General features: G+C 70.1%; 107 protein-coding genes, 5 tRNA genes, 1 pseudogene and 1 riboswitch. Of the genes and pseudogenes, 79 read left to right on the forward strand and 34 right to left on the reverse strand.

The genetic code is table 11. The features are described from left to right. Positions 1 to 319: 319 nt before the first annotated feature. On the reverse strand, positions 320 to 874 hold the full coding sequence (locus tag ACFYRX_RS42815) for a YceI family protein (protein ID WP_389112339.1): 555 nt from the start codon (positions 872 to 874) through the stop codon (positions 320 to 322). 133 nt (positions 875 to 1,007) lie between these two features. On the opposite strand from ACFYRX_RS42815, the gene ACFYRX_RS42820 reads away from it, so the two are divergent. The 3 genes from ACFYRX_RS42820 to ACFYRX_RS42830 all read left to right on the forward strand — a co-directional run bounded on the left by ACFYRX_RS42820 (position 1,008) and on the right by ACFYRX_RS42830 (position 5,337). Then, entirely contained in the window at positions 1,008 to 3,341 is a 2,334-nt protein-coding gene (locus tag ACFYRX_RS42820) for a polysaccharide lyase 8 family protein (protein WP_389112341.1), read from the forward strand. A gap of 151 nt (positions 3,342 to 3,492) precedes the next feature. Further along, positions 3,493 to 5,088, forward strand: coding sequence for an acyl-CoA carboxylase subunit beta (locus ACFYRX_RS42825; RefSeq protein ID WP_389112343.1), 1,596 nt, complete (start codon positions 3,493 to 3,495; stop codon positions 5,086 to 5,088). Between the two features lie 57 nt (positions 5,089 to 5,145). Continuing rightward, positions 5,146 to 5,337, forward strand: a complete 192-nt coding sequence (locus ACFYRX_RS42830) for an acyl-CoA carboxylase subunit epsilon (RefSeq protein ID WP_389112345.1) — start codon at positions 5,146 to 5,148, stop codon at positions 5,335 to 5,337. Between the two features lie 142 nt (positions 5,338 to 5,479). On the opposite strand, the gene ACFYRX_RS42835 is transcribed toward ACFYRX_RS42830, so the two are convergent. The 8 genes from ACFYRX_RS42835 to ACFYRX_RS42870 all read right to left on the reverse strand — a co-directional run bounded on the left by ACFYRX_RS42835 (position 5,480) and on the right by ACFYRX_RS42870 (position 16,210). Next, the gene (locus ACFYRX_RS42835) at positions 5,480 to 6,061 is read right to left on the reverse strand and encodes an ATP/GTP-binding protein (protein ID WP_026248371.1); all 582 of its coding nucleotides are present in this window, start codon (positions 6,059 to 6,061) and stop codon (positions 5,480 to 5,482) included. Beyond that, entirely contained in the window at positions 6,042 to 6,623 is a 582-nt protein-coding gene (locus ACFYRX_RS42840; RefSeq protein ID WP_389112346.1) for a DUF742 domain-containing protein, read from the reverse strand. The genes ACFYRX_RS42835 and ACFYRX_RS42840 overlap by 20 nt, the downstream gene beginning before the upstream one ends. A 100-nt stretch (positions 6,624 to 6,723) precedes the next feature. After that, entirely contained in the window at positions 6,724 to 7,137 is a 414-nt protein-coding gene (locus ACFYRX_RS42845) for a roadblock/LC7 domain-containing protein (protein ID WP_328753410.1), read from the reverse strand. A gap of 10 nt (positions 7,138 to 7,147) precedes the next feature. Continuing rightward, complete coding sequence (locus ACFYRX_RS42850) at positions 7,148 to 10,462, reverse strand: nitrate- and nitrite sensing domain-containing protein (protein ID WP_389112348.1); 3,315 nt, start codon at positions 10,460 to 10,462, stop codon at positions 7,148 to 7,150. A 403-nt stretch (positions 10,463 to 10,865) separates the two neighbouring features. Then, the gene (locus ACFYRX_RS42855) at positions 10,866 to 11,441 is read right to left on the reverse strand and encodes an ATP/GTP-binding protein (RefSeq protein WP_328750782.1); all 576 of its coding nucleotides are present in this window, start codon (positions 11,439 to 11,441) and stop codon (positions 10,866 to 10,868) included. Further along, positions 11,422 to 11,820 (reverse strand): DUF742 domain-containing protein, encoded by a 399-nt coding sequence (locus ACFYRX_RS42860; protein ID WP_003973454.1) that lies wholly within the window; start codon positions 11,818 to 11,820, stop codon positions 11,422 to 11,424. The genes ACFYRX_RS42855 and ACFYRX_RS42860 overlap by 20 nt, the downstream gene beginning before the upstream one ends. Positions 11,821 to 11,929: 109 nt before the next feature. Further along, a complete protein-coding gene (locus ACFYRX_RS42865; RefSeq protein ID WP_030611534.1) occupies positions 11,930 to 12,343 on the reverse strand; it encodes a roadblock/LC7 domain-containing protein in 414 nt (137 codons plus the stop codon). A gap of 9 nt (positions 12,344 to 12,352) precedes the next feature. Beyond that, positions 12,353 to 16,210 (reverse strand): nitrate- and nitrite sensing domain-containing protein, encoded by a 3,858-nt coding sequence (locus tag ACFYRX_RS42870; RefSeq protein WP_389112350.1) that lies wholly within the window; start codon positions 16,208 to 16,210, stop codon positions 12,353 to 12,355. 567 nt (positions 16,211 to 16,777) lie between these two features. Between ACFYRX_RS42870 and ACFYRX_RS42875 the strand changes: the two genes are divergently transcribed. From ACFYRX_RS42875 to ACFYRX_RS42915, 9 genes are all read left to right on the forward strand, one after another. Then, positions 16,778 to 16,960 (forward strand): hypothetical protein, encoded by a 183-nt coding sequence (locus ACFYRX_RS42875; protein WP_389112351.1) that lies wholly within the window; start codon positions 16,778 to 16,780, stop codon positions 16,958 to 16,960. A 129-nt stretch (positions 16,961 to 17,089) separates the two neighbouring features. Further along, positions 17,090 to 17,875, forward strand: coding sequence for a fumarylacetoacetate hydrolase family protein (locus ACFYRX_RS42880; protein WP_389112352.1), 786 nt, complete (start codon positions 17,090 to 17,092; stop codon positions 17,873 to 17,875). Further along, on the forward strand, positions 17,868 to 19,352 hold the full coding sequence (gene gltX, locus ACFYRX_RS42885) for a glutamate--tRNA ligase (protein ID WP_389112354.1): 1,485 nt from the start codon (positions 17,868 to 17,870) through the stop codon (positions 19,350 to 19,352). The genes ACFYRX_RS42880 and gltX overlap by 8 nt, the downstream gene beginning before the upstream one ends. A 119-nt stretch (positions 19,353 to 19,471) precedes the next feature. Next, complete coding sequence (locus ACFYRX_RS42890; protein ID WP_389112356.1) at positions 19,472 to 20,206, forward strand: HAD family hydrolase; 735 nt, start codon at positions 19,472 to 19,474, stop codon at positions 20,204 to 20,206. Positions 20,207 to 20,297: 91 nt separating this feature from the next. Beyond that, positions 20,298 to 20,369, forward strand: a tRNA-Gln gene (locus ACFYRX_RS42895). A gap of 42 nt (positions 20,370 to 20,411) precedes the next feature. Then, a tRNA-Glu gene (locus tag ACFYRX_RS42900) sits at positions 20,412 to 20,484 on the forward strand. Between the two features lie 62 nt (positions 20,485 to 20,546). After that, a tRNA-Glu gene (locus ACFYRX_RS42905) sits at positions 20,547 to 20,619 on the forward strand. 20 nt (positions 20,620 to 20,639) lie between these two features. Next, positions 20,640 to 20,711 (forward strand) — tRNA-Gln (locus ACFYRX_RS42910). A 46-nt stretch (positions 20,712 to 20,757) separates the two neighbouring features. Further along, positions 20,758 to 20,830 (forward strand) — tRNA-Glu (locus tag ACFYRX_RS42915). 53 nt (positions 20,831 to 20,883) lie between these two features. Here ACFYRX_RS42915 and ACFYRX_RS42920 read toward each other — a convergent pair. Beyond that, positions 20,884 to 21,528 (reverse strand): MerR family transcriptional regulator, encoded by a 645-nt coding sequence (locus ACFYRX_RS42920; RefSeq protein WP_389112358.1) that lies wholly within the window; start codon positions 21,526 to 21,528, stop codon positions 20,884 to 20,886. A 79-nt stretch (positions 21,529 to 21,607) separates the two neighbouring features. Between ACFYRX_RS42920 and ACFYRX_RS42925 the strand changes: the two genes are divergently transcribed. Then, entirely contained in the window at positions 21,608 to 22,117 is a 510-nt protein-coding gene (locus ACFYRX_RS42925; RefSeq protein WP_389112359.1) for a DUF4188 domain-containing protein, read from the forward strand. Positions 22,118 to 22,348: 231 nt separating this feature from the next. Here the strand turns inward: ACFYRX_RS42925 and ndgR are convergent, their stop codons facing one another. Beyond that, positions 22,349 to 23,065 (reverse strand): IclR family transcriptional regulator NdgR, encoded by a 717-nt coding sequence (ndgR, locus tag ACFYRX_RS42930; protein WP_328750791.1) that lies wholly within the window; start codon positions 23,063 to 23,065, stop codon positions 22,349 to 22,351. Positions 23,066 to 23,257: 192 nt separating this feature from the next. Here ndgR and leuC point away from each other — a divergent pair, with 192 nt between their 5' ends. The 4 genes from leuC to ACFYRX_RS42950 all read left to right on the forward strand — a co-directional run bounded on the left by leuC (position 23,258) and on the right by ACFYRX_RS42950 (position 26,581). After that, a complete protein-coding gene (leuC, locus tag ACFYRX_RS42935; RefSeq protein WP_389112361.1) occupies positions 23,258 to 24,682 on the forward strand; it encodes a 3-isopropylmalate dehydratase large subunit in 1,425 nt (474 codons plus the stop codon). Positions 24,683 to 24,687: 5 nt separating this feature from the next. After that, positions 24,688 to 25,281, forward strand: coding sequence for a 3-isopropylmalate dehydratase small subunit (gene leuD / locus ACFYRX_RS42940; protein ID WP_389112363.1), 594 nt, complete (start codon positions 24,688 to 24,690; stop codon positions 25,279 to 25,281). A 275-nt stretch (positions 25,282 to 25,556) separates the two neighbouring features. Beyond that, a complete protein-coding gene (locus ACFYRX_RS42945) occupies positions 25,557 to 25,787 on the forward strand; it encodes a hypothetical protein (protein ID WP_028809826.1) in 231 nt (76 codons plus the stop codon). A 137-nt stretch (positions 25,788 to 25,924) separates the two neighbouring features. Then, on the forward strand, positions 25,925 to 26,581 hold the full coding sequence (locus tag ACFYRX_RS42950) for an HU family DNA-binding protein (protein ID WP_389112365.1): 657 nt from the start codon (positions 25,925 to 25,927) through the stop codon (positions 26,579 to 26,581). Positions 26,582 to 26,665: 84 nt separating this feature from the next. Here the strand turns inward: ACFYRX_RS42950 and ACFYRX_RS42955 are convergent, their stop codons facing one another. Then, positions 26,666 to 26,857, reverse strand: coding sequence for a hypothetical protein (locus tag ACFYRX_RS42955; RefSeq protein WP_328750796.1), 192 nt, complete (start codon positions 26,855 to 26,857; stop codon positions 26,666 to 26,668). Positions 26,858 to 26,901: 44 nt separating this feature from the next. Continuing rightward, positions 26,902 to 27,561, reverse strand: a complete 660-nt coding sequence (gene cofC / locus ACFYRX_RS42960) for a 2-phospho-L-lactate guanylyltransferase (RefSeq protein ID WP_389112367.1) — start codon at positions 27,559 to 27,561, stop codon at positions 26,902 to 26,904. Between the two features lie 154 nt (positions 27,562 to 27,715). Here cofC and ACFYRX_RS42965 point away from each other — a divergent pair, with 154 nt between their 5' ends. From ACFYRX_RS42965 to ACFYRX_RS42975, 3 genes are read left to right on the forward strand one after another with little or no spacing between them, the layout of a single operon-like run. Further along, positions 27,716 to 28,477: a lysophospholipid acyltransferase family protein gene (locus tag ACFYRX_RS42965; RefSeq protein ID WP_389112368.1), complete on the forward strand. Its 762-nt coding sequence runs from the start codon at positions 27,716 to 27,718 to the stop codon at positions 28,475 to 28,477. Then, the gene (locus ACFYRX_RS42970; protein WP_389112370.1) at positions 28,474 to 29,484 is read left to right on the forward strand and encodes an NAD(P)H-dependent glycerol-3-phosphate dehydrogenase; all 1,011 of its coding nucleotides are present in this window, start codon (positions 28,474 to 28,476) and stop codon (positions 29,482 to 29,484) included. The genes ACFYRX_RS42965 and ACFYRX_RS42970 overlap by 4 nt, the downstream gene beginning before the upstream one ends. 58 nt (positions 29,485 to 29,542) lie before the next feature. Further along, a complete protein-coding gene (locus ACFYRX_RS42975; protein WP_389112372.1) occupies positions 29,543 to 30,700 on the forward strand; it encodes a D-alanine--D-alanine ligase family protein in 1,158 nt (385 codons plus the stop codon). Positions 30,701 to 30,710: 10 nt separating this feature from the next. Here ACFYRX_RS42975 and ACFYRX_RS42980 read toward each other — a convergent pair whose 3' ends face one another. Continuing rightward, positions 30,711 to 31,202 carry a DUF3515 domain-containing protein gene (locus ACFYRX_RS42980; protein WP_389112373.1) on the reverse strand — a complete coding sequence of 164 codons (492 nt, stop codon included), beginning with the start codon at positions 31,200 to 31,202 and terminating at the stop codon, positions 30,711 to 30,713. A gap of 20 nt (positions 31,203 to 31,222) precedes the next feature. Further along, positions 31,223 to 31,456, reverse strand: coding sequence for an Lrp/AsnC family transcriptional regulator (locus ACFYRX_RS42985; RefSeq protein WP_003997603.1), 234 nt, complete (start codon positions 31,454 to 31,456; stop codon positions 31,223 to 31,225). A gap of 206 nt (positions 31,457 to 31,662) precedes the next feature. On the opposite strand from ACFYRX_RS42985, the gene ACFYRX_RS42990 reads away from it, so the two are divergent. Continuing rightward, complete coding sequence (locus tag ACFYRX_RS42990) at positions 31,663 to 32,628, forward strand: thiamine-phosphate kinase (protein WP_389112375.1); 966 nt, start codon at positions 31,663 to 31,665, stop codon at positions 32,626 to 32,628. Further along, the gene (thiD, locus tag ACFYRX_RS42995) at positions 32,625 to 33,428 is read left to right on the forward strand and encodes a bifunctional hydroxymethylpyrimidine kinase/phosphomethylpyrimidine kinase (RefSeq protein ID WP_389112377.1); all 804 of its coding nucleotides are present in this window, start codon (positions 32,625 to 32,627) and stop codon (positions 33,426 to 33,428) included. Before ACFYRX_RS42990 ends, thiD begins: the two co-directional genes overlap by 4 nt. Here thiD and ACFYRX_RS43000 read toward each other — a convergent pair. From ACFYRX_RS43000 to rpmB, 3 genes are all read right to left on the reverse strand, one after another. Further along, complete coding sequence (locus ACFYRX_RS43000; protein ID WP_389112379.1) at positions 33,400 to 34,608, reverse strand: FAD-dependent monooxygenase; 1,209 nt, start codon at positions 34,606 to 34,608, stop codon at positions 33,400 to 33,402. The two genes, thiD and ACFYRX_RS43000, sit on opposite strands and share 29 nt — an antisense overlap. A 35-nt stretch (positions 34,609 to 34,643) precedes the next feature. Beyond that, the gene (locus ACFYRX_RS43005; RefSeq protein ID WP_389112380.1) at positions 34,644 to 37,664 is read right to left on the reverse strand and encodes a BTAD domain-containing putative transcriptional regulator; all 3,021 of its coding nucleotides are present in this window, start codon (positions 37,662 to 37,664) and stop codon (positions 34,644 to 34,646) included. Positions 37,665 to 37,816: 152 nt separating this feature from the next. Further along, positions 37,817 to 38,002: a 50S ribosomal protein L28 gene (gene rpmB, locus ACFYRX_RS43010; protein ID WP_360525973.1), complete on the reverse strand. Its 186-nt coding sequence runs from the start codon at positions 38,000 to 38,002 to the stop codon at positions 37,817 to 37,819. A 256-nt stretch (positions 38,003 to 38,258) separates the two neighbouring features. Between rpmB and ACFYRX_RS43015 the strand changes: the two genes are divergently transcribed. After that, positions 38,259 to 39,935 carry a DAK2 domain-containing protein gene (locus ACFYRX_RS43015; protein ID WP_389112382.1) on the forward strand — a complete coding sequence of 559 codons (1,677 nt, stop codon included), beginning with the start codon at positions 38,259 to 38,261 and terminating at the stop codon, positions 39,933 to 39,935. Positions 39,936 to 39,997: 62 nt separating this feature from the next. On the opposite strand, the gene ACFYRX_RS43020 is transcribed toward ACFYRX_RS43015, so the two are convergent. Together ACFYRX_RS43020 and ACFYRX_RS43025 are read right to left on the reverse strand one after the other, a co-directional pair. After that, positions 39,998 to 42,955 (reverse strand): tetratricopeptide repeat protein, encoded by a 2,958-nt coding sequence (locus tag ACFYRX_RS43020; RefSeq protein WP_389112384.1) that lies wholly within the window; start codon positions 42,953 to 42,955, stop codon positions 39,998 to 40,000. Continuing rightward, positions 42,955 to 44,790: an HSP90 family protein gene (locus tag ACFYRX_RS43025; RefSeq protein WP_389112386.1), complete on the reverse strand. Its 1,836-nt coding sequence runs from the start codon at positions 44,788 to 44,790 to the stop codon at positions 42,955 to 42,957. The genes ACFYRX_RS43020 and ACFYRX_RS43025 overlap by 1 nt, the downstream gene beginning before the upstream one ends. Positions 44,791 to 44,957: 167 nt before the next feature. On the opposite strand from ACFYRX_RS43025, the gene recG reads away from it, so the two are divergent. From recG to mutM, 8 genes are all read left to right on the forward strand, one after another. Further along, complete coding sequence (gene recG, locus ACFYRX_RS43030; RefSeq protein ID WP_389112388.1) at positions 44,958 to 47,186, forward strand: ATP-dependent DNA helicase RecG; 2,229 nt, start codon at positions 44,958 to 44,960, stop codon at positions 47,184 to 47,186. Between the two features lie 105 nt (positions 47,187 to 47,291). Next, the gene (gene rsmD, locus ACFYRX_RS43035) at positions 47,292 to 47,879 is read left to right on the forward strand and encodes a 16S rRNA (guanine(966)-N(2))-methyltransferase RsmD (RefSeq protein ID WP_389112390.1); all 588 of its coding nucleotides are present in this window, start codon (positions 47,292 to 47,294) and stop codon (positions 47,877 to 47,879) included. Beyond that, the gene (gene coaD / locus ACFYRX_RS43040; protein ID WP_389112392.1) at positions 47,876 to 48,385 is read left to right on the forward strand and encodes a pantetheine-phosphate adenylyltransferase; all 510 of its coding nucleotides are present in this window, start codon (positions 47,876 to 47,878) and stop codon (positions 48,383 to 48,385) included. The genes rsmD and coaD overlap by 4 nt, the downstream gene beginning before the upstream one ends. Before the next feature lie 57 nt (positions 48,386 to 48,442). Further along, the gene (locus tag ACFYRX_RS43045; RefSeq protein WP_389112394.1) at positions 48,443 to 49,492 is read left to right on the forward strand and encodes a cell division initiation protein; all 1,050 of its coding nucleotides are present in this window, start codon (positions 48,443 to 48,445) and stop codon (positions 49,490 to 49,492) included. Between the two features lie 134 nt (positions 49,493 to 49,626). Beyond that, positions 49,627 to 50,280: a YceD family protein gene (locus tag ACFYRX_RS43050; protein ID WP_389112396.1), complete on the forward strand. Its 654-nt coding sequence runs from the start codon at positions 49,627 to 49,629 to the stop codon at positions 50,278 to 50,280. A gap of 2 nt (positions 50,281 to 50,282) precedes the next feature. Then, positions 50,283 to 50,456: a 50S ribosomal protein L32 gene (gene rpmF / locus ACFYRX_RS43055; RefSeq protein WP_006139588.1), complete on the forward strand. Its 174-nt coding sequence runs from the start codon at positions 50,283 to 50,285 to the stop codon at positions 50,454 to 50,456. 19 nt (positions 50,457 to 50,475) lie between these two features. Beyond that, complete coding sequence (gene rnc, locus ACFYRX_RS43060) at positions 50,476 to 51,285, forward strand: ribonuclease III (RefSeq protein WP_389112516.1); 810 nt, start codon at positions 50,476 to 50,478, stop codon at positions 51,283 to 51,285. A 105-nt stretch (positions 51,286 to 51,390) separates the two neighbouring features. Next, positions 51,391 to 52,251 (forward strand): bifunctional DNA-formamidopyrimidine glycosylase/DNA-(apurinic or apyrimidinic site) lyase, encoded by an 861-nt coding sequence (gene mutM / locus ACFYRX_RS43065; RefSeq protein WP_389112398.1) that lies wholly within the window; start codon positions 51,391 to 51,393, stop codon positions 52,249 to 52,251. Here mutM and ACFYRX_RS43070 read toward each other — a convergent pair. Together ACFYRX_RS43070 and ACFYRX_RS43075 are read right to left on the reverse strand one after the other, a co-directional pair. Then, the gene (locus ACFYRX_RS43070) at positions 52,224 to 52,625 is read right to left on the reverse strand and encodes a winged helix-turn-helix transcriptional regulator (RefSeq protein WP_389112399.1); all 402 of its coding nucleotides are present in this window, start codon (positions 52,623 to 52,625) and stop codon (positions 52,224 to 52,226) included. The genes mutM and ACFYRX_RS43070 overlap by 28 nt on opposite strands. A 78-nt stretch (positions 52,626 to 52,703) precedes the next feature. Next, on the reverse strand, positions 52,704 to 53,783 hold the full coding sequence (locus tag ACFYRX_RS43075) for a CAP domain-containing protein (protein WP_389112401.1): 1,080 nt from the start codon (positions 53,781 to 53,783) through the stop codon (positions 52,704 to 52,706). A gap of 172 nt (positions 53,784 to 53,955) precedes the next feature. On the opposite strand from ACFYRX_RS43075, the gene ACFYRX_RS43080 reads away from it, so the two are divergent. From ACFYRX_RS43080 to ACFYRX_RS43095, 4 genes are all read left to right on the forward strand, one after another. After that, positions 53,956 to 54,237, forward strand: coding sequence for an acylphosphatase (locus tag ACFYRX_RS43080; protein ID WP_389112403.1), 282 nt, complete (start codon positions 53,956 to 53,958; stop codon positions 54,235 to 54,237). A 382-nt stretch (positions 54,238 to 54,619) separates the two neighbouring features. Then, a complete protein-coding gene (locus ACFYRX_RS43085; RefSeq protein ID WP_389112404.1) occupies positions 54,620 to 54,823 on the forward strand; it encodes a hypothetical protein in 204 nt (67 codons plus the stop codon). Positions 54,824 to 55,045: 222 nt separating this feature from the next. After that, complete coding sequence (smc, locus tag ACFYRX_RS43090; protein ID WP_389112406.1) at positions 55,046 to 58,618, forward strand: chromosome segregation protein SMC; 3,573 nt, start codon at positions 55,046 to 55,048, stop codon at positions 58,616 to 58,618. 180 nt (positions 58,619 to 58,798) lie between these two features. Next, on the forward strand, positions 58,799 to 60,217 hold the full coding sequence (locus tag ACFYRX_RS43095; RefSeq protein ID WP_389112407.1) for a sugar porter family MFS transporter: 1,419 nt from the start codon (positions 58,799 to 58,801) through the stop codon (positions 60,215 to 60,217). Positions 60,218 to 60,372: 155 nt separating this feature from the next. Here the strand turns inward: ACFYRX_RS43095 and ACFYRX_RS43100 are convergent, their stop codons facing one another. Beyond that, complete coding sequence (locus ACFYRX_RS43100; RefSeq protein ID WP_389112409.1) at positions 60,373 to 61,344, reverse strand: LLM class flavin-dependent oxidoreductase; 972 nt, start codon at positions 61,342 to 61,344, stop codon at positions 60,373 to 60,375. A gap of 255 nt (positions 61,345 to 61,599) precedes the next feature. Here ACFYRX_RS43100 and ftsY point away from each other — a divergent pair, with 255 nt between their 5' ends. Further along, on the forward strand, positions 61,600 to 62,793 hold the full coding sequence (gene ftsY / locus ACFYRX_RS43105) for a signal recognition particle-docking protein FtsY (protein ID WP_389112410.1): 1,194 nt from the start codon (positions 61,600 to 61,602) through the stop codon (positions 62,791 to 62,793). 97 nt (positions 62,794 to 62,890) lie between these two features. Here the strand turns inward: ftsY and ACFYRX_RS43110 are convergent, their stop codons facing one another. After that, the gene (locus ACFYRX_RS43110; RefSeq protein WP_389112412.1) at positions 62,891 to 63,547 is read right to left on the reverse strand and encodes a bifunctional DNA primase/polymerase; all 657 of its coding nucleotides are present in this window, start codon (positions 63,545 to 63,547) and stop codon (positions 62,891 to 62,893) included. 434 nt (positions 63,548 to 63,981) lie between these two features. On the opposite strand from ACFYRX_RS43110, the gene ACFYRX_RS43115 reads away from it, so the two are divergent. The 6 genes from ACFYRX_RS43115 (at position 63,982) to ffh (ending at position 72,374) form a co-directional block, all read left to right on the forward strand. Continuing rightward, positions 63,982 to 65,484, forward strand: a complete 1,503-nt coding sequence (locus ACFYRX_RS43115) for a hypothetical protein (protein WP_389112414.1) — start codon at positions 63,982 to 63,984, stop codon at positions 65,482 to 65,484. Positions 65,485 to 65,674: 190 nt separating this feature from the next. Continuing rightward, a complete protein-coding gene (locus ACFYRX_RS43120; protein ID WP_389112415.1) occupies positions 65,675 to 66,316 on the forward strand; it encodes a hypothetical protein in 642 nt (213 codons plus the stop codon). A 272-nt stretch (positions 66,317 to 66,588) separates the two neighbouring features. Beyond that, positions 66,589 to 67,917 (forward strand): ammonium transporter, encoded by a 1,329-nt coding sequence (locus tag ACFYRX_RS43125; protein WP_389112417.1) that lies wholly within the window; start codon positions 66,589 to 66,591, stop codon positions 67,915 to 67,917. Further along, entirely contained in the window at positions 67,914 to 68,252 is a 339-nt protein-coding gene (locus ACFYRX_RS43130; protein WP_003997576.1) for a P-II family nitrogen regulator, read from the forward strand. The genes ACFYRX_RS43125 and ACFYRX_RS43130 overlap by 4 nt, the downstream gene beginning before the upstream one ends. A gap of 26 nt (positions 68,253 to 68,278) precedes the next feature. Then, positions 68,279 to 70,726, forward strand: a complete 2,448-nt coding sequence (locus ACFYRX_RS43135) for a [protein-PII] uridylyltransferase (protein WP_389112420.1) — start codon at positions 68,279 to 68,281, stop codon at positions 70,724 to 70,726. Between the two features lie 85 nt (positions 70,727 to 70,811). Next, positions 70,812 to 72,374: a signal recognition particle protein gene (gene ffh / locus ACFYRX_RS43140; protein ID WP_389112422.1), complete on the forward strand. Its 1,563-nt coding sequence runs from the start codon at positions 70,812 to 70,814 to the stop codon at positions 72,372 to 72,374. Between the two features lie 244 nt (positions 72,375 to 72,618). Here ffh and ACFYRX_RS43145 read toward each other — a convergent pair whose 3' ends face one another. Next, positions 72,619 to 73,473, reverse strand: coding sequence for an SAM-dependent methyltransferase (locus tag ACFYRX_RS43145; protein WP_389112424.1), 855 nt, complete (start codon positions 73,471 to 73,473; stop codon positions 72,619 to 72,621). Between the two features lie 196 nt (positions 73,474 to 73,669). Between ACFYRX_RS43145 and proS the strand changes: the two genes are divergently transcribed. From proS to ACFYRX_RS43235, 18 genes are all read left to right on the forward strand, one after another. Next, complete coding sequence (proS, locus tag ACFYRX_RS43150; RefSeq protein WP_389112426.1) at positions 73,670 to 75,085, forward strand: proline--tRNA ligase; 1,416 nt, start codon at positions 73,670 to 73,672, stop codon at positions 75,083 to 75,085. 260 nt (positions 75,086 to 75,345) lie between these two features. Next, positions 75,346 to 75,945, forward strand: a complete 600-nt coding sequence (locus ACFYRX_RS43155) for a hypothetical protein (protein ID WP_389112428.1) — start codon at positions 75,346 to 75,348, stop codon at positions 75,943 to 75,945. Between the two features lie 252 nt (positions 75,946 to 76,197). Further along, on the forward strand, positions 76,198 to 76,617 hold the full coding sequence (rpsP, locus tag ACFYRX_RS43160; protein WP_328750830.1) for a 30S ribosomal protein S16: 420 nt from the start codon (positions 76,198 to 76,200) through the stop codon (positions 76,615 to 76,617). 2 nt (positions 76,618 to 76,619) lie between these two features. After that, a complete protein-coding gene (locus ACFYRX_RS43165) occupies positions 76,620 to 76,859 on the forward strand; it encodes an RNA-binding protein (protein ID WP_005479813.1) in 240 nt (79 codons plus the stop codon). An 82-nt stretch (positions 76,860 to 76,941) separates the two neighbouring features. Beyond that, the gene (rimM, locus tag ACFYRX_RS43170) at positions 76,942 to 77,487 is read left to right on the forward strand and encodes a ribosome maturation factor RimM (RefSeq protein WP_389112429.1); all 546 of its coding nucleotides are present in this window, start codon (positions 76,942 to 76,944) and stop codon (positions 77,485 to 77,487) included. Then, positions 77,484 to 78,317 (forward strand): tRNA (guanosine(37)-N1)-methyltransferase TrmD, encoded by an 834-nt coding sequence (gene trmD / locus ACFYRX_RS43175; protein ID WP_389112431.1) that lies wholly within the window; start codon positions 77,484 to 77,486, stop codon positions 78,315 to 78,317. The genes rimM and trmD overlap by 4 nt, the downstream gene beginning before the upstream one ends. Positions 78,318 to 78,451: 134 nt before the next feature. Next, on the forward strand, positions 78,452 to 78,802 hold the full coding sequence (gene rplS, locus ACFYRX_RS43180; RefSeq protein WP_020128707.1) for a 50S ribosomal protein L19: 351 nt from the start codon (positions 78,452 to 78,454) through the stop codon (positions 78,800 to 78,802). Positions 78,803 to 78,847: 45 nt separating this feature from the next. After that, positions 78,848 to 79,555, forward strand: coding sequence for a signal peptidase I (gene lepB / locus ACFYRX_RS43185; RefSeq protein ID WP_389112433.1), 708 nt, complete (start codon positions 78,848 to 78,850; stop codon positions 79,553 to 79,555). Next, the gene (lepB, locus tag ACFYRX_RS43190) at positions 79,548 to 80,645 is read left to right on the forward strand and encodes a signal peptidase I (RefSeq protein WP_389112435.1); all 1,098 of its coding nucleotides are present in this window, start codon (positions 79,548 to 79,550) and stop codon (positions 80,643 to 80,645) included. The genes lepB (ACFYRX_RS43185) and lepB (ACFYRX_RS43190) overlap by 8 nt, the downstream gene beginning before the upstream one ends. Next, positions 80,533 to 81,516: a signal peptidase I gene (gene lepB / locus ACFYRX_RS43195; protein WP_389112437.1), complete on the forward strand. Its 984-nt coding sequence runs from the start codon at positions 80,533 to 80,535 to the stop codon at positions 81,514 to 81,516. Before lepB (ACFYRX_RS43190) ends, lepB (ACFYRX_RS43195) begins: the two co-directional genes overlap by 113 nt. Positions 81,517 to 81,633: 117 nt before the next feature. After that, positions 81,634 to 82,410 (forward strand): signal peptidase I, encoded by a 777-nt coding sequence (lepB, locus tag ACFYRX_RS43200; RefSeq protein WP_389112439.1) that lies wholly within the window; start codon positions 81,634 to 81,636, stop codon positions 82,408 to 82,410. Beyond that, a complete protein-coding gene (locus ACFYRX_RS43205) occupies positions 82,400 to 82,924 on the forward strand; it encodes an NUDIX hydrolase (protein WP_389112441.1) in 525 nt (174 codons plus the stop codon). The genes lepB (ACFYRX_RS43200) and ACFYRX_RS43205 overlap by 11 nt, the downstream gene beginning before the upstream one ends. A 56-nt stretch (positions 82,925 to 82,980) precedes the next feature. After that, positions 82,981 to 83,289 carry a DUF2469 domain-containing protein gene (locus ACFYRX_RS43210; protein ID WP_003965949.1) on the forward strand — a complete coding sequence of 103 codons (309 nt, stop codon included), beginning with the start codon at positions 82,981 to 82,983 and terminating at the stop codon, positions 83,287 to 83,289. Positions 83,290 to 83,452: 163 nt separating this feature from the next. Next, positions 83,453 to 83,815: a YraN family protein gene (locus tag ACFYRX_RS43215; RefSeq protein WP_389112442.1), complete on the forward strand. Its 363-nt coding sequence runs from the start codon at positions 83,453 to 83,455 to the stop codon at positions 83,813 to 83,815. A 1-nt stretch (position 83,816) separates the two neighbouring features. After that, positions 83,817 to 85,442: a YifB family Mg chelatase-like AAA ATPase gene (locus ACFYRX_RS43220; RefSeq protein WP_389112444.1), complete on the forward strand. Its 1,626-nt coding sequence runs from the start codon at positions 83,817 to 83,819 to the stop codon at positions 85,440 to 85,442. Next, a complete protein-coding gene (gene dprA, locus ACFYRX_RS43225; RefSeq protein WP_389112445.1) occupies positions 85,439 to 86,596 on the forward strand; it encodes a DNA-processing protein DprA in 1,158 nt (385 codons plus the stop codon). The genes ACFYRX_RS43220 and dprA overlap by 4 nt, the downstream gene beginning before the upstream one ends. A 243-nt stretch (positions 86,597 to 86,839) precedes the next feature. After that, positions 86,840 to 87,682, forward strand: coding sequence for an RNA polymerase sigma factor WhiG (gene whiG, locus ACFYRX_RS43230; RefSeq protein WP_389112447.1), 843 nt, complete (start codon positions 86,840 to 86,842; stop codon positions 87,680 to 87,682). A 105-nt stretch (positions 87,683 to 87,787) separates the two neighbouring features. Further along, complete coding sequence (locus ACFYRX_RS43235) at positions 87,788 to 88,345, forward strand: TetR/AcrR family transcriptional regulator (RefSeq protein ID WP_389112518.1); 558 nt, start codon at positions 87,788 to 87,790, stop codon at positions 88,343 to 88,345. A 348-nt stretch (positions 88,346 to 88,693) separates the two neighbouring features. Here ACFYRX_RS43235 and ACFYRX_RS43240 read toward each other — a convergent pair whose 3' ends face one another. Continuing rightward, a complete protein-coding gene (locus tag ACFYRX_RS43240) occupies positions 88,694 to 89,266 on the reverse strand; it encodes a murein hydrolase activator EnvC family protein (protein WP_389112449.1) in 573 nt (190 codons plus the stop codon). Positions 89,267 to 89,536: 270 nt separating this feature from the next. On the opposite strand from ACFYRX_RS43240, the gene rpsB reads away from it, so the two are divergent. The 14 genes and pseudogenes from rpsB to ACFYRX_RS43310 all read left to right on the forward strand — a co-directional run bounded on the left by rpsB (position 89,537) and on the right by ACFYRX_RS43310 (position 100,263). Next, on the forward strand, positions 89,537 to 90,484 hold the full coding sequence (gene rpsB, locus ACFYRX_RS43245; protein WP_389112450.1) for a 30S ribosomal protein S2: 948 nt from the start codon (positions 89,537 to 89,539) through the stop codon (positions 90,482 to 90,484). Between the two features lie 159 nt (positions 90,485 to 90,643). Then, positions 90,644 to 91,480, forward strand: a complete 837-nt coding sequence (gene tsf, locus ACFYRX_RS43250) for a translation elongation factor Ts (protein WP_389112452.1) — start codon at positions 90,644 to 90,646, stop codon at positions 91,478 to 91,480. Between the two features lie 188 nt (positions 91,481 to 91,668). After that, complete coding sequence (gene pyrH / locus ACFYRX_RS43255; protein WP_389112454.1) at positions 91,669 to 92,427, forward strand: UMP kinase; 759 nt, start codon at positions 91,669 to 91,671, stop codon at positions 92,425 to 92,427. Between the two features lie 148 nt (positions 92,428 to 92,575). Then, complete coding sequence (gene frr, locus ACFYRX_RS43260) at positions 92,576 to 93,133, forward strand: ribosome recycling factor (RefSeq protein ID WP_389112455.1); 558 nt, start codon at positions 92,576 to 92,578, stop codon at positions 93,131 to 93,133. Further along, positions 93,133 to 94,353, forward strand: a complete 1,221-nt coding sequence (locus ACFYRX_RS43265; RefSeq protein ID WP_389112457.1) for a phosphatidate cytidylyltransferase — start codon at positions 93,133 to 93,135, stop codon at positions 94,351 to 94,353. The genes frr and ACFYRX_RS43265 overlap by 1 nt, the downstream gene beginning before the upstream one ends. A 263-nt stretch (positions 94,354 to 94,616) precedes the next feature. Then, on the forward strand, positions 94,617 to 94,952 hold the full coding sequence (locus ACFYRX_RS43270; protein ID WP_389112459.1) for a WXG100 family type VII secretion target: 336 nt from the start codon (positions 94,617 to 94,619) through the stop codon (positions 94,950 to 94,952). Beyond that, positions 94,949 to 96,073, forward strand: a complete 1,125-nt coding sequence (locus ACFYRX_RS43275; protein ID WP_389112461.1) for a WXG100 family type VII secretion target — start codon at positions 94,949 to 94,951, stop codon at positions 96,071 to 96,073. The genes ACFYRX_RS43270 and ACFYRX_RS43275 overlap by 4 nt, the downstream gene beginning before the upstream one ends. After that, positions 96,070 to 96,318 carry a hypothetical protein gene (locus ACFYRX_RS43280; RefSeq protein WP_389112463.1) on the forward strand — a complete coding sequence of 83 codons (249 nt, stop codon included), beginning with the start codon at positions 96,070 to 96,072 and terminating at the stop codon, positions 96,316 to 96,318. Before ACFYRX_RS43275 ends, ACFYRX_RS43280 begins: the two co-directional genes overlap by 4 nt. Positions 96,319 to 96,386: 68 nt before the next feature. After that, a complete protein-coding gene (locus ACFYRX_RS43285) occupies positions 96,387 to 96,593 on the forward strand; it encodes a hypothetical protein (RefSeq protein WP_389112464.1) in 207 nt (68 codons plus the stop codon). A 512-nt stretch (positions 96,594 to 97,105) separates the two neighbouring features. Continuing rightward, positions 97,106 to 97,612, forward strand: coding sequence for a hypothetical protein (locus ACFYRX_RS43290; protein WP_389112465.1), 507 nt, complete (start codon positions 97,106 to 97,108; stop codon positions 97,610 to 97,612). Positions 97,613 to 98,112: 500 nt separating this feature from the next. Then, a complete protein-coding gene (locus tag ACFYRX_RS43295; RefSeq protein WP_389112467.1) occupies positions 98,113 to 99,354 on the forward strand; it encodes an IS110 family transposase in 1,242 nt (413 codons plus the stop codon). A 53-nt stretch (positions 99,355 to 99,407) separates the two neighbouring features. Then, positions 99,408 to 99,749: a hypothetical protein gene (locus tag ACFYRX_RS43300; protein ID WP_389112469.1), complete on the forward strand. Its 342-nt coding sequence runs from the start codon at positions 99,408 to 99,410 to the stop codon at positions 99,747 to 99,749. Continuing rightward, positions 99,746 to 99,856, forward strand: a pseudogene (locus ACFYRX_RS43305) (IS5/IS1182 family transposase); the annotation flags it as partial. The gene ACFYRX_RS43300 and the pseudogene ACFYRX_RS43305, both read left to right, overlap by 4 nt. Further along, on the forward strand, positions 99,841 to 100,263 hold the full coding sequence (locus ACFYRX_RS43310) for an NUDIX domain-containing protein (RefSeq protein ID WP_389112471.1): 423 nt from the start codon (positions 99,841 to 99,843) through the stop codon (positions 100,261 to 100,263). The pseudogene ACFYRX_RS43305 and the gene ACFYRX_RS43310, both read left to right, overlap by 16 nt. 496 nt (positions 100,264 to 100,759) lie before the next feature. Here the strand turns inward: ACFYRX_RS43310 and ACFYRX_RS43315 are convergent, their stop codons facing one another. From ACFYRX_RS43315 to ACFYRX_RS43325, 3 genes are all read right to left on the reverse strand, one after another. Further along, positions 100,760 to 100,978, reverse strand: coding sequence for a hypothetical protein (locus ACFYRX_RS43315; protein ID WP_389112473.1), 219 nt, complete (start codon positions 100,976 to 100,978; stop codon positions 100,760 to 100,762). A 335-nt stretch (positions 100,979 to 101,313) separates the two neighbouring features. After that, entirely contained in the window at positions 101,314 to 101,751 is a 438-nt protein-coding gene (locus tag ACFYRX_RS43320) for a hypothetical protein (protein WP_389112475.1), read from the reverse strand. Positions 101,752 to 102,569: 818 nt separating this feature from the next. Next, on the reverse strand, positions 102,570 to 102,791 hold the full coding sequence (locus ACFYRX_RS43325) for a hypothetical protein (RefSeq protein ID WP_389112477.1): 222 nt from the start codon (positions 102,789 to 102,791) through the stop codon (positions 102,570 to 102,572). A gap of 169 nt (positions 102,792 to 102,960) precedes the next feature. Between ACFYRX_RS43325 and rlmN the strand changes: the two genes are divergently transcribed. From rlmN to ACFYRX_RS43350, 5 genes are all read left to right on the forward strand, one after another. Continuing rightward, positions 102,961 to 104,067 (forward strand): 23S rRNA (adenine(2503)-C(2))-methyltransferase RlmN, encoded by a 1,107-nt coding sequence (gene rlmN, locus ACFYRX_RS43330; protein ID WP_389112479.1) that lies wholly within the window; start codon positions 102,961 to 102,963, stop codon positions 104,065 to 104,067. 19 nt (positions 104,068 to 104,086) lie between these two features. After that, positions 104,087 to 104,194: riboswitch (TPP riboswitch) on the forward strand. Then, positions 104,191 to 105,261, forward strand: a complete 1,071-nt coding sequence (locus ACFYRX_RS43335) for a thiamine ABC transporter substrate binding subunit (protein ID WP_389112481.1) — start codon at positions 104,191 to 104,193, stop codon at positions 105,259 to 105,261. It overlaps the preceding riboswitch by 4 nt. Positions 105,262 to 105,299: 38 nt before the next feature. Then, positions 105,300 to 106,901: an ABC transporter permease gene (locus ACFYRX_RS43340; protein ID WP_389112483.1), complete on the forward strand. Its 1,602-nt coding sequence runs from the start codon at positions 105,300 to 105,302 to the stop codon at positions 106,899 to 106,901. Continuing rightward, positions 106,902 to 107,924, forward strand: a complete 1,023-nt coding sequence (locus tag ACFYRX_RS43345) for an ABC transporter ATP-binding protein (RefSeq protein WP_389112484.1) — start codon at positions 106,902 to 106,904, stop codon at positions 107,922 to 107,924. A gap of 24 nt (positions 107,925 to 107,948) precedes the next feature. Then, positions 107,949 to 108,737, forward strand: coding sequence for a maleylpyruvate isomerase family mycothiol-dependent enzyme (locus tag ACFYRX_RS43350; RefSeq protein WP_389112486.1), 789 nt, complete (start codon positions 107,949 to 107,951; stop codon positions 108,735 to 108,737). A 59-nt stretch (positions 108,738 to 108,796) separates the two neighbouring features. Here the strand turns inward: ACFYRX_RS43350 and ACFYRX_RS43355 are convergent, their stop codons facing one another. From ACFYRX_RS43355 to ACFYRX_RS43375, 5 genes are all read right to left on the reverse strand, one after another. Continuing rightward, on the reverse strand, positions 108,797 to 109,498 hold the full coding sequence (locus tag ACFYRX_RS43355; RefSeq protein ID WP_389112488.1) for an LAETG motif-containing sortase-dependent surface protein: 702 nt from the start codon (positions 109,496 to 109,498) through the stop codon (positions 108,797 to 108,799). 147 nt (positions 109,499 to 109,645) lie between these two features. Further along, positions 109,646 to 110,767: an LOG family protein gene (locus tag ACFYRX_RS43360; protein ID WP_389112490.1), complete on the reverse strand. Its 1,122-nt coding sequence runs from the start codon at positions 110,765 to 110,767 to the stop codon at positions 109,646 to 109,648. A gap of 36 nt (positions 110,768 to 110,803) precedes the next feature. Then, positions 110,804 to 111,223 carry a VOC family protein gene (locus tag ACFYRX_RS43365; protein ID WP_389112492.1) on the reverse strand — a complete coding sequence of 140 codons (420 nt, stop codon included), beginning with the start codon at positions 111,221 to 111,223 and terminating at the stop codon, positions 110,804 to 110,806. 85 nt (positions 111,224 to 111,308) lie between these two features. After that, positions 111,309 to 112,658, reverse strand: a complete 1,350-nt coding sequence (locus ACFYRX_RS43370) for a hypothetical protein (protein ID WP_389112493.1) — start codon at positions 112,656 to 112,658, stop codon at positions 111,309 to 111,311. Continuing rightward, positions 112,640 to 113,380, reverse strand: a complete 741-nt coding sequence (locus ACFYRX_RS43375; protein WP_389112495.1) for an ABC transporter ATP-binding protein — start codon at positions 113,378 to 113,380, stop codon at positions 112,640 to 112,642. Before ACFYRX_RS43375 ends, ACFYRX_RS43370 begins: the two co-directional genes overlap by 19 nt. Positions 113,381 to 113,411 lie beyond the last annotated feature (31 nt).

A 113,411-nucleotide genomic window follows, 5' to 3' on the forward strand; every position in this document is an offset into this window, starting at 1 on the left:
TGCGGCCCGTAATCGGTTCACTTCATGCGTGTCCACACCCTCAACATGCTCTTGATCAGCACAAACGTATAGACCTAACGAAGCACTACTAGGGCTCGGGCCTGCCCTCCGTCACCGCCGCTGAGGCGGCCGCGGCGAAGGCGGACGGGCGTCGGGAGGGGGCGTACGAGTCGCAGAACAACGCGACGGCCCCCGAGGAGTAGGCCGCGGCCCTTGAACGGAACCCGCGGGCCAGGGCGGTCTTCGAGGGGCTCGGCGAGAGTTGCGAAAGCGCCGGTGAGTCTCCGGGGGAGGGGTCACCGGCGCCGTCGCCGCAGGGTCACGCGTTCTTGATCGCGGAGATGTCGAAGTTCAGCTTGATCTTGTCGGAGACCAGCACGCCACCCGTCTCCAGGGCCGCGTTCCAGGTGAGGCCCCACTCGGAGCGCAGGATCTCGGCCTTGCCCTCGAAGCCCACGCGCTCGTTGCCGAACGGGTCCTTCGCGGAGCCGTTGAACTCGAGGTCGATGCTGAGCGGCTTGGTGGTGCCGAGGATCGTCAGGTCGCCGGTGATGCGGTAGTCCTCGCCACCGAGGGACTCGGCCTTGGTGGAGCGGAAGGTCATCGTCGGGAACTCCTCGATCTTGAAGAAGTCCGCGCTCTTGAGGTGCCCGTCACGGTCCGCCGACCCGGTGTCGATGCTGTCCATCTTGATGTCGAGGGAGGCCGTCGACGCGGACGGGTCGCCGCCGTCCAGGTGCAGGGAGCCGCTGAAGTCGTTGAACTTGCCCTTGACGTTGGTGACCATCGCGTGCCGGACGGTGAAGCCGATCGTGGAGTGGGAAGCGTCGATCGAGTAGTCGCCGGTCAGTGCGGTGAGGTCGGTGTTCGCCATGACGTACTCCCAGAAGTGAGGATGTTGAACGTTGAACCACTCAACGGAAACGACCGTAGACCTATTCCGACCGCCTTTCAACGTCATCCGCGAAGTGTTGGCGTGATGGCATCACGGTGGTAGATGCACCGGTATGAAGCCGCAGCGCAGAGCCCCCACGCGACCCAGCCGCAGAGCCGTCTTACTCGCGGCGGCGCTCCTGGCCACCGCCACCGCTCCGCCCGCCCGAGCCGTCACCGCGGCCGACCCCTACGACATCCTCCGCCGCCGCTGGCTCGACATCGCCCTCGGCACGGGCTACGACCCCGCCGCCGAGCCGTACGCCTCCCGCCTCGCCGAGACCGGCGAACTGGCCGGACGCTTCCGCGCCACCATGACCCCCACCCCCACCTCCCTCTGGCCCGGCTTCCCCTACGACCCCCCTGCCGGCATCACCCAGAGCTTCAGCCGCCTGTGGGCCATGACCCAGGCGTACGTCCAACCCGGTACCGGCTCGACCGGCGACGAAAGCCTCCTCGCGGACGTCCTGCGCGGCCTCGACCACCTCTCCGCCACCGTCTACAACCCCTCCACCACGCGCTACGGCAACTGGTGGGAATGGCAGATCGGCAGCCCCCGGCTCCTCATGGACATCACGGCCGCCCTGTACGACCACCTCACGGACGACCAGAAGGCCGCGGCCTGCGCTGCCGTCGACCACTTCATCCCCGACACCATGCTCACCGACTACTCCGGCACCTCCACCGGCGCCAACCGCGTCGACCTGTGCCGCTCCGTCGCCCTGCGCGGCATCCTCGGCGCCGCCCCCGACCGGATCGCCCTCGCCCGCGACGCCCTCTCGCCGGTCTTCCCGTACGTCACGAAGGGCGACGGCCTCTACGCCGACGGCTCGTTCGTCCAGCACACCTGGGTCGCCTACTCGGGCACCTACGGACAGGTCATGCTCGACGGCCTCGGCCGCCTCTTCGCCCTCCTCGCCGGCTCCGCGTGGGAGGTGACCGACCCGAACCGGAGAATCGTCCTCCACAGTGTCGAGCGGGCCTACGCCCCGCTGATCCACGACGGGTTGGTGATGGACAGCGTCAACGGCCGTGCGATCAGCCGCGGTTACCTCAAGAGCGACGACCGGCACGTCCTGCGCAGCGACCACTTCCACGGTCAGGGAATCATCGCCGCCGTCGCCCTGCTGGCGGGCGGCGCGAGTACCGAGGAACAGGAGCGCTGGTACGGCCGTATCAAGGGGTGGATCCAACGGGACACCGTCACACCGGTCCTGACGGCCCCTCAGTTCGGGGTCGCCGACCTCGCCCGTCTGCACGCGGTCGCCGGATCGCCGGTCCCGGCCGCCCCCGAACCCGTCGGCCACCACCTCTTCGCCGCCATGGACCGGGCAGTCCACCGCCGCCCCGGATTCGTCGCGAACATCGCCATGGCGAGCGACCGTGTCGCCGCCTACGAGTGCGGCAACGGCGAGAACCCGCGCGGCTGGCACACCGGTGCCGGAATGGTCTCCTGGTGGGCCGCAGACCCGGGCCAGTACACCGACTGGTACTGGCCGACCGTCGACTGGTACCGCCTCCCCGGCACGACCGTCTCCACGAAACGCCTGCCCGACAGGGCCGGCGGCGAGTGGGGCGAGCCCAGACCGGACGTCCGCTGGGTCGGCGGCACGACCGACGACGAGTACGCGGCGATCGGCCAGCATCTGAAGGGGCTGGAGTCGACGCTGGAGGCACGCAAGTCGTGGTTCTGCGTCGCGGACGCGGTGATCTGCCTCGGCGCGGGCATCACCTGCGCGGACGGCGTCCCGGTCGAGACGGTCGTGGACAACCGCAACCTGGGGGAGGGCGGGACGCAGCCCTTCGTACGGGGGCACGGCTGGGCCCACCTCGAAGGCCACGGCGGCTGGGTCCTGCCCACCGGCAGGCTCCGCACCCTCCGCGAGGACCGCACCGGCGCCTGGTCCGACATCAACACGGGCAGCACGGCCGAGCGGCGCACCCGGCGCTGGCAGACCCTGTGGCTCGACCACGGCACCGATCCGGTGGACGCCGCGTACGCCTACGTCCTCATGCCCGGCGCCTCCCGGCACGCCGTCGCCGCCCGGGCCGCCGACCGCCACTGGCTGTCGGTCCTCGCCAACGACAGCGCGTGCCAGGCCGTCCATGTCCAAGGGCTGGGCCTGACCGCGGCGAACTTCTGGCGGGCCGGCACGGCGGGCCCGCTCACCGTGTCGGCGCCGGCGAGCGTGCTGGTCCGGCGCAGAGGCCGTATCGCTACCCTCTGCGTCAGCGAACCGACCCGGACGGGTGAACCGCTGGAGATCGTCTGGAACCGCCCGGTGTCCTCGGTCGTGCGGGCCGACGACACCGTGGAAGTACGCGGCACGGGCCGCTCGCTGCACCTGCGCGTCACTCCGGGGGCGGCATGCGCCACTCACGGGTGTGAGGTGGCTCTCACGCTCTGACTTTGTACGACCCCTACAAGCGGCAGGCCCCCTGAGCAGTCGGAACGCCTGCATGGCTCCCGGGTTCTGTTCAGTCGCACCAGGAAAACGGGTCGGAGACTGTACGGAGTCGACGGCTCGCTTTCCGCGCGGGTCTTCGTAAGGTCGCTACATGACCGTTTTGGATGAGGCGCCGAGTGAGTCGACGGGTGAGCCGACGGACGCGCGCGGGCGAGTGGCCGAGCTGCACGAGATCCGTGCGGCCGCCCTGGCCGGCCCAGGCGAGAAGGCGACCGAGGCGCAGCACGCCAAGGGCAAGCTGACCGCACGGGAGCGTATCGAGCTGCTCCTCGACCCGGGTTCCTTCCAGGAGGTCGAGCAGCTGCGCCGGCACCGGGCGACGGGGTTCGGCCTGGAGGCCAAGAAGCCGTACACCGACGGTGTCATCACCGGCTGGGGCACGGTGGAGGGCCGGACGGTCTTCGTCTACGCCCATGACTTCCGCATCTTCGGCGGTGCGCTGGGGGAGGCCCACGCCACGAAGATCCACAAGATCATGGACATGGCCATCGCGGCAGGCGCGCCGCTGGTGTCCCTGAACGACGGCGCGGGAGCCCGTATCCAGGAGGGCGTCTCGGCGCTCGCCGGTTACGGCGGCATCTTCCAGCGCAACACCAAGGCCTCCGGCGTCATCCCGCAGATCTCGGTGATGCTCGGCCCCTGCGCGGGCGGCGCGGCCTACAGCCCCGCCCTGACCGACTTCGTCTTCATGGTCCGCGAGACCTCCCAGATGTTCATCACGGGACCGGACGTGGTGAAGGCGGTGACGGGCGAGGAGATCACCCAGAACGGCCTCGGCGGCGCCGACGTGCACGCCGAGACCTCCGGGGTCTGCCACTTCGCCTACGACGACGAGGAGACCTGCCTCGCCGAGGTGCGCTACCTCCTCGCGATGCTCCCGCAGAACAACCGGGAGAACCCGCCGCGGGCGGAGTCCACGGACGCGGCCGACCGGCGCGGCGACGTACTGCTCGACCTGGTCCCGGCGGACGGCAACCGGCCGTACGACATGACCAAGGTCATCGAGGAGATCGTCGACGACGGCGACTATCTGGAGGTCCACGAGCGCTGGGCCCGCAACATCATCTGCGCCCTGGCCCGTCTCGACGGCCAGGTGGTCGGCATCGTGGCGAACCAGCCTTCGACGCTCGCCGGTGTCCTGGACATTGAGGCATCGGAAAAAGCTGCGCGCTTTGTCCAGATGTGTGACGCTTTTAACATCCCGATCGTCACTTTCCTGGACGTCCCCGGGTTCCTTCCGGGCGTCGACCAGGAGCACGGCGGAATCATCCGCCACGGCGCGAAGCTGCTGTACGCGTACTGCAACGCCACCGTGCCGAGGATCTCCCTGATCCTGCGCAAGGCGTACGGAGGGGCCTACATCGTCATGGACAGCCAGTCCATCGGCGCGGACCTCACCTACGCCTGGCCGACGAACGAGATCGCGGTGATGGGTGCCGAAGGTGCCGCCAACGTCATCTTCCGGCGTCAGATCGCCGAGGCCGAGGACCCCGAGGCCATGCGGACCCGCATGGTCAAGGAGTACAAGTCGGAGCTCATGCACCCGTACTACGCGGCCGAGCGCGGTCTGGTCGACGACGTCATCGACCCCGCCGAGACCCGTGAGGTCCTCATCAAGTCCCTCACGATGCTCCAGTCCAAGCACGCCGACCTGCCCTCGCGCAAGCACGGCAACCCTCCGCAGTAACCCGGCGGACCCTCCGCGCTACCCGCGCGGAAACCTCTCTCACGGAGACTGTGACCTATGAACACCCCTGACATCCGCGTCGAGAAGGGCCACGCCGGGCCCGAGGAAGTCGCCGCCATCACGGCGATCCTCCTGGCCCGCGCCGCCGCCCGGCCCTCCGCCGACCCCACCCACCGAGCCCACCCGAAGGCCGGCTGGCGCCGCCTGGAGCGCGAGGGCGGCTTCCGAGCCCCGCACAGCTGGCACTGAGTCCCGCACCAAAAGCCAAGGGCCCCCTCTCTCAGAGAGGGGGCCCTTGGCTTTTGGGGGCGCGGGGAACTGCGCGACAAGCCACCGGGCCGCAGCAGACGGCGTACAACCGTCCGAGGCAGCCCAGTAGCCGCAAGAGGGCCTACCGCAGCCGAGCCATCAACGCGTGCTCGACCAAGGTGATGAGCGCAGACTTCGCGTCCGCCCGGTGGCGGGCGTCCGTCGTGATGATCGGGGTGTCAGGACCGATCTGGAGGGCCTCGCGGACCTCGTCCGGGTTGTACGGCTGGTTGCCGTCGAAGCCGTTGAGCGCGATCACGAAGGGCAGGCCGCTGTTCTCGAAGTAGTCGACGGCGGGGAAGCAGTCGGCGAGGCGGCGGGTGTCGACCAGGACGATGGCGCCGATGGCGCCGCGTACGAGGTCGTCCCACATGAACCAGAAGCGGTCCTGGCCGGGGGTACCGAAGAGGTACAGGATCAGGTCCTGGTCCAGGGTGATGCGGCCGAAGTCCATGGCGACCGTGGTGGTCGTCTTGTCCCCGGTGTGGGTGAGGTCGTCGATGCCCGCTGACGCGGACGTCATGACGGCCTCGGTACGCAGCGGGTTGATCTCCGAGACGGCCCCGACGAACGTGGTCTTGCCCACGCCGAAGCCACCCGCCACCACGATCTTCGCCGAGGTGGTGGAGCGGGAAGGACCGCCGCTAGAGCTTGCGAAGTCCACTGAGCACCCTTTCGAGCAGTGTCACGTCTGGCTGGCCGCCGGCGCTCTCGTCGCCGCCGGGCTGATGGATGGCGACCAGGCCCGCCTCCGCCAAGTCGGCGACGAGGATCCTGGCCACGCCGAGGGGAATGGTCAGCAACGCCGAGATCTCGGCTACCGACTTGATCTCTCGGCAGAGATTGCAGATGCGCTGATGCTCGGGCAACTGGCCCTGCATCTGGTGCGGCTGCGCGGTGGTGTGCACCAGCGCCTCGATGGCGAGCTGGTAGCGCGGGCGGGTCCGGCCGCCGGTCATGGCGTACGGACGCACCAGGGGGTTGTTCGCCGCCCCCGCGGGGGACGGCTCGTGGGAGCGTCGGTGCGGCTGCACGGGCTGGATGCGCGGGGCCGGCGGCTGGTCGTACGGCGACGGCCCGGGACCCTGGGGGTTCTGGGGCGCGTACGGCCGCTGGCTGGGTGCGGAGGGGAAGTTGTAGCGGTTCGGGTTCTGGGAACCGTCGTTCTGACCCTGGCCAGGGCCGTACGACCAATTGCCAGATGAACCACCTGGGGGTGTTGCCACTTTCTCTCCTCCTCCGACTGTGCCGGGCACCCATCACGCTGTGTGGAGCCGCGTCCCGAAACCTTACGGCCCCGGGACGCCAAAACGCACCGTCTGTCTGTCAGTTGAGCAGGCTGCCCTGGAGCTCCGCACGCAGATCGGGTGTCAGGACCGAACCGGCACGGTCCACCAGAAGGGCCATCTCGTACCCAATGAGACCGATGTCCGCCTCGGGGTGCGCGAGGACCGCGAGCGAGGAACCGTCGGATACGGACATGAGGAACAGGAATCCCCGCTCCATCTCCACAACCGTCTGGTTCACCGCGCCGCCCTCGAAGATGCGCGAGGCACCCGCGGTCAGCGAGGTCAGACCCGACGCGACGGCCGCCAGCTGATCGGCACGGTCGCGCGGGAAGCCGTCGGACATCGCCAGAAGGAGTCCGTCGGCGGAGACCACCACCGTGTGGGACACCCCGGGGGTGTTGTCCACGAAGTTGGTGATCAACCAGTTCAGGTTCTGCGCCGCCTGGCTCATCGGGCTCACACTAACGCTCCTGGTTGTAGGTGCTGTCAGAACCGAAGCCCTGACCGTTCGTTTCACTGCCAGCGTTGCGGCCCCGCTGCACACCGCGACGCAAATTGCTCAGCCTGCCCCGTACGTCCTCGGGAGCGCGGGAGACCGACGGGCCTCCCTGGGGGCTGGCTTCGGCGGCTCCCTCGACCAGGTTGGCCTTGGGCACCCGCCGCGGCAGACCGGAGGAGGTGACCCCGCCCGCCTTGGGCTTCTTGAGCGCGGAGGCCTGCTGCCACCGCTCGTCGTTGGACGAGCGCCAGATGTCGCCACCGCCGTTGCTCTCCGGCGCGGAGGCGGGCGACTCCTGGGTCGCGTGCCGCGTGCCGTTCGAGCCGTTCGCACCGCTCCCGGGGGAGCCTCGGCGGGGAAGCCCGGCGTCGGTCAGTTCGTGACCCACGGTGGCGGGGGCCGGCCCCGGACGCTCGAAGCCTACGCGGTCGCGCTCACTCACGTCAGCGGCCTGCACGGATTCCGCTTCCGGAGCGTACTGGTCCGGGTAGCCGTTCCGGTAACCGTCCGGCTGCGGCCAGTCATCCTGGTAGCGGCGCTCCTCGAAGCCCGAGAAGGTCTCCGGGGCAGCCGCGTGCACCGCCGCGGGCTCCTCCTGGACCGGCTCCGGATACGAGGGCTCCGGGTAACCGCCGCCCCGCGAGAAGGTGTCGTTCTGCGGCTGACCGCCGTTGCCCGCGAAGTACGGCTCGTCGTACGCCGGGCGCTTCGGCTCCTCGTACGCCGTCTGCCGCTGCTCCTCGTACGGAGCCTGTCGCTGCTCCTCGTACGGCGTCTGCCGAGCCTCCTCGTACGACGTCTGCTGGTCGTAGGAGGCGGGCTGCTGTTCGGGGAAGCCACCCCGGCCGTTGTCGTAACCGGTCGGCTGGGTGTTGTGGGGAGCGTCGAACGCGTCGGTGTACGACGGGTCCGGACCCTGGAGAGCGGCCGGCTCGCCGCCGCTCTGGGACTCCAGGGCCGCACGGCGCTCCTCGCGCATCAGCGAACGGCCGACCGGGTCCAGCTCGCGTATGTCGTCCGGGACCTCGGAGTAGCGGCTGTCGTCGAAGCCGAGCTCCGCGGCCGTACGCATCGGCAGACCGGTGTTGAAGTCCTCGCCCTGGTAGTGCTGCTGCTCCGGCATGATCTGCGAGACGGTGAACTCGTCGCCGGCAGGCTGCTGCTCGCCGCCACCACCGTGGGTGATCGCGTCGGGCAGCATGACCAGCGAGGTGGTGCCGGCCTGCTCGCCCGAGGGGCGCAGCTGGACGCGGATGCCGTGCCGGTCGGACAGCCGGCCGACCACGAACAGGCCCATGCGCTGGGAGATCGCGGCGTCCACGGTCGGCGGGTTGGCCAGCTTGTGGTTGATGTCCGCGAAGTCCTCGGCGGTGAGGCCGATGCCCTTGTCGTGGATCTCGATCATGACGCGGCCGTCGGGCAGCCGGGTCGCGGTGACGCGGACCTTGGTCTGCGGGGAGGAGAACGTGGTGGCGTTCTCCAGCAGCTCGGCGAGCAGGTGCACGAGGTCGGTGACCGCGCGGCCGTGGATCTCGGCCTCCGGGACGCCCGACAGCTCGACGCGCTCGTACTGCTCCACCTCGGAGGAGGCGGCGCGCAGCACGTCGACCAGCGGGACCGGCTGGTCCCAGCGGCGGCCGGGCTCCTCGCCGGCGAGGACCAGGAGGTTCTCGCCGTTGCGGCGCATACGGGTCGCGAGGTGGTCCAGACGGAAGAGGTTCTCCAGCTGGTCCGGGTCGGCCTCGTTGTTCTCCAGGTCGGTGATCAGGGTCAGCTGGCCCTCGATCAGCGACTGGTTGCGCCGGGACAGGTTGGTGAAGATCGCGTTGATGTTGCCACGGAGCAGGGCCTGCTCGGAGGCCAGTCGTACGGCCTCGCGGTGGACCTGGTCGAAGGCGCGCGCGACCTCGCCGATCTCGTCCTTGGTGTTGATGGGGATCGGGGCGACCCGGGTGTCGACCCGGCCGGGATCGGTGCGCGAGAGCTGGTCGACCAGCATCGGCAGGCGCTGCTCGGCGATACCGAAGGCGGCGTTGCGCAGCTGGCGCATCGAGCGGGACATCTGGCGGGCGACCGCGCCGGCCAGGATGAACGCCAGGAGCAGGGCGACCACGACGGCGGCACCCACGATGAACGCGTCGCGCTTGGCGTCGTCGGCGATGGTCGCGGCCTCGTTCACCGCGGTGTCGGCCAGGTCGGTCTCGATCTGGCGGTAGGCGTTGTACTTGAGCGTGTTCACCGCCCACCAGTTCTCGGCGGTGATGCCGCTCTTGGCGAGCGCCCCACGGGCGCTGTCGTCCATCGAGGGCAGCGTGGCGATGGCGGAGACCATCTCGGTGGAGGTGGACGGCGGCGGGACGTAGGCCGGGTTCTTGGCCGCGGCCTCCTTGGCCAGCGCCGCGCCCTCGGCCTGGATCTGCTTCTTCGCCGTGTCGAGCTTCGCCGCGTCGGCCGCGGTGCCACCGCCGATGTACTCCTCGACTGCGATGCCCTCCAGGTACGCGTACGAGGACAGGGCGACCTTCTGGCTGGCGAAGCTGCTCAGCCCCGGGCCCGGCTTGATCAGCAGGTGCATGCCGATGGAGCGCTGCAGCGACAGGGCCGCCTTGGTGAGCTCGATGGCGTAGACGGTACGGCCGTAGCTGGTGATGTTGCCGGTGCCGAGGCCGAGCTCGTTGGCGAACTCCGTCAGCGGGTGCGCGACCTGGGTGTAGCCCTCTTCGGTCCTCACACCGGTGAACTTGGGGGACGTGTAGGCGCCGGCGCGCAGCGTCTGGAGTGCTCCCTCACCGTCGCGGAACAGCTTGAGGCGGCGCTCGAGGCCCGCCTTCTGCGGCATGTTCTGCGCGGCCTCGTCGAAGACGTCGGCGGCCTGGTCGGTCTTCTTGCGGGCCGCGACGACCGTGGGGTTGTCCTGCCCGTCCCCGCTCAGCAGGGGGGCGGCGGTGATGTCGCGCTCGTTGTAGAGGGCGTCGGCGTAGCTGAGGGAGGCCCGCACGAGCCGGGCGGTGTTCTCCGCGTCCTCGGCCTCGCGCCAGGTGTCGATCGAGCTCTTGACCTGGAAGCCGCCCATGACGAGGCCGACGATCACGGGTATGAGCAGGATCGCGTTAAGCCGGGTCGGCACGCGCCAGTTGCGCGGCGAGAAACGACCGCCGCTGGACGGCGGTGCGGCCGACGGCTCCGGACCGGACACAGGGGAGGGCGCCGCTCCGCGCGGCGGCGGGGTGAAGTTGCCCCGGGCCGACGGCTCGGGACCGTTCTTGCTTCGCCTCACTCGACCAACAACCTCTCGGAGGGGTCGGCACCTTACGTTGTGCCGCAGTCTCTCAGAGCCCAGTACGCCTTCGACTAGTGAGTACGTCGTTGACTATTGGGCAGTTCAGGCATTCCAGCACGACGGCCTGCGCACCTCCAAACATTGGTACGCACGGATTCCGAGTGATGTAAGCCCCAGATAAAACGGTCATAAAGAGCGAGCCCCGTCAAATGACGGGGCTGTGGTGAGCACAGCGAGACCGGTTGGCAACCATGCGTGGCCGTACCACCCGATTCCTCTGCCGAAACGTTATGAACACCGGGGCCGACCGTGTCAAAGACCACAGCCGGCTCCGGGACATCTACGACAACTGCCGTATGGCGCTGTTGCCTTGGGAGTGCGACGACATGTCTTGGGGGTGTTACCGCAGACGTGCCATGAGGGCGTGCTCCACCAGCGTGATCAGGGCACTCTTGGCGTCCGACCGGTGGCGGGCGTCCGTCGTGATGATCGGCGCGTCCGGCCCGATCTGCAGGGCCTCGCGCACCTCCTCGGGAGCGTACGGCTGGTGTCCCTCGAAGCCGTTGAGCGCGACGACGAAGGGCAGGCCGCTGTTCTCGAAGTAGTCGACGGCGGGGAAGCAGTCGGCGAGGCGGCGGGTGTCGACCAGGACGATGGCGCCGATGGCGCCGCGTACGAGGTCGTCCCACATGAACCAGAAGCGGTCCTGGCCGGGTGTACCGAAGAGGTACAGGATCAGGTCCTGGTCCAGGGTGATGCGGCCGAAGTCCATGGCGACCGTGGTGGTCGTCTTGCCTCCGGTGTGGGTGAGGTCGTCGATGCCCGCTGACGCGGACGTCATGACGGCCTCGGTACGCAGCGGGTTGATCTCCGAGACGGCCCCGACGAACGTGGTCTTGCCCACGCCGAAGCCACCCGCCACCACGATCTTCGCGGAGGTGGTCGCCCGCCCCGCGTCAGAGCTTGCGAAGTCCACTGAGCACCCTTTCGAGCAGCGTCACATCGGGAGCGCCGCCGTTGTTCTCGTCGCCGCCCGGCTGGTGGATGGCCACCAGGCCGGCCTCGGCGAGGTCCGCGACGAGGATCCTGGCCACACCGAGCGGCATGGCGAGCAGTGCCGAGACCTCGGCGACCGACTTCACCTCGCGGCACAGGTGGCAGATGCGCTGGTGCTCGGGAAGAAGCCCCATCAGCGCCGCCGGGTCGGCCGTCGTGCTGATCAGGGCCTCGATGGCGAGCTGGTAGCGCGGCCGGGTCCGGCCGCCGGTCATCGCGTACGGACGTACCAGCGGCTGGTCGCCCTCATCCTCGTACGGCTCCGCGTACGGATCATGAGAGGCGGTGGGCGGGGTCATGAATCCTCCGGGCGGGACAGCAAGTCGGTCGGGCAAGCCGTCGGGAAGGCCGGTGGGGGGATTGTGGCGGCCGGACGGTGATTTCGTGAGACGGGTGGATCCGGGGGGATCAGTGGAGCAGACTGCCTTGCAGCTCGGCTCGCAGGTCGGGCGTGAGCACTGCGCCCGCGCGGTCGACCAGCAGTGCCATCTCGTAGCCGACCAGACCGATGTCACAGTCCGGGTGGGCGAGGACGGCCAGCGAGGAACCGTCCGAAACGGACATGAGGAAGAGGAATCCCCGCTCCATCTCCACGACGGTCTGGGCCACGCTGCCGCCCTCGAAGATCCGCGAGGCGCCCGCCGTGAGCGAGGTGAGCCCCGACGCGACGGCCGCCAGCTGATCGGCACGGTCGCGTGGGAAGCCCTCGGACATCGCCAGCAGGAGGCCGTCGGCGGACACGACGACGGTGTGGGACACCCCAGGGGTGTTGTCCACGAAGTTGGTGATCAACCAGTTGAGGTTCTGTGCCGCCTGGCTCATCGGGCTCAACTAACGCTCCTGCTGGTGAGTGGGGTTCGGGAAGCTGCCCGTCTGGCCGTTACCGCCGACCTGACGACCTTGTGCGATACCCCGACGGAGATTGGTCAGCCGGCCGCGAACGTCATCAGGCGAACGCGATACCTGCGGACCGGTTTGGTGCTGTTGCTGCTGAGCCGTACCCGGGACGAGGTTCGCCCTGGGCACCCGGCGCGGCAGACCGGACGTGGTGACACCGCCCGCGGCCGGCTGGCGCACACGCTCCGCCTGCCGGACGAGGTCGTCATTGGGTGAGCTGCGCCAGCCCGCGGAGGCCGCGGGCCGTTGCGGAGCGGCGGCAGGGGTCAGCGGGGCCGCCGGATCCTGCCGCGGGGCCGCGGCGGGGGAGGAGCCGCTGCCGTTGGACGGCTGCTCCTGTCCCTGCGGGCCACCGTGGAACCAGTTGGTCTCGAGCGTGTCGTACAGCGGCGTGCGACCGTCACCGGGGCCCGAGGCCGGCGGCAGCGCCTCCGGCTCCTGGCGGACGGGCCGCTGCTGCGGACGCGGCGGCACGGGCGGCCGCGGGGCACCGAAGTCGGCGCCGTTGCTCTGCGGACGCTCGAACTGGCCCGTGGACGAAGGGTCCTGACGACCCGGCAGGGAGTGCTGCCCCGTGGCGGAACCGTCGTAGCCCGGCATCGGGAACTGACCCGTCGAGCCGCTGTCGTACGCCTGCGGGCTCGGGAACTGCCCGGTCTCCCGCGAGCCGCCGTTCTGCCCGGCAGGCGGGGTGGCGAAGATGTCCGTGCGGACGAACTGACCCGTGTTCTGCGGGGCGTTCGTGCCGGGCCGGGGGAACTCGCCCGTGTCCTGGGGACCGCTCGTGCCCGGCCGGGGGAACTGGCCGGTGTTCTGGGGACCGTTCGCACCCGGTCGCGGGTACTGGCCGGTGTTCTGCGGGGCGTTGAAGTCCGGACGAGGGAACTCCGACGTGGCGCCCGCGCTCGCCGGACTGTGGTGCTCGTCGATCCGCGGCATGCGGGACGTGGCCGCCGGGTCCTGCTCGTCGTGACCGCGCGGAACGTCGAGGGAGGCGCGCGGCACCGGAGGCTGCGCGTTCTCGTCGCTCCAACTGGGCGTACGGGGCTGCGGGTTGTTGCCGCCCGGCAGCTCGGCCCGCGGGCCACCGCGGCCCGGCAGCTGCGGCCGACGGCGCCGGCCCTCGGGGGCCTTGCCGGCGTTCGGGGCCTGCGACTGCGGGGGTACGGCACCCCTGCCGCCGAAGGCGTCCTGACCGCCGCCGAAAGCGTCCTGACCGTTGTAGGCGTCCTGGGTGTTGAAAGCGTCCTGGCCCGGCCCGCCGGTGCCCGCGGCCTGGAGGCCCTGCGGGGCGCCCGGAGCCTGGCCGCCGAACCCGGCGCCCGCGCTGGCCGGAGCGGGCCGGCCCTGCGGAGGCGTACCCGGACCCTGCGCTCCGCGAGGTCCGCCCGGCGCACCGGGGCGACCGCCCTGGCCACTGCCGGGCAGCGCGGCCCGCGGTCCCTGACCGGAGTTGAGCCGTCCGCCCGCGGGGGCACCGGCGCCGAGAGCGCCACCGCCCGCACCGCCGGGCGCGCCACCGCCGAGGACACCGCCACCCTGGCCGTTGCCACGGCGGGCCCCGGCCACACCGGCGGCGGCCTGAGCCCCGGCGGGAACACCGGGGACGCCCTGACCGGGCTTCGGCTGGGGCTTCTTGCCGCCCTGGGCGACATCGACGGGCAGCATGACCAGCGCGGTCGTACCACCGGAGTCGGAGGGGCGCAGCTGGATGCGGATGCCGTGGCGCTGGGACAGCCGGCCGACCACGAACAGACCCATGCGGCGGGAGACGGAGACGTCCACGGTGGGCGGCGAGGCGAGCCGCTCGTTGATCGCGGCGAGGTCCTCGGGGGAGAGGCCGATGCCGGTGTCGTGGATCTCGATCAGGACGCGGCCGTCGGGCAGCGCGTGACCGGTGACCTTGACCTTGGTCTGCGGGGAGGAGAACGAGGTGGCGTTCTCCAGCAACTCGGCGAGCAGGTGCACGAGGTCGTTGACGACCCGGCCGGCCACTTCGGTGGTCGGCACGGACGCCAGCTCGATGCGCTCGTACTGCTCCACCTCGGAGGCGGCGGCGCGGAGCACGTCGACCAGCGGGACCGGACGGGTCCAGCGGCGGCCGGGCTCCTCACCGGCGAGGACGAGGAGGTTCTCACCGTTACGGCGCATACGTGTCGCGAGGTGGTCGAGCTTGAACAGCGAGGAGAGCTGGTCCGGGTCGGCCTCGCGGGACTCCAGTTCGGAGATCAGCGAGAGCTGGCGCTGGATGAGGCCCTGGGAGCGGCGCGAGAGGTTGGTGAACATCGCGTTGACGTTGCCCCGCAGCAGGGCCTGCTCGGCGGCGAGGCGGACCGCCTCGCGGTGCACGTCGTCGAAGGCCGCGGCCACGCGGCCGATCTCGTCCCGGGAGTGCACACCGACCGACTCCACGGACGTGTCGACGTCCTGCGGGTCGGACTCGGAGAGCTGCTTGACCAGCTCGGGCAGCCGGTCCTGGGCGACCTTGGTGGCGGTCTCCTGGAGGCGGCGCAGGGAGCGGATCATGGACCGGGCGACCACGAAGGCGCCGACGAGGGAGACACCGAGAACGAGCAGGATCAGCGCACCGGAGATGATCGCCTCGCGCTCGGACTCGCTGCGCAGCTCGCGGGCCTTCTGCTCCATCTCCTCGAGGAGCGTGTGCTCGATGTTGCCCATCTGCTGGATCTTGGTCGAGCTGTCGTCGATCCAGTCCTTGTACGAGCGCTTGTCCAGGTCGGCGAGGCCGTCCGACCGGCCGAAGGCCCGGCCCGCGTACTGGTCGGAGGCCTCGATGTTCGAGTTGCCGTCCTCGATGGGCTGCAGGAGCTGCTCGGCGTCGTTGTCGCCGTAGATGCTCCGGAAGGTGCTGAGCTCGGACGCCTCACTGTCGAGCGCGCCCTGGCCGTACAGCCGGTCGGTGTCGGAGAGGCTGCCCAGGGTCTTGTTGGAGGCGGGCAGCGCCGCCGCGAGGATCGCGCGCTGGCTGGACGCGTACTCCTTGGCGGAGGAGAAGGCCGACAGGGCACGCGTGCGCTGGATCATCTCCGGGTTGCTGGTCGCCTCGGCCATGTCCTGGGAGAGGTCCAGCAGGTGGGTGATCAGGCGGTGGTAGGACTCCACCGTCTGGGTCGCGTTGCCCTTGGTGTCGTAGGCGTCGCTGCGCACCTTGCTGAGCGTGTCCAGGTCGCGGACCAGGCCGACGAGGCTGTCGCGGACGCCCTGGAGGTTGCCATCCTTGCTGGAGGTGTCGATGTCCTCGGCGGCGTTGATGAAGTTGGTCGCGGCCCGGTCGGTCTTGTCCCGGTAGCCCTTGACCGTGATGTTGCTCGCCGTGGAGTTGTGCGCCAGCGGACCGGCCGACTGGTCGCGCTCCTCCTGGAGGGCGGCGGCCAGCTCGGTGGCCTGCTTCGTCATCTCCGTCAGCAGCTTCATGTTGTCGAGCTGCTGGATGTCGTCCATGGAGTCGTTGATGCGCAGCGCGCCCAGCGAGGTGGCAGCCACCACGGGGAGCGCGAGCAGCGACACCAGGCGCGTGGAGATGCGCCAGTTGCGCAGCGCCAGGCGTGATCCCGGGCCGCTCGGGCTCTTCGGGGGCTTCGCCGGTGGTGTGGCCGGGGCCGCAGGGCCCGAGGACACCGACGCGCCGAGGCGCCCGGGGCCGGAACCGCCGTCGCCGGACGGAGCCAGGCCCGGGTTCTGGGCGTGCTGGGGGGAGGGACCGCGGTCGGTCCCGCCGTGCTGCTCCGGCTCGGCCGAAGCGCTGCCATCCCTCTTGAAACGTCCCTGCACTAGCGTCGCAACCTCTGGACCAGGCACCCCTCCGCAGAACGGAGAAGCACGGTGTCGGCGTTGTGGGGAGCGCCCTGAATGCGCACCCCGGTGGATCGTGTGTGACCCGGCGCTGGCTCCCCCTTCTCACCGCCGCTCGGCGCTTCCCTGCGCCCCCTGTGCGCCGGCTCGATCCCGCGGCGGTCCGTGGAATTCCAGCACAGTGCCGGATCTCCAACAAGGTCCGAGGGTCAGACCGTGACCTACGTGACACCACGTGAGGGCGGTGTCACCGGGTGTGGAAAGCGTTCTCGGCGATACCGGACATAAGCCCGCGAGTCTCCCCGCGGGGGTGGGTGTCCCAGTCGCCATGATCAGGAGCGGAATGATGGCTTCAGGGAGTCAATGTCCGTTTCGTAGGGGTGAGTTGATACTCGGAATTGTCCGGTTTGCCCATAGCTCAGTGAGCAAACTCACACGCCGATCATGAGGTCTCCACGACTCCGGCGGGGAATGGAATGTTTAGCCTGACGCTTTACAAGAGAGCTGCATCTGTCCAACCCACGACATCCGAGGTCGAGTACAACCGTGAAGACGACGATGATGTTCCGCAACATTGCCAACCCGCGGCGCACGACGCTGGTGCACCTCAAGGACGCCGGCGAACTGGCGGCCCCGGAGCAGCCGGAGCACTCGCTCGACCTGCCGGCCCAGACCGCCAACCCCCGGCGCACGGTCCTGATGGAGATCCCGGTCTCCGCGGCCAAGTAACCGTAGCGCGCCCGGATCACCGCCCCGCGGGGAGGTGGCCCGGGCGTACGGCGCGAGGCGCGAGCCCCTCCCCGCGTTAGCCTGGAGCGTCACACTCCAGCCGGCCGAGTAGAGGGGCGCCAGGATCCCGTGCGCATCGCCAGATTCTCCATCGACGGGAACGTCGCCTTCGGCGCGGTCGAGGGCGACAGGCCGGACGAGCTCGTCCTCGACATCATCAAGGGCATCCCCTTCGCGGACTTCCAGCTCTCCGGTACGAAGGTCCCGCTGAGCAAGGTCAGGCTGCTGCCCCCGGTGCTCCCCAACAAGGTCGTGGCCTTCGGCCGCAACTACGCGGAGCACGCGCGCGAGCTGGGCAACGAGGTCCCGGACGCCCCGTTCGCCTTCTTCAAGCCGTCCACCTCGGTGATCGGTTCCGGCGACGAGATCCAGTACCCCTCCTTCTCCGCGGACGTCCACCACGAGGCCGAACTGGCCGTCGTCATCGGCCGTATGTGCCGCGAGGTCCCGCGTGAGCGCGTCAAGGACGTGATCTTCGGCTACACCTGCGCGAACGACGTCACCGCCCGCGACGTCCAGAAGCGCGAGAAGCAGTGGGCGAGGGCGAAGGGCTTCGACACCGCCTGTCCGCTGGGCCCCTGGGTGGAGACCGGCATGGACCTCGAAACGGCCTCCGACCTGACGATCCAGCTCACCGTCAACGGCGAGCAACGCCAGCTCGGCCGCACCAGCGAGATGGTCCACTCGATCGAGGACCTGATCGTCAACATCACCGAGGCCATGACGCTGCTCCCCGGCGACGTGATCCTCACGGGCACCCCGGCAGGCGTCGGGCCGCTCACCGTCGGCGACGAGGTCGCCGTCACCATCGAAGGCATCGGCACTCTCACCAACAAGGTTGTCAAGCGTGGCTAGCGCACCCGTCCCCGCCGTCCGAGTACGGTTCTGCCCCTCGCCCACCGGTAACCCCCATGTGGGCCTGGTCCGCACCGCCCTGTTCAACTGGGCCTTCGCCCGGCACCACCAGGGCACGCTCGTCTTCCGCATCGAGGACACCGACGCGGCCCGCGACTCCGAGGAGTCCTACGAGCAGCTCCTGGACTCGATGCGCTGGCTGGGCTTCGACTGGGACGAGGGCCCCGAGGTCGGCGGCCCGCACGCGCCGTACCGCCAGTCGCAGCGGATGGACCTCTACAAGGAGGTCGCGCAGAAGCTCCAGGACGCCGGCCGCGCCTACCACTGCTACTGCTCCACCGAGGAACTGGACGCCCGCCGCGACGCCGCCCGCGCCGCAGGCAAGCCGTCCGGCTATGACGGCCACTGCCGCGACCTGGCCGACGAGCAGGTCTCCGCGTACGTCGCCGAGGGCCGTACGCCCATCGTCCGCTTCCGCATGCCCGACGAGACGATCACCTTCACGGACCTGGTCCGCGGCGAGCTGACCTTCACCGCGGAGAACGTGCCGGACTACGGGATCGTACGAGCCAACGGAGCACCGCTCTACACGCTCGTGAACCCGGTCGACGACGCGCTGATGGAGATCACGCACGTCCTGCGCGGCGAGGACCTGCTCTCCTCCACCCCCCGCCAGATCGCCCTGTACAAGGCGCTGATCGAGCTGGGAGTCGCGAAGTCGGTGCCCGCCTTCGGTCATCTGCCCTACGTCATGGGCGAGGGCAACAAGAAGCTCTCCAAGCGCGACCCGGAGTCCTCGCTCAACCTCTACCGCGAGCGTGGCTTCCTCCCCGAGGGCCTGCTCAACTACCTCTCCCTCCTCGGCTGGTCGCTCTCGGCCGACCAGGACATCTTCACGATGGACGAGATGGTCGCGGCCTTCGAGGTGGCCGACGTGAACCCCAACCCGGCACGCTTCGACCTGAAGAAGTGCGAGGCGATCAACGCCGACCACATCCGCCTCCTGGACGTGAAGGACTTCACGGAGCGCTGCGCCCCCTGGCTGCGGGCCCCGTTCGCCCCATGGGCGCCGGAGGACTTCGACGAGGCGAAGTGGCAGACGATCGCCCCGCACGCCCAGACCCGGCTCAAGGTCCTGTCGGAGATCACGGACAACGTCGACTTCCTCTTCCTCCCCGAGCCGGTCGCCGACGAGGCGTCCTGGGCGAAGGCGATGAAGGAGGGCTCCGACGCCCTGCTCCGCACGGCCCGCGAGAAGCTGGAGGCGGCCGACTGGACCTCCGCGGAGTCCCTGAAGGAGGCCGTCCTGGCCGCCGGTGAGGCCCACGGCCTCAAGCTCGGCAAGGCCCAGGCCCCGGTCCGCGTCGCCGTCACCGGCCGCACGGTCGGCCTGCCCCTCTTCGAGTCCCTCGAGATCCTGGGCAAGGAGACGACGCTGGCCCGGATCGACGCGGCGCTGGAGAAGCTGGCCGCGTAGCCACACGCGCGTGTGGGGCGGCACCGGATCACCGGTGCCGCCCCTTCGGCGTTCCCGGCGGCTCTGGCGGAACGGCAGACCGGCAGACGTGGCCCCGGCCGCGGCGTTACCGTCGGATCATGAGCATTCGGGCCGTGGTGTGGGACGTCGACGACACGCTCTTCGACTACTCGGGGGCCGACCGCATCGGAATGCGGCTGCACCTGACGGCCGAGGGTCTCCTGGCGGAGTACGGCACCGTCGACGAGGCCATCGTGCGCTGGCGTGCGATCACCGACACCCAGTGGGCCCGGTTCGCGGCCGGGGAGGTCGACTTCCAGGGGCAGCGGCGGGACCGTGTGCGGGTGTTCCTGGGGCAGGAGCTGACCGACGCGCAGGCGGACGCCTGGTTCCAGCGGTACATCGCGCACTACGAGACCGCCTGGGCCCTGTTCCCGGACGTCCTGCCCGTCCTCGACGCCCTCGCCGCGAGCCACCGGCACGCGGTGCTGTCCAACTCCAGCATCCGGGTCCAGGACCACAAGCTGCGCGTGCTCGGTGTGTACGACCGCTTCGAGGTCATCCTGTGCGCCGCCGAACTGGGCGTCTCCAAGCCCGAGGCCGGCGCCTTCCTCGCGGCCTGCGAGGCCCTGGAACTGGCTCCGCACGAGGTGGCGTACGTCGGGGACCACCCGGAGATCGACGGCCGGGGCGCCGCCGAGGCCGGGCTGCTGTCCGTCTGGATCGACCGGTACGGCGGTGTGCACACGGACGCGACCGCGCCGACCGGTCCGCACCGCATCGCTTCGCTGGCCGAACTCCCCGCGATCCTCGGCGCGGATACCCGTTTTGGAGCCCCGTCCACCTTCGGGTAATGTTCTTCCTGCGCCGCCGGGGAGCGGGCCGAAAGGCCGGGAACCGGGGGAGCACACTAGAACAAGATCCCTTCAGGGGCTTGAGTTCCAGTGGCCTATGGTGTAATTGGCAGCACGACGGTTTCTGGTTCCGTTAGTCTTGGTTCGAGTCCAGGTAGGCCAGCTCGCAGAGCTCATCTGCACAAGCGGAGACCAGCTCCGCAAAGCCCCCGTTGTGTAGCGGCCTAGCACGCTGCCCTCTCACGGCAGTAGCGCCGGTTCGAATCCGGTCGGGGGTACAGATCCTTCCCGGAGGGTCAGTAAGGGTCGCACCCACTGACGCTCATGCAGGATCGCTAGGGCCCCCGTTGTGTAGCGGCCTAGCACGCTGCCCTCTCACGGCAGTAGCGCCGGTTCGAATCCGGTCGGGGGTACGCATTTCGTTCAATCGCATTGGTCTATGGTGTAATTGGCAACACTACGGTTTCTGGTACCGTCATTCTTGGTTCGAGTCCAGGTAGACCAGCTTGGATCTGCGGCGTTGTACGTCAAGCGCCTGCAGGTTCGCTAGGGCCCCCGTTGTGTAGCGGCCTAGCACGCCGCCCTCTCAAGGCGGTAGCGCCGGTTCGAATCCGGTCGGGGGTACATCGAGCGAGGCCCTCCACTTCGGTGGGGGGCCTTCGCCGTTCCCACCGGCTCTACTCGAAGCCGTAGCGCCGGCTCGACTCCTCCTCCTGGGCCAGCCGGTGCAGCGCCTGCAGCAGCGGTTCGTTGAGGATCGCCCCCAGGATCGCGAACTCGACCCGCTCCGCCTCCGACGGATACGTCTCCAGGTTGTCCAGGTCGAGGACGGCCGTCCGGCGCATCAACTCGGCGTACGGCGCGAGCTGTTCGGCCCCCCAGTCGTAGCCGAGCCTGCGGAACGCGGCCACCGCCGCCACCAGCGAGCGGTACGCGGGGGAGATGGTCGTGAGCTGCTTGGTGTTCTCCCAGCCGAGGCGGTCCAGAAGGGTGCCGATCTCGTGCTGCGCGGCCCGGACGTGCTCGTCGTCCTCGCTCGGCTCCGGGACCTGCGGCAGCGCCCACAGTGCGGCGCCGAGGCGGATCGTGCGGCCCAGGGAGTCGTCGTCCACGTGCCCGAGCACCTCGCGCACCTTCGTCACCGGTACCCGGCCCACCTGGATCATCGCGCGCACCAGCCGCAGCCGGCGCAGATGCTCCTCGTCGTACTCGGCGGTCGTCGCGTTGATCTGGTGACCGGGCGCCAACAGGCCTTCGCGCAGGTAGTACTTGATCGTCGCGGTGGACACACCGCTGCGCTCGCTGAGTTCGGCCAGTCGCACCTCTTGCCCCACCTCTCGGATACCGGCACTATCCAAGCACGCGCACTCGGATAGTGCCGCTCACCAACCAGGGGGTCCCATGTTCGGGAACAAGGTCACCGCAGGCCGCACCACCGCGTCCGTGGACGGGGACGCGGTGGTTCTGCTGATAGGTATGCGCATCAACCACTTCTGGGCCGTGCACCACTGGTTCCCGGTCCTGACGGCGATGCCTCGGATGCTGCGGGAGCTGTCACGGGCGCCGGAACGGGGACTGCTCGGACACGTACTGCTGACGGCGTCACCGCGGACGTACTACGTCGTCCAGTACTGGGAGTCGAAGGAGAAGCTGTACGCGTACGCGCACGCCCCGGACATGTTCCACCGCCGGGCGTGGGCGATCGTCAACCGCAAGGAGAAGGCGGGAAAGGCCCGGCAGCACGTGGGGCTGTGGCACGAGACGTATGTGGTGCCCGAGGGCTCGTACGAGTCGATCTACGCGGACATGCCCGCGTTCGGCCTGGCGGCCGCGCATGGACAGGTGGCGGTGGAGCGCAGGGGGCGTTCGGCGAAGGAGCGGTTCGCCTACAAGTCCGGCACCACTCGGTAAGGGGCGCGGGGAACTGCGCGATCAGCCACGATGGCGGGTCGGACGGCGTACTGCCGGTGGTGGCGGATTCTTCGCCGTGCGCGCCCGTTGTGGGCTGGTCGCGCCCACGCGGCGGAGCCGCGATCGATACAGCCGCGCGCCCCTGAGCGGGTCGCCTCCTTGTCGGTCCGGAGCCTGCCGCGGCGTTGAGGCCGGCTCCTTTCCGACGTGGATACGACGATCCCGGTGACCTCAGCCCGTGCGGCGCAAAGCCTCGGAGAGGCGGGCGGCGGCGTCGATGATCGCCTGGGCGTGCATACGGCCCGGGTGGCGCGACAGACGCTCGATGGGGCCGGAGACCGAGACGGCGGCCACCACGCGGTTGGAGGGGCCGCGCACGGGCGCGGAGACGGACGCGACGCCCGGCTCGCGCTCGCCGATGGACTGGGCCCAGCCGCGGCGCCGTACGCCCGACAGGGCCGTCGCCGTGAAGCGGGCGCCCTGCAGGCCCCGGTGCAGACGCTCGGGCTCCTCCCAGGCCATGAGGATCTGCGCCGAGGAGCCCGCCTTCATGGTGAGCGTCGAACCGACCGGGACGGTGTCCCTGAGGCCGGAGAGGCGCTCGGCCGCGGCGACGCAGATGCGCATGTCGCCCTGGCGGCGGTAGAGCTGCGCGCTCTCGCCCGTGATGTCACGGAGGTGGGTGAGCACCGGCCCCGCCGTGGCGAGGAGGCGGTCCTCGCCGGCGGCCGCTGCCAGCTCGGCAAGGCGCGGGCCCAGAATGAAACGGCCCTGCATGTCACGTGCCACCATGCGGTGGTGTTCCAGAGCCACGGCCAGCCGGTGGGCCGTGGGTCGTGCCAGTCCGGTGGCCGCGACCAGTCCTGCGAGGGTGGCGGGTCCGGACTCCAGAGCGCTCAGAACAAGGGCTGCCTTGTCCAGAACGCCGACGCCGCTACTGTTGTCCATGAAACGATACTCACGTCTCACTCTGTGAAACGCAAGTTCCTTTTTCCGTGAGACGCGCAACCCTTGTAGGCACAGTGGCCCGCGGATCAAACGGGCCTGGCGGCGGGTGCCCGGGAACAGGGGCCGTGGGTGCCGCCTCCACAAGATCTTCTAGTTGGGTCGGCGCACCTCTGGCCGACCGGAGGGAAAGCGATGGGTAGGACACTCGCGGAGAAGGTCTGGGACGACCATGTCGTCCGGCGCGCCGAGGGCGAGCCCGACCTCCTCTTCATCGATCTGCACCTGCTGCACGAGGTGACCAGCCCGCAGGCCTTCGACGGTCTGCGCAAGAGCGGTCGCCAGGTGCGCCGGCTCGACCTGACCATCGCCACCGAGGACCACAACACTCCGACCCTCGACATCGACAAGCCCATCGCGGACCCGGTCTCCCGGGTCCAGCTGGAGACGCTGCGCAAGAACTGCGCCGACTTCGGGGTGCGGCTGCACCCGCTGGGCGACGTCGAGCAGGGTGTCGTGCACGTCGTCGGTCCGCAGCTGGGTCTGACCCAGCCCGGTATGACGGTCGTCTGCGGTGACTCCCACACCTCCACGCACGGCGCCTTCGGCGGTCTGGCGTTCGGCATCGGCACCTCCCAGGTGGAGCACGTGCTGGCCACCCAGACGCTGCCGCTGGTCCGCCCGAAGACCATGGCCATCACGGTCGACGGCGACCTGCCCGACGGCGTCACCGCCAAGGACCTGATCCTCGCGATCATCGCCAGGATCGGCACCGGCGGCGGCCAGGGCTACGTCCTGGAGTACCGCGGCTCCGCCATCGAGAAGCTCTCGATGGAGGCCCGGATGACCATCTGCAACATGTCGATCGAGGCCGGCGCCCGCGCGGGCATGATCGCCCCCGACCAGACCACCTTCGACTACCTCGAGGGCCGTCCGCACGCCCCCAAGGGCGAGGACTGGGACGCGGCCGTCGCGTACTGGAAGACCCTGAGGACGGACGAGGACGCCAAGTTCGACGCCGAGGTCGTCATCAAGGCCGACGAGCTGTCGCCGTTCGTCACCTGGGGCACCAACCCGGGCCAGGGCGCGCCCCTTTCGGCGGACGTCCCCGACCCTGCTTCGTACGAAGACGCCTCGGAGCGCTTCGCCGCCGAAAAGGCCCTGGAATACATGGGGTTGGAGGCCGGACAGCCGCTGCGCTCCATCAAGGTGGACACCGTCTTCGTAGGTTCGTGCACCAACGGCCGTATCGAGGACCTGCGCGCCGCAGCCGAGCTCGTCAAGGGCCGCAAAGTCGCCGACGGCGTACGGATGCTGGTCGTCCCGGGCTCCGCGCGCGTGGGTCTGCAGGCCGTTTCCGAGGGCCTGGACGTCGTCTTCAAGGACGCCGGCGCCGAATGGCGGCACGCGGGCTGCTCGATGTGTCTGGGCATGAACCCGGACCAGCTGGCCCCCGGTGAGCGCTCCGCGTCCACCTCCAACCGCAACTTCGAGGGCCGGCAGGGCAAGGGTGGCCGTACCCACCTGGTGTCGCCGCAGGTCGCGGCCGCGACCGCCGTGCTGGGCCACCTGGCCTCGCCCGCCGACCTGTCCGACGCCCCTGTCGCCGCTGGAGTCTGAGAGTCATGGAAGCATTCACCACGCACACCGGCCGGGCCGTCCCGCTGCGCCGCTCCAACGTCGACACCGACCAGATCATCCCTGCTCACTGGCTCAAGAAGGTGACCAGGGACGGGTTCGAGGACGGACTGTTCGAGGCCTGGCGCAAGGACGAGAAATTCATCCTCAACCAGCCCGAGCGCAAGGGCGCCACGGTTCTGGTGGCCGGCCCCGACTTCGGCACCGGATCCTCCCGTGAGCACGCCGTGTGGGCGCTGCAGAACTACGGCTTCAAGGCCGTGATCTCCTCGCGCTTCGCCGACATCTTCCGCGGCAACTCGCTCAAGAACGGCCTGCTCACGGTGGTTCTGGAGCAGAAGACGGTGGACGCGCTCCAGGAGCTCTCGGAGAACGACCCCGAGGCCGAGATCACGGTCGACCTGGAGAACCGCCAGGTGCGCGCCGAGGGCATCACCGCGAGCTTCGAGCTGGACGAGAACTCCCGCTGGCGGCTGCTGAACGGGCTGGACGACATCTCCATCACCCTGAAGAACGAGGCCGACATCGCCGCGTACGAGGCCAAGCGGCCCTCGTACAAGCCGCGGACGCTCCAGGCGTGACGCAGCCCCTCCTTCGGAGCAACTGAACAGGTCGAGTTTCGGCCACCCAACACCCCGCCGTACCCCCGATCAGCCCGATCGGGGGTACGGCCGTGTCTGCACCCGGACGGCCCCGCGCCGCGCGACACGCCCGCTCAACTTCCCACGTTAAGAAGGGTGTTGTCGGGGTACGCGTGCCTTGTAGCCGTGGCTTCCGCATGTGCCCGGAAGGCCGTTTGAGGCGGCAGTTGCACCCCTAGCAGGCGACAACTCGCCCCAGATGGCACAATCTGTGCATGGAACACGACGGCCAACTCGAGCTCTATGCGGCAGTCGCGGACCAACTCAAGGAAGCGCACGCAAGAGTGCGCGCACTGCAAGTCCCGGAGGGCGTACGGATGGCGCTGACCCGGAAGCTGCTGGTCATTACGGCCGCGGCCAAGCACGACGTCGTCGAAGCGACAAGGCGTCTGGAGCGGTTCACCGCTGACCTCGACGCGGGGCGAATCCCCGAAGAGGAACGCTGAACAAGTCCAGAGCAGCCGAGTTCGTTGCGGCACAAGGGTGATAAGCCCGTTTCGTGTTTGATTTGCGGTATATATCTGCCTAACGTGCGAAAAAGCCTGAACACTTTCGTTCTGGCAATGTCTCCGAAGGGGAAGACGTGAACAAGGCGCAGCTCGTAGAAGCGATTGCCGACAAGGTGGGCGGCCGTCAGCAGGCCGCCGACGCGGTCGACGCGGTCCTGGACGCCATCGTCCGCGCGACGGTGGCGGGCGACCGGGTCTCGGTCACCGGCTTCGGTTCGTTCGAGAAGGTCGACCGCCCGGCCCGTTACGCCCGCAACCCCCAGACGGGCGAGCGGGTTCGGGTCAAGAAGACCTCCGTTCCGCGCTTCCGTGCGGGCCAGGGCTTCAAGGACCTGGTGAGCGGCACGAAGAAGCTCCCCAAGAACGACGTCGCGGTCAAGAAGGCGCCCAAGGGCAGCCTGACCGGCGGGGCTTCGGCCACGGTCAAGAAGGCCGTCGCGAAGAAGGCCACGGCCACCAAGGCGGCAGCGGCCAGGAAGACCACGGCCACCGCGAAGAAGACGACGGCCAAGAAGACCACGGCCACCGCGAAGAAGACGACGGCCAAGAAGGCGCCCGCCAAGAAGGCGACCACGGGCACCGCCAAGACCGCCGCCGCGAAGAAGACGACGGCCAAGAGCGCCACCGCCAAGAAGGCCCCGGCGAAGAAGGCGACCGCCACGAAGGCGCCCGCCAAGAAGTCGGCGGCTCGCACCACCACCGCCAAGAAGGCCACCGCCCGCAAGAGGTAAGGGCACAGGGGCACTCACGCGCCGGGCCGGACTCCGTGACGGAGTCCGGCCCGCGGCGTGTTCAGGGGGTTTCAGCGGGGGGCTTCAGAAGGTCTGCAGGGTCACCAGGGTGATCGTGGAGTCCTCGACCTCGATGCGCACCCGCTGGCCGGGGCGCAGGAGCCTGAGCTCTCCCGCGTCGAAGGCCGGAGCGCCGAAGGGCATCGGGGTGCCGTCGTCCAGGAGGACCTGGCCGCTGCGGGTTTCGGGGTCGTAGGTGAACGCGGTTGCCTGCATGGCGGTCAGCGTAGTGCCCGCGGGTCCGTCGTGGGCGGTCGTGCTCACGTGGTGGAGCCGCGTACCCCCGGCCGGGTTTCCAGCAGCCCTTCCGTCGCCGCGGCCGTGTAGCGGCCCACTCCCAGCGCCAGCGCCACCCGCAGGTCCTCGCCGGTGTCCACGTCCTGGCGTACCGAGTCCACGTCGACGGGGCGCAGTTCCACCGCGCCCGACGTGCGGTGGCGCAAGCGGGAATCGACACCGAAGGCGGGCCGCAATTCCTTGCCCTGCGCGGAGGCCAGCAAGGTGGTCCCCACGCCCGCCGCGTCCGGGAGGAAAGCGCGGGGGAATTCCGCGGCCGCGTCGAGTACGCGGGCCAATTCCGCAGAACGCAGAGCCGGCAGATCCGCGTTCAGGGCCGCGAGGGCGCTTTCGGGGTGCAAAGACCGTACGAAGGCCGCCGCGTGCACCAGCGCCGGGTTCAGGCCGCCTCCTGGCTCGTCGCGGACGATGCGGGCGCCCAGTGCCGCCAGTTCGCGGCCGGCCAGGGCGTCGTCCGTGACTACCGCCACATCCCGCACCGCCGGGCAGGCCAGCGCGGCTGCCACGGTGTCCTGGGCGAAGGCGAGAGCCAGGCCCGGGCGCACCGCGTCGGGGGCGGTGTCCGAGAGCCTGCTCTTGGCCCGCCCCAGGGGCTTCAGCGGGATGACCAACGTCCACTGCACGAGCGTTCCGTCCTTGTCTTGTGGCGGCCATTGTCACTCAGTCGTCACGCGGCCCACCTGGCGGTGTCGGAGACGAGGCGTACGGTGTTCTCGACAGACCGGCGGCCTGGGGCGACACTTGTGCGGCCCCCAAGCCCAAGAGGAAGGTGTCCGCGTGCCCCGCCGCAGAATCGGCTTCTGGTACCGCCTCGCAGCGGTGATCGCCAAGCCGCCGCTCGTGGTTCTGATCAAGCGGGACTGGCGTGGAATGGAGCACATTCCGGCAGACGGCGGATTTATCACCGTGGTGAACCACAATTCGCACATCGATCCCTTCGCGTACGCGCACTTTCAGTACAACACCGGCCGCGTTCCGCGATTCCTCGCGAAGAGCGGTCTTTTCAACAAGGGATTCGTCGGCGTCATGATGCGCGGCACCGGGCAGATCCCCGTCTACCGCGAGACCACCGACGCGCTCAGCGCCTTCAGGGCCGCGATCGACGCCGTGGAACGGGGCGAATGCGTCGCGTTCTATCCCGAGGGCACCATCACCCGGGACCCCGACCAGTGGCCGATGACCGGGAAGACCGGCGCCGCGCGCGTGGCCCTCCAGACCAAGTGCCCGGTCATCCCGGTCGCGCAGTGGGGCGCCAACGAACTGCTGCCGCCGTACGCCAAGAAGCTCCACGTCCTGCCGCGCAAGACCTCGCGCGTCCTCGCGGGCCCGCCCGTGGACCTGTCGCCCTTCTACGACCAGGAGATGACCCCGGACCTGCTTCGGGAGGCCACCGTGGTCATCATGGCCGCCGTCACCGCCCAGCTGGAGCTGATCCGCGGCGAGAAGGCGCCCGACCTGGCGTACGACCCGCGCCGTGAGCGGATCGAGCAGCGCCGCCGGACCCAGGCCCAGAGCGGCCACGAGGGGGAGAGCACGTGAGCAAGCCCGTCAAGGCGGCCGTCTTCGGCACCGGTTCATGGGGTACCGCCTTCGGCATGGTGCTCGCCGACGCGGGGTGCGAGGTCACCCTGTGGGGGCGGCGCGCGGACCTCGCCGAAGCGGTCAACTCCACGCGTACGAACCCGGACTACCTCCCCGGCGTCGAACTCCCGGAGAACCTGAGGGCGACGGCGGACGCGGCTCGGGCCGCGCGCGACGCAGACTTCACCGTCCTCGCGATCCCCTCGCAGACGCTGCGCGCCAACCTTGCCGAATGGGCCCCGCTGCTCGCGCCGGACACCGTTCTCGTCTCGCTCATGAAGGGTGTCGAACTCGGCTCCGCCATGCGGATGAGCGAGGTCGTCGGGGACGTCGCCAAGGTCGGCGCCGACCGCATCGCCGTGGTCACCGGACCCAACCTCGCGCGTGAGATCGCCGCGCGGATGCCGGCCGCCGCCGTGGTCGCCTGCACCGACGAGGCAGTGGCCCAGCGGCTCCAGGCCGCCTGCCACACGCCGTACTTCCGCCCGTACACCAATACGGACGTGGTGGGTTGCGAACTGGGCGGTGCCGTGAAGAACGTCATCGGCCTCGCCGTCGGCATCGCGGACGGCATGGGTCTCGGCGACAACGCGAAGGGTTCGCTCATCACGCGCGGTCTCGCCGAGACGACCCGGCTCGGGCTCGCCATGGGCGCCGACCCGCTGACGTTCTCCGGACTCGCCGGTCTCGGCGACCTGGTGGCGACCTGCTCCTCGCCGCTGTCGCGCAACCACACCTTCGGCACCAACCTCGGCAAGGGCATGACCCTCCAGGAGACCATCGCGGTCACCAAGCAGACCGCCGAGGGCGTCAAGTCCTGTGAGTCCGTGCTGGATCTGGCCCGCAGGCACGGCGTCGACATGCCCATCACCGAGACGGTCGTCGGCATCGTGCACGAGGGCAAGTCCCCGGTGGTCGCCGTCAAGGAGCTGATGTCGCGCAGCGCGAAGCCCGAACGACGCTGAGCGACCCCGCTGAGGCGCGCTGTATCAGGGCTCTACCACCGGGTACCCTCAACGCGATATGAGCACCGAGAACCTCCCCCAGAGCCCTGAGCAGCCGTCCCGCAAGCCGCGCGTGGCCGTCGTGTTCGGCGGGCGCAGCTCCGAACACGGGATCTCCGTGGTCACCGCCGGCGCCGTACTGCGGGCCATCGACAGGACGAAGTACGACGTCCTGCCGATCGGCATCACGCGGGAGGGCCGCTGGTACCTCACCGCCGACGCCCCGGACCGGATGGCGATCACCGACCGCCGCACCCCGGACGTCGAGGAGTTGGCCGAGTCGACCGACGGCGGTGTGGTGCTCCCCGTCGACCCCGCGAACCGCGAAGTCGTCTACAGCGAGCCCGGATCGGTGCCCAAGGCGCTCGGAGAGGTCGACGTCGTCTTCCCCGTCCTGCACGGCCCCTACGGCGAGGACGGCACCCTCCAGGGCCTCCTGGAGCTCTCCGGTGTCCCGTACGTCGGCTCGGGTGTGCTCGCCTCGGCCGTCGGCCAGGACAAGGAGTACATGAAGCGGGTGTTCACCTCCTTCGGGCTCAAGGTCGGCCCGTACGTGGTGATCCGGCCGCGCGAGTGGGAGCGGGACGAGTCCGCCGCCCGCAAGAAGATCGTCGACTTCGCGGGCGAGCACGGCTGGCCGCTCTTCGTGAAGCCCGCGCGCGCGGGTTCGTCGATCGGCATCACCAAGGTCGACGACCTCTCCGGCCTGGACGAGGCCATCGAGGAGGCGCAGCGCCACGACCCGAAGATCCTCGTCGAGGCCGCGCTGCGGGGCCGTGAGATCGAGTGCGGTGTCCTGGAGTTCGAGGACGGCCCGCGCGCGTCGGTCCCCGCGGAGATCCCGCCGCCGCAGGAGCACGCGTACTACGACTTCGAGGCGAAGTACATCGACTCGACCCCGGGGATCGTGCCGGCACCGCTCACGCCCGAGGAGACGGCCGAGGTCCAGAGGCTCGCCGTCGACGCCTTCGACGCGGCCTCCTGCGAGGGCCTGGTCCGCGCGGACTTCTTCCTCACCGAGCACGGCGAGTTCGTGATCAACGAGATCAACACGCTCCCGGGCTTCACCCCGATCTCGATGTACCCGCAGATGTGGGAGAAGAGCGGCATCGCCTACCCGGAGCTGGTCAGCCGGCTGATCGAGGCGGCGCTGCGCAGGTCGACGGGGCTCCGGTAGCCGGTCGCCGCTAGTCGGCGATCCCTTCGGGGATCGCCTTCTTTATCGCCGGTGCCAGATCCACCAGCGGCGCCATGCCGTCCCCGGTGCGGCCCTTGGGGATCGTCACCTCGACGTACGCCTTCCTGAGCGTCGTGGTGAACCGGAACGACCCGCCGTCCTGCTTCTCCAGCAGCCACCCCACCCCGTCGACCTCGACCCCGTCGGCCTCCGGGTCGTCCATCTTCGAGGGCCGCACGACACCGCACCGCAGTATGATCGCCGGGTCACCCCAGCCCGCCGTCAGCGCGGACGCGGGCTCGGGATCGCGACGGCTCCGGCCGTCGGCCTTGGACGGCAGTACCCGGTCCAGTTCTCGGCAGAACTTCGCGACGCCCGCCTCCGGCGAGGGAACCACCGCCGACGCGCTGTCGTCTGCGGAGGAGCAGCCCGCGACCGTGATCAGCAGAGCGAACGCGGGCAGCCCGAGGACAGTGCGGCGCCGGTGACGGAAGAATTTCACCGGCCAAGGGTAGACGGGGACTACAGATGGACGACCGGGCAGGTCAGGGTACGGGTGATGCCGTCCACCTGCTGGACCTTGGCGACCACCATCCGGCCCAGGTCGTCTACGGTGTCGGCTTGGGCGCGGACGATCACGTCATACGGTCCTGTCACGTCCTCGGCCTGGATGACTCCAGGAATCTTGCTGATCGTCTCGGCGACGGTCGACGCTTTGCCGACCTCCGTCTGGATCAGGATGTACGCCTGTACCACGGAACCTCCAGGGCGGCCACGAGGATCATGTGGGGAAAAGGAACGCCACGGTATCGCGTCGTCGCTCGTCGCGGGGAGACCCGCGGGGGCGTGGACGCCCGCGCGGGGGTGCGGACACGACAGAAGTTCACGGTCCCCTCGACCGTATCGAGGACACTGATGACGCGCGACCGGGCACGGCACGGCACAGAAGGGGCGTAAGGGCCATGAAGGGCACTGTTGGTGAGCTCGGTGAGTTCGGGCTCATCAGGGAGCTCACCTCCCGTCTCACCACCACCCCGGCGGTCCGGGTGGGTCCCGGCGACGACGCCGCGGTGGTCGCCGCACCCGACCGCAGGGTCGTGGCGAGCACCGACATCCTTCTCGAGGGCCGGCACTTCCGCCGGGACTGGTCCACGGCCTACGACGTGGGCCGCAAGGCGGCCGCGCAGAACCTCGCGGACATCGCCGCCATGGGCGCCGTGCCGACCGCCCTGCTGCTCGGCCTGGTCGTGCCCGCCGAACTCCCCGTGACCTGGCCCTCGGAGCTCATGGACGGCCTGCGCGACGAGTGCCAGGTCGCCGGCGCGTCGGTGGTCGGCGGGGACGTCGTACGCGGGGACACCATCATGGTCTCCATCACCGCCCTCGGTGATCTGCGGGGCCAGGAGCCCGTCACCCGGGGCGGCGCGCAGCCCGGTGACCTCGTCGCGGTGACGGGCTGGCTGGGCTGGTCCGCGGCCGGGTACGCGGTGCTCGCCCGCGGCTTCCGCTCGCCCCGCGCGTTCGTGGAGGCGCACCGGCGCCCGGAGCCGCCGTACCACGCGGGACCGGCCGCCGCGGCGCTCGGCGCGACCGCCATGTGCGACGTGAGCGACGGACTGATCGCCGACCTCGGGCACATCGCCGAGGCCAGCAAGGTCCGCATCGACATCCGTTCCGGCGCGATCGACATCCCGACCCAGATGAACGACATCGGACAGGCCGTCGGCGTCGACCCCATCCAGTGGGTGCTGACCGGGGGAGAGGACCACGCGATCGTGGCGACCTTCTCGCCGGACGTGAAGCTCCCGGCCCGTTGGAAGGTGATCGGCGAGGTCCTCAACCCGTCGGCGCTGCCCCGGGTCACCGTCGACGGGGCGCCCTGGACCAGCAAGGGCGGCTGGGACCACTTCGGGGACATCGAGTCGTGAGGCCGTCGGTGCTCACGGTGGCCGGCTCCGACTCCGGCGGCGGCGCCGGGATCCAGGCCGACCTGAAGACCATGCTCGCGCTCGGCGTGCACGGTATGAGCGTCGTCACCGCGGTCACCGCGCAGAACTCCCTCGGCGTGCAGGGGATTTGGGAGCTGCCGGTGGACGCGGTGCGGGCCCAGTACCGCAGTGTCGTCGACGACATCGGCGTCCGGGCCGTGAAGACCGGGATGCTCGCCTCCGCCGAACTCGTCGAAGCGGTGGCCGAGTTGATCGCGGGCACGGACGCCCCGGCCGTGATCGACCCGGTCGGCGTTTCCAAGCATGGGGATTCGTTGCTGGCTTCCGAAGCGCTGGACTCCGTACGTCGCCGCCTGCTCCCCCTCGCCACCGTCGCCACCCCGAACCTCGACGAGGTCGCCCAACTCACCGGCGTCCGGGTCGAGTCGGAGTCCCGCATGAAGGAGGCCGCCGAGGCGGTCCTCGCGTACGGACCGGGGTGGGTGCTCATCAAGGGCGGCCATCTCGCAGGCGACGCCGTTGACTTGCTCACCGACGGCACCGAGGAGCACTGGCTGCGCGCACCGCGCCACGACAACCGGCACACGCACGGCACGGGCTGCACCCTCGCGTCCGCGATCGCCTCGCAGCTCGCGAAGGGACAGACCGTGCCGGACGCGGTGACCGCCGCCAAGGAGTACGTCACCGGGGCGATCGCCGCCGGGTTCGCGCTCGGCGGCGGGATCGGACCCGTGGACCACGGCTGGGCTCTCACGCGGCCGGGTACTCCGGCAGCTTGATGTTGGTCGCCGACTTCTCGGTGAGCCGCTTGAAGAAGGCCGACAGCGGGCGGGAGGCGAGCAGCCGGTACATCCGGTCCCGGCTGCGGATCCGCCGCTCGGTGGCCGGCGCGAAGAACGGGCCCGCGTTGCCCGAGGTCTTCTGGCAGCCCTTGGCGAAGTCGGTGATCCGCGCCTCGTAGGCGGCGAACGCCGTGCGGTGATCCCCGCCCGCCAGGGCGAGTTCACCGGCGAGGACGTACGCGCCGACGATCGCGACCCCGGTGCCCATCCCGCCCATCGTGGCCCCGTACCCGGCGTCCCCGAGCAGCGCGACCCGCCCGCTGGTGAGCCGGTCGACGTGGATCTGGGCGATCGCGTCGAAGTACAGGTCGTCGGCCGACTCCAGGGCCTTGAGGACGTTCGGCCCCTGCCAGCCCATCCCCGCGAACCTCTCGGCGAGGATCCGCTTCTGCGCGGCGAGGTCCCGGCGGTCGTACGACAGCCGCTCGGAACGGAAGACCAGCAGCGCGCCCGCGCGGTCCGGGTCGCCGTCGTAGTTGCCGAGGGCGATCGCGCGGCCGGGCTCGCTGTAGACCCGACCGGTGCGATCCAGGCCCAGGTCGTTGGGGACCTCGAAACCGGCCACGTAGTGGTCGAAGAAGCGCAGGTGACGGGACTCGTCGCCGAAGACGAGGGAGCGGGTGTGCGAGTGCAGGCCGTCCGCGCCGATCACCAGGTCGAAGCGGCGGGGCGCGCCGTGGTCGAAGGTGACGTCGACGCCGTGCGGGGTGTCGGTGAGCGTCGCCATGGAGTCGCCGAACACGTACTCGACGTGGTCCCGGGTGCGTTCGTACATGAGGTGCGCGAGTTCCCCGCGGAAGATCTCCACGTCGCCGCTCATCATGTCCGACGGCAGGTCCACCTTCGGGGCGCCGTCCGCGTCGACGACGATCTGGCGGCCCATGCGGGTCTGACGGGCGTGGATCTCGTCCCAGATGCCCATCTCGGTGAGCACCCTGCGGTGGACGTGTCCCCGGAAGTCGACGGCGAAGCCGCCGCGGCGCAGCTCAGGCGTCCTCTCGACGACGGTGACACGGGCGCCGTACCGCAGGAGGTTCAGCGCGAGCGCGGGGCCGGCGACACTGGCGCCGGAGATCAGGACGTTCAGGTGACCGAGGTCGTGCGTCTTGTTCGTCATGCACGGCAGCCTCCAGTGGAGCGCTGACCGTCCTCCTACCGTCCGCTGACCGCCGCTGACCGAAGGGCGCGCCCCTGCTCGAAAGCCTTGCCGTAGTCCTCGGCAGACAGCCTTCGCCGTACGTCCTTCCTCGTCCGTACGACATCGGGATCGCCCTCTGCCGAGGCGCCCCGCAGGCCCTCGGCCGCGCCCAGGAGTTCGGCCGCGCGTTCGGGACGCGGGGCGACGGAGGCCAGGGCCTCGGCGACGGCCGCGAGGGCGTTGACGTCGAGGGTGTCCAGGGTGTGGGTGCGGGCCTGCTCGAACCAGTCGCGGGCCTCGTCGAGGTCGCCCTCGGCGGCGGCCGCGCGGCCGAGCCCGATGAGGATCAGGACGGTCTCGCCGACGCTGAACCAGTTCGCCGCGCAGGCCTCCAGGGCGCTTTCGTAGTGCACGCGCGCGTGCGCGGTGTTCCCGCTCGGGGATGAGTTCCCTGAGAGCCGGGCCGCGTCGCCGAGACCGCGCCGGGCGGCCGCCACCTTGTCCGGGGCACCGGCCGCGCGGGCCAGGTCCGCGGCGCGCGTGAAGTGCGCCACCGCTTCCTCGGTGTCGCCGCGGTACAGCAGCGCGGTGGCCCGGGAGCGCAGCAGGTCGGACGTCTCCTCGGGTGCGTCCAGTTCCTGGACGTACTCCAGGCCTTCGTCGAACAGCTCCAGGGCACGGTCGTACGCGCCGCGCCGGACCGCGAAACCGCCCAGCGGATCCAGGCAGTTGGCCATGCCCCAGCGGTCGCCGGTCGTACGGAAGCCGGCCAGGGCGCGCTCGAAGGTCGCCTCGGAGGCCACGGGATCGCCCATGAACTGCGTCTGGTAGGCGAGCCCCAGGTCCAGCAGTGCGCGGCCCCACGGCTCGTCGCCGACCTGGACGGCGCGCAGGCCGTCGGCCACCGCGTACTGCGGGCCGCTCGTCAGCGACCACAGCACCATGGTGAACGGCAGCCGCAGCGGTTCGTCCAGGGCGTGCATGAGGATGGACACGCGCGCGATGCGGTCGGGTTCGGCGGGGTCGTCGCCGCGGCCCGTGACGGTGTTCATCAGGCACAGGGCGTACTCCTCGGCCAGCCCCGGGGGAGGGGCATCACCGACCGCGGCGAGCAGGGCACGGGCCAGGGGCACCTGCTCGCCGTGCGGGGCGCGCAGCCGCCAGAACCACGACAGGGCGGCCATCAGCCGCAGGGCGTCCTCGGGGGCCGTGGCCACGAGGTGGCGCAGGGCGGCGTCCAGGTTGTCCCGTTCGGCGTCCAGGCGGGCCAGCCAGGGGAGTTGTCCGCCTCCGCGCAGCGCCGGTTCGGCGCGCTCGGCCAGCCTGAGGAAGTACCTGGCGTGGGCTTCCCTCAGGGGCCGCTCCCGGGAACGCCGCTCGGCGGCGAAGGCGCGGATCGTCTCCAGCATCCGGTAGCGGCCCTCGGTGACCTCCAGGAACGACTTCTCCACCAGCGAGGCCAGCAGATCCTCCGGACGCGGGGTCGCGCACACAGCCTCGACGGCATCGAGTCCGGCCTCGCCCGGGAAGACCGTCAGCCGCGTCGCGAGTTCCCGCTCGTCGTCGTCCAGCAGGTCCCAGCTCCACTCCACGACGGCACGCAGGGTGCGGTGCCGGGGTGCCTTGGAGCGGTCCCCGCGGGACAGCAGCCGGAACCGGTCGTCGAGGCGGTCCGCCAGCTCGTCCGGGGTGAGGGTGCGCAGCCGGGCCGCCGCGAGCTCGATCGCCAGGGGCAGCCCGTCCAGGGCCGCGCAGATGTCGGCCACACGCGTGTGGTCCTCGAATCCCGGGCGGACGGCCCGGGCGCGGTCCAGGAAGAGCCGGACCGCGGGCTCGGGCGGCAGCGGTGGCACGGGCACCACGACCTCGCCGGTGATGCCGAGGAACTCCCGGCTCGTGGCGAGCACGCGAACACCCGGGCAGGAGGCGAGAAGCCGTGCCGTGAGCAGGGCGGCCTCTTCGACGAGGTGCTCGCAGTTGTCGAGCACGAGGAGCGGCTCGCGGTCCTCCAGCGCGGCCAGCAGCCGGTCCGTCCCGTCGGTCGCCGGGGTGCGGAACCCGTCGCGCACCCCGAGAGCGGTCAGGACGGCGTACGGGATCTGGGTGCCGTCGGTGAGCGGTGCGAGTTCGACGAAGCACACGTCCGCGTGGGCCCGCGTGGCCTCGATCACGAGCCGGGTCTTGCCCGCGCCGCCGTGGCCGGTGAGCGTGACCAGCCGGGCCTCGGACAGGGACCGCGCGATCAGGACGAGCTCGCTCTCACGGCCGACGAAACGGGTGAGCTGGGCGGGGACACTCCTCCGGCGCTCGGATCGCCGTCCCTGCAGCAGTTCCAGGTGCAGCGCCGACAGCTCGGCCGAGGGATCGGCGCCCAGTTCGTCGACGAGCGCCCGCCGGGCCTCCTCGAACACCGTGAGCGCCTCCGCCGGCCGCCCGTCCGCGTACAGGGCCCGCATCAACTGCCCGTACAGCCGCTCGCTCAACGGGTGGTCCGACAGCAGCGCCCGCAACTCCGGTACGAGTTCCGGGCCGCCGCCGAGCGCCAGATCCGCGTCGATCCGGTCCTGTACGGCCGCCAGCCGCAGCTCCGCCAGCCGGGCCCGCTCGGCATGCGCGTCCGGGAGGTCGGGGAGGGCGGGACCGCGCCACAGGGCGAGCGCGTCCCGTAGGGCGGCCGCGGCCTGCCGGTGATCTCCGGCGGCGAGAGCGACATGGCCGGCCGTGCACAGCTGTTCGAAACAGTGGGCGTCGACCGTGTCGGAGGGGACGGCGATGCGATAGCCGGCCGGTGTCGCCTCGATCTCCGTGTACGGGGCCAGACGCCTGCGGAGGCGGGAGATCTGGGACTGGAGGGCGTTGGCGGCTCCGGCGGGCGGCTCGGCGCCGTAGAGGCCGTCGGTGAGGCGTTCCACGGAGACCGTACGGCCCGCGTCGAGGAGCAGGAGCGTGAGCAGGGCGCGGGGGCGGGGGCCGCCGGGGTCGACACAGGCGTCGCCGGTGCGTACCTCCAGGGGGCCCAGGATGCCGAAGCGCATGGCGGCGATTGTCGCAGGCCGCCGTGTGCCGCGGGTTTCCTACGGGGAGGGGTTCCTTCGGGGTGGCCTTCGAGCACAACAGAAGGCCGGCCCACCCTCGGGTGGACCGGCTCTGTAGCGAACCAGCAGAGGCCGCGCGCTTCAGCTGTGCGTCAGCGCGAGACCTTGCCGGCCTTGATGCACGAGGTGCAAGCGTTCAGGCGCTTCGGCGTCCCGCCGACCACGGTACGAACGCGCTGGATGTTCGGGTTCCAGCGACGGGACGTACGGCGGTGCGAAAACGAGATGCTGTTGCCGAAGCCCGGCCCCTTGCCACAGACGTCGCAGTTGGCAGCCACGGGTCACTCCAAAGACTTCAGATGCACTTACGGTGGATCCCGGCGGGCCGGGATCGAGATCGTAGGATCAGAGATCTGAGTGGCGCTGCCAGGGGGATTGGCCCGATCTGCATCGGGCAACCGGAGCAGCATACAACGACCGCGCCAGTAGAACGAAACTACCATGGCTGATCAGGCACTCACTCCCGGCCCTCTTCCGGCGGACACCCGCCCGGGGTCTACGCTGCGTCCAGTCCAGCAGCCCGAGGAGGCGCAGGTGGCGCAGGTGCCGCAGACATTCTTCGATGCTCTCGCGGTACGCACCTGGTGCGGCCTCTCGCTGCGGGCCCTGGGGCTGGCGCGCGAGGAGATCGACGCGATCAACGTCTACCCCGTCGCCGACGGGGACACCGGCACCAACCTGTACCTGACGGCGGAGTCGGCGGCCGGGGCCGTGGAAGCCGTGTTCGAGGCGCACGACGCCCATGGACAGGGGAAACCGACTCTCGCCGACGCCGCGCGCGCGATGGCCCACGGAGCCCTCATAGGCGCCCGCGGCAACTCGGGCACGATCCTCGCCCAGCTGCTGCGCGGCATGGCCCAGGTACTGGCCGCCGACAGTGGGGCGGCTCACACGGACGGCCAGGGGCTCCGGCTCGCCCTGCGGCACGCCGCCGACTCCGCCCGCCAGGCCGTCGCCCACCCTGTCGAGGGCACGGTCCTCACGGTCGCCGCGGCCGCCGCCGACGCGGCCGACAGCGCGGAGGGGGACTGTGGGACGGTCGCACGGGCCGCCTATGACGGGGCGCGTGCCGCCCTCGCCGCGACACCCGGCCAGCTGGCCGTCCTGGAACGGGCGGGAGTGGTGGACGCCGGCGGACGGGGGCTGGTGGCGGTGCTGGGGGCGCTGGTGGAGACGTTCACGGGGGAGACGCCCCGTGCGGTCCCCGTGATGTCCGTGATCTCCGGGACGCCCCTGGAAGCCTCCCCGGCCTCCCCTGAGGAGTGCGCGGAGGCTCTGGACGCCGATGGTCCCGCCTTCGAGGTGATCTACCTCCTGGAGGCCGACGACACGGCCGTGGCGCGACTGCGGGAGCGGCTCGACGGGCTCGGGGACTCGCTCGTGGTGGTCGGCGGCGACGGCCTGTGGAACGTCCATGTGCACGTCGACGACGCGGGCGCCGCCGTGGAGGCGGGCGTCGAGGCGGGGCGGCCGTACCGGATCAGGATCACGCACTTCGGCCTCGAGGACGTCCACACCACCGGCGCCGAACGACCGCCCCGCGAGCGCGCCCAGCGGGCCGTCGTCGCCGTCGTGCCCGGCGAGGGCCTGGCCGGCCTGTACACCGAGGCCGGCGCGACCACTGTGCTCGCGCGCCCCGGGGAGCCGCCCGCGAGCGGGGAGCTCGTGGCAGCCCTGCGGCGGGCCCACGCGCGCGAGGTCGTGCTGCTGCCCAACGACGCCGACCTGCGCCACACCGCGGCCGCCGCGGCCGAGCAGGCCCGCACGGAGGGCATCCGGGTCGCGCTGATCCCGACGCGCTCCGCGGTCCAGGGCATCGCGGCGCTCGCCGTGCACGAACCGGAACGCCGGTTCGACGAGGACGTCGTCCAGATGACCTCGGCGGCCGGCGCGACCCGCTACGCCGAGGTCGCCGTGGCGGAACGCCAGTCCTGGACCATGGCCGGCATCTGCCAGGCCGGTGACGTCCTCGGCCTCATCGACGGGGACGTGGCCGTCATCGGCTCCGACGTCACCGCCGCCGCCGAGACCGTCCTGGACCGGATGCTCTCGGCGGGCGGCGAGCTGGTCACCCTCGTCCTGGGCGACGACGCCCCCGAGGCCGTCGCCGACCACCTGGAGGCACGCGTACGGGAGTCGTACCTCGCCGTGGACACGGTGGTCTACCGGGGCGGACGGCAAGGGGCCGTCCTGCTCATCGGGGTCGAATAGGCCGGCCCAGGGGAACAGGGGAACAGGGGAACAGGGGAACAGGGGAACAGGGGAACAGGGGATCAGCCCTCCTGGGCCTCCATGAGCTCCAGCAACTGCCCCGCCTCGGCCCGCCGGGCCCGTGCCGTCTCGTCATCGCGAGTGTCGCGAGCCTCACCGTAGGCGTCGAGCACCGCACGCGCGCGTGCCGCCGCCTCCGCCGGACGGCTCAGGTCGGCCGCCAGCCAGCCCGCCGCTAGTTCGGCGCCGGTACGGGCGTCCAGGGCGTCGTCACCGACCGAGGCGAACACCACGACGGCCTCCACCACCTGCGCCAGCGCCTCCTCCAGCACCGCCCGGATCGAGTCGTCCTCGGCGTCCTCGGCCACGGAACGGGCCAGCAGATCGCCGAACTGCCGGTGGGTGTGCGCGAGTTCGGTGACCAGCCGCTGCCGCGCCTCCTCGTCGGCCCGGCCGTCGGCCAGCGCGGCCTCGCATTCCCGGACCGCGTCCGTCATCCGCTCCCGCGCCGCGTCCGCCCCGTCGTCCTCCGCGCGCAACGCGAGCCACGCGCGTGCACGCAGCGAACGGACGAGGCCGTGGACGTTGCCGAGCCCGCGCCACAGATCACCCGCGCGCGCGTACGCCCGGTCCGCCTCGGCGGGCAGACCCGCGGCCCCCAGGGACTCGGCGGCGAGGTGGGCGAGCGTCGCGTGGTCGTGCTGCTCGGGCCAGTGCCGGGCGATCTCGGCGGCCTGAAGACGCCGCTCGGCGGACTCCCGGTGCTCGCCCAGCTCGCCCAGACAGTCGCCGAGCCACCACAGCGTCTGTACGACCACCCCGTCGCCGTGCGTCTCGGCGCTCAGGTCGGGCAGCGCCGACTCCAGCACCTCCGCGGACTCGGCCCACCGGCCCAGCCGCAGCAGGAACCCGCCCAGCTGGTGCCGGGCCCAGGCACCCAGCGTCGGGCCCTCACCGGCCTCGTCGGCCCAGTGAGCGGCCTCCAGGGCGTGCTCGGCGGCCTCCTCGGCGAGTCCCCGGCCGCCGACGACCTCCGCGAGCTGGAGGTGCAGCTGGGCCCGCCCGATCGCCTCCAGGTGCGGACCGCCGTGCTCCAGGGCCGCCCGCAGTGCCCGCTCGGTCCCGGCCGGGTCGCCCAGGTGGTGCATCAGCCCGGCCAGCCGCGCCTCGTACTCCACCGCGAACCACGGCAGGCCCGCGGCCACGAACCGTGCCGCCGCCCCCGTGAACAGCTCCGCCGCCGCCTCCACGTCCCCGGCCCGCGCGGCCAGCTCCGCCAGCATCGCCTGCGCCTCCGCGACCCGTGCGGCGAGCCTGACGTCGTCCTCGGTGCGCCCTTCGACGAGGGCGAGCACCTCCCGCACGGCCTGCTCCGCCTCGGGCAGGACCCCGTCGTCCTCCGTCTCGTGCACCCGCCGCAGCAGGATCCGCGCCCGGGACATCAGCACCGACGCCGTCTGCGGCACGCCCGTGCCGTCCGCGGCATAGAGCGCGAGGACCTCGTCGCAGGGTCCGGCGATCGCCGCGAGCGCCTCGTCCACCTCACCGGCCAGCGCGCGTACGTACGCGGCACGCGCGCGTGCCGCCAGCGCTTCGCCCGGGTCGCCCGCCTGCGTGTACAACTCGGCGGCCCGCTCGAACAGTTCGGCACCCTCGGGCCCCAGGTCCATCGCCTCGTGGTCGGCGATCTCCGCCCGGTCGCGCGGGTCCAGCTCCGCCTCCCTGCCCTGTGCGGCCCTCTCGACCGCCGCCCACGCCTCCACGGCGTTCGGCCGGAGGGTGTCCGACAGCCGCCGTGCCTCGGCGATCAGCGCGGGCAGAGCGGTCTCCCGAGCGGTCACCGGGACCGGCGGCACGACCAGGGGAGCGGCGGCCGTCCGGACCGCCCGCACTCCCAGCGGCAGCCGTTCCACCAGTGGCTCCTGTGCCATACGCGCGCGTGCCCGCTCGCTGACATGGGCCGTGCCGTTGCGCTCGTCGAAGCGGGCGGCCAGCGCGAGGGCCTCCTCGCGCGCGTGGACGGCGAGTTCGGCCGCGGTCCAGGAGCGGCCCGAGGGGCCCGGCACCGGCCTGTCGCCCAGACCCAGTTCGCTGAGCCTGTCCATCAGGAGGGCCGACACCGCCATGAAGTCCAGCCTGCTGCGCGGATGTCCGTCGTCCGTGAAGTACGCGGGACGCTCCGCGAGCAGCTCCAGGCCGCGCGCCTCGTTGCCGCTGAGGGCGCAGAACTCGACATGGTCCGCGTAGGCGCCGCGCATGCTCTCCATGGACCGCACGAGCCTGAAGCCCCGCAGATGGTTGGCACGTGCCTCGTCGAGCCGCCCCAGCCGCAGCAACGGCGTCAGGGAGGACGCCAGGGCCGCGTGCGGCTCGTGGGCGCACGTGAACTCGCCCGCCAGGACGGGCGCCCACAGGTCGAGCGCCTCGCCGTCCCGCCCGCGCTGCGCCTGCCACCAGCCCTGTTCGTGCAGCTCGCAGGCGTGGCAGTCGGCCATGCTGTCCCGGTCGGCGGCCAGCCAGGCGGCGTACGCCCGCTCGGCCCGCGCCAGGTCCCCGACGTGCGCGGCCACACTGTACTCGGCGCTGCGCACGGCCCGTTCGGAGTGCCCGGCCAGCCGGTAGCGGTGCTCCATCTCGCCGAGCCACTTCTCCATGGCGGCGAGCGGGATGTGCGGCTGGTCGAGCATGCCGGTCGTCATCCACTTGAAGACCCAGTGCAGCGAGTGCGTCTCGTACTCGTCGAAGTCCTCGGGGTGTTCGTCCCACATGCGCAGCAGACGCGCGAAGGGGACGAACATCTTGGCCTTCTCGGAGCTGTAGTTGTAGACCTTCAGCTGGTGTCCGAGCGCCTCGATCACCGCGAGCGGGATGTTCAGCTTCTCGGCCTCGGCGAGCAACTGCTCCGCGCGCGCGTTGCGGGCGGGGCCCTCCGGCTCCTCGGAGTTCTCCGCCATCGCCCGGCGCAGGGCGTCGAAGCCCGGGCTCCCGTGGTTGCCCTCGAACCCGTCGGTGGCGCTCATCAGGGGGCCTCCTCGCCGTTCGTGGCCCACTCCAGGAGGCCTATGAAGGCCCTGTTGAGCAGCGCCGAGTCCGCGGGCCTGAGCGGGCGCTGGGCCATCAGCAGCGCCTGCCCGTACAGGGACTCGGTGGCGGTGCCCATCAGTTCCGGATCACCGAGCGAACCGATCCGCCGTACGAGCGGGTTGAGCTGGTTCAGCACCAGACGCGCGCGTGGAGCGCTGCCGCGCAGCGAGCCGAGGATGCCGGCCCACAGGTCGTCGGCCTCCCCCTCGGCCTCCGCGCGCGCCTGCTCGTGGCGGGCGTCCCGGTCGTCCAGGTGCAGCGCGGGCACGGACAGCGGCCGGAAGGCACGCAGGACGACGTCACAGCCCAGCGGGTCGAGCCTGGCCCGCGCGGCCGCCAGGAAGCCGGACAGCGCCAGTTCCTCGGCCGGATCGACCAGGTTCAGATGGGCGGTCACGGTCTCCGCGTCCAGCTCGGCGACCACCGTCCCCGGCCGCACCGAGGGCAGCGCCTCGACCAGGTCACTGTCGTAGGTGTAACCGCCGTTGACCACCCCGACGCCCTGCGCCGACGCGATCGGAGCGACCTGCCGGTACTCCTCGACGGTCCGGGTGAAGTGCACCACCGCGTGCCGCTGCGCGAACTCCTCCAGGGACAGCCGCCCGTCGGTCGTCTCGAACGGCAGCCACGGCAGCATCGTGCGCAGCATCTCCCGGTCGTGCCGCGCGAGCGACTTCACGCCCAGGTGGTGCACGGACAGGAAGGCCGCGAGCCGATCGGGATCACCGGCCGCGAGCCCCGTCAGCCAGGACCGGATCCGTTCCCCCAGCGCTTCCCGTACGGCCGCCAGCGTCTCGTCCTCGTACAGCGACTCGCGCGAGGCCGTGGGCCGCAGACTGTCCGTGTCCAGGACGCACCGCACGAAGAACGCCCAGTCCGGCAGCAGCTGTTCGGCCCGTTCGGTCAGCAGCATGCCCTTGAGGTGCACGCGATGCGTCGCCCGCTGGGCGGGACTGACCGCCGAGGGAAGGACGTAGGCCACGCCCCGGATCCCGGCCAGCGGCACGTTCAGCTCGATCGAGTCCAGCGGTGTGAAGCCGAACAGGTCGTGGCAGTGCCGGGCCAGGGCCACCCTGCGGGTGGCGGGGGAGGGGTACGGCCGGTCCCAGGGCGCGGGCAGATCGGTGACCGCCTCGTCGCCGACCCGCACGTCGTACGGCAGCAGCGAGCCGAAGTCCCGCGCGAGCTGGAGGACCCGCGCCGGTGTCAGCCACTCGGCGGCGCCCGCCCGCGCGATCAGATGCACGGTGGTCCCCGGCTCCGGACGGGCGTCGTGGGGCAGCGTCCGCACGCGGTACGAACCGTCGTCGCTCGCCGTCCACTCCACCGGCGGCGCGTCCGGCGTACGGGCACTGCGGCTGACCACCCGGATCCGCTCGGCCACCACGAAGCACGCGAGCAGACCGATGCCGAACTGCCCGAGGAAGTCGGAGCGGGCCTCCTGAAGTCCCTCGGCCCGCTTGGAGCTGCGTCCGATGGTGGCCAGCAGGTTGTGCACGTCCGCCTCGGTGAGGCCCACCCCGGAGTCCTCGACCCGGAGCGCGCCCTGCTCGGCGTACAACCGCACTCTGGCCGGGGCGTCGGGCTGCTCCGCTCGCCGGGCCGTGATCGCGTCCACCGCGTTCTGGAGCAGCTCGCGCAGATAGACCTTGGGGCTGGAGTAGAGGTGATGGGAGAGGAGGTCCACCAGACCGCGCAGGTCGACCTGGAACGTATGAGGTTGCTGAGGTACCTGGGGTGTCTGTGATGACTGTGAGGTCTGGGAATCCATCGTCGCAGCGCCGGTGGGGGGAACATGCGTACAGCGCGGGTCGGGCGGTCCCGGGTGGGGCGGTGACCGCGGGGGATGGCCGGAGCGCGTCATCCTAAGTCCCCAACCAGCCGTCTGACCAGGGGTTTCCCAGTACGTATACGGCAATGTCAGTGGCGTGGTGTGCAATGGATCTCGTGCCCGCACTGGAAGAACCGCTGAAACAGCCACTGAAGTCAGTGCTCGGCCCCGCCACCGCGAAGGTGATGGCCGAGCACCTCGGCCTGCACACCGTCGGTGACCTTCTGCACCACTACCCCCGCAGATACGAGGAGCGGGGGCAGCTGACCCACCTCGCCGACCTGCCCATGGACGAGCACGTCACCGTGGTCGCCCAGGTCGCCGACGCCCGCCTGCACAGCTTCGCCTCCGCCAAGGCGCCGCGAGGCAAGGGCCAGCGACTGGAGGTCACCATCACGGACGGCAGCGGCCGCCTCCAACTGGTCTTCTTCGGCAGCGGTGTCCACAAGCCCCACAAGGATCTCCTGCCGGGCACCCGCGCGATGTTCTCGGGCAAGGTCTCCCTCTTCAACCGCCGCCTCCAACTGGCGCACCCGGCGTACGAGTTGCTGCGCGCGGACGCGGAGGAGACGGTCGAGACCTGGGCGGGCGCCCTCATCCCCCTCTACCCCGCCACCGCCAAGCTGGAGTCCTGGAAGATCGGCAAGGCGATCCAGACGGTGCTGCCGAGCGCCCAGGACGCGATCGACCCCCTCCCGGAGTCCCTTCGCGAGGGCCGCGGCCTGGTCGCCCTCCCCGAAGCCCTTCTCAAGATCCACCGCCCGCACACCAAGGCCGACATCGCCGACGCCCACGCCCGCCTCAAGTGGGACGAGGCCTTCGTCCTCCAGGTCGCCCTCGCCCGCCGCCGTCACGCGGACGCCCAACTCCCGGCAATCCCCCGCGTACCGGCCCCCGACGGCCTCCTGAGCGCCTTCGACGACCGTCTCCCCTTCACCCTCACGGAAGGCCAGCAGAAGGTCTCCAAGGAGATCTTCGACGACCTGGCGACCGACCACCCTATGCACCGGCTGCTCCAGGGAGAGGTCGGATCGGGAAAAACCATGGTGGCCCTGCGCGCCATGCTCGCCGTCGTCGACGCGGGCGGGCAGGCCGCCATGCTGGCGCCCACCGAGGTGCTCGCCCAGCAGCACCACCGTTCGATCGTGGAGATGATGGGCGACCTGGCCGAGGGCGGCGTGCTCGGCGGTACCGAGCACGCCACCAAGGTCGTCCTGCTCACCGGCTCGATGGGGACGGCCGCGCGCCGGCAGGCCATGCTGGACCTGGTCACCGGCGAGGCAGGGATCGTGATCGGCACGCACGCGCTGATCGAGGACAAGGTGCAGTTCCACGACCTGGGCCTGGTCGTGGTCGACGAACAGCACCGCTTCGGCGTGGAGCAGCGGGACGCCCTGCGCGGCAAGGGAAAGCAACCGCCCCACCTCCTCGTCATGACGGCCACCCCCATCCCACGCACGGTCGCCATGACGGTCTTCGGCGACCTGGAGACCTCCGTCCTGGACCAGCTCCCGGCCGGCCGCTCCCCGATCGCCAGCCATGTGGTCCCCGCCGCCGACAAGCCCCACTTCCTCGCCCGCGCCTGGGAGCGGGTCCGCGAGGAGGTGGAGAACGGCCACCAGGCCTACGTCGTCTGCCCGCGCATCGGCGACGACATCGACGAAGGCGCCGACCCCAAGAAGTCCGCCAAGAAGAAGTCCGCTGAGGACGAGGCCGAGAAGCGCCCGCCGCTCGCCGTCCTGGACATCGCCGAGCAGCTCACCAAGGGCCCCCTGAGCGGCCTCCGCGTCGAGGTCCTGCACGGCCGCATGCACCCCGACGACAAGGACGCGGTCATGCGCCGCTTCGCCGCCGGCGAGACCCACGTCCTGGTCGCCACCACGGTCATCGAGGTCGGCGTCAACGTCCCGAACGCCACGGCGATGGTCATCATGGACGCCGACCGTTTCGGCGCCTCGCAGCTGCACCAGCTGCGCGGCCGGGTCGGCCGGGGTTCGGCCGCGGGCCTGTGCCTCCTGGTCTCGGAGATGCCGGAGGCGAGCCCGGCCCGCCAGCGCCTGAACGCGGTCGCGTCGACCCTGGACGGCTTCGAGCTGTCCCGGATCGACCTGGAGCAGCGCCGGGAAGGCGACGTCCTCGGCCAGGCCCAGTCGGGAGCCAGGACCTCACTGAGGGTCCTCGCCGTGATCGAGGACGAGGAGATCATCGCGGAGGCGAGGGAGGAGGCGACGGCGGTGGTCGAGGCGGATCCGGAGCTGACACAGCTCCCCGGCCTGCGTACAGCCCTGGACGCACTCCTGGACGAGGAGAGAGAGCAGTACCTGGACAAGGGCTGAGGAACAGCTCCCCGGGGGCGCGGCGCCGCATCGACCACGCGGGTACCGCCGCGCGAGCGCGACCAGCCACAATGAACCTGAAGCCGCCCACGACAAGGACCGAAGATGACCCGCGTGATCGCCGGCAAAGCCGGCGGACGCCGCCTGGCAGTCCCGCCGGGCAACGGCACCCGCCCCACCTCCGACCGCGCGCGCGAAGGCCTCTTCTCCACCTGGCAGTCCCTGCTCGGCGGCCCGCTCCAGGGCGAACGCGTCCTCGACCTGTACGCGGGTTCAGGAGCTGTCGGCCTGGAAGCGCTCTCCCGGGGCGCGAGCCACACCCTCCTCGTCGAGGCCGACGCCAGAGCGGCCCGCACGATCCGGGAGAACGTCAAAAGCCTGGGCCTCCCCGGCGCCGAGGTCCGCGCCGGCAAGGCGGCACAGATCATCCAGGCGCCGGCGCCGGCAGAGCCGTACGACCTCGTCTTCCTCGACCCCCCGTACGCCGTCACCGACGACGATCTTCGGGAGATTCTCCTCACACTCCGCACCGAACACTGGCTCGCGCCGGAGGCACTGGTCACCGTGGAGCGCAGCACCAGAGGCGGTGAGTTCGCCTGGCCGCCCGGCTTCGACGCGGTCAAGGCCCGTCGCTACGGCGAGGGAACGTTTTGGTACGGTCGCGCCGCCTCTACGTGCGAAGACGCACGATGACCGGACCGGAGAGCGAGGGATCTCAAGTGCGCCGCGCCGTCTGTCCCGGGTCGTTCGACCCGATCACCAATGGACACCTCGACATCATCTCCCGCGCCTCCAGACTGTACGACGAGGTCTATGTCGCGGTGATGATCAACAAGTCCAAGAAGGGCCTCTTCGAGATCGACGAGCGGATCGAGATGATCCGCGAGGTCACCGCCGAGTACGGCAACGTGATCGTGGAGGCCTTCCACGGCCTCCTCGTCGACTACTGCAAGGAGCGCGACATCCCCGCCATCGTCAAGGGGCTGCGCGCGGTCAGCGACTTCGACTACGAGCTCCAGATGGCCCAGATGAACAACGGCCTCTCGGGCGTCGAGACCCTCTTCGTCCCGACCAACCCCACCTACAGCTTCCTGTCCTCCTCGCTCGTCAAGGAGGTCGCGACCTGGGGCGGCGACGTCTCCCACCTGGTGCCGCCGCTGGTCCTCGAAGCCCTGAACGAACGCCTCCGCAAGGGCTGATGGGGCTACAGTCGTCCCGTCCGTCTCCAACACAGCTGTAGAGAGTGGCGAGCACAGGTGGACGTGCAGAAGAAGCTCGACGAGATCGTGGCCTCGGTCTCCGGCGCACGGTCGATGCCGATGTCGGCCTCGTGCGTGGTCAACCGCGCCGAACTGCTCGCGCTGCTGGAGGACGTGCGCGCGGCCCTGCCCGGTTCCCTCGCGCAGGCCCAGGAGCTGATCGGCGGCCGTGAGCAGATGGTCGAGCAGGCCCGTCAGGAGGCGGACCGCATCATCTCCGGGGCCCACGCCGAGCGCGGCTCCCTCATCTCCGACACCGAGATCGCCCGTCGCTCCCAGGCCGAGGCCGACCGGATCGTGAACGAGGCCCGCCAGGAGGCCGAGGAGGTCCGCGCCGAGGCCGACGACTACGTCGACTCCAAGCTCGCCAACTTCGAGGTCGTCCTCACCAAGACCCTCGGCTCGGTCGGCCGCGGCCGCGAGAAGCTCCTCGGCACCGGCCCCGGCACCGACGAGAACGGCTACGAGGACGAGGACGCCCCCGAGCGCAGCCACGACCCCGAGACCCTGCGCAAGGACGCCGACTCCTACGTCGACGCCAAGCTCGGCGCCTTCGAGGCGGTCCTCGCCAAGACCCTGGAGGCCGTCGGCCGTGGCCGACAGAAGCTGCACGGCCGTATCGCCTCGGACGACCTCGGCGCCCTCGCCGACGACACCTCCACCGTCCAGCACTCCAGCGACGCCGACTACCTGGCCGACCTTACCGCCCTCGCCGAGCAGGACAACCGGGCCGCGGCCCGGGTACCGGCCGAGCAGCAGGAGTACGCCCAGCAGCCGGCGTACGGCTACCAGCAGCAGACCGACGCCTACGCCGGCTATCAGCAGCAGCACGACCCCTACGCCCAGCAGGACCAGTACGGCTACCAGCAGGCCGATCCGTACGCCTACCAGGGCTACGAACAGCAGCAGGCCGCCTACGACCCGCACCAGGCCCAGCAGCCCCAGCACGCCCAGCAGAGCTACGCCCTGGACGAGACCAGCCTCTTCGACACCGGCATGATCACGCCGGAGCAGCTGAGGGCGTACGAGCAGGGTCGCGGCCAGTAAGAGACCACCGGATTGGGCCGTGAGCGAAAGGTCCAGTATCCTGGCTCCTCGGTCGCGTGTACGTCCGCGATCAACGCTGCCCCGGGAAGCACCGAGGGGCGGCGTCCCTCTGAGCTCGAAGATCGAAAGCAGGAATGGCCCTGAACGCCCGCCTCGACCACCGCAACCCTCTCGTGTTCGACACACACGAGCTGGGTCGGCGTCCTGGCGCGCTCCAGCGCCTGACCCGTGAGATCGACGCCCCCAAGGATTTCGGGATCCAAGGGGTCATCGGGGTGCCGGAAGGCGCTCCGGTCGGGCTCGAACTCCGCCTGGAGTCGGTCATGGAAGGGGTGCTTGTCACAGGCACCGCCCGTGCACTGGCCAAGGGGGAGTGCGTAAGGTGTCTGGAGCCGCTGGAGCTGGAGCTCGAAGCGGACTTCCAGGAGATGTTCTCGTACCCTGACGCCGACGACCGTGGCCGTGTGAAAGCGGAACCGGTCGGCGACGCCGAGGATTCCGCAGAAGACGAGGACAGGCTCTTCATCGAGGACGGTCTTTTCGACCTCGAACCCGTGCTGCGTGATGCGGTGGTGCTCGCACTGCCGATGCAGCCGGTGTGCCAGGACGACTGTCCCGGCCTGTGCTCCCAGTGCGGAGCCCGGCTGGCGGACGACCCGGACCACCACCACGATGCCGTCGACATCCGTTGGGCGGCACTGCAGGGACTCGCCGGTTCACTCGAAGATGGCGAGAAGGACGAGATCAGCGGCGCTGAAGCAGGCGCCGACGAGAAGCAGGAGAAGTAGCCGTGGCTGTTCCGAAGCGGAAGATGTCGCGCAGCAACACGCGCCACCGCCGGTCGCAGTGGAAGGCTGCGGTCCCCACCCTGGTTGCGTGCGAGCGCTGCCACGAGCCCAAGCTGCAGCACATCGCGTGCCCTGCTTGCGGCACCTATAACAAGCGCCAGGTCCTCGAGGTCTGAGCGGCTGGTGAGAGGCACTGTGTCCACGCCGAAGAAGAACTCGGGCGACAATCAGGCCTCGTCCCACACGCTGTTGGAAGGGCGGCTCGGGTACACACTCGAGTCCGCCCTTCTGGTGCGTGCGCTGACCCACCGTTCGTACGCGTATGAGAACGGCGGTCTGCCGACCAACGAGCGACTGGAGTTCCTCGGGGACTCCGTGCTCGGCCTCGTGGTCACGGACACGCTGTACACCACCCACCCCGACCTGCCCGAAGGCCAACTGGCCAAGTTGCGGGCCGCGGTGGTCAACTCACGCGCACTGGCGGAGGTCAGCCGTGGGCTCGACCTGGGCTCCTTCATCCGGCTCGGCCGTGGTGAAGAGGGCACGGGCGGCCGGGACAAGGCGTCCATCCTCGCCGACACCCTGGAAGCGGTGATCGGCGCGGTCTATCTCGATCAGGGCCTCGAAGCGGCCTCCGAACTGGTGCACCGCCTGTTCGATCCGCTGATCGAGAAGTCCTCCAACCTCGGTGCCGGCCTGGACTGGAAGACCAGTCTCCAGGAGCTCACCGCGACCGAAAGTCTCGGCGTGCCCGAGTACCTGGTCACGGAGACCGGCCCCGACCACGAGAAGACCTTCACTGCTGCCGCCCGCGTCGGAGGCGTCTCGTACGGCACCGGCACCGGCCGCAGCAAGAAGGAGGCGGAGCAGCAGGCCGCGGAGTCCGCCTGGAGGTCCATCCGGGCCGCCGCGGACGAGCGCGCCAAGGCGGCGGCGGAGAAGACTGTTGAAGTCGTCGAAGCCGCCGGGGACGACGAAGAAGGTCCGTCGTCCGTCTCCGCCTGACGTCCTGAAGCACGGGGCGTCCGAAGAGCAGCGCAGCCGAGCGCCTGTCCCTGAACACCGGGGCGGGCGCTCGGTTCATACACCGGTCCGTGACGGGGGAGCCCCATGCCCGAGTTGCCCGAGGTCGAGGTCGTACGGCGCGGTCTTGAGCGGTGGGTCGCCCACCGTACGGTCGCCGACGCCGAGGTACTGCATCCGCGTGCGGTACGGCGTCACCTCGCCGGCGCGGACGACTTCGCGCACCGGCTCAGGGGCCATCGCGTCGGCACCCCGAGCCGTCGCGGAAAGTACCTCTGGCTGCCCCTGGAGGACACCGACCAGTCGGTCCTGGCGCACCTCGGCATGAGCGGCCAGCTGCTGGTCCAGCCGCACGCGGCGCCCGACGAGAAGCACCTCAGGATCCGGGTGAGGTTCGCGGACGAGGTCGACACCGAACTCCGCTTCGTCGACCAACGCACCTTCGGCGGGCTGTCGTTGCACGACAACACCCCCGACGGACTGCCCGACGTCATCGCGCACATCGCGCGCGACCCCCTCGACCCGCTCTTCGACGACGAGGCCTTCCACCAGGCCCTGCGCCGCAAGCGCAGTACCGTCAAACGGGCCCTGCTGGACCAGTCGTTGATCAGCGGAGTCGGCAACATCTACGCGGACGAGGCCCTTTGGCGTTCCCGCATCCACTACGAGCGCCCCACCGCGGGCTTCACCCGCCCGCGCACGGCCGAACTCCTGGGCCATGTCCGGGACGTGATGAACGCGGCCCTCGATGTGGGCGGCACCAGCTTCGACAGCCTGTACGTCAACGTGAACGGGGAGTCCGGGTACTTCGACCGGTCCCTGGACGCGTACGGCCGTGAGGGGCTGCCGTGCAAGCGGTGCGGTACGCCGATGCGCCGACGGCCCTGGATGAACCGGTCCAGCTACTTCTGCCCGAGGTGTCAGCGGGCGCCGCGCGTCACGTCGTAGCGCTCGCGGGCGGCCATGACGTCGATCATGTTGCCCTCCAGGAAGTGGATGAGGTCCAGCAGCCGCTCGGCGATCCCGCGGCCGAGCGGGGTCAGCTCGTAGTCGACCCGGGGTGGGTTGGTGGGCTGGGCCTCGCGGTGCACCAGGCCGTCGCGCTCGAGCCCCTGGAGCGTCTGGGAGAGCATCTTCTCGCTCACGCCGTCGACCCGGCGGCGCAGCTCGTTGAAGCGCAGCGAGCCCTCGTACAGGGCGCCGAGCGTGAGCGCGCCCCAGCGGCCCGTCACGTGTTCCAGCGTGCCGCGCGAGGGGCATGCCTTGGCGAACACATCGAACGAGAAGTCCGGTGCCTCCAAGGGCTGCTGCGTGGTGTCCATAGCACGAGCGTACTGGAAGAGGGCACTAACCGACAGGTTGCACTAACCAGAAGTTAGTGCAACCGTCGTCGGTATCTGCTAGTAGCCGAAGTCCTGCGTCCACCAGGGGCCGTCGGTCCCGAACTGCACGCCCACGCCCAGCGTCTTGAAATCGCAGTTCAGGATGTTGGCCTTGTGGCCGGGGCTGTTCATCCAGGCTTCCATGACCGTCGCCGGGTCGGCCTGGCCCCGGGCGATGTTCTCGCCGCCGAGGCTGGTGATCCCGGCCTGCGCGGCGCGGTCCCACGGCGTCGCGCCGCTCGGGTCGGTGTGGTCGAAGAAGCCCTGGTCGGCCATGGCCTTGCTGAAGGCGGTGGCCAGGTCGGCCAGCGCGCTGTTGGCGGCGACCGGGCTGCAGCCGACCTTCGCGCGCTCGACGTTGACGAGCCGGAGCACCTCGGCCTCGGCGGCTGCCTCCGTGGAGACCTCCACCGGCGCGGTGGTCTCCTGCTTCGCCGGCTCCCGCTCCTGCTGCGAAGGAGTCGCCTCGGGCTTCTTGCTCGGCGTGGCCGCCGGCTTCTTCGTCGGCTTCTCGGCCGGCGCGGCCGTGGAGGTCGAGGGGGACGGCGCGGGCGAGGCGGAGCGGTCGGCGTCGCGGCTCGTCGAGCTGCCGTCCTCGCGCCTGTCGGCGCTGCCGGAGGTGCCGCCCTGCTCGGCCGGGGTGTTGGTCGGCGAGCCCGCCGCCTGCACGTCGCCGCCGGTGCTGCTGCTGTTGCCGCCGCCCAGCTTGTAGCTGTCCAGGCCGGGCACCACGCCCGTGGCCACCGCTACCGTGCCGATCGCGACGGCCGCCGAGACCCCGAGCAGACCGGTCTTGACCGGCGTCACGAGGTTCCGCTTGCGCCTGCGGTGCGAGCCACTGCGCCGGGAGCCGTCGGCCGGCGTGTAGCCGTCGCCCCGGAAGAGCGCGTACTCCTCCTCCGACGCGAACAGGTAGGCATCACTGCGCGCGTAGGGGTCGGAGCCGGCGTGGCCCGGGCGGGGGGTGGTGACCGCCGAGGCGAAGTTGTACGAGTCCTGTGGGTCGAACGCGCTCCCGTGGGAGCCGTGCGTATCAGTGACCCCCGTGGCGCGGCCCGTGGCGGCGCGGCCGGCGGCGGAGCGTCGGTGGCGTCCCATGTCCTTGCCTTCCTCGTCTGTTCTTGAGGTCGACGCGTCCCCCCGGTCAACCGAAGTCACAAAACCCACACGATCGAGTGAGTTTCGTATGAGATTCATTGGCAGCGGACAGTACCGCATGGCGCCAGAGGAAGGAGAGCCCAGAGAGACTTTGGCCGGTTAGGTTGCACCCATGAGCGAGGATGTACGACTGGTCGCCTGGGTGCGAGGACGCGTCCAAGGTGTGGGTTTCCGCTGGTTCACCCGGGCCAAGGCCCTCGAGATCGGCGGCCTGAGTGGTTTTGCTCTCAATTTGGACGACGGACGCGTCCAAGTGGTCGCGGAGGGACCGAGAACGGGATGCCAGGGACTCCTGGACTGGCTCCTGGGCAACGACACGCCCGGCCGCGTGGACGGCGTCACCGAGATGTGGGACACACCCCGCGGGGGTTACGACGGCTTCGCCATCCGATGAGGCGTTTCTGTAAAACGGCCCAGGCGGAAGCGGAGGGACATGCCACCGGTACCTGCCCGGAGCAGAAAGGCGCTGGTGGTTGCCAAGAAGGGCACGCCGTGGCAAGCTCCGCCCCTACGGATGATCGTCACCCCTCGAGGGCCCCGCGAGAACCGCAGCGCCGCCGTTCCGAGCCGCGCCGGCCAGGGTTGCCCGCCAATACGGGGCGTGATCGTGTTGACCGTCAAACTTTTTGGTGAGACGCTGAAAGCACCCCGCGCACCTTAGCTGTTTGGCATGGATGAACGGCAGCAAGAACTCAAGAGTGTCAAGCACCGCGGGTGCGAATCCCTCACGACCCACACCGCTTCGGTCGGTCACTCATTGTGGAGGACCATCCATCATGGCAAAGGCGCTTCTCGGTTACGTCGGCGGCTCCGACCCTCGACTCCTCGCCGAGATGCGACGGCTCCAGCAGCGCGTCCAGGACCTGGAATCCGAGCTCAACCGGATCCAGGCCGAGAACGACGAGCTCGCGGCTGCCGCTTCTCACGACAGGATCATGGAGAGCATCGACGCACACCAGGCGGAGCCCGCGCTCACCTGATCACTGCATCGCTCCACGACAGCTCACGCAGTGGTTGGGCAGCCTGTATCAACCGCTAAGTTGTCAGAGTTTGCAAGGGACGCTTCGGCGTCCCTTCTTTCTTTCCCCCGTGCACCCTTTCACTCTCTTAACGTTTGGTGTGCCCTGCACGTTCAAATGTGAAACCGCGGGCAACAGCGCGTTCATGGAGCGAGACACCCCCGGAAGGTAGAGTCCAGCGGCGTGCACCTCAAGGCCCTGACCCTCCGGGGGTTCAAGTCGTTCGCCTCGGCGACCACGCTCCGGTTCGAACCGGGGATCACGTGTGTCGTCGGTCCGAACGGCTCGGGCAAGTCCAACGTCGTCGACGCCCTCAGCTGGGTGATGGGCGAGCAGGGCGCCAAGTCGCTGCGCGGCGGCAAGATGGAGGACGTCATCTTCGCCGGCACCACCGGCCGCCCGCCGCTGGGCCGCGCCGAGGTGTCCTTGACCATCGACAACTCGGACGGGGCGCTGCCCATCGAGTACGCCGAGGTCACCATCACGCGGATCATGTTCCGCAACGGCGGCAGCGAGTACCAGATCAACGGTGACACCTGCCGTCTCCTCGACATCCAGGACCTGCTGTCCGACTCCGGCATCGGCCGCGAGATGCACGTCATCGTCGGCCAGGGCCAGCTCGACTCCGTCCTGCACGCCGATCCGATGGGCCGCCGCGCCTTCATCGAGGAAGCCGCAGGTGTCCTCAAGCACCGCAAGCGCAAGGAGAAGGCGCTCCGCAAGCTGGACGCGATGCAGGCCAACCTCGCGCGCGTGCAGGACCTGACCGACGAACTCCGGCGCCAGCTCAAGCCACTCGGCCGGCAGGCCGCGGTCGCCCGCCGGGCCGCCGTCATCCAGGCCGACCTCCGCGACGCCCGCCTGCGACTGCTCGCCGACGATCTCGTACGACTGCGGCAGGCGCTGCAGACCGAGGTCGCGGACGAGGCCGCGCTGAAGGAGCGCAAGGAATCGGCCGAGCAGGAGCTGAAGAAGGCCCTCCAACGCGAGGCGCTGCTGGAGGACGAGGTACGCCGGCTCACGCCCCGGCTCCAGCGGGCCCAGCAGACCTGGTACGAACTCTCCCAGCTGGCCGAGCGGGTCCGCGGCACGATCTCGCTGGCCGACGCGCGCGTGAAGAGCGCCACGTCGGCCCCGCCGGAGGAACGCCGGGGGCGGGACCCCGAGGACATGGAGCGCGAGGCCGCCCGCATCCGCGAGCAGGAGGCCGAGCTCGAAGCGGCCCTGGAGGCGGCCGAGCACGCCCTGGAGGACACGGTCGCCCACCGCGCCCAGCTGGAGCGTGAACTCACGCAGGAGGAACGGCGCCTGAAGGACGTCGCCCGGGCCATCGCCGACCGCCGCGAGGGCCTCGCCCGACTGGGCGGCCAGGTCAACGCGGCCCGTTCCCGTGCCGCCTCCGCCCAGGCCGAGATCGACCGCCTCGCCGCGGCGCGCGACGAGGCCCAGGAGCGGGCGTTCGCCGCGCAGGGGGAGTACGAGGAGCTCAAGGCCGAGGTCGACGGCCTGGACGCGGGGGACGCGGAGCTGGCGGAACAGCATGAGGCGGCGAAACGACAGCTGGCGGAGGCGGAGTCCACGCTGACCTCGGCCCGGGAGGCGACCACGGCGGCCGAGCGCAAGCGGGCCGCGACGCAGGCGCGGCACGAGGCACTGGCGCTGGGGCTGCGGCGCAAGGACGGCACCGGGGCGCTGCTCGGCGCGAAGGATCGCCTCACCGGGCTGCTGGGCCCGGCAGCGGAACTGCTCACCGTGACCCCGGGCCACGAGGTGGCACTGGCGGCGGCGTTCGGAGCGGCGGCGGACGCCCTGGCGGTGACGTCTCCTTCGGCGGCGGCGGAGGCGATCCGGCTGCTGCGCAAGCAGGACGCGGGCCGGGCGTCACTGCTGTTGGCGGGGAGCCCCGAGACACCGGGTAACGGCGGGAGCGGCCACGGCGCACCCGCTCCCACCGGACACCGACTCGCGGCGGACCTGGTCCGCGGCCCGTCCGACCTCATGGCGGCCGTCGGTCGCCTCCTCCACGGCATCGTCGTGGTCGGCACTCTCGAAGACGCCGAGGACCTCGTCTACGGCCACCCCCACCTCACCGCCGTCACCGCCGAAGGCGATCTCCTCGGCGCCCACTTCGCGCACGGCGGCTCCGCGGGAGCCCCCAGCCTCCTCGAAGTACAGGCGTCCGTGGACGAGGCCGCCTCCGAGCTGGAAGAGCTGGCCGTCCGGTGCGAGGAACTCACCGGGACCCAGCACACCGCCGTCGAGCGCCGCAAGGAATGCGCCGCCCGGGTCGAGGAGCTGGGGGAGCGGCGCCGGGCCGCGGACCGGGAGAAGTCGGCCGTGGCCCAGCAGCTCGGCCGGCTGTCCGGGCAGGCGAGGGGCGCCGCCGGTGAGGCCGAGCGGTCCACCGCCGCGGCCGCGCGGGCGCAGGACGCGTTGGAGAAGGCCCTCGAAGAGGTCGAGGAACTGGCCGAACGGCTCGCCGTGGCCGAGGAGATGCCGGTCGAGGAGGAGCCCGACACGTCGGTACGGGACCGTCTCGCCGCCGACGGGGCCAACGCGCGGCAGACCGAGATGGAGGCCCGCCTCCAGGTCCGTACGCACGAAGAGCGGGTCAAGGGGCTCGCCGGCCGCGCGGACTCCCTCGACCGCGCCGCCCGCGCCGAGCGGGACGCACGCGCGCGTGCCGAACAGCGGCGGGCGCGGCTGCGGCACGAGGCCGCCGTGGCCGAAGCCGTCGCCTCAGGGACGCGGCAGTTGCTCGCCCACGTCGAGGTGTCGCTCGCGCGTGCGGACGAGGAGCGCACCGCCGCCGACACCGCCAAGGCCCTGCGGGAACGGGAGTTGACCGCCGCCCGGACCACCGGCCGCGATCTCAAGGCCGAACTCGACAAGCTGACCGACTCCGTCCACCGCGGTGAGGTGCTCGGCGCCGAGAAGCGGATGCGGATCGAGCAGCTGGAGACCAAGGCCCTGGAAGAGCTGGGCGTCGAACCGGCGGGACTCGTCGACGAGTACGGCCCGCACCAGCTCGTCCCGCCCTCCCCGCCCGCCGAGGGCGAGGAGCTGCCGGAGGATCCGGAGCACCCGCGCAATCAGCCCAAGCCGTTCCACCGGGCGGAGCAGGAGAGGCGGCTCAAGGCCACCGAGCGGGCGTACCAGCAGCTCGGCAAGGTCAACCCGCTCGCCCTGGAGGAGTTCGCGGCGCTGGAGGAGCGGCACAAGTTCCTCAGCGAGCAGCTGGAGGACCTGAAGAAGACCCGCACCGACCTGCTTCAGGTGGTGAAGGAGGTCGACGAGCGCGTGGAGCAGGTCTTCACGGAGGCCTACCGGGACACGGCGCTTCAGTTCGAGGGCGTCTTCAGCCGGCTCTTCCCGGGCGGCGAGGGGCGGTTGATCCTGACCGACCCCGACAACATGCTCACCACGGGTGTGGACGTCGAGGCGCGTCCGCCCGGCAAGAAGGTCAAGCGGCTCTCCCTGCTGTCCGGCGGCGAGCGGTCGCTGACGGCCGTGGCGCTGCTGGTGTCCATCTTCAAGGCGCGGCCCAGCCCGTTCTACGTCATGGACGAGGTCGAGGCGGCCCTCGACGACACCAACCTGCAGCGGCTGATCCGCATCATGCAGGAGCTGCAGGAGGCCTCGCAGCTCATCGTGATCACGCACCAGAAGCGGACCATGGAGGTCGCCGACGCGCTGTACGGGGTCTCCATGCAGGGCGACGGGGTTTCGAAGGTCATCAGCCAACGGCTGCGTTGATCCCCCATGACTTCAAGAAGTGAACGTTTGGAGCGCTCACCTGTCTAAGTTCTCACAATTCGCTGCGTTTGAATTGGAGACTTGAAGGCATAAGGTCAGGAGCGTTGGATTTACCTTCAGGTACCACCTACCTGGGGGCTGACCACACCGACAGCGTTGCCGGTGGCCCGAGGAGTAAACGTGACCAGCACAGCGAAGGCATCCGCACCAGGAGCCCGGACGGCTCATCCCGATCATCTCGGGCACGTCATCTTCATCGCGGCGGCGGCCGCGATGGGCGGTTTCCTCTTCGGCTACGACAGCTCCGTGATCAACGGTGCCGTCGAGGCCATCCGGGGCCGCTACGACGTCGGCTCCGCGGCTCTGGCGCAGGTCATCGCCATCGCCCTGATCGGCTGTGCCATCGGCGCGGCGACCGCCGGACGCATCGCCGACCGCATCGGCCGTATCCGCTGCATGCAGATCTCGGCGGTCCTCTTCACGGTCAGCGCCGTCGGCTCGGCACTGCCCTTCGCGCTGTACGACCTCGCGTTCTGGCGGGTCGTCGGCGGCTTCGCCATCGGCATGGCCTCGGTCATCGGCCCCGCCTACATCGCCGAGGTCGCCCCGCCGGCCTACCGCGGCCGGCTCGGCTCCTTCCAGCAGGCCGCCATCGTCATCGGCATCGCGATCTCGCAGCTGGTCAACTGGGGCCTGCTGAATGCCGCCGGCGGTGACCAGCGAGGCAAGCTGATGGGCCTGGAGGCCTGGCAGGTCATGCTCGGCGTCATGGTGATCCCGGCCGTTCTGTACGGCCTGCTCTCCTTCGCCATCCCCGAGTCCCCGCGGTTCCTCATCTCCGTCGGCAAGCACGAGCGTGCCAAGGAGATCCTCGCGGAGGTCGAGGGCGACAGCATCGACCTCGACGCGCGCGTGGCCGAGATCGAGAACGCCATGAAGAGCGAGCACAAGTCGACCTTCAAGGACCTGCTCGGCGGCTCCTTCTTCTTCAAGCCGATCGTCTGGGTCGGTATCGGCCTGTCGGTCTTCCAGCAGTTCGTCGGCATCAACGTCGCGTTCTACTACTCCTCGACGCTGTGGCAGTCGGTCGGTGTCGACCCGACGGACTCGTTCTTCTACTCCTTCACGACGTCGATCATCAACATCGTCGGCACCGTGATCGCGATGATCTTCGTGGACCGCGTCGGCCGCCGCCCGCTCGCCCTGATCGGTTCGGTCGGCATGGTGATCGGTCTCGCGCTGGAGGCCTGGGCGTTCTCCTTCGACCTGGTCGACGGCAAGCTGCCGGCCGCGCAGGGCTGGACCGCCCTGATCGCCGCCCATGTGTTCGTGCTCTTCTTCGCCCTGTCCTGGGGTGTGGTCGTCTGGGTCTTCCTCGGCGAGATGTTCCCGAACCGGCTCCGCGCCGCCGCGCTCGGTGTGGCCGCCTCCGCGCAGTGGATCGCCAACTGGGCCATCACCGCGAGCTTCCCGTCGCTGGCCGACTGGAACCTGTCCTTCACCTACGTGATCTACACGGTCTTCGCGGCCCTCTCCATCCCGTTCGTCCTCAAGTACGTCAAGGAGACGAAGGGCAAGACCCTGGAGGAGATGGGCTGACCGCCCCTCCCCGCAGTCCCGGGGAGACGGGCCAAGACCCCGCTGCCCTCTCCCCGTACAGTCCGCCGCCCCCGGCCCGGCAACCGCCTGGACCGGGGGCGGCGGACTCGTACGGTGTCCCGCTCGCACACACCGTCGGACTCGTCCGGGTCGGATCAGTCCGCCAGCGCCGGAACCACCTGCTCCGCGAACAACCGCAGACTCCGCCAGCCCTCCGCCACCGGCATCCCGCCCGCCAGTGGATGCAGGACGAGGTTGTCGAGCCCCTGCTCCACACACTCCTGCGGCGTCAGGATCCGGTACACGCCCTCCGCGCGCAGTTCCTCCACGTTCGTCGCGGCCGACCGCACCGCCGACGTGATGTCGCCGGACTGCCAGGAGGCGTACGTCCGGGCCTCGTGCAGGAAGTGCTGTCCGTGCCGGGCCCACGCCTCGTCCGGGTCCTCGGCGATGTGCAGCAACGGCGTCTCCGCGGTCGGCATCATGGTCCAGCCCTCGGTGCCGTACTCGACGAGCCGCTCCTTGTAGTACGCCTCCAGCTCCGGCAGATGCGCGCTGGGGAAGAACGGCAGGCCCAGGCGTGCGGCCCGGCGGGCGGCGGCCTTGGACGAGCCGCCGACCAGGAGGAGGGGGTGCGGGTCGGTGAAGGGGCGCGGGGTGACCCGTACCGTACGGCCCCGGTACTCGAACTCCTCGCCGGTCCACGCCTTCAGCAGGGTCTCCAGGACCTCGTCCTGGATCCGGCCCCGCCGCCTCCACTCCACGTCGAACAGCGCGTACTCCTCGGGCCGGTACCCGATCCCGGCGACCGTCACGAGCCGGCCGCCGCTCAGCAGGTCCAGTACGGCGATCTCCTCGGCCAGGCGGAGCGGGTCGTGCAGCGGGCCGATGACGGCGGAGACGGTGACCGCGATCCGCCGCGTCGCTCCGAACACCGCGCCCGCGAAGGCGAACGGCGAGGGCAGCCAGTTGTTGTCGACGCCGTGGTGCTCCTCGGTCTGCACGGTGGTGATCCCGTGCTCGTCGGCGTACGCGGCCATGTCCAGGGCGGCCCGGTAGCGGGCACTGAGGGAGGCGGGCGTCGCGTCGGGCTCGACGAGGTTGAAACGGACGACCGTGACGGGCATGGGAGGTCCCCCTTCACACGCTGACGGTGACGGTGGAGGAGGACGGTAGCTGACGGCACGTCAGATCGCCATGGCCGCGCGTCATCGCGCCGGTGCGGCCGGCTGGGCGGGCCGGTGGGCCGGTCTGAGCCAGGGCGCCGCGGATGACCAGGGGGATCACTCCGCCGTGTTGCGTACGATCCCCGCCGGGCCCGCGCGGCAGGTCGCACCGCTGTCCGCACACCTCGTGGGGCAGGGATGGATACTGGGTGCGTTATGGAAACCGTCATCCTTGCTGTAGTCATCGCCGTGGTCGTGCTCGGTGTGCTCGGCGGTCTCGTCGTCGGCAGCCGGCGCAAGAAGTCGCTGCCCCCGCCGCCTCCCGCCGCGCCCGACATCACCGCCCCTCCGGCCGAGCCGCACGTCGGCGACGAGGCCGAGACGCCGCGCGACGAACCGCGCCGGACCATAGAGGAGGTGGACCTCCCGGACGGCTCGGCGCCGCCCGTCACCGAAGAGTTCCCGCCCGCCGGGATCGAGGTCCCGGAGCCCACCGCCGGACGCCTGGTCCGGCTGCGCTCCCGGCTCTCCCGCTCCCAGAACGCGCTCGGCAAGGGGCTGCTCACGCTCCTGTCGCGCGAGCATCTCGACGACGACACCTGGGAGGAGATCGAGGACATCCTCATCACCGCCGACGTCGGCGTGACCCCCACCCAGGAGCTGGTCGACGGCCTGCGCGCGCGGGTGAAGGTGCTCGGCACCCGCACCCCCGACGAACTGCGGGGGCTGCTGCGCGAGGAGCTGCTGAAACTGGTCGGCACCGATGTCGACCGCGCGGTGCGGACCGAGCCCGAGGAGCGCAAGCCGGGCATCGTGATGGTCGTCGGCGTCAACGGCACCGGCAAGACCACCACCACCGGCAAGCTCGCGCGCGTGCTCGTCGCCGACGGCCGGACCGTCGTCCTCGGTGCCGCCGACACCTTCCGTGCCGCCGCCGCCGACCAGCTCCAGACCTGGGGCGAGCGCGTCGGCGCCCACACCGTGCGCGGGCCCGAGGGCGGGGACCCCGCCTCCGTGGCCTTCGACGCGGTCAAGGAGGGCAAGGAGATGGGGGTCGACGTGGTCCTCATCGACACCGCCGGCCGTCTGCACACCAAGACCGGTCTCATGGACGAGCTCGGCAAGGTCAAGCGGGTCGTGGAGAAGCACGCGCCGCTCGACGAGATCCTGCTGGTCCTCGACGCCACGACCGGGCAGAACGGCCTGGTGCAGGCACGCGTCTTCGCCGAGGTCGTCGACATCACCGGCATCGTCCTCACCAAGCTGGACGGCACGGCCAAGGGCGGCATCGTGGTCGCGGTCCAGCGGGAGCTGGGGGTGCCGGTCAAGCTGATCGGGCTCGGCGAGGGTGCCGACGATCTGGCACCGTTCGAGCCCGAGGCGTTCGTGGACGCGCTCCTCGGCGACTGAGCCGCCGTACCAGCGAAGAGGCGACAGGAACGCCGTACAAGCGAAGAAGCGCCCGCCCCCGAGGTGCAGTCGGGAGCGGGCGCTTCGCTGTGTACGTCTATGCGCGTGACCGGTGTGCCACATAGGCGAGCGTCCCCAGCAGCAGGCGGGCCGCCGGTGGCTTCGTCGCCGTGTCCAGGGACGGTGGCCGCAGCCACTGCACCGGGCCGAGGCCGCCCCGGTCCGACGGCGGAGCCGTGATGTGGGTGCCGGGGCCCAGGCCGCGAAGGTCCAGGGAGGCCGCGTCGTCCCAGCCCATGCGGTAGAGGAGTTCGGTCAGGTCGGCCGCGGCGCCGGGGGCGACGAAGAACTGGGCGCGGCCCTCGGGGGTCGCCGTCACGGGGCCGAGGGGGAGGCCCATGCGCTCCAGACGGACCAGGGCGCGACGGCCGGCGGGCTCGGCGACCTCGATGACGTCGAAGGCGCGGCCGACCGGCAGCATCGCCGAGGCGCCGGGGAACTCCGCCCAGGCCTTGGTCACTTCGTCGAGCGTGGCCCCGGCCGGTACCGGGGGCGCGAAGTCGAGCGGGTGGGCGCCGGGCCGGCGGCAGTCCGCGCGGCCGCAGGAGCAGGCACCTGCCGCGGCCCGCGCGCCCGGGACCACGTCCCAGCCCCAGAGTCCGGTGAACTCGGCGACGGTGGTGCACTCCGAGGAGCGGCCGCGCCTGCGCGTGCCGGAACGAATCTCCCGAATGCCGCCGATCGTGAAGCCCATGCCCCCTCCAACGGGTCCACCGCGTCGGTGGTTACGAGACGGACGCGGCCGGTGACTCTCCGTTTCCTCTTCCGGGCGACGTCGGCGCCAAGAGGTGCCCCGGGTGGTGCGCCGGGTCATGCGCGCCCCTGAATGCACCGCTCCGCCCACCTTCGCTCGGTCTATGTCAAGTGAATCGTGTGGAGGCGAGCGTGAGTTCATTCGAAGGGGTGGCGAATGGTGGCGTTTCCGGGATCGCCATGGCTGGACGCGTGATCGTAGGATTACTTTGAGTGCACGAGTCGTGGGGGCACATGCGCTTGTGGGTATGCCGGAGGCAAGTCGGTTCCCCGTTCGAAGGCTGACAACTGCCGGACGGACGGCCCTATTTACCGGCATTCTGATAAGGCTTGGCGCACTCGGCGACAAGTGGTCTCAGGGATGGGGGCGTTCCAGTGGGCGGCAACAGCGGAAGCGGGACGGGCGCCGGTACAGGTGCGCAGGGTTCCTCTCAGGCCGAGAAACGCCCCAACGAGCTGCTCACCTCCTGGTTCGTGCGCAGCGGCTGGTCGAAGGGCGAGCTCGCCCGCCAGGTCAACCGCAGGGCCCGCCAGTTGGGGGCCAACCACATCTCCACCGACACCTCGCGGGTACGCCGCTGGCTGGACGGCGAGAATCCCCGCGAACCCATCCCCAGGATCCTGTCCGAGCTGTTCTCCGAGCGGTTCGGATGTGTCGTCTCCGTCGAGGACCTCGGGCTGCGCACCGCCCGCCAGGCACCGTCCGCGACCGGGGTCGACCTGCCCTGGACGGGTCCGCAGACCGTGGCACTGCTCAGCGAGTTCTCGCGCAGCGACCTGATGCTGGCGCGGCGCGGCTTCCTCGGGACTTCGCTGGCCCTGTCCGCGGGCCCGTCCCTCATCGAGCCCATGCAGCGCTGGCTCGTCCCCGGGTCCGTCACCCCGCACCGGGAGCCCGAGCCGGCCTCGTCCCGTCGCATCGGCCGGCTGTCCAAGCCCGAACTCGACCTCCTCGAGACGACGACCGTGATGTTCCGCCAGTGGGACGCCCAGTGCGGTGGCGGCCTGCGCCGCAAGGCGGTCGTCGGCCAGCTGCACGAGGTGACCGACCTCCTCCAGGAGCCCCAGCCCGAGACCACCACCCGCAAGCTGTTCAAGGTCGCCTCCGAGCTGGCCGAGCTCGCGGGCTGGATGTCGTACGACGTGGGGCTGCAGCCCACCGCGCAGAAGTACTTCGTCCTGGCCCTGCACGCGGCCAAGGAGGCCGGCGACAAGCCGCTCGGCTCCTACGTCCTGTCCAGCATGAGCCGCCAGATGATCCACCTCGGGCGGCCCGAGGACGCCCTGGAGCTGATCCACCTCGCGCAGTACGGCAGCCGGGACTGCGCGAGCCCGCGCACCCAGTCGATGCTGTATGCGATGGAGGCCCGCGCCTACGCCAACATGGGCCAGCCCGGCAAGTGCAAGCGGGCGGTCCGGATGGCCGAGGACACCTTCGCCGACGCCGACGACTGGGACGAGCCGGACCCCGACTGGATCCGCTTCTTCTCGGAGGCCGAGCTGTACGGCGAGAACTCCCACTCCTACCGCGACCTGGCCTACGTCGCCGGCCGCAGCCCGACCTACGCCTCGCTGGCCGAGCCCCTCATGCAGCGGGCCGTGGAGCTCTTCTCCGATGACGGCGAGCACCAGCGGTCGTACGCACTCAATCTCGTCGGCATGGCCACCGTGCACCTGCTGCGGCGCGAGCCCGAGCAGAGCACGGTGCTGGTGGAACAAGCCATGCACATCGCCAAGAAGGTCCGCTCCGAGCGCGTCAACACTCGTATCCGAAAGACGGTCTACACGGCCGTACGCGATTTCGGTGATCTCGCGGAGGTCGTGGATCTCACCGACAAGCTCGCCGTGGAGCTCCCGGAGACCGCCGAAGCGGTCTGAAAACCCCTGAACCCCGGCCGCGGCCGGCCCTCCCGAACTGTCCGACTCGGCTCCCCCATGCCAGGTCATCGGAAGGCCGGCCGCGGCCGGTCCCGTGTGCCGTCTCGGCGATCGCCCGTTGATCACTCGGTAGCGTGATCCCCGATGCGCAATACGCGCTTAACGAGCCAACAAGGAACAACGGGGACAGATGAACACCGGAATCAAGCCCGTCCTGTCCGCACTCGCGGCAGGCGTGGCCTCCATGCTGCTCGTACTCGGTCCGGCGGCCGATGCGGAGGCTGCCGCCCAGAGCAGGAGCGCCACTCGTACCTCTACCGCCGCGGCGCAGGTCCAGGAAAAGGCTTCGGCCACGGACGGGCGCAAGCTGTACGACTATCGCTTCCATGTGAAGCCCAACAACGCCCGCGTGGTCGGCGTGGCCTGGAAGCCCAGCCTGGCGATCAGTGAGCTGAAGCGATGCTTCAACTGCACCTTTCCGGTGAAGGGGGCGCCGAAGAGGTATCCCGCGGAGAACCAGAGGCTCGACCTGAAGGCGTGCGCCTCCTACTTCGTCTGCAAGAACGCGCCGGTGCGGTATCACAAGGGCGGCATCGCGAACGGCTGGTACTTCACCGCGGAGCAGGGGCACTTCGACGGGAAGGGATCCAGGGTCTACTTCCAGTACTACTCAGAGAAGGACACCCACTACCTCATGCTCCATGTCCGGGCGTACGTCACGCACCCGGCGGTTCCGGACTCGCTCAACAAGCGGTTCGCCTACGACGCGTGGCAGGACTTCTCGCACAACATGGGCGTGAAGCTCTGGTGCACGTCGTACGGCAGTTGCTGAACCACGTTCCCGTCCCGCTGTATGCGATGGAGGGCACCTTCGCCGGGCGGTCCACCGTCCCCTGCGAAGGTTGCGCCACGATAACGATCACCTGGCCGAACATCTCGCAGTTCATCAAGGCGTAACACTCACGGCGTCTTCGTCATGGCGGCGAAACAACGAGGGGCGTCCACCGAAACCGCGCTGCGCGAATCTCATGGCGCATAACCGGCCCACCCCTCAATCCGCTCTGGCTTCCCGCACGGGGCCGTACCTACGACGAGGAGACGCCGATGGCACCAGCCATCACGCTCGCCGCAGACAAGCTGTCTGTGGCGAACACAGGCTTCATGTTGATCTGTTCCGCCCTGGTGCTTGTCATGACCCCGGGCCTCGCCTTCTTCTACGGAGGCATGGTCCGCGTCAAGAGCACCCTGAACATGCTGATGATGAGCTTCATCAGCATGGGTATCGTCACCATCCTGTGGGTGCTCTACGGCTTCTCCATGGCGTTCGGTACGGACCACGGCTCGCTCATCGGCTGGGAGAACGACTTCTTCGGCTGGACCGGCATCGACAAGGCCGACATCTGGTCCGGGTACACGATCCCGGTCTTCGCCTTCGCGGTCTTCCAGATGATGTTCGCCATCATCACGCCCGCCCTGATCAGCGGTGCCCTCGCCGACCGCGTGAAGTTCAGCGCCTGGTCGCTGTTCGTCGTCCTGTGGGCGACGGTCGTCTACTTCCCGGTCGCCCACTGGGTCTGGGGCACCGGAGGCTGGGCCTTCGAGCTCGGTGTGATCGACTTCGCCGGTGGTACGGCCGTCCACATCAACGCGGGTGCCGCGGCACTCGGCGTGATCCTGGTCATCGGCAAGCGCGTCGGCTTCAAGCGTGACCCGATGCGCCCGCACAGCCTCCCGCTGGTCATGCTCGGCGCCGGTCTGCTGTGGTTCGGCTGGTTCGGCTTCAACGCCGGCTCGTGGCTCGGCAACGACGACGGCGTCGGCTCCCTGATGTTCGTCAACACGCAGATCGCCACCGCGGCCGCCATGCTCGCCTGGCTCGTCTACGAGAAGATCCGCCACGGCGCGTTCACCACCCTCGGTGCCGCCTCTGGCGCGGTCGCCGGTCTGGTCGCCATCACCCCGTCCGGTGGTGCGGTCACCCCGATCGGCGCGATCTGCGTCGGCGCCATCGCCGGTGTCCTGTGCGCCATGGCCGTCGGCCTGAAGTACAAGTTCGGCTACGACGACTCGCTCGACGTCGTCGGTGTCCACATGGTCGGCGGTGTCATCGGCTCCCTGCTGATCGGCTTCTTCGCCAGCGGCGCGGGCCAGTCGACCGCGACCGGTGTCTTCTACGGCGACCACTCGTGGACCCAGCTGTGGAAGCAGTGCGCCGGTGTCTTCGCGGTCCTCGCCTACTCCCTGATCGCCTCCGCCATCCTCGCCTTCCTGCTCGACAAGACGATCGGCATGCGGGTCGACGAGGACGAGGAGATCTCGGGCATCGACCAGGCCGAGCACGCCGAGACCGCATACGACTTCAGCGGGGCCGGTGGCGGTTCCGCCAAGCCCTCCGTCGCGGCCGCTGCCGAGTCCAAGAAGGTGGACGCATGAAGCTCATCACCGCCGTCGTCAAGCCCCACCGGCTCGACGAGATCAAGGAGGCCCTCCAGGCCTTCGGGGTCCACGGTCTGACGGTCACCGAGGCGAGCGGCTACGGTCGTCAGCGGGGCCACACCGAGGTCTACCGCGGTGCCGAGTACACCGTCGACCTCGTACCGAAGATCCGTATCGAGGTCCTCGCCGAGGACGACGACGCCGAGCAGCTGATCGACGTCATCGTCAAGGCGGCCCGCACCGGCAAGATCGGTGACGGCAAGGTCTGGTCCCTGCCGGTCGAGACCGCCGTACGGGTCCGGACGGGCGAGCGCGGCCCGGACGCGCTCTGACCGAAGAACAGAACAGGAGCTGCTGGGTGACGAGCACGGATGTGCGCAAGGATGCAGAGGACTCGGGACCCAGCGGCTACGCGGCGGCCCGGCTGCGCCTCCTCCAAGAGGAGGCGCGGTCCGGGCCGCCGCGCCGTTCCGCCCTCGCCGAACTGACCGACGACTGGCTCTCCGGCCTGTTCACCGCGGGCGCCGAGCAACTGCGCGGCGCCTCCCTGATCGCCGTCGGCGGCTACGGCCGCGGAGAGCTGTCCCCGCGCAGCGACCTGGACCTGGTCCTGCTGCACGACGGCAGCGACTCGGGCGCGGTCGCCGCCCTGGCCGACCGCATCTGGTACCCCGTGTGGGACCTCGGCCTCGCCCTCGACCACTCCGTGCGCACGCCGGCGGAGGCCCGCAAGACGGCCACGGAGGATCTGAAAGTCCAACTCGGCCTCCTGGACGCCCGCCACATCGCCGGTGACCTCGGACTGACCGCGGGATTGCGTACGGCCGTCCTCGCCGACTGGCGCAACCAGGCACCCAAGCGCCTGCCCGAGCTCCAGGAGCTGTGCGCCGAGCGCGCCGAGCGCCAGGGCGAACTGCAGTACCTGCTCGAACCCGACCTGAAAGAGGCCCGCGGCGGACTCCGGGACGCCACCGCCCTGCGCGCCGTCGCCGCCTCCTGGCTCGCCGACGCCCCGCGCGAGGGCCTCGACGACGCCCGGCGCCGGCTGCTCGACGTCCGCGACGCCCTGCACCTGGCGACGGGCCGGGCCACCGACCGGCTCGCCCTCCAGGAACAGGACCAGGTCGCCGCCGAACTCGGCCTGCTCGACGCCGACACCCTGCTGCGGCAGGTCTACGAGGCCGCGCGGGTCATCTCGTACGCCAGTGACGTCACCTGGCGCGAGGTGGGACGCGTGCTCAGGTCGCGTGCCGTACGGCCGCGGCTGCGGGCCATGCTCGGCGGCGGCAAGCCGGTCGTCGAACGCTCCCCGCTGGCGGAGGGTGTCGTCGAACAGGACGGCGAGGTGGTGCTCGCCCGCGCCGCCCGCCCCGACCGCGACCCGGTGCTTCCACTGCGTGCCGCGGCAGCCGCCGCGCAGGCCGGACTCCCGCTCTCCCTGCACGCCGTGCGGCGCATGGCGGCCGGAGTGCGTCCGTTGCCCACGCCCTGGCCCGCCGAGGCCCGCGAACAGCTCGTGACCCTGCTCGGCTCCGGCCAGCCCACCATCGAGGTGTGGGAGGCCCTGGAGGCCGAGGGGCTGATCACCCAAATGCTTCCCGACTGGGAGCGGGTGCGCTGCCGCCCCCAGCGCAACGCCGTGCACATCTGGACCGTCGACCGGCACCTGATCGAGACGGCCGTCCGCGCCTCCGAGTTCACGCGCCGCGTCCACCGTCCCGACCTGCTGCTCGTCGCCGCGCTGCTGCACGACATCGGCAAGGGCTGGCCCGGCGACCACTCGGTGGCCGGCGAGATCATCGCGAAGGACGTCGCCGCGCGCATCGGCTTCGACCGCGACGACGTCGCCGTGCTCGCCGCTCTCGTACGGCACCACCTGCTGCTCGTGGACACCGCCACCCGGCGTGACCTGGAGGACCCGGCCACCGTGCGCTCGGTCGCCGAGGCCGTCGGGTCGCAGGGCACGCTGGAGCTGCTGCACGCCCTGACCGAGGCGGACGCCCTTGCCACCGGGCCCGCCGCCTGGTCGTCCTGGCGGGGCTCGCTCGTCGCCGACCTGGTGAAGAGGGTGGCCGCGGTACTCGCCGGGGACGACCTCGACGAGCCCGAGGCCGCCGCGCCCACCGCCGAACAGGAACGGCTCGCCATCGAGGCGATCGCGACCGGCGGCCCGGTGCTGTCCCTGCGCGCCCAGACCGAGCCGCCCGTGGACGACCAGCCCTCGGGCGACCCTGAACCCCTCGGCGTCGAGCTCGTGATCGCCGTACCGGACCAGCCGGGCGTGCTGCCCGCGGTCGCGGGAGTGCTGGCCGTGCACCGCCTGACCGTCCGCACCGCGGAACTGAGCGCCCTGAACCTGCCCGACGGCGTCGAGGGCTCGGTGCTCCTGCTGAACTGGCGGGTCGCCGCCCAGTACGGCTCACTGCCCCAGGCCGCCCGGCTGCGCGCCGATCTCGTACGGGCCCTGGACGGGTCGCTGGACATCGCCGGGCGCCTCGCCGAGCGCGATGCCGCCTATCCGAGGCGCCGGGGTGTGGTCGCGCCCGCCGCGCGCGTGACGGTCGCCTCGGCGGCCTCCCGGCACGCCACCGTGATCGAGGTCCGCGCCCAGGACGCCCCCGGGCTGCTGTTCCACATCGGGAGCGCGCTGGAGGACGCCGGGCTGCGGATGCGCAGCGCGCATGTGTCGACGCTGGGCGCCAACGCGGTGGACGCCTTCTACGTCACCGACGGCAAGGGCGTACCGCTGGCGGCCGGTGAAGCGGCCTCCGTGGCCCGCAAGCTGGAAGAGACGTTGCGCGGCTGAACCGGGGGATCCCGGCGACGTGGGTCGCCGGGATACCCTGGAGGGCGATTCCCAGCTGCCACCGACCCCGAGGACCGCGAGCGCCGTGTTCGATACTCTTTCCGATCGCCTCTCAGCGACTTTCAAGAACCTGCGCGGCAAGGGACGGCTCTCCGAGGCGGATATCGACGCCACCGCGCGCGACATCCGGATCGCGCTCCTCGAGGCCGACGTGGCTCTGCCGGTCGTCCGGACGTTCATCAAGAACGTCAAGGAGCGTGCCCTCGGCGCCGACGTCTCCAAGGCGCTGAACCCGGCCCAGCAGGTCCTGAAGATCGTGAACGAGGAGCTCGTCACGATCCTCGGTGGCGAGACCCGGCGACTGCGGTTCGCCAAGAACCCGCCCACCGTGATCATGCTGGCCGGCCTTCAGGGTGCCGGTAAGACGACCCTCGCCGGCAAGCTCGGCCACTGGCTGAAGGAGCAGGGCCACTCGCCGCTCCTGGTCGCCGCCGACCTCCAGCGGCCGAACGCCGTGAACCAGCTGAGCGTCGTCGCCGAGCGCGCCGGTGTCGCGGTCTACGCGCCCGAGCCGGGCAACGGCGTGGGCGACCCGGTCAAGGTCGCCAAGGACTCCATCGAGTTCGCGAAGACCAAGGTCCACGACATCGTCATCGTGGACACCGCCGGCCGCCTCGGCATCGACGCCGAACTGATGCAGCAGGCCGCGGACATCCGCGACGCCGTCTCGCCCGACGAGATCCTCTTCGTCGTCGACGCGATGATCGGCCAGGACGCGGTCAACACCGCCGAGTCCTTCCGCGACGGCGTCGGCTTCGACGGCGTGGTGCTCTCCAAGCTCGACGGCGACGCCCGCGGTGGCGCGGCCCTGTCGATCCGCCAGATCACCGGCAAGCCGATCATGTTCGCGTCGAACGGCGAGAAGCTCGAGGACTTCGACGCCTTCCACCCTGACCGGATGGCTTCCCGCATCCTCGACATGGGTGACCTGCTCACCCTGATCGAGCAGGCGGAGAAGACGTTCAGTCAGGAAGAGGCCGAGAAGATGGCCTCCAAGCTGGCGTCCAAGAAGGGCCAGGACTTCACCCTGGACGACTTCCTGGCCCAGATGGAGCAGGTCAGGAAGATGGGCAGCATCTCCAAGCTGCTCGGCATGCTCCCGGGCATGGGCCAGATCAAGGACCAGATCGCCAACCTCGACGAGCGTGACGTCGACCGCACGGCCGCGATCATCAAGTCGATGACCCCGGCCGAGCGCCAGGACGCGACGATCATCAACGGCTCCCGCCGCGCCCGTATCGCCAAGGGCTCCGGTGTCGAGGTCAGCGCCGTCAAGAACCTGGTCGAGCGGTTCTTCGAGGCCCGCAAGATGATGTCCCGCATGGCCCAGGGCGGCGGTATGCCCGGTATGCCCGGCATGCCGGGGATGCCGGGCATGGGTGGCGGCCCCGGCCGCTCCAAGAAGCAGCCCAAGCAGGCCAAGGGCAAGCAGCGCTCCGGCAACCCGATGAAGCGCAAGCAGCAGGAGCAGGAGGAGGCCGCCCGCAAGGCCGCCGGCGCCCAGGGCGGGGGCACCTTCGGGGTACCCGGCCAGCAGGCGCCGCAGGACTTCGAACTGCCGGACGAGTTCAAGAAGTTCATGGGCTGACGGGTCATCGCATACGGCGCCGGGGCGCCCCCGGCGCCGGATGGGCCCATGCCCGGCGTCCCGGATCGCACGTGCTGTGGATCTACATCGCACGGCGGCTGAGCGCCGGCCTCGGCGGCGCGGGCGGCATGCTCGGCCGGAAGGCGCCGCCCAATCCGGTCGAACTGGAGGAGGGCAGGAAACGCGCCACTTTCGAGGACGACGTGATCGCCGGGGTCACGCGGCTGACGAAGGAGACAGAGGCTCAGGGAACCCGGGCGATCAGGTACCGGAACATGTTCGGCATCCACACCGTGCCGTCCCGGCGCCGATACGGATGCAGAGCCTCCGCCACCTCCTTGTCCACCTGGGCCTGGTCGGTCGCCGCGATCGCCGCGTCGAACAACCCCGTCGACAGGAGCCCCCTGAGGGCGCTGCCGAGATCGGCGTACCCGAAGGGACACGCCACCCGTCCCGAGCCGTCGGGCCTGAGACCGGCCCGCTGGGCGACCTCCTCCAGGTCGTCGCGCCGGGCCGGGCGCCAACTGCCCGCGCTGCGCAGCGGATCCGCCAGCTTGGTGGCCACCCGCAGCACGGCCGACGTGGCGCACCGCTCCGGCGGACCCCAGCCGGCGAGCACCACGGGCGCCCCTCGCGCGGCGAGCGGTGTCGCCGAGGCGAGCAGTTCCCCGAGCCCCTCCGAGTCGCCCGCGAGACATCCGATCGGCTCGAAGGCGGTCACGAGGGTGTACGGGGGAGCCTCTGAGACGGCGCTGTCGACCGGCCCGTCGACGAGCCGGGTGCCGGCACGCGCGCGCGTGGCCCACGCCTCCGGCAGCAGCCGCTCGCGCGCGAGGGTCAGCCGTTCGGGGCAGGAGGTCTCGACGCCGGCGACCGTGGCGCCCCGGGAAGCGGCCATCAGCAGGGCGAGCCCGCTGCCGCATCCGAGGCCCAACAGCCGGGTCGCCGGGCCCACTTCCAGTCGCTCGTAGGCGGCCTCGTACAGCGGAACCAGCATCCGCTCCTGGATCTCCGACCAGTCACGCGCGCGTGCACCGAGGTCCGCACGGGACGCCTCTGCCGTCCGGGACAGGTGCTGCCGCACGAGCGTGGGTGTCATGGATAAGCGCCCCAATCCGAGAGTTGCCTCTGTGCCCGATTACGTAGCCCCCGTGGCATGCGCTCGTACTTCCCCCGTATGCCAGGTAACTCCGCACCCGACCGCTCGTCCAGAGGCTGAAGGGCCCGGCTTGTGGGTTGGCTGTGCGAGCGAAAAGAATTCACATGGCGGCAACGTGGGCCCGTAGCATCGCGCCATGGCAAAGGCACCTGTTCTCACGCCCCGGGCGGACGACTTTCCGCGCTGGTACCAGGATCTGATCGCCAAGGCCGAACTGGCCGACAACGGTCCGGTGCGCGGCACCATGGTCATCCGACCGTACGGGTACGGGCTGTGGGAGCGGATGCAGGCCGAGATGGACGCCCGCATCAAGGAGACGGGCACCCAGAACGCGTACTTCCCGCTGCTGATCCCCCAGTCGTACCTCGCCCGCGAGGCCGACCACGTCGAGGGCTTCGCGCCCGAACTCGCCGTGGTCACCCACGGCGGTGGCAAGGAACTCGAAGAGCCCGCCGTGGTCCGCCCCACCTCCGAGATGATCGTCAACGACTACTTCTCGAAGTGGGTGCAGAGCTACCGCGACCTGCCCCTGCTGATCAACCAGTGGGCGAACGTGGTGCGTTGGGAGCTGCGACCCCGGCTCTTCCTGCGGACGTCGGAGTTCCTGTGGCAGGAGGGCCACACCGCGCACGCCACCCAGGAGGACGCCCGCGCGTTCGCCTCGCGCATTCACCGGCAGGTCTACGAGGACTTCATGACGAACGTCCTCGCCATGGACGTCGTCGCCGGTCGCAAGACCGTCAAGGAGCGCTTCGCCGGTGCCGTCAACACCCTCACGCTCGAAGGCATGATGGGCGACGGCAAGGCCCTCCAGATGGCCACCAGCCACGAGTTGGGCCAGAACTTCGCCAAGGCCTTCAACACCTCGTACCTGTCGAAGGAGGGCACCCAGGAACTCGTCTGGCAGACCTCCTGGGGTTCCACCACCCGCATGATCGGCGCCCTCGTGATGATGCACGGCGACGACAACGGCCTCCGGGTGCCGCCGCGCCTGGCGCAGATCCAGGTGGTGGTTCTGGCCATCAAGGGCGACGAGCCGGTTCTGGCCAAGGTCCGCGAGATCGGCGACCGGCTCAAGGCGGCGGGCCTGCGCGTCCACGTCGACGACCGCACCGACACCCCCTTCGGCCGCCGCGCGGTCGACTGGGAGCTCAAGGGCGTACCGGTCCGCGTCGAGGTCGGGCCCCGTGACCTGGAGAACGGCACCGCGATGGTGGTGCGCCGGATTCCGGGCGGCAAGGAGGCGGTCGCCCTCGATGATCTCGTACGACTGCTGCCCGCCGCCATCGAGGAGGGCCAGGCGCTGCTGCTGGCCCAGTCCCGCGAGCGTCGCGAATCCCGTACGGCCGAGGTGTCGACGTTCGACGAGGCCGTCGCGGTCGCCGTCGCCGGCGGCTGGGCGCGGATCCCGTGGGCCACCCTCGGCGAAGAAGGCGAGGCCAGGCTGGCCGAGCACGCGGTGACCGTACGGTGTCTGGTCGCTGAGGACGGGTCGGTGCCGGGAACCGACGACGCCCCCGGTAACGTCGCAGTGGTTGCACGCTCTTACTGACGCGGCGCCCTCCGGCGCGAGAGCGACCGAAACGCCCCTTGCGCACCCGCCGATCCCACCGGCCCCGGCGTGTGGACGCGATCTACGCGCCGGGGCGTACTTCACACTACGCACCGGCTTGGTATGAGCTGTGAGGCTTCTCCGCAGATCAGCGCACCCGCCCTCGTCTCCACGCATCAGCGGCAACTGACGGGTACGTGCAAATTATTTGGGATGGCCCGGAATAGGAACACAGGGGCACTCTGGCTCGTTGTCATTACGTGAGCACGACACAGACACCACCTGTTCTCGCCGCAGAGCTGGCAGAGGCGTGGGCCGACATTCAGCGGTACCACCCCGAGCTGCCGGACCTTGCCGCGCCAGAGTCCCTGATCGGGGAGTCGTCGTCCGCGTGCGGTCACGAGCTCTCCTTCGAGCGACTGCTTCATGAGGCAGTCCACGGCATCGCCGCCGCGCGAGGCATCCGCGACACCTCCCGCGCCGGTCGCTACCACAACCGCAGATTCCTCGCGATCGCCGAGGAGATGGGCCTGGACCACCCCGAGGAGCCACACCCCAGCAGTGGCTTCTCGCTGGTCTCGCTCACCCCCGAGGCGAAGCGCCGCTACCGCCCGACCATCGAGCGGCTGCAGCGCGCCCTCAAGGCCCACACGGCGGCGACCTCCGCCGACACCGCCCGCTCCTTCCGGGGTCCGGCGGCACGTCACGGCTCCTCCGGAGGCGGAGTCCGGGTCAAGGCGGTCTGCGACTGCGGCCGCAATGTCCGAGTCGTCCCCTCCGTCCTGGCTCAGGCGCCGATCGTCTGCGGGGGCTGCGGGAAACCGTTCCGGATCCCCGAGATCGTGGCGGCGGCGAGCTGAGACCGCGGCTGCTCGTGGCAGTCGCGGTCCCTGCCCGGGGCACCCGGAGTGCCGGGTGTCCCTCAGGCATGCTCCTGCCCGGGCCCGGTCCGAGCGGGCCGCGGGGTGTGGCACAATGGCTAGCTGTACTCGACAGCCGCACAGGAACCCTCTCGCCTCCGGCTGACGCGTCCATCGGGCACTCGGGTACCGCAACCCCACGCGGCAGTCTCGCCGTGCCCAACCACGTCAAAACCAGGAGAACCCACTCCCGTGGCAGTCAAGATCAAGCTGAAGCGTCTGGGCAAGATCCGTTCGCCTCACTACCGCATCGTCGTCGCCGACTCCCGCACCCGTCGTGACGGCCGTGCGATCGAGGAGATCGGCCTGTACCACCCGGTGCAGAACCCCTCGCGCATCGAGGTCGACACTGAGCGTGCGCAGTACTGGCTGGGTGTCGGCGCGCAGCCGACCGAGCCGGTTCTCGCCATCCTCAAGCTGACCGGCGACTGGCAGAAGTTCAAGGGCCTGCCCGCCCCGGCTCCGCTGCTCGTGGCCGCTCCGAAGGCCGCGCGCCCCGTGTTCGACGCCCTCGGTGGCGAGGACGAGGGCAAGGGTGAGGCCATCACCCAGAAGAAGAAGGCTGAGAAGAAGGACGAGGCTGCCGCCGAGTCCGAGTCGACCGAGGCCTGAGCATGCTCGAGGAGGCTCTCGAGCACCTCGTGAAGGGCATCGTCGACAACCCTGACGATGTGCAGGTCGCCTCGCGCGACCTGCGCCGCGGGCGAGTGCTGGAGGTCCGGGTCCACCCCGACGACCTCGGCAAGGTGATCGGCCGCAACGGCCGCACCGCACGCGCCCTGCGCACCGTCGTGGGCGCCATCGGCGGCCGTGGTGTCCGCGTCGACCTCGTCGACGTCGACCACGTCCGCTGACGCACCGCAGCACCGGCTCGGGCCGGGGAAGGCCGATGGGCCGTCCCCGGCCCGTAGTCGTACCTACAGGAGATCAAGCACAGTGCAGCTGGTAGTCGCTCGCATCGGCCGCGCCCACGGCATCAAGGGCGAGGTCACCGTGGAGGTCCGCACCGACGAGCCGGAGCTGCGGCTCGGGCCCGGCGCCGTCCTGCTCACGGACCCCGCCGCCACGGGCCCCCTCACCATCGAGACCGGCCGCGTCCACAGTGGCCGCCTCCTCCTGCGCTTCGAGGGTGTGAAGGACCGCACCGGCGCCGAGGCGCTGCGCAACACCCTCCTGATCGCCGAGGTGGACCCGGAGGCGCTCCCCGAGGAGGAGGACGAGTACTACGACCACCAGCTGATGGACCTGGACGTGGTCACCGCGGACGGCGTCGAGGTCGGCCGGATCACCGAGATCTCGCACCTGCCCTCCCAGGACCTGTTCATCGTCGAGCGGCCCGATGGCAGCGAGGTGCTGATCCCCTTCGTGGAGGAGATCGTCACCGAGATCGACCTGGAGGAGCAGCGGGCCGTCATCACGCCGCCGCCCGGGTTGATCGACGACCAGGCGGAGATCGCGTCGACCAAGGAAGACGGCGCATGAGGCTCGACGTCGTCACGATCTTCCCCGAGTACCTCGACCCCCTGAACGTCTCCCTCGTCGGCAAGGCACGCGCGCGTGGGCAGCTGAACGTGCATGTCCACGATCTGCGCGAGTGGACGTACGACCGCCACAACACCGTCGACGACACCCCGTACGGCGGCGGCCCCGGCATGGTCATGAAGACCGGTCCCTGGGGCGAGGCGCTGGACTCGGCGCTCGCTGACGGATACGAGTCGGGCTCCCAGGCGCCGGCCCTCGTCGTCCCGACCCCGAGCGGCCGCCCCTTCACCCAGGAACTCGCCGTCGAGCTCTCCGAGCGCCCCTGGCTGATCTTCGCGCCCGCGCGTTACGAGGGCATCGACCGCCGGGTCATCGACGAGTACGCCACCAGGATGCCCGTGCACGAGGTGTCCATCGGCGACTACGTCCTCGCAGGCGGTGAGGCGGCCGTACTGGTGATCACCGAGGCGGTGGCCCGGCTGCTGCCCGGAGTCCTCGGCAACGCCGAGTCGCACCAGGACGACTCCTTCGCGCCCGGCGCCATGGCCAACCTCCTGGAGGGGCCCGTCTACACCAAGCCGCCCGAGTGGCGCGGCCGCGGCATCCCGGACGTGCTGCTCAGCGGGCACCACGGCAGGATCGCCCGCTGGCGCCGCGACGAGGCCCTCAGACGTACGGCGGCCAACCGGCCCGACCTGATCGAGCGCTGCGACCCCAAGTCCTTCGACAAGAAGGACCGCGAGATGCTCTCCATCCTGGGCTGGGCGCCGGACCCGGCAGGGGAGCCCTACGGCCGATTTTGGCGCAGGCCAGAAGGCGTGGAACAATAGAACGCTGTCGTGCGTCGTCCGGCGTGCGCCCCTGCCACAGGGGGACACGACGCCCGCCCCGACACCGACAGCATCCTCACGAAACGCCTATATACCGCCTATGACCTGTGGCATGGGTGAAGAAAGCAGACGAAATGTCCCACCTGCTCGACTCCGTCGACGCCGCGTCGCTGCGCAGCGACGTCCCCGCGTTCCGCCCGGGTGACACCGTCAACGTCCACGTCCGCGTCATCGAGGGCAACCGCTCCCGTGTGCAGCAGTTCAAGGGCGTAGTCATCCGTCGCCAGGGCGCCGGTGTCCGCGAGACCTTCACGGTCCGCAAGGTCTCGTTCTCCGTCGGCGTCGAGCGCACCTTCCCGGTGCACACCCCGATCGTCGAGAAGATCGAGCTGGTCACCCGCGGTGACGTGCGTCGCGCCAAGCTGTACTACCTGCGCGAGCTCCGCGGCAAGGCCGCGAAGATCAAGGAGAAGCGCGACAACTGAGCGCCTCTCGGGCGTCACAGCGGGGCCGGATAGCATCTGGCTCCGATGGACACCGAAGCACAGCCGACGGAGCGCGACCGCTCCTCCCGCCCTGAACCAGGGGCCGTGGAGGAACGGTCGCGTTTCGCGTTGGTACCCAGGTGGGTGTCGCGGATCACCGAGTGGCTGCCCGGCGGTCGGATCTCCCTGACCCTGCTGCTCTGCCTGGTCTTTCTTTTGGTGATCAGTACGTTCGTGGTCAGACCTTTCCAGATTCCTAGCGGATCCATGGAAAACGGATTGAGGATCGGGGACCGGGTTCTCGTAAATAGGTTGGCGTACCGTTTCGGTGCCGATCCGCAGCGCGGTGATGTGGTGGTGTTCGACGGAACCGGGTATTTCGGGGACGGGGACTACGTCAAACGCGTTGTGGGTGTGGGGGGAGACCATGTGGTCTGCTGCGACAGGACAGGGAGGATCGAGGTGAACGGCCGGTCGGTCGACGAGTCGGGCTTCCTGTACCCGGACGACAGTCCGTCCTCGGTGCCCTTCGACGTGGAGGTGCCCGACGGCACCCTGTTCGTCCTCGGTGACCACCGCAGCGTCTCCAGCGACTCCCGTGACCATCTGGGTTCCCCGGGCGGCGGCATGATCCCCGTCGAGGAGGTCCTCGGACGGGCCGACTGGATCGTCTGGCCCGCCGGCCATGCCACCCGCCTGCACCGTTCCGCCGCGTACGCGCGCGTGCCCGGAGCGGAGGGCGCGCATGGGTAACCGCGGCCGACCGCGCGGCGTGACGAGTGACGCCGCCGACAATCCGCTGCCCACCGGTGTCCGGCGCTCCTCGAGCCCCGCCGCCGGCGGGCGCTCGCGCGCGGAGCGGCGCAGACTCCAGCGCAAGGTCAAACGGCGCCGAAGGCGCGGTGCCGTCAAGGAGATACCCCTCCTCGTCGGCGTGGCCGTCCTCATAGCCCTGGTCCTCAAGACGTTCCTCGTCCAGGCGTTCGTGATCCCGTCCGGCTCCATGGAGCAGACGATCCGGATCGGCGACCGTGTCCTGGTCGACAAGTTCACCCCGTGGTTCGGCTCCGAGCCGCAGCGCGGGGACGTCGTCGTCTTCAAAGACCCCGGCGGCTGGCTCCAGGACGAGCAGACCACGACGAAGAAGGACGACCCCGTCGTCGTCAAGCAGGTCAAGGAAGGGCTCACCTTCATCGGCCTGCTGCCGTCCGACAACGAGAAGGACCTGATCAAGCGGGTCGTCGGAGTCGGTGGCGACCACGTCAAGTGCTGTGACGCGCAGGGCAGGGTGACCGTCAACGGCGTTCCCCTGAGCGAGACCGACTACCTGTATCCCGGAAACGCCCCCTCCATCCAGCCGTTCGACATCACCGTCCCCCAGGGGCGGCTGTGGGTGATGGGCGACCACCGCGCCAACTCGGCGGACTCCCGCTTCCACCAGAACACCGACTACGGCGGAACCGTCTCCCTGGACTCCGTGGTGGGGCGGGCCATGATCATTGCCTGGCCCTTCGGGCACTGGACCATGTTGAAGGAACCGAAAACTTACTCTTCCGTTGCCGACTCGACAGCCGCGACGACCGCAGCCTCCCAGGCGTCGCTTAGGGTTGCTCCCGACGATCCGAACGAAGCGATCCAACTCCCGAGCCCTGCGGAACTCCCGCTCGTTATGGGAGTGGTGGGCCTGCGCCGTACCTGGAGCAGGCGGCGGCACAGAGTAAGGAGTTGGCGTGGGGGATGTGGCGGTTGGCGCACGGTCCGGGCACGACGGCGAGGAGCACCGCGGACGCCCCGTGGAAGCAGCCGACCCGGCCGCGGACAGCGCCGTGACCTCCGGGAGTGACTCCGGGGCGACCGAGGACGGTACGGCGGCGGGAGAGGCGCCCAGGACGGACGGACAGGGACCGGGCGGCGCGGCACCCCGGCCGAAGAAGCCCCGCTCCTTCTGGAAGGAGCTGCCCATTCTGATCGGCATCGCGCTCGTGCTGGCGCTGCTGATCAAGACGTTCCTGGTGCAGGCCTTCTCGATCCCGTCGGACTCGATGCAGAACACCCTCCAGCAGGGCGACCGCGTTCTGGTCGACAAGCTGACCCCGTGGTTCGGCTCCAAGCCCGAGCGCGGTGAGGTCGTGGTCTTCCACGACCCCGACAACTGGCTGGCTGGCGAGCCCACGGCGGACCCGAACGCCGTCCAGACGTTCCTCTCCTGGATCGGCCTGATGCCCTCCGCCGAGGAGAAGGACCTCATCAAGCGCGTCATCGGCGTCGGCGGTGACACGGTCTCCTGTGAGGGCACCGGCCCGCTGAAGGTCAACGGCCATGCGCTGAGCGAGTCGTCGTACGTCTACGCGGGCAACACCCCGTGCAGCCAGGACGACCAGGGCGGCCAGTTCACCGTCAAGGTCCCCAAGGGCTACATCTGGGTGATGGGCGACCACCGGCAGAACTCCCGTGACTCCCGGTACAACCAGTCGGACGCGCACCACGGCATGGTCCCGGTCAAGGACGTCGTCGGTCGTGCCGTCGTGAAGGCCTGGCCGATCAACCGCTGGGACACCCTGCCTAAGCCGGACACCTTCGACCAGGCCGGCATCAACGACAAGGCGTCGGCGTCCGCCGCCCTGACGGTCGCGCCGCAGGGGATCGCCCTCGTCGGTGTGCTGCCGGTCGCGCTGTGGCGTCGCAGGAAGGCCGCGGCGGAGCGCACCCGCTGATCGCAGCCCGGTCCTGTGGGATGCCGTGCGACCTGGTGAAAGCTTTGCGGAGCTTGTCACCACGGCCGGGCGGGAGGGGCTGACCCGCTCCGGTACCGCCCGGTAGTGTGCGGGTCCATGGGTGGCGAGAGCACTACACGTACGGCCCCGCACCGCGGCGGCACCAGCACGGGCCCGGTGGGCAGCCGGACCGGACAGCGACTGTCCGGCCTGGCCGTCGCACTGGGCATTGTGCTGTTCCTCGGGGGATTCGCCTGGGGCGCGGTGCTGTACCGGCCGTACACCGTGCCCACCGGATCGATGACGCCCACGATCGACGCGGGTGACCGGGTGCTGGCGCAGCGCGTCGACGGCGACGAGATACGCCGGGGCGATGTCGTCGTCTTCACCGACAAGAGCTGGGTGACCGGCGCCTCGGTGGTCAAGCGGGTGGTCGCGGTCGGCGGGGACACCGTCTCCTGCTGCACGGACGGGAAGCTGACCGTCAACGGTAAGAAAATCGACGAGACCTATCTCAAGGGCAGCGTGGTCGAGGACAAGACCATCCCGACCGTGAAGGTGCCCAAGGACCGCCTCTTCCTGCTCGGTGACGAGCGCCAGGGTTCGCTGGACTCCTCCGCCCACCTCACCGACGCCGCACAGGGGACCGTCGCCCGCTCGGCCGTGACCGCTCGCGTGGACGCTGTCGTCTGGCCCATGAGGGGCATGCTGGAGCGCCCCACCGGTTTCGAGCCGCTCGGCGCGCTCTCCTCGCAGGGTCCACTGCGGATCATCGTCGCGGCGATCGTCGCGGGCGCGGTGCTGGTGCTGGGCGGCGGGGCGTACGGGCCGGTCGCCAAGCTCTTCAGCAGGCGGCGCCCGGCCGTCCGGACGGAGCCCGCCGGTGCCCGCTGAGGCGGCGGCCTCGTCCGAGCGCGCGTTCGACGGCGAGCTGCGCAAGGTGTCCCGGGTGGTACTGCTCGATCCCGCGGACCGCATCCTGCTCCTGCACGGGCACGAACCGGACGATCCGGCCGACGACTGGTGGTTCACACCCGGCGGCGGACTGGAGGGCGACGAGACCCGTGAAGAGGCCGCCCTGAGGGAACTCCTTGAGGAGACCGGCATCGCCGAGGTGGAGCTCGGGCCGGTGCTGTGGCGGCGGACGTGCTCCTTCCCGTTCGCGGGCCGTCGCTGGGACCAGGACGAGTGGTACTTCCTGGCCCGTACGACGCAGACGGCCACCGAGGCGACGGGCTTCACCGAGCTGGAGCGGCGAAGTGTCGCCGGAGCGCGCTGGTGGACGTGTCAGGAACTGACCCGGGCACATGAGACGGTGTATCCGACCAGACTCGCCGAGCTGCTGCGCAGGCTGCTCGACGAAGGTCCCCCGGACGGACCCGTGACCCTCGACACCGAAATCGTCTAGGGGCTGACGGGGCTGACGCACAATGGTGGGATCGCACGGGTGAAGGGGAACATGCCATGAGCGCCGAGGACCTCGAGAAGTACGAGACCGAGATGGAGCTCAAGCTCTACCGGGAGTACCGCGATGTCGTCGGTCTGTTCAAATACGTGATCGAGACCGAACGGCGCTTCTACCTGACCAACGACTACGAGATGCAGGTGCACTCGGTCCAGGGTGAGGTGTTCTTCGAGGTGTCCATGGCGGATGCCTGGGTGTGGGACATGTACCGGCCGGCTCGCTTCGTGAAACAGGTCCGGGTGTTGACGTTCAAGGACGTGAACATCGAGGAGCTGAACAAGAGCGATCTGGAGCTGCCGGGCGGGTGACGGGTGGCGGGCGACGTGGTGATGCGTGCCGGGTGACGTGGTGACGCGTGCTCGTGTGCTTGCTCTTGTGGGTGACGGGGTTTTCCACAACCGGTGAGTAGTCCACCAAGATCAACGCGGTGGGCGGGGTTGCGTGATCGTTGGCGCCGGAGGTGGTGCCGACATGAACGCACGCAGTGCACTCGGCAAGTACGGCGAGAGTCTGGCCGCGAGGCGGCTGACCGAGGCCGGGATGACGGTCCTGGAGCGCAACTGGCGCTGTGGCAGGACCGGTGAGATCGACATCGTGGCGCGGGACGGAGAGGTCCTGGTCGTCTGCGAGGTCAAGACGCGGCGGGTGGGTGCCTTCGAGCACCCCATGGCAGCGGTGACCCCCGAGAAGGCGGAGCGCCTGCGGGGCCTCGCCGAATGCTGGATCCACGCCCACGGAGGGGCACCGCCGGGAGGCGTTCGCATCGACCTCGTGGGTGTGGTCCTGCCGCAGCGCGGCGCGCCTGTGGTCGAGCACGCGCGGGGGGTGGCCTGACATGGGGTTCGCTCGTACGTGCTCGGTGGCGCTGGTGGGCGTCGAAGGAGTCGTGGTCGAGGTCCAGGCGGACCTGGAGCCCGGAGTCGCGGCGTTCACGCTGGTGGGGCTGCCGGACAAGAGCCTGACGGAGAGCCGGGACCGGGTCCGGGCGGCCGTCGTGAACTCGGGTGGCGAGTGGCCCCAGAAGAAGCTCACGGTGGGGCTCAGCCCGGCCTCGGTCCCGAAAGCGGGTTCGGGGTTCGACCTCGCCGTCGCGTGTGCCGTGCTGGGGGCCTCCGAGCGGATCGACCCGCGCGTGCTCGCCGACATCGTGATGATCGGAGAACTGGGCCTGGACGGCCGGGTGCGTCCTGTCCGGGGCATCCTGCCCGCGGTGCTGGCCGCCGCCGACTCCGGCTATGTGCAGGTCGTCGTGCCGGAGTGCGCCGCCGCCGAGGCCTCGCTGGTGCCCGGGGTCTCCGTGCTGGGCGTGCGCAGCCTCCGGCAGCTGATCGCGGTCCTCACGGACGAGCCGGTGCCCGACGAGGAACCGCACGAGCCGGGCCGCCCCGATCCCCTGCTGGCCGGCCTGCGCGTGCCGGGCACGGGCGCCGCCACCGGCATGCACGGTGCCGGAGCCGTACACCAGGACCACGGGCACGACCTGGCGGACGTCGTCGGTCAGCTCTCGGCGCGCACGGCGGTGGAGGTCGCGGCGGCCGGTGGCCACCACCTGTTTCTGGAGGGGCCGCCCGGTGCGGGCAAGACGATGCTCGCCGAGCGGCTGCCCGCGGTCCTGCCCCGGCTGGTCCGGGAGGAGTCGCTCGAGGTGACGGCCGTGCACTCGGTGGCGGGCCTGCTGCCGCCGGGCAAGCCCCTGATCGACGCCGCCCCCTACTGCGCCCCGCACCACTCGGCCACCATGCAGGCACTTGTCGGCGGCGGACAGGGGATCGCCCGTCCCGGCGCGGTCTCGCTCTCGCATCGGGGGGTGCTTTTTCTGGACGAGACACCCGAGTTCACCACTCGGGCCCTGGACGCGCTGCGGCAGCCGCTGGAGGCGGGACACGTGGTGATCGCGCGCAGCGCGGGCGTCGTGCGGTTCCCGGCGAAGTTCCTGATGGTCCTCGCAGCCAATCCGTGTCCCTGCGGTCGCTTCTCGCAGACCGACGACTTCTGCGAGTGTCCGCCCTCGGCGATCCGCCGCTACCAGGCGAGGCTCTCGGGTCCGCTGCTCGACCGGGTCGACCTGCGGGTGCAGGTGGACCGCGTCACGCGCGACCAGCTTGCCCAGCGAGGCGCCCGGGGCGAGTCGACCCAGGTGGTCGCCGACCGGGTGCGGGCCGCCAGGGAACGGGCGGCGACGCGCTTGGCCGGCACCCCGTGGCGGACCAACAGCGATGTGCCCGGTCGTGAGCTGCGAAGCCGCTGGCACGCCGTGTCCGGGGCGATGGACGACGCCGAGCGCAGTCTGGAACGAGGCGTTCTGACCGCGCGTGGACTCGACCGCGTCCTGCGGGTTGCCTGGACCGTCGCGGACCTCGTCGGACACGACCGTCCGGACGCGGCGGACGTCGCCCTGGCGCTGCAACTGCGCACCGGGGTGCCGCGTGGCGTACCCATGGCCCTCGGGGCGCTGACGTGACCGGCGGCGGACCCGACGAGGAGACGCGCCAGCGGGTGTTCCTCGCCCGGATCATCGAACCCGGGGACGAGACCGGTGGACGGTGGGTTCGGGAGCGGGGGGTGAGCGAGGTGGCCTCGCGGTTGCGGGACGGTGGAGAGCCGTTGCCGGGGGTGGGGGAGAAGCGCTGGGAAGGACTGCGGGCCCGGGCGCGGGTGGCCGAGCCGGACCGTGATCTCGAGGCGGCGTACGAGGCCGGTGCGCGGTTCGTCGTGCCCGGAGCCGCCGAGTGGCCGGGGCAGCTCGACGATCTCGGGGACGCACGCCCGCTCGGGCTCTGGGTGCGCGGGCGGCCCAACCTGCGGATGTGGGCGCTCAGGTCGGTGGCTGTCGTGGGAGCCCGCGCCTGTACCGAGTACGGAGCCCACATGGCGGCCACGCTCGGCACCGGGCTCGCCGAGCGCGGGTGGGTCGTCGTGTCCGGCGGCGCCTACGGGGTCGACGGCGCCGCTCACCGCGGTGCCCTCGGTGCGGGTGGTGCCACCGTCGCCGTCCTGGCCTGCGGGGTCGACCGGCCCTACCCGCGCGGACACACCCAGTTGATCACCAGGATCGCGGAACAGGGCCTGGTGATCGGGGAGTTGCCGCCCGGTGATCATCCGACGCCCAGCAGATTCGTGCTGCGGAACAGGGTGATCGCCGCCCTCACCCGGGGAACAGTGGTCGTCGAGGCCGCACACCGCAGCGGCTCGCTGGTTACCGCTCGGGCGGCACAGCGGTTGGGCCGTCACACGATGGGGGTACCCGGGCCGGCCACCAGCAGCCTCTCCGGCGGAGTGCACGAGCTGCTGCGTGAGAACGCCACGCTCGTCACGGACGCCGCGGAAGTCGTCGAACTGGTCGGCGACATGGGGGAGCTGGCCCCGGACCGGCGCGGACCGGTACTGCCGCGCGATCTGCTGGACCCGGCCGCGCGCAGGGTACTGGCCGCGCTGCCCGGAAACCGGGAGGCGGGCGTGGACGAGATCGCCCGCGGAGCGCAGACGACGCAGGACGACGCGATCGCCAGACTGTACGAACTCCGTTCACTTGGTTACCTCGAACGACACGGCGACGGCTGGAAGTTGACACGCCAGGCGATGATCTCCGTCCGGGGTGGTGGGAGCCCGTGCTGACCGAGCGTGTTCGGCCGTCCGGGGGAACCCCGAAGCCCTTGGGAATTCCCGCAGTTGAGGTGTCCCGGTGATCACGCAGGGCGACGGTCGCACCTCTGAGGGACGGTCGGCGCAACACGGCGGCCCATGGCGGCGGCCACACCCTTTGCGCACTGCGACACCTCAGTCACGCTACGCTCACGGGGATTCCGACGCACTTCACATACATCGCGTACTTCACGGCAGAACGGCACAAGGCGACGAATGCCCCAGCACACTTCCGGGTCCGACCGGGCGGCGATCCCGCCAGCCGCCCGTGACGGTGGCAGCGTGCGACCGCCCGCTCCCTCGACGCTCGACGAGTTGTGGCGGTCGTACAAGGCGACGGGGCAGGAGCGGCTGCGCGAGCAGTTGATCCTGCACTACTCACCGCTCGTCAAGTACGTCGCCGGGCGGGTGAGTGTCGGACTGCCGCCCAACGTCGAGCAGGCGGACTTCGTGTCCTCGGGGGTCTTCGGGCTCATCGACGCGATCGAGAAGTTCGACATCGACCGCGAGATCAAGTTCGAGACGTACGCGATCACCCGGATCCGGGGCGCGATGATCGACGAACTGCGGGCGCTGGACTGGATCCCGCGGTCCGTCCGGCAGAAGGCGCGCAACGTCGAGCGGGCTTACGCCACCCTGGAGGCGAGACTGCGGCGGACGCCCTCGGAGGCCGAGGTCGCCGGGGAACTCGGCATCGCGGTGGACGATCTCCACGCGGTGTTCAGTCAGTTGTCGCTGGCCAACGTGGTGGCGCTGGAGGAGCTGCTGCATGTCGGGGGCGAGGGCGGCGACCGGCTCAGCCTCATGGACACGCTGGAGGACACCGCCGCGGACAACCCCGTGGAGGTCGCGGAGGACCGGGAGCTCAGACGGTTCCTGGCGCGGGCCATCAACACGCTGCCCGAGCGGGAGAAGACCGTCGTGACCCTGTACTACTACGAGGGACTCACCCTCGCGGAGATCGGGAACGTGCTGGGGGTGACCGAGAGCCGGGTGAGCCAGATCCACACCAAGTCCGTGCTGCAGTTGCGGGCGAAGCTCGCCAGTTTCGGCCGCTGACCCGGCCTGACGTCTCCTCGGCGAGGGCCGGCCCGGTGCAGTGACTCCCGTCGGGAGTGGCACGTCCGTAAAGTGGTTGACGTGCCAAGGATTCGAGCGGCCTCCGTGGCCGAGCACCGGACCATGCAGCGAGCCGCCCTGCTGGACGCGGCTCGGTCGTTGCTGTCCGAGGGCGGGACGGAGGCGCTGACCTTCCCCGCCCTCGCCGAGCGGACGGGGCTCGCGCGGTCGTCCGTGTACGAGTACTTCCGCTCGCGGGCCGCCGTGGTCGAGGAGCTGTGCGAGGTCGACTTCCCGTTGTGGGCCGCGGAGGTCTCGGCGGCGATGGCCGCGTCGGAGGATGCGGAGGCCAAGGTCGAGGCGTATGTGCGGCGGCAGCTCGCGCTGGTCGGGGACCGGCGGCACCGGGCTGTCGTCGCGATCTCTGCGAGTGAACTGGACGCGGGAGCGCGGGAGAAGATCCGGGCGGCGCACGGCGGGCTGGTGGCGATGATCGTCGAGGCGCTCGGGGAGATGGGACACGAGCAGCCCAGGCTGGCGGCGATGCTGGTGCAGGGAGTCGTTGACGCGGCTGTACGGAGGATCGAGCTGGGAGCCGCGGAGGACCCGTCGGTGATCACCGAGGCCGCGGTCTCCATGGCGCTCAGGGGCGTCCGGGGCTGAGGTCCGGGCGGGGATTCGCCCGCCAGGACGGGATCCGCCCGCCACGGGCCGGGTGTCGCTTCGCGGGGTGTCGCTTCCGATGTGCGGCTGCTCGCGGTCGGCGCAGGGCTGTTTCCGTGCAGCGCGGGACCACTTCTGAGGCATGGCTGCTCACTGTCAGGCGTGGGTCGGTTCCGGGGAACGGGGTTCGCTCCTGCGGCGCGGCTGCTCGCTGTCAGGCGTGGGTCGGCTCCGGGGGCGGGGTCCCTCTCTGTGGCGTGGCTGTTCGCGGTCCGGGGGTGGGCTGACTCTGGAACCCCTGGAACCCGTGGAACCCGTGTGCCGCTCCTGTGGCGCGGCTGCTCGGAGTCAGGGCAGCGGGACGTCGAGCACGGGCAGGAGCCTCGAGGGACCTCCGTGCAGCAGCCATGGCGGGAGCAAGGACAGCGGGTCCAGGTATGTCTCGCCCCGTCGCAGGCCCCAGTGCACGCATGTGGTCGTGCAGTGGGAGCCCGTCGGTTCCACCGTTGCGACCACCTCGCCCGTCTCCACCTCGTCGCCCTTCCTGACCGACGGCTGCACCGGTTCGTACGTCGTCCGCAGGTCTGTTCCCGTCAGTTCCACGGACACCACCCCCTTGCCCGCCACCCGGCCCGCGAAGGACACCCGGCCGGGCGCCACCGCGCGGACGGGGGCCCCGGAAGGGGCCGCCAGGTCCACACCGCGGTGACCGGGGCCGTACACCGTCGCCGGAGGTTCCCAGCCGCGGAGGACCGCCGGACGGGTGCCCACCGGCCAGGCGCGGGCGACCGCAGGCACCGAGGTGTCCGTGGCCGCCGGGGCCAGGGGGAGGGGGCGGGGCGTGGGTGTCGACAGCGTCAGGATCAGCAGGATCAACAGGAATCCCAGGGCCGGCCGCGTACCGCATCGCTTCGCTTGCATGACGGAACCGTCCCGCACCCGCCCCGGTCCGGGCCGCGACCTGTGGACCACCGCCCGGTTGTGGACAACGGCGTCACCCGGTACCCCGCGGGTCCCGTACACTTCTTCTGGCGATCCGGGTCACCGGGTCGACTTCGCACGCCCCGACACGCGGCCGGCAACGGTCCCTGTCAGCGCCCCTCGGTCCTTCGTGGCACGGCGCATGTGGGCGTCAGGCGCGGGAGCCGTCCGGCACCCGCGGCACAACCGAGAAACTCAAGGAGAACGGCCATGGCCGTCGTCACGATGCGGGAGCTGCTGGAAAGCGGCGTCCACTTCGGTCACCAGACCCGTCGTTGGAACCCGAAGATGAAGCGCTTCATCTTCACGGAGCGCAACGGCATCTACATCATCGACCTGCTCCAGTCGCTGTCGTACATCGACCGCGCCTACGAGTTCGTCAAGGAGACCGTCGCCCACGGCGGCACGGTCATGTTCGTCGGCACGAAGAAGCAGGCGCAGGAGGCCATCGCCGAGCAGGCCACCCGCGTCGGCATGCCCTTCGTCAACCAGCGCTGGCTGGGCGGCATGCTCACCAACTTCTCGACCGTCTACAAGCGTCTGCAGCGCCTCAAGGAGCTCGAGCAGATCGACTTCGACGACGTCGCCGCGTCGGGTCTCACCAAGAAGGAGCTCCTCGTGCTCTCGCGCGAGAAGGCCAAGCTGGAGAAGACCCTCGGTGGTATCCGCGAGATGTCCAAGGTGCCCAGCGCCGTCTGGATCGTGGACACCAAGAAGGAGCACATCGCGGTCGGTGAGGCCCGGAAGCTCAACATCCCGGTCGTCGCCATCCTCGACACCAACTGCGACCCCGACGAGGTCGACTACAAGATCCCGGGCAACGACGACGCGATCCGCTCCGTCACCCTGCTCACCCGTGTGATCGCCGACGCCGTCGCCGAGGGCCTCATCAGCCGCTCGCGCGTCGCCACCGGTGACAAGGGCGAGAAGGCCGCGGGCGAGCCGCTCGCCGAGTGGGAGCGCGACCTGCTCGAGGGTGGCGAGAAGAAGGCCGAGGAGGCTCCCGCCGCGGACGCCGCCGAGGCCCCGGCCGCTGAGGCTCCGGTCGCCGAGGAGGCCCCCGCGGCCGAGGCTCCGGCTGCCGAGGAGGCCCCCGCGGCTGAGGCCGAGGCCCCCGCCGCCGAGGCTGCTCCGGCCGCGGACGCCGAGCAGGCCTGATCCGTCAGCGTCAGGGGTGACGGCGGGAGCGGAGGCATGAACTCCGTTCCCGCCGTTCACCCGTAGGTCAGCGGAGAGTCGGCGGTCCCTGGCTGTATGGGGGGCCGCAGACCCCGTAGATCTTCGATCTTCCAGACTTCGAGAAAGATTCACAGACTCATGGCGAACTACACCGCCGGCGACGTCAAGAAGCTCCGTGAGCTCACGGGCGCCGGAATGATGGACTGCAAGAAGGCGCTGGACGAGGCCGAGGGCGACGTCGACAAGGCCGTAGAGGCGCTCCGGATCAAGGGCCAGAAGGGTGTCGCCAAGCGCGAGGGCCGCTCCGCCGAGAACGGCGCCGTGGTCTCGATCATCGCCGACGACAACTCCTCCGGCGTCCTCGTCGAGCTGAAGTGCGAGACGGACTTCGTCGCCAAGGGCGAGAAGTTCCAGGCCGTCGCGGGCGCGATCGCCGAGCACGTCGCGAAGACCTCCCCGGCCGACCTCGAGGCCCTGCTCGCCTCCGAGATCGAGGCCGGCAAGACCGTTCAGGCGTACGTCGACGAGGCCAACGCCAACCTCGGCGAGAAGATCGTCCTGGACCGCTTCGCGCAGTTCGGTGACGGCTTCGTGACCGCGTACATGCACCGCACGATGCCCGACCTGCCCCCGCAGATCGGTGTCCTCGTCGAGCTGGACAAGCCGAACGCCGAGGTCGCCCGCGGTGTCGCCCAGCACATCGCCGCCTTCGCGCCGAAGTACCTCTCCAAGGAGGACGTGCCGGCCGAGGTCGTCGAGACCGAGCGTCGCGTCGCCGAGGAGACCACCCGCGCCGAGGGCAAGCCCGAGGCCGCTCTGCCGAAGATCGTCGAGGGTCGCCTCAACGGCTTCTTCAAGGACGCCACGCTGCTGGGCCAGCCGTACGCGCTCGACAACAAGAAGTCGGTCCAGAAGGTTCTGGACGAGGCCGGTGTCACCCTGAAGCGCTTCACGCGTATCAAGGTCGGCATCTGAGTCCGTACCGCGAGCGACGCGCGGGCCCGATAGGGTCGTCAGCAGTCGTCCGGTACGCCGCCACACACGCGCGTGGCGGACGACAGCAGATCTGACGAGGAGGCCATTGCCGCGCATGGGATGCGAACCAGTTCCCACCGGCAATGGCCTTCTTCGTATGTGCACCAGGTGAAAGAGGCGGGATCCCCATGACCACCAAGGCTCAGAAGAGCGACGACGGCAAGGTACGCGGCCGGTTTCTGCTGAAGCTGTCCGGAGAGGCGTTCGCCGGCGGCGGGGGCCTGGGTGTGGACCCCAACGTGGTGCACAAGATGGCCCGTGAGATCGCCGCCGTCGTCCGGGACGGCGCCGAGATCGCCGTCGTCATCGGCGGCGGCAACTTCTTTCGCGGTGCCGAACTCCAGCAGCGCGGCATGGACCGGGCCCGCTCGGACTACATGGGCATGCTCGGCACCGTGATGAACTGCCTCGCCCTCCAGGACTTCCTGGAGAAGGAGGGCATCGACAGCCGGGTGCAGACCGCCATCACCATGGGCCAGGTCGCCGAGCCGTACATCCCGCTGCGTGCCGTGCGCCACCTGGAGAAGGGCCGAGTGGTCATCTTCGGCGCAGGCATGGGCATGCCGTACTTCTCCACCGACACCACCGCCGCGCAGCGCGCCCTGGAGATCGACGCCGAGGCGCTGCTGATGGGCAAGAACGGCGTGGACGGGGTCTACGACTCCGACCCGAAGACCAACCCCGACGCGGTCAAGTTCGACGCCCTCGGGTACGGCGAGGTCATCACCCGCGACCTGAAGGTCGCCGACGCCACGGCCGTCACACTGTGCCGCGACAACAAGCTCCCGATCCTGGTGTTCGAGCTCCTGGCGGAGGGCAATATCGCGCGCGCCGTCAAGGGTGAGAAGATCGGCACGCTTGTGGGTGACCAGGGCAGCCGGGACTGACCTCAGTTGCACCCGGTCCCCGACCGGGGGATGGACAATGTCCTGCCGGTCGGGAACCGTGCAGGAAGAAGACGCGACGCAGCCGGCCGCCGCCCCCACGTACATGGAACAGCAGCCGGGCCTACTTCAAGACACGCAGGAGCAAGTGGTGATCGAAGAGACCCTCCTCGAGGCCGAGGAGAAGATGGAGAAGGCCGTCGTGGTCGCCAAGGAGGACTTCGCCGCGATCCGCACCGGTCGTGCGCACCCGGCGATGTTCAACAAGATCGTGGCCGACTACTACGGCGCGCCGACGCCGATCAACCAGCTGGCTTCGTTCTCCGTGCCGGAGCCGCGCATGGCGGTGGTGACCCCGTTCGACAAGACGGCCCTGCGCAACATCGAGCAGGCCATCCGTGACTCCGACCTGGGCGTCAACCCGAGCAACGACGGCAACATCATCCGAGTGGTGTTCCCCGAGCTCACCGAGGAGCGCCGCCGCGACTACATCAAGGTCGCCAAGAGCAAGGCCGAGGACTCGCGCGTCTCCATTCGCGCGGTCCGCCGCAAGGCCAAGGACTCGATCGACAAGCTCGTCAAGGACGGCGAGGTCGGCGAGGACGAGGGCCGCCGTGCGGAGAAGGAGCTCGACGACGCGACGCACAAGTACGTCGCTCAGGTGGACGAACTCCTGAAGCACAAGGAAGCGGAGCTTCTCGAGGTCTGATGAACGACTCTTCCTGGGGAACGCCGCCACACGCCGGGTACTGGGGGCCGTCCGACCAGGGGCCTGTCCAGGGGGCTGCCCCGGCGGGTCCCGCGTACGATGCGCATGACGCGCAGCACACTCGCCCCATGCCCATCGTGCCCGACGGACCCGCCGTATCCCGACACGGCGACGACCAGGATGACGACCGGGGGGCCGCTCGGCTGAGCGGTCCCTTGTTCCAGGACCCGACGTTCCAGGACCAGACGTTCCAGGACCAGACGTTCCAGGACGGAACGTTTCGCGACGGGACGTCGTCGTTCCGCGACCAGACCACTTCGGCCCAGCCCTACCAGGCGGCGCCGCTGACGCAGAATCCGGAGCCCATGCCCGACGCCTCGCAGCCGGCGCCCGCGCCGCAGAAGAAGAGCGCGGGACGGGACCTGGGTGCGGCCATAGGGGTCGGCGTCGGGCTCGGCGCGGTGATCATCGCGTCGCTGTTCTTCGTCAAGGCCGCGTTCGTCGGCGTGATCGTGGTCGCCGTCGTCGTGGGCCTGTGGGAGCTGACCAGCAGGCTCCAGGAGCGCAAGGGCATCAAGGCACCCCTGGTGCCACTGGCGCTCGGCGGGGCCGCGATGGTCGTCGCCGGGTACGTCCGGGGAGCCGAGGGTGCCTGGGTCGCCATGGCGCTCACGGCACTCGCCGTCCTCGTCTGGCGGATGACGGAACCGCCGGAGGGCTACCTCAAGGACGTCACGGCGGGCGTCTTCGCGGCGTTCTACGTCCCGTTCCTGGCCACCTTCGTCGCCATGATGCTGACGGCCGAGGACGGGGCGGCCCGGGTCCTGATGTTCCTGCTCCTGACAGTCGTCAGCGACACCGGCGCGTACGCCGTCGGCTGGCGCTTCGGCACCCACAAGCTCGCGCCGCGCATCAGTCCCGGCAAGACGCGCGAGGGCCTGGTCGGCGCGGTGACGTTCGCGATGGTGGCGGGCGCGCTGTGCATGGAGTTCCTGATCGACGACGGCGAGTGGTGGCAGGGCCTGCTCCTCGGCCTCGCGGTCGCCGCCAGCGCGACGCTGGGTGACCTCGGCGAGTCGATGATCAAGCGGGACCTCGGCATCAAGGACATGGGCACCCTGCTGCCGGGCCACGGCGGCATCATGGACCGCCTGGACTCCCTCCTGCCGACGGCTCCGGTGGTGTGGCTGCTGCTGGTGCTGTTCGTGGGATCCGGCTGACGGCCCCTTGCAGGGCTGTTCCCGTACGGCTGTCTCGGCCCCCGTCCTGTCCAGGGCGGGGGCCGAGTCGTTGGGTCCGGCCATCCGCCCTTCCGGCGCGGCGCGTACCGCGATGGCGCTCTGGGACGTCGCAGGCATTGGCTTGGTCGGCGTGGCGCAAATTGTGCGTCAGGCACTGCTTCGCATCCGTAAAAGATCCTTTCTGCGGGATCTCTGTCCGGGACATGCTGGCCGTGGAGCGAGCAGTCGAACGGGGAGTCGGGATGAGCGGGCAGTTCGGGGTGGACCCCGAGACGCTGACGGAGTTGGCGGGCAGGTTCGACCGGGAGGCGAAAGGACTAGCCGGGCCGATCGACGGGTTCGCGGCGAGCGCGGCCGAGATAGGGGAGGCGTTCGGTCTGCTCGGTGTCTGCGACGGCGCGGTGGACAAATACCGGCAGTTGCTGGACAGCACGGTGAAGGCGCTCGGGCACCTTCCGGATGCGCTGAACAGCGACGGCGACCGACTGCGCCTCAACGTGACCCACTACGCGGACTCGGACCGGACCGCGCTCGGCTATCTGGACGCCGCGGCCCGGACCCCGGGTGGCCGTTCGTGAGCGTCAACGACTGGATCGACGGCAAGGTCCTGGAGATCCTCCAGGCAGCCGGTGTGGAACTCCCGGGTGGCGACGGCGACACCCTGCGCGACATCGCCCGGCGCTGGGACGCCATGGGCACCGAGCTGACGGATGTCGTACGGGCCGTGGACTCCTCGATCGCGGGGGTCGACCACCAGGGCTGGCACGGTGCCGCGCGCGAGGCCTTCGAGAAGCACTGGGGTGAGCAGAAGAAGGTCGTCCAGGAGATCGCGGACAACTTCCATCACGTCGCCGACGGGCTGCGCGCGTACGCCGACGAGATCGACGGCATCAACAAGGAGATCATCGACATCTGCGTCGAGATCGCCGAGATGGAGATCGCCGGGGTCGCGCTGTCGTTCTTCACCGGGTTCCTCTCCGACCTCGTCGCGAACGCGGCGGTGGCGGAGCGGGTGGCCAAGGTCGTGGACCTGGTCGGGCTGTTCACGTCGGCGGCGGAGCGGGTCGCCGGGCTGTTGGAGCGCTGCGACGCGATGAGCGCCGAAAAGGCGGCGAAGCTGGCCAAGCTGCTCTCCGGGCTCGGGCGGTTCACCGCCAAGTTCACGAGCACCTTCGCCACCAACTTCGTCGCCGACTCCGGAAGCATGATGGTGAACCAGGCCGTCCACGGGCAGCCGGTGACGGTCGGGGACGATCTCACCTACGGCAGCCGGGCCGCGGTCGGCACAGCCGCGTTCGGCGGGATCGCCGGTGCCGCGGGAGCGCGTCTCACCGGAACGGCGGGTGACCTCCTGCGAGGTGAGGGCCTCCTCGGCACCACCCTCAACGGCGCGGCCGGCAATGTGGCGGGCGGTTTCACGGCCGATGTCATCGGCGGCGCGAACGGTTCGACGACCGCCCAGGACGCGGTCACGAACGCGGCCACGGGTGCCCTGGGCAACGCCCAGAACCACGGGGTCAACCATGCTCTGGAGCAGCACGGCAGTCTCGGCGGCGAACACCTCAGTGACCGGGGGAAGCTCGCCGACAGTGCCTTCACGAACACGGTGGGCACCACTTTGAACACCGCTGTCTACGCGGCCGGCTCCGGTATCGAAGCGGATCTTCAGCAGTTGGCGAAGGACGAGAACGACCAGTGAGGACTTTCAGCGACGTGACGCTTGCCGCGGTGTGGACTCCGAACCCGGACCATCCCTACACCTGGGCCATGTTCCTCGGGTTCATCATGCTGGTGTTCGGCGGCGCGATCACGGTCACCGGCGCGATCGCGACCGTCACGCTGCTGCGCGGCCCCGGCGAGCGGAAGTGGGGTTCCTACGTGATCGGACCGGTGATCCTCGCAATCGGCCTCCTGATCGGGTACGGCGGGACCCGGCTCGTCTAGGAGCGTCTCTCGACTTCCTACAGGGCTTTCCTACAAGGCTTTCCTACAGGGCTGAGGTGCTACTCGCAGTGTCTACACCGTCCGAGTTCCGTGGCTTCGATGTGGTGCGGCGGGGCTATGACCGCCAGCAGGTCGACGACCATCTCAAGTCCCTGACCGAAGCCGGCTCCCCGGTCGGCCCACCCCCATTCCGGATCAGATGGCGGGGCTATGACCGCCAACAGGTCGACGCACGCATCAGGGACCTCCTGGCGGACAGAGGCGTCAGCGACTGACGGACGAGGTCACGGGAATCGATCCGCGACACTGGGCGGGCGGGCGCGGCACAACATCGAGGTAGCCCGAGCGCTGAGCGCACACAACCGCGTCGACGACGCCCCGGGGATGATCCTTGAAGCCGAGTCGTGGGCGCCGGAGCAGGTGCGAAGTCACTACCTGGCCCGCGAACCCGTGCTCACATGGGTGCGCAACCGGCGCGGCCTCTACCAGACCCTCGACGCACTCCAAGACCTGCTGAGGTGCTGGACCGGCACCTGCAGCACCTGCGGCCGCCCCCTCGCAACCAGCAGAACCAGAACCTAACGAAGCACTACTAAGGACTGTCCCGCAAATACGTCTGGTATCGCTCCTGTGACTCGTGATCGGCTGGGCGATCGAGGTGGTGATTCTGCAGGAGGCTGCCCCTGCTTCTTGGGCTCCCTCGGGATGACCAGTTGAAAGCACTCGCCTCAGCAGCCGCCATCGGCTTCGATAGTCTGCGCTAGTGTCTGATGCTTCACTGAGATTTGTGATCGATGCCGATCACGGACAGTTCTACGTCCAGGACCTTGACCCCTACGACGCGTGGATCGCCGAACACGCGACGGACCCGGACCTGGCACCCGCCGGCTGGACGAAAGAAGCGGTCTACGTCCATCGCATCGGCGTTGAACCGCACTCGATCTCCGTCGGCACAGCTCGGGACGACATGGTCGAGTCGCTGATCACCGTTCACACCTCCGCGCCGACGACGGACCCGACGGCCGAGCACATCGTGGAGACCGACCTTGACGCGCCAACAGGTCAGCTCACCATGTCCAGCCCTGGGACCGATCCCTGCGACGGGCCGAGCCTGACTGTTCCCGCTGGATTGCTACGCGTTCGGGTCTCCTACGTTCCAGCCGGACCACCGCCGCCGTCCGACACCAATGGCGGCCCCGGTGACCACTTCCTATATCAGGTAGATCTCTGGCCATCCGACCGGACTCATGGACTTGTCATCGTCAAGCAAGGACCTGAAATCTGGGCAGGATAGGTTCTCGTCAGAACGCTGACGCCTAGGGGATCCATGTGAGGCTCCCGCCGTGACTGGTGTAATCACGGCGTCGCAGCCGTCCTAATCCGGTGATAGCGACGGTCCTGAGGGACATACACCCGCTGGCCTGTTCGAGCAGTAGACGCGTTGGTCGCGATGGCGGTCACGTGGGTGTCGGGCCGACGCCTTGAGCCGTCTGGGGACTTGATCCCTATATCCAGAGTGGTGGTGCCCGATGCTCTCGTGACCGCCATCGTCGTCAATACTGCCCACTTGATCACTCGTTGGTGAACGTGGTGCGAGCCCGCCGCATGGTGCCCCTCGTGATGCCCGAGCCTTCAGCTCCAGCGCAGACCGGGGCCCGTGCGGTGAGCTGGTGCCACGAACAGCTACTGAGGTGGCGGACTGACCCTCGCGTCGAGTCCTGGGATTAGGTCGCTGCGTGGTCCCGCATGAGCTCGTGACCAGTACAAACACCCGAACGCTGGAGGGAAAAGACCTTGATCTACTGCGGCATCGACTGGGCGGAACGCACACACGACGTCGCCCTGGTCGACGACAGCGGCCAGTTACTGGCCAAGCGGCACATCACCGATGACGCTGCTGGCTACAAGATCCTGCTCGATCTGCTGGCCGAGTACGGCGACACTGAGGAATCCCCGATCCCGGTCGCGATCGAGACCTCCCGCGGTCTGCTCGTCGCGGTACTGAGGACCGGCGAGCGGCAGGTGTTCGCGATCAATCCGATGGCCGCCGCTCGCTACCGCGACCGGCACAGCGTCTCCTGCAAGAAGTCCGATCCTGGCGACGCCTTGGTCCTCGCCAATGTGCTGCGGACTGACATGTACGCCCACCGGCCGCTTCCCCAGGACAGTGACCTTGCCCGCGCCGTCGCCGTCCTCGCCCGCGCTCAGCAGGACGCAACCTGGAACCGCCAGCAGATCGCCAACCAGCTCCGCTCCCTGCTGCGCGAGTACTACCCAGCCGCTCTCGCAGCCGTCGAGTCCTGGAAGAACGGCCTCTGCCGGCGCGAGGCCCACGAGCTCCTGAAGGCGGCCCCGACACCAGCCACGGCCGCTCGACTTACCCGCACGCAGCTGCAGGCAGCCCTGAAGCGGTCCGGTCGGCAGCGGGGCATCGCAGCCGAGGCCGAGCGGCTCCGCGAGATCTTCCGCGCTGACTGGGCCCGCCAGCCGCAGCTGGTCGAGGACGCGCTCGGCAAGCAGATGCTCGCACTCCTGATTCATCTGGAGGCCGCCTGCACCGCTGCCGATAACCCCGCCGAGGCGGTCGAGGAGGCTTTCCCTCAGCACCCGGACGCTGAGATCATCCTCAGCTTCCCCGGCCTCGGCATCCAGCTCGGCGCCCGAGTGCTTGCCGAGATCGGGGACGACCGGCGACGGTTCGCCGACGCCCGCGGCCTGAAGGCATACGCCGGCGCATCGCCCATCACCCGGGCGTCCGGCAAGAAGTCCAGCATCACGCGACGCTGGGTGAAGAACGACCGCCTCAACCACGCCGGCTACCTCTGGGCGTTCTCCGCGATCACCGCCTCACCTGGCGCCAAAGCCCACTACCGACGACGACGCGACAACCACGCAGAGTGGCACGCCGACGCCCAGCGCAACCTTTTCAATCGCATGATCGGCCAGCTCTACCACTGCCTCCAGCACGGCGAACGGTTCGACGAGCTGGCCGCCTTCCCCACACCGCCCTCGGTGACGGAGAGGGCTGCTGCCTGACCTGCGGCAAACGCGCCTTGCTCCAGGTCGCCCACGCAGTCGATCATTCACGGATGAGACCCGAAGTTCAGACCTTCGTCGCCGACGGACCTCTGCCCGACTGGGATGCCGACGAGGAGGAGATCGACCGGCGAGTCAAACAACTCGAAGCCATCTCCGCGCCTGTCACACCCGACGAGGCGCATGCTCTGGCTGCCTGCTTCGGCCCTGACGACTGCTACGGCGTCGCCTGGTCACTTCTGCACCTGATCGAGACCAGCCCAGGGCCGGTGCCGCCGGTGACGCCTCCCGGCACCGATTCCGGCGAATGGCATCACACGCTCTGGAACCGCTGGGGAAACCATTCACTCACCGAAGAGGACTTGACGCGTCAGGGCCCTGAGGTGTCTGGATAGCCCCGTTCACCGGGTTGAGCCCCCGCCGTTTCGGCACGTTGGTGGCACAACTGCGGCACGAAGGAGCTGAGGCGGTCTGCAGAGGTCGGCCGTGGAGCCTGCCGCTGGTGGTGCCCACGTACAAGGACTACTGGGACATCCCCGGGGGGGTACGTCGAGACCGGCGAGTCCCGGTGAGTCTCCGCTTCAGGCTGCCAGCCGCGAGCTACGGGAAGAACTCGGCATCACGCCGACGCTTGGCCGCCTCCTGGCCGTCGACTGGGCGCCCAGCACTACCGAGGGTGACAAGGTGTTGTACCTGTTCGACGGCGGTGAGCTTGCCCCGGAGACCGTGGAGGACATCCGCCCGCAGGCCGAGGAACTGAAGAGCGTCACGTTCGTTGCCCCGAGCGAGATCCCGGACCGGACGATCCCTCGGTTGGGCCGACGAATCCTTGCGGCGATCGAGGCCCGAGCAGCGAGCGCCCCGGTGTACCTCGAGCATGGCCAGGCGCCGAGTGACGTAGCGGCGTAGCCGAGACCGAAGATCCCCATCCCAGCGGGATAAGACTTTCCCTACTTCATCAAGGGCCCGCAAAGCGCGGGCTGGCCCCCTGGCCCCTGGGGCCGCAAGCATGTTACGGCCCGGACGGTAGAGCCCTAGACGGGCAGATCACGGTCAGAACGATGCCTCCGGCGGGGGATCGGCCGGCACCGGGGTGGAGGGGGCGCCGTACGCGGCCGCGGGTCCGAAGTGGCGTGCGCGGGGTGCTCCCATCCCGACCACCATCGACCCAGGCAGAGCCGAGCAGACGCGGCCCATGGCGTCCAGGTCGTTCGTACAGTGGCGCGCTCCACCTGGACGCCATGAACCACGCCCGCTCCACGGTGTGTGGGTCGACGGCGGACGGGATGGGAGCTAGGGAGAGTGGTGGGTAAGGACGGTAGCGAAGGCGCGGCGGGGAATTTCGAGGAGGAGCGGACCACCCGCATGAGGCTATGAATTCCCAGCTCGCAACGGACTGGAACCGTCAGGGAAGCTTCCTCATCGCGCGCAGCCCAACCCGGTATGCGAGGAATGCCACCGCCAGGCTGACGAGAGCGGCGGCCGTGTGGGCGTACTCCCAGTTCAGCTGATCCGCCGCATCCTGAACCGGCTCAGAAAAGAAGAGAAAGGCGGATGTAGCGGCAAAGAAGGCTCCGGCCTCGTCCTTGTTCCGCCGGGCCTTCGGCTCGGAATCGTTCGTCACGTGACGGTTGTACCGAACACTTGGGCGGTGCACAAGATCACAGGGCGGTCTTCCAAACTGGGCGCAATGCGCTGGAGGCGCACTTGTCAAGCCCGCGTGTAGCGGCTGACACCAGTGGCTGACACCAACAGGAGCGGACAGCAGCGCTCCACGGCGAAGCTCAGCGAACGATCGACTGAGAACACCGGCCGGTTGACGGACTTCGCCGACTCCCATGACCGACCTGATAAGGGTGAGGCCAGACGACGAAGCGTTGGTTTCGTAGGGGCGCCTTCCCCCTGGCGGCCGGCGCCCCTCACGTTTGACTCCGTCAAGGCCCCGCCGACCTCTGCGTCTTAGCCTCCGTAGAGGTGGCGACGAACCAGCGGGTCGTTCTCCAGGATGAAGTCAGAGACCTGCCAGAACTCTGACAGGCGTGGATGCTGCAGGGCCGCTTCCCGGTCGAGCTTGCGGCCGAACAGGGGCCCGTCCGGGTATATGGAGCCTGCCGTCACCAAGGTGGATGCGGGCTCGTCTTGCCCAGCAACGGGGCCGGTCCGACAGGCGAACGCGACGTGATCGTCCCACTGGCCGGACCCAGCCCCCCAGGTTCCGAAGATCACATCTGTCCATACGTCGTGATCCTGGTCCCGGTGGTGGTAGCAGTTTGCGTAGTACAGGGCGTACGGGGCGCCGCCAGCGTGGACGAAGTTCCACGCCCTCTCGATCGGTGCTTGGCAGCAGTCACACTGAAACTCGCGAGTCTGCCGGTCCGGGCCAAAGGTCAGTGACATGACAGACATCATGAGGCGTTGACGATCACGTCTAGCGAGAGCCCAGCAGTAGGCCTCCAGGGGCCGCCTCAGCGACCGACCGGCACCCAGGGGCGGCACCGGGCTTCGGCAGGCGGGGGGATGCGGCAGAGAGCCATACGTGCCCTCTGCGTGCCCGATCGAGCGGATCCGGGCGGGAAGCAACGGGGAACATCGGCGAGCCGCCCGAGAACGCGCAGGCCAGCGTCTTACCTGGTCAAGCCAGAGCGGGTTACGCGATCTTCCAAACTGGTGCTCCAGGATCTGAGCGCGGCGGCACCTTCTTCGGGACGCCGACATACACGCACCATCCCCTCTGAGACGCTTGGCAGATGCTCACTGAAGACGAAGCACGAGGGCTCGTTCTGGCGGAGCTCGCAGGGACCGAAAGAGCGATACACCTGGAGCTTGCGATCACCAAGGTTGAACCCGTTTCGTTCGGTTGGGTTTTCTACTGGTGCGCTCGACAGGACGTCGGTCGCCCCATCGGCCAGCGTCCAACGCTCGGTGGAAATGGCCCGTTCTTGGTGGATCGGGAGAACGAGCGGCTTATGCGAGCTGCAACCAGCAGGCCCGTACCTCGCCAGATCGCAGACTATGAGCGTCGGCTACGGCGTGAGGCTGATGTCCAGAACCCGGCTGCGAAGCGCGCTGTACAGCAAGGAAGTACAGCAACCACGGCGACCGTGGCCGTCCGCCACCAGCCTCCGACGACCGACTGACCTGCCGAGCAGGCCTCAGCGACCGCCCCGCCTGTAGTTCGCATCGAGCGGCAGCAACGACCACGCGGGACATGCTGATCATGCGAACGGGGACAGGCCCTTGCCCTCCAGGTGAGCGAGCAGCGAGTCAAGGCATGCGTCTGCTGTGGACAGGTCAGCACGGAAGAATGAGTCCTCGCCAAGGGGCCCACCGCTGACGATGACCATCCATGCCGCCCGTCGCTCAACCATGCGGTCACCGTCGATCTTGAAAACGGTCGTGACGCCGCGCTCGGCCAGCCACTCCATCAGTTCAAGCATGTCCACTCGCACCCCTCCGGAGTGATCATCCCATCCGTAGGGCACGCCCCCCGGGCCGTCCCCGGGCCGTCCGAAGCCGACCAACGTCGACAGTCGGCACCCGCAGGTGACCACCCCCACCCCGCTCCGGCCTGGGCTCCCGGCGATGATCTGCCACACTGGAAGGGTTATGCCTGCACCCGGAGAACTCACTTTCGTCGCCCCCCGCGGAGCCAAGAAGCCGCCGCGGCATCTCGCCGACCTCACGCCCGCCGAACGTAAAGAGGTCGTGGCCGGGATCGGGGAGAAGCCGTTTCGTGCCAAGCAGCTCTCGCAGCACTACTTCGCGCGGTACGCGCACGATCCGGCGGAGTGGACCGACATCCCGGCCGGCTCGCGCGGCAAGCTCCAGGAGGCGCTGCTTCCCGAGCTGATGACCGTCGTACGGCATCTGTCGACCGACCAGGGCACCACGCGCAAGACGCTGTGGCGGCTGTTCGACGGGACGCTCGTGGAGTCGGTGCTGATGCGGTACCCGGACCGGGTGACCATGTGCATCAGTTCGCAGGCGGGCTGTGGGATGAACTGTCCCTTCTGCGCCACGGGGCAGGCGGGTCTTGACCGGAATCTGTCCACCGCCGAGATCGTCCACCAGATCGTGGACGGGATGCGGGCGCTGCGGGACGGGGAGGTGCCGGGCGGACCCGCGCGGCTCTCCAACATCGTCTTCATGGGGATGGGCGAGCCGCTCGCCAACTACAAGCGGGTCGTCGGCTCCATCCGCGCGCTCACCGATCCCGCTCCCGACGGGCTCGGGCTCTCGCAGCGCGGCATCACCGTGTCGACCGTCGGGCTCGTGCCCGCCATCCACCGGTTCGCCGACGAAGGCTTCAAGTGCCGGCTCGCGATCTCCCTGCACGCCCCCGACGACGAGCTGCGCGACACCCTGGTCCCCGTGAACACGCGGTGGAAGGTGCGCGAGGTCCTCGACGCCGGGTTCGACTACGTGGAGAAGAGCGGGCGTCGGCTGTCCATCGAGTACGCGCTCATCCGGGACATCAACGACCAGGCCTGGCGGGGGGACCGGCTCGGGCGGCTGCTCAGGGGCAAGCCCGTGCATGTGAACCTGATTCCGCTGAACCCGACGCCCGGGTCCAAGTGGACCGCCTCCCGGCCCGAGGACGAGAAGGCCTTCGTCGAGGCGATCGCCGCGCACGGGGTGCCGGTGACCGTCCGGGACACCCGTGGGCAGGAGATCGACGGGGCCTGTGGCCAGCTCGCGGCCACCGAACGGTAGTCTGAAGGACGTACATCTTCATATCCGACAGGGGAGCGCGACAGCGCTGAGAGTGCGGCGATCGGGCCGCAGACCCTCTGAACCTCGCCCAGGTCATTCTGGGTAGGAAGTTCGGTCATCACCGTGAACAACAAGAAGTTTCTTGCTGCCGTCGTCGGCCTCGGCCTGGTCACGCTGTCCGCGTGCGGGTCCTCGTCCGACGGCAGCAGCGGCGGCGACTCCAAGACCGTCACCCTCGTCAGCCACGACTCGTGGGCCGTCTCCAAGAGCGTCCTCGCCGACTTCGAGAAGAAGTCCGGGTACAAGGTGAAGGTCCTGGAGGACGGCGACGCCGGGCAGGCCGTCAACAAGGCCATCCTCACCAAGGACAACCCGCAGGGCGACGTCTTCTTCGGCGTCGACAACACCCTGCTGTCTCGCGCGCTCGACAACGGGCTCTTCCAGTCGTACGAGGCCAAGGGCGCCGACCGGATCAAGGCCGGGTACCGGGTCGACGGGGACAAGGTCACGCCCATCGACACCGGTGACATCTGCGTCAACTACGACAAGGCCTGGTTCACCGAGCACAAGGTCCAGCCGCCGACGTCGTACGACGATCTCATCAAGCCCGCCTACAAGAACCTCCTCGTCACCGAGAACGCCTCCACATCCTCGCCGGGTCTCGGGTTCCTGCTCGGGAGCGCCGCGAAGTACGGCGACGACGGGTGGCAGGCGTACTGGAAGAAGCTCAAGGCCAACGGCGTCAAGGTCGTCGACGGCTGGGAGCAGGCCTACAACGAGGAGTTCTCCGGTTCCGCGGGGGGCAAGAAGGCGAAGGCCGACCGGCCGCTCGTCGTGTCGTACGCCTCCTCGCCGCCCGCCGAGGTGATCTACGCCGACCCGAAGCCCAGCACCGCGCCCACCGGGGTCGCCGACGGGACCTGCTTCCGGCAGATCGAGTACGCGGGGCTGCTGAGCAACGCCAAGAACACCAAGGGCGGCAAGGCGTTTCTGGACTTCCTGCTCACCAAGGAGTTCCAGCAGGACATGCCGCTCAACATGTTCGTCTACCCGGTGGTGCAGGGGGCGTCGGTGCCCGCCGAGTTCACCGAGTACGGACCGCAGGCCAAGGACCCCGAGACCATGGACCCCGCGAAGATCGCCGACCACCGTGACGACTGGGTCAAGTCGTGGACCTCGCTCGTACTGAAGTAGGGCCCCGCCGCAGCGGCAACGCGGCGCGGCTCGGTCTCATGGCCGTGCCCGTCGCGTTCTTCGCCGTCTTCTTCGCCTGGCCCGTCGCCGCGATCGTCGCGCGCGGGCTGAAGACCGACGGCGCCTGGCAGTTCGGCCGGATCACCGACGTCTTCACCCAGCCGGACATCCGCCACGTCCTGTGGTTCACCACCTGGCAGGCGCTCGCCTCCACCGCGCTCACGCTGCTGGTCGCGCTCCCCGGCGCGTATGTCTTCGCCCGTTTCGACTTCCCCGGCAAGCAGGTCCTGCGGGCCGTGGTCACCGTCCCCTTCGTACTGCCGACGGTCGTGGTCGGTACGGCCTTCCTGGCGCTCGTGGGACGGGGCGGTCTTCTCGACGAACTGTGGGGCGTACGGCTGGACACCACCGTGTGGGCGATCCTGCTCGCGCACGTCTTCTTCAACTACGCCGTGGTCGTACGGACCGTCGGCGGGCTGTGGGCGCAGCTGGACCCGCGGCAGGAGGAGGCGGCGCGGATGCTCGGCGCGTCCCGGCTCACGGCCTGGCGCACGGTCACGCTCCCCGCGCTCGCGCCCGCCGTGGCCGCCGCCGCGCTCATGGTCTTCCTGTTCACCTTCACCTCCTTCGGCGTGGTGCAGATCCTCGGCGGGCCCGCCTTCTCGACCCTCGAAGTGGAGATCTACCGGCAGACCACCGACATCTTCGACCTCGCCACGGCCGCCGTGCTCACCCTGATCCAGTTCGTCGCGGTGGGCGCGGTCCTCGCCCTGCACGCGTGGACCGTACGGCGCCGGGAGACCGCGCTCCGGCTGGTGGACGCGTCCGGCACCGCCCGGCGGCCGCGCGGGACGGGGGAGTGGGGGCTGCTGGCCGGGGTCCTCGCGACCATCGCCGTGCTCCTCGTCCTGCCGCTCGCCGTGCTGGTGCAGCGCTCGCTCGACGCCCCCGACTTCGGCTACTACCGGGCGCTGACCCACAGCGACGGCGGGGTCTTCCTCGTCGCGCCGATCGAGGCGGTCGGGAACTCGCTGGAGTACGCCCTCGCCGCCACCGCCATCGCCGTGGTGGTCGGGGGCCTCGCGGCGGCCGCGCTGACCCGACGGGACGCGGGCCGGTTCGTACGGGGCTTCGACGCGCTGCTGATGCTGCCGCTCGGGGTGTCCGCGGTGACCGTCGGCTTCGGGTTCCTGATCTCCCTCGACGAACCGCCCCTGGACCTCAGGCAGTCCTGGATCCTGGTGCCGCTCGCGCAGGCGCTGGTCGGGGTGCCGTTCGTCGTGCGGACCATGCTGCCCGTGCTGCGGGCCGTGGACCACCGGCTGCGGGAGGCCGCGGCCGTGCTCGGGGCCTCGCCCTGGCGGGTGTGGCGCGAGGTCGACCTGCCGATGGTGCGGCGGGCGCTGCCGATCGCGGCGGGCTTCGCCTTCGCCGTGTCACTCGGGGAGTTCGGGGCGACCGTGTTCATCGCACGGCCCGACAACCCGACGCTGCCGGTCGCCGTGGCCCGGCTGCTCGGACGCGCCGGGGACCTCAACTACGGCCAGGCGATGGCCCTTTCGACCGTCCTGATGGTGGTGTGCGCGGTGGCCCTGCTGGTCCTTGAACGGCTGCGCACCGACCGGACCGGGGAGTTCTAGATGCTGCTGAGCCTTCAGGACGCGACCGTACGGTTCGGTGGGCGGGCCGTGCTGGACGAGATCGGCCTCGATGTCGCCGAGCACGAGATCGTGTGTGTGCTAGGGCCCAGCGGGAGCGGCAAGTCGACGTTGCTGCGGGCGGTGGCCGGGCTCCAGCCGCTCGACCAGGGGCGGGTGTCGCTCGACGGCCGCGACCAGGCCGGAGTGCCCGCGCACAAGCGCGGGGTCGGGCTGATGTTCCAGGACCATCAGCTGTTCCCGCAGCGGGACGTCGGCGCCAACGTGGCCTTCGGACTGCGGATGCACGGGGCCGCGAAGGCCCAACAGGACGAGCGGGTGCGGGAGTTGCTCGACCTGGTCGGCCTTCCGGGCGCCGCCCGCCGGGCCGTCGGCGCGCTCTCCGGTGGTGAGCAGCAGCGGGTCGCGCTGGCCCGTGCGCTCGCGCCCCGGCCCCGGCTGCTGATGCTCGACGAGCCGCTCGGGCAGCTGGACCGGTCGCTGCGGGAGCGGCTCGTCGTCGAACTGCGGGAGCTGTTCGGGCGGTTGGGCACCACCGTGCTCGCGGTCACCCACGATCAGGGCGAGGCCTTCGCGCTCGCCGACCGGGTCGTGGTGATGCGGGACGGGCGGATCGCCCAGTCCGGTACGCCCCTGGAGGTCTGGCAGCGGCCGGCGGACGAATTCGTGGCCCGCTTCCTCGGCTTCGAGAACGTGGTCGAGGGGACGGTGTCGGGCGATGCCGCAGACACGGCATGGGGCAAGATCCCGGTGCCCGAGGACATCCCTCAGGGCCTCCACACCCTCCTCGTGCGCCCCGCCGGTGTCCGGCTCGTCCCCGCCGACGAGGGCCTGCGCTGCACGGTCGCCGCGCGCACCTTCAGGGGCACCCATGTCGCCGTGCACCTGCAACCCACCGACGACGGGCCGCGGTTGGAGGCCGCGTGCGCGCTGCGGGCGGCGCCTGAGGTCCGGGACGTGGTCGGGGTGGAGTTCGACCCGGACGAAATCGTGGTGCTGGGCTGACGGGGGCGGGCCTACAGTGCGGGCATGCCACTGCTCGCGCACGAGCGCTACTGCGATGCGATCGCCCACCAAGTAGACCTGTTGAGGGCCGTGCTGGCCTCCGGGGCCGACCTGTCCACGACTGTGCCGACCTGCCCCGACTGGTCGCTGGAGCGGTTGGTGCGGCACACCGGGGGTGCCCTGCGCTGGGTGGAGGTGTTGGTGCGCACCCGGGCCGAACAGGAACTTCCCGACGACCAGGTGCCGTTGGGGGAGGGTCCCGAAGACGCCGGTGAGCTCGACGCGTGGCTCGCCGAGACCGGTGACCTGCTCGTCGCCGCGCTCAGGGAGGCCGGGCCGGACACCGCGGTGTGGTCCTGGGCCGGGATTCCCACCTCGGGCTTCTGGGCCCGCCGGATGGCCCACGAGCTGACGATCCACCGCGCCGATGCCACGCTCGCCGCCGGGCAGCCCTACGAGGTCGCCCCGGACATCGCCGCCGACGCGATCGACGAGTGGCTCCAGATCACCCAACTCGCCCAGCGCACCGTGCCGGACGGCAAGATGCGGGAACTGCGCGGCACGGGGCGCAGCATCCATCTGCACGCCACCGACGGCACCGCGGAGCTCGACGCCGAGTGGGTGATCGAGTTCACCGAGGACGTCATCGTGTGGCGGCGCGGGCACGAGAAGGCGACCGTCGCGCTGCGGGGGCCGCTGACCGCCGTACTGCTCGCCTTCTACCGTCGACTGCCCTTGGACAGCCCCGAGTTGGAGGTGCTGGGGGAGCGGGAGCTGCTGGAGTTCTGGCTGGATCGGGCGAGCTTCGGCTGACACAGCGACGGCCCGCCCCCGCAACGGGGACGGGCCGTGGCCGGCGTACGGGAAGAGCGTCAGCGGGTGCTGCTCGCCCCACGACGGCGCAGGCCGAAGAAGACGGCGCCGCCACCGATGGCGACCAGGGCGATCGCGATCCCGGCGATCATGCCGGTGTTGGAGTTCGCACCGGTCTCGGCGAGGTTGGAGTCACCGGCCGCGGGCGACGGGGCGTTGCTCTCGACGGTGGCCGGAGCGGTGGTGCCCTCCGAAGCCGACGGGGTCGGGGTCGGGGACTCCTCGGCCGGGGTGCTGGCGGAGTCCGACGGGGTGGGCGTGGGCGTGGGCGTCGGGGTCGGCGTGTCCTCGGTCTTGCAGGCGGTCGCCGGGGTGGTCAGGTTGGGCTTGATGTCCTCGCCCTTGATGTAGGGCAGGGCCTCGACGTGGATGCGGTACTCGGCGTTGGGCGCCCAGTCCTCCTTGAAGGTGATGGTGGTGCCCTTCTTGGAGCCCTTCACCGTCTGCTCGCCGACCTTCTTCGCGTCGGCACCGTTGCTCTGCAGGTACACGGAGACGGTCGCCTCGACGCCGGACTTGTCGACGTCGGTGACGGTGATGACGCCCTGGGTGCCGTCGCACGCGGCTTCGGCGGAGAACTCACTGATGGTGCAGGCAAGCGCGTTGCTGGAAGCACCGAGCACGATCGCGGTCGATGCGGCGGCGACGCCGAGGAAGCGCGAGACGCGGGCGGTGCGACGGGATATGGGCGTGAATGCCACGTTCGTCCTTCACGAGTTGCGCAAATGCGGGGGGCTGAGGGGGTGGTGATGTGACATCACCGTCCCCACTAGTCACACAGGTCTATAAGCGCTGCATAAGAAGTGTCAACGTGTAGGCGCCCTACAAGTGTTGACTTTGCCTGCTTATTAAGGTGTGAGACGTTTCAGTGCCGCCGGAGCCTCCTCGATCCGGTCAACCAGGGCGATTCGGGCCTCCATCGAACGCTCCCGCGCGAGCGCCTGGAGCAGCGGCCAGGTGGGCAGCTTCTGCGTCCAGTGCTCCCGGTCGACGAGCACCATCGGCGTGGGCTCGCCACGCGACTCGTAGTAGTTGGGCGTCGCGTTGTCGAAGATCTCCTGCACGGTCCCGGCGGCACCCGGCAGGAAGACCACGCCCGCGTTGGAGCGGGCCAACAGGCCGTCCTCGCGGGTGGCGTTGGCGAAGTACTTGGCGATGTGCGAGGCGAAGGCGTTCGGCGGCTCGTGGCCGTAGAACCAGGTGGGGATGCCGACGGAACGGCCGCCCCGGGGCCAGCGGGCACGGACCTCGAAGGCGGCGCGCGCCCAGTCGGAGATCGAGGGCGTGAACGACGGTGCCCCGGCGAGGAGTTCGCACGCCTCGTCGAGCATGGAATCCTCGAAGGGCGCCGCGTGGGCGCCGAGGTTGGCCGCCTCCATCGCGCCGGGACCGCCGCCGGTCGCCACGGTCAGTCCGGCGCGCGTCAGTTCGCGGCCGAGGCGCGCGGCGCCGGCGTACTCCTTCGTGCCGCGGGCCATCGCGTGACCGCCCATGACCCCCACGATCCGTGTGCCGCGCAGGAGTTCGTCGAGGGCGTCCGAGACGGCGTCGTCGTGGACGGAGCGCAGCATCGACGCGTATATGTCGCCGTCGGCCTTGGTGCGCTGGAACCAGGCATAGGCGAGGGCGTCGGGGGTCTGCTCGTATCCCTTCTCCAGCCCGTCGAACAGCTCGTCGGGGGAGTAGAGAAGGCCCCGGTACGGGTTGAAGGGCAGGTCCGGGACGGGTGGGAAGACCAGGGCGCCGTCCGCGCGGATCTTCCCGGCCGCGTTCTCCCGCATCGGGCAGCCGAGGAAGACCGCGCCCGCTGTGTCGGCGGCCAGCAACTCCCTTGTCCGGTCCGTCAGATCGACGGCCTGGACGCGGAATCCGCAGAGGGTGCCGCGGGCCTGGACCACCGCGTCGAACTCCTCCAGCGTCTCGATCTCACGGTCGTCGTGGTGTGCCGCATGGGCGGGGCTCGTCTGCACCCGCCCATGCTCGCACGCTGCGTTCCGGCCCGTGGATCAGTCCTGGATCACGGCCGGGTCCATCCACACGACCTCCCAGGTGTGACCGTCGGGGTCGTCGAAGGAACGGCCGTACATGAAGCCGTGGTCCTGGGTCTCGCCCGCCGGCGTGCCGCCTGCCGCGAGCGCCTTGTCCACCAACTCGTCGACCTTCGCGCGGCTTTCCGCGCTCAGCGCGACCATGACCTCACTGCTCTTGGTGGCGTCCGCGATCTCCTTCTTGGTGAAGGTCGCGTAGAACGGCTTGGTGAGGAGCATCGCGACGATCGTGTCGCTGATCACGACCGAGGCCGCGTCGTCGTTGCTGAACTGGGGGTTGATCGAGTAGCCGAGCTCCGTGAAGAACTTCTTGGAGGCGTCGAGGTCGTTCACGGGCAGGTTCACGAAGATCATCTGCTGGTACGTCGGCGAGGTCATCTGAGGCTCTCCCATCGGGGTGCGTGCTGTTCGGTGGGTAGACCGGGGGGCCCGGCGGAAGTCATCGGCCTGGGGGAAACTTTCTTCAGCCGGTCAGCGGCAGGGCCGCGAGCTCCGCGACGACCAGCGTCAGCGGGCCGAAGAGGGCCAGCAGTGCGCCGGCGCGCAGGGCCGCCGCGCTGCGGAGCATGGTCGCCGGGGCGCCCAGGCGGATCAGCGCGGCCGTGGTGTCCGACCTCGCCTGCTTGGCCTCCACGGCGGCGGTGAGGAGCGTGGCGAGGGTGCAGCCGGTGACCAGGAGCAGGCCGAGGGTGGTCAGCGGGCCGACTTCGGGCCCTGTGGGGTCGTACAGCGTGGTCATGGCGTAGGTGCCGGACGCCACGGCGCAGACGACGCCGAGCGGGCGGCCGATACGGGTGGCTTCCGTCATGAGGACGCGGCCCGCGAGCAGGCGCAGGGCGCCGGGGCGGGTGGACTGGAGGACACGGCCGCAGAGGTGGGTCAGGCCGGGGCCCGCCACGGCCAGGCCGACGGCGGTGAGGAGCCAGCCGACCAGAACCGACGGGGTGCCCGCGAGGCCGCCGGGGAGGGGGGTGGCGGCGGAGGTTCCGGGGCGGTTGGCATAGGCCTCCACCGCCAGGCCCGCGGCGAGGACGGCGATGCCCCAGGGGAGACCTCCGGGGGCTTCTCGGGGGATCGGGGGGACGCCGTCCGGCGTGCCGTCCGGGGCCGGGTTCTCCTCGGTCAAGGTCGTGGTGGGGGTGTCTTCGCCCGGTTCGGGAGCCGCCCCGTTGGTCCGCCCGCCCGTGGCCGACTGCCCGCGGAAACGGCCGTAGGCGCCGAAGGTCTCTCTCGCCGCGGTCCTGCCGTACGCGCCGAAACGGCCGTACGACCTCGCCGCCCTCCGCACCGACTCCGGTCTGTCGTCGCGTGGGCGCAGTACCAGCGCCACCGTCACCGACGCGATCGCCGGTACCAGGCCCAGCAGGGTCAGCGCCGCCGGCAGCGGGAGGGGGGTGCCCGCCGCCAGGAACTCCGCCGCGGCTCCGTCGAAGGGCATGCCGGTCAGGTCGCCGCGCAGATGGAGGAAGAAGAGCAGGGCCAGCATCGAGCCGAGGAGGCAGGACAGGACCGTCGTCGTGGCGGAGACGGCCATCAGACGGGCCGGGCCCAGACCGATCGCCGACAGGCCCGGGCGGGGGCGGTTGCCCGGGTCGGTGCGGGCCACCGCAAGGGCGAAGTGGACCGTCGCCGCCAGCGGGGTGAGGCACCAGGCCAGACGGAGGGCGGCGGCCCGTGGATCGTCGGGGTGGCTGATGGCGTAACCGAGAGCGCACAGCAGGAGGAAGCCCGTGCCCGCCGAGGCCATGGCCACCAGGAGGCGGCGCAGTTGTACGGCGGGATGGGCGCCCCGGGTCAGACGGAGAGCGAGCACGCGGTACGGCCTTCCGAGTCGGCCATCGGGGGCAGGTGCACGGTGTTGACCCGGCGTCCGTCCAGGAGGGTGACCGTGCGGTCCGCCAGGGCTGCAGTGTCGGCGTCGTGCGTCGCCAGGACCACCGTGATGCCGTGGGAGCGGGCGGCCGTGGTGAGCGTGCGCAGGACGTGCGCCCGGTCCGCGCGGTGCAGGGGAGCCGTCGGTTCGTCCGCGAACAGGACCGACGGGGCCGGGGCCAGGGCGCGGGCGACGCAGACGCGCTGGCGTTCGGACTGGGTCAGTTCGTGCGGGCGGCTGCGGGTCCGGTCCCCGATGTCGAGGCGCTCCAGCCACTCCAGGGCGGCGACCTTGGCCCGGCGGCGACTGGTGCCGCGCAACATGAGGGGGAGGGCGGCGTTCTCCCAGGCGTTGAGCTCCGGGACGAGCACCGGGCTGGGGTCGATCCAGCCGAAGCGGTCACGGCGCAGACGTTCCCGGGTCATCGGGCCCATCGTGTGCACGGGCACGCTGTTGAACCAGACCTCGCCGCGCTGGGCCGGCGCCAGGCCGGAAAGACAGCGCAGCAGGCTCGTCTTGCCGCTGCCGCGAGGGCCGCTCACGGCGAGGATCTCGCCCTCCCGGATGCCGAGCGAGACACCGGCGATCCCGGGTGAGCCGTCGCGGTGGGTGAAGTGCAGGGACCGTGCCCAGAGCACATCGTTGTCCGGCGGGGCCTCCATGGGCGTACACCTCGTTCTGGTCCGTTGTGCC

It is taken from the genome of Streptomyces sp. NPDC005374, assembly GCF_042872225.1.
Classification (GTDB): domain Bacteria; phylum Actinomycetota; class Actinomycetes; order Streptomycetales; family Streptomycetaceae; genus Streptomyces.

Excerpts from the sequence above, each read along its gene's own strand:
- ACFYRX_RS42815 (WP_389112339.1), bottom strand. The coding sequence starts at position 874 with ATGGCGAACACCGACCTCACCGCACTGACCGGCGACTACTCGATCGAC.
- ACFYRX_RS42820 (WP_389112341.1), top strand. The coding sequence starts at position 1,008 with ATGAAGCCGCAGCGCAGAGCCCCCACGCGACCCAGCCGCAGAGCCGTC.
- ACFYRX_RS42825 (WP_389112343.1), top strand. The coding sequence starts at position 3,493 with ATGACCGTTTTGGATGAGGCGCCGAGTGAGTCGACGGGTGAGCCGACG.
- ACFYRX_RS42830 (WP_389112345.1), top strand. The coding sequence starts at position 5,146 with ATGAACACCCCTGACATCCGCGTCGAGAAGGGCCACGCCGGGCCCGAG.
- ACFYRX_RS42845 (WP_328753410.1), bottom strand. The coding sequence starts at position 7,137 with ATGAGCCAGGCGGCGCAGAACCTGAACTGGTTGATCACCAACTTCGTG.
- ACFYRX_RS42860 (WP_003973454.1), bottom strand. The coding sequence starts at position 11,820 with ATGACCCCGCCCACCGCCTCTCATGATCCGTACGCGGAGCCGTACGAG.
- ACFYRX_RS42865 (WP_030611534.1), bottom strand. The coding sequence starts at position 12,343 with ATGAGCCAGGCGGCACAGAACCTCAACTGGTTGATCACCAACTTCGTG.
- ACFYRX_RS42890 (WP_389112356.1), top strand. The coding sequence starts at position 19,472 with ATGAGCATTCGGGCCGTGGTGTGGGACGTCGACGACACGCTCTTCGAC.
- ACFYRX_RS42925 (WP_389112359.1), top strand. The coding sequence starts at position 21,608 with ATGTTCGGGAACAAGGTCACCGCAGGCCGCACCACCGCGTCCGTGGAC.
- ndgR (WP_328750791.1), bottom strand. The coding sequence starts at position 23,065 with ATGGACAACAGTAGCGGCGTCGGCGTTCTGGACAAGGCAGCCCTTGTT.
- leuC (WP_389112361.1), top strand. The coding sequence starts at position 23,258 with ATGGGTAGGACACTCGCGGAGAAGGTCTGGGACGACCATGTCGTCCGG.
- leuD (WP_389112363.1), top strand. The coding sequence starts at position 24,688 with ATGGAAGCATTCACCACGCACACCGGCCGGGCCGTCCCGCTGCGCCGC.
- ACFYRX_RS42945 (WP_028809826.1), top strand. The coding sequence starts at position 25,557 with ATGGAACACGACGGCCAACTCGAGCTCTATGCGGCAGTCGCGGACCAA.
- ACFYRX_RS42955 (WP_328750796.1), bottom strand. The coding sequence starts at position 26,857 with ATGCAGGCAACCGCGTTCACCTACGACCCCGAAACCCGCAGCGGCCAG.
- ACFYRX_RS42975 (WP_389112372.1), top strand. The coding sequence starts at position 29,543 with ATGAGCACCGAGAACCTCCCCCAGAGCCCTGAGCAGCCGTCCCGCAAG.
- ACFYRX_RS42990 (WP_389112375.1), top strand. The coding sequence starts at position 31,663 with ATGAAGGGCACTGTTGGTGAGCTCGGTGAGTTCGGGCTCATCAGGGAG.
- ACFYRX_RS43000 (WP_389112379.1), bottom strand. The coding sequence starts at position 34,608 with ATGACGAACAAGACGCACGACCTCGGTCACCTGAACGTCCTGATCTCC.
- ACFYRX_RS43005 (WP_389112380.1), bottom strand. The coding sequence starts at position 37,664 with ATGCGCTTCGGCATCCTGGGCCCCCTGGAGGTACGCACCGGCGACGCC.
- ACFYRX_RS43020 (WP_389112384.1), bottom strand. The coding sequence starts at position 42,955 with ATGAGCGCCACCGACGGGTTCGAGGGCAACCACGGGAGCCCGGGCTTC.
- ACFYRX_RS43025 (WP_389112386.1), bottom strand. The coding sequence starts at position 44,790 with ATGGATTCCCAGACCTCACAGTCATCACAGACACCCCAGGTACCTCAG.
- recG (WP_389112388.1), top strand. The coding sequence starts at position 44,958 with ATGGATCTCGTGCCCGCACTGGAAGAACCGCTGAAACAGCCACTGAAG.
- rsmD (WP_389112390.1), top strand. The coding sequence starts at position 47,292 with ATGACCCGCGTGATCGCCGGCAAAGCCGGCGGACGCCGCCTGGCAGTC.
- coaD (WP_389112392.1), top strand. The coding sequence starts at position 47,876 with ATGACCGGACCGGAGAGCGAGGGATCTCAAGTGCGCCGCGCCGTCTGT.
- ACFYRX_RS43050 (WP_389112396.1), top strand. The coding sequence starts at position 49,627 with ATGGCCCTGAACGCCCGCCTCGACCACCGCAACCCTCTCGTGTTCGAC.
- mutM (WP_389112398.1), top strand. The coding sequence starts at position 51,391 with ATGCCCGAGTTGCCCGAGGTCGAGGTCGTACGGCGCGGTCTTGAGCGG.
- ACFYRX_RS43070 (WP_389112399.1), bottom strand. The coding sequence starts at position 52,625 with ATGGACACCACGCAGCAGCCCTTGGAGGCACCGGACTTCTCGTTCGAT.
- ACFYRX_RS43075 (WP_389112401.1), bottom strand. The coding sequence starts at position 53,783 with ATGGGACGCCACCGACGCTCCGCCGCCGGCCGCGCCGCCACGGGCCGC.
- ACFYRX_RS43080 (WP_389112403.1), top strand. The coding sequence starts at position 53,956 with ATGAGCGAGGATGTACGACTGGTCGCCTGGGTGCGAGGACGCGTCCAA.
- ACFYRX_RS43085 (WP_389112404.1), top strand. The coding sequence starts at position 54,620 with ATGGCAAAGGCGCTTCTCGGTTACGTCGGCGGCTCCGACCCTCGACTC.
- ACFYRX_RS43100 (WP_389112409.1), bottom strand. The coding sequence starts at position 61,344 with ATGCCCGTCACGGTCGTCCGTTTCAACCTCGTCGAGCCCGACGCGACG.
- ftsY (WP_389112410.1), top strand. The coding sequence starts at position 61,600 with ATGGAAACCGTCATCCTTGCTGTAGTCATCGCCGTGGTCGTGCTCGGT.
- ACFYRX_RS43110 (WP_389112412.1), bottom strand. The coding sequence starts at position 63,547 with ATGGGCTTCACGATCGGCGGCATTCGGGAGATTCGTTCCGGCACGCGC.
- ACFYRX_RS43120 (WP_389112415.1), top strand. The coding sequence starts at position 65,675 with ATGAACACCGGAATCAAGCCCGTCCTGTCCGCACTCGCGGCAGGCGTG.
- ACFYRX_RS43125 (WP_389112417.1), top strand. The coding sequence starts at position 66,589 with ATGGCACCAGCCATCACGCTCGCCGCAGACAAGCTGTCTGTGGCGAAC.
- ACFYRX_RS43130 (WP_003997576.1), top strand. The coding sequence starts at position 67,914 with ATGAAGCTCATCACCGCCGTCGTCAAGCCCCACCGGCTCGACGAGATC.
- ACFYRX_RS43145 (WP_389112424.1), bottom strand. The coding sequence starts at position 73,473 with ATGACACCCACGCTCGTGCGGCAGCACCTGTCCCGGACGGCAGAGGCG.
- proS (WP_389112426.1), top strand. The coding sequence starts at position 73,670 with ATGGCAAAGGCACCTGTTCTCACGCCCCGGGCGGACGACTTTCCGCGC.
- ACFYRX_RS43165 (WP_005479813.1), top strand. The coding sequence starts at position 76,620 with ATGCTCGAGGAGGCTCTCGAGCACCTCGTGAAGGGCATCGTCGACAAC.
- trmD (WP_389112431.1), top strand. The coding sequence starts at position 77,484 with ATGAGGCTCGACGTCGTCACGATCTTCCCCGAGTACCTCGACCCCCTG.
- rplS (WP_020128707.1), top strand. The coding sequence starts at position 78,452 with ATGTCCCACCTGCTCGACTCCGTCGACGCCGCGTCGCTGCGCAGCGAC.
- lepB (WP_389112433.1), top strand. The coding sequence starts at position 78,848 with ATGGACACCGAAGCACAGCCGACGGAGCGCGACCGCTCCTCCCGCCCT.
- lepB (WP_389112435.1), top strand. The coding sequence starts at position 79,548 with ATGGGTAACCGCGGCCGACCGCGCGGCGTGACGAGTGACGCCGCCGAC.
- lepB (WP_389112439.1), top strand. The coding sequence starts at position 81,634 with ATGGGTGGCGAGAGCACTACACGTACGGCCCCGCACCGCGGCGGCACC.
- ACFYRX_RS43210 (WP_003965949.1), top strand. The coding sequence starts at position 82,981 with ATGAGCGCCGAGGACCTCGAGAAGTACGAGACCGAGATGGAGCTCAAG.
- ACFYRX_RS43215 (WP_389112442.1), top strand. The coding sequence starts at position 83,453 with ATGAACGCACGCAGTGCACTCGGCAAGTACGGCGAGAGTCTGGCCGCG.
- ACFYRX_RS43220 (WP_389112444.1), top strand. The coding sequence starts at position 83,817 with ATGGGGTTCGCTCGTACGTGCTCGGTGGCGCTGGTGGGCGTCGAAGGA.
- whiG (WP_389112447.1), top strand. The coding sequence starts at position 86,840 with ATGCCCCAGCACACTTCCGGGTCCGACCGGGCGGCGATCCCGCCAGCC.
- ACFYRX_RS43240 (WP_389112449.1), bottom strand. The coding sequence starts at position 89,266 with ATGCAAGCGAAGCGATGCGGTACGCGGCCGGCCCTGGGATTCCTGTTG.
- rpsB (WP_389112450.1), top strand. The coding sequence starts at position 89,537 with ATGGCCGTCGTCACGATGCGGGAGCTGCTGGAAAGCGGCGTCCACTTC.
- tsf (WP_389112452.1), top strand. The coding sequence starts at position 90,644 with ATGGCGAACTACACCGCCGGCGACGTCAAGAAGCTCCGTGAGCTCACG.
- pyrH (WP_389112454.1), top strand. The coding sequence starts at position 91,669 with ATGACCACCAAGGCTCAGAAGAGCGACGACGGCAAGGTACGCGGCCGG.
- ACFYRX_RS43265 (WP_389112457.1), top strand. The coding sequence starts at position 93,133 with ATGAACGACTCTTCCTGGGGAACGCCGCCACACGCCGGGTACTGGGGG.
- ACFYRX_RS43270 (WP_389112459.1), top strand. The coding sequence starts at position 94,617 with ATGAGCGGGCAGTTCGGGGTGGACCCCGAGACGCTGACGGAGTTGGCG.
- ACFYRX_RS43300 (WP_389112469.1), top strand. The coding sequence starts at position 99,408 with ATGAGACCCGAAGTTCAGACCTTCGTCGCCGACGGACCTCTGCCCGAC.
- ACFYRX_RS43320 (WP_389112475.1), bottom strand. The coding sequence starts at position 101,751 with ATGTCACTGACCTTTGGCCCGGACCGGCAGACTCGCGAGTTTCAGTGT.
- ACFYRX_RS43325 (WP_389112477.1), bottom strand. The coding sequence starts at position 102,791 with ATGCTTGAACTGATGGAGTGGCTGGCCGAGCGCGGCGTCACGACCGTT.
- rlmN (WP_389112479.1), top strand. The coding sequence starts at position 102,961 with ATGCCTGCACCCGGAGAACTCACTTTCGTCGCCCCCCGCGGAGCCAAG.
- ACFYRX_RS43340 (WP_389112483.1), top strand. The coding sequence starts at position 105,300 with ATGGCCGTGCCCGTCGCGTTCTTCGCCGTCTTCTTCGCCTGGCCCGTC.
- ACFYRX_RS43345 (WP_389112484.1), top strand. The coding sequence starts at position 106,902 with ATGCTGCTGAGCCTTCAGGACGCGACCGTACGGTTCGGTGGGCGGGCC.
- ACFYRX_RS43350 (WP_389112486.1), top strand. The coding sequence starts at position 107,949 with ATGCCACTGCTCGCGCACGAGCGCTACTGCGATGCGATCGCCCACCAA.
- ACFYRX_RS43365 (WP_389112492.1), bottom strand. The coding sequence starts at position 111,223 with ATGACCTCGCCGACGTACCAGCAGATGATCTTCGTGAACCTGCCCGTG.
- ACFYRX_RS43375 (WP_389112495.1), bottom strand. The coding sequence starts at position 113,380 with ATGGAGGCCCCGCCGGACAACGATGTGCTCTGGGCACGGTCCCTGCAC.